Raw genomic sequence first — 115,343 nt, 5'->3', positions numbered from 1 at the left:
TAGGGTCGCCCACAATAACAACGTTCTCGCCCCTTGCAATAGTGCCTGCGGCTTCGGCTGTTGGCAGCTGTGAAGCTTCGTCAAAGATAACAAGGTCGAATTTCGGGAATGACGGGTCTATATACTGCGCAACTGATATGGGGCTCATGAGCATACAAGGGCAGAGCTTGCGGAGAAGATTTGGTATCTTATCGAAAAGGCTTCTAAGTGACATCATTCTGCCGTTGCTCTTTATGGCACGTTTGAGTATGCCCATTTCAGAGGTGGAAGCGCAGGCTGAGCCTTGGGCAGGTATTTTTGCGGAAAGACGAGCCAAAAGCTCCTGTATAGTCAGGCGTGAGAATTTATCGAGAGTGTCTTTAAACTGTGTGATAAGGTCGTTTGCACTGTTACTGCTGAACTGGCTAAGACGTTTATCGCTGTTTATTATCATAAGTGCAAGCTGATAGTTTAGCGTGCAGGAGAATGCTTTTTCTACGTTTTCGCTGTCAACATTGCCTGTGCGGTAGCTTTCGCTGACACCTGAAAGTCCGTTGTCTGAAAGCTCTTTGTCAACGCTGTTGAACTGGGCGGCGTATCTAAGCTTATCGGCGTTTTCGGCATAGATATTAAGCTTTTCTGAAGATAAGCCGAGCCAGTCTGCACTTGCTTCTATGGCGGTCATGTTGGCTGAGAAGCTGTCCTCAAAGGCTGAAAGCTTTTCAAGGAACGAGGAGAGAGCCTGTCCTTCAGAAGTGCAGTTTGCTTTTCCGATAGTCTGAGCCATTTGTGCAGGGTCAGCACCCGCTTTCTGCTTAATGGCATTCATAATGCTGTCGGTTTTTGAAACGGCTTTTTCAAGGGCATTCCAATCGGTCTGCTCGTTCATGTAAATACCTGTGAGAAGCGCTGTTACATCTGACGGCAGGCTTCGCAGGAAGTCTTTCTTTTCGCTTATGGTGCAAAGCTTATCGAGGATTTCACCAAGGTTTGCTTTTGTAACGGAAGCAGGGTCTTTGGCGTGGAGCTTTATTCCCTTTGTGAGTTTTCCAAGCTTCATGGCTTTTGGCAAAAACCAGCTTTGCTCTGCCTGCTTATAGAGCATTTTCAATTCTGACGCAGGAAGGTCAAAAATGCTTTTTTCAAAATGGCTGAGGATATCGGTGCAGAGAGCGGTATACTCTTTTCCTACGGCAAGAGTATCTTTGATCTTTTGCAGGGTGATATCATAGTGAGGTGCGCAGAGAAGTCCGTCAAGAAGTTCACCGTCAGCGGTGGAAGCTTTGTATATGTGGGAAAGCATTTTTACTGCTGTCTTGTCAAGGTCGCCGCTGTAGCTATAAGCCTGTGCGAGAGTTTGTGCGCACTGAGAGGAAGCGGTGGCTTTTTGGGCAAGGTCGGCGGCTTCAGTGTGGAATTTGTCACGCTGTTCCATAGAATATGATGTAATGCCGATGTCTTTAAGTGGAAAGTTGGCAAAGTCGCCTGTTTCGGCTATGGATATTGAATATCTATGCACAAGGTCGCTGAAACGGTCGAGAGTTTCCTTTGCTATGTTTGTGAGAATATCTTTTGAAATTGATATTTTGTCTTTTTCGGATATGCTGCGCTCATAGGCTGAGATAGCTTCATAAAGGGTCACACCGCAGCTGCGCTTTTCGTGAAGTGCGGTTATGGTATCGTTGAGCTGGGCTTTCTGAGCTTTGAGCCTTGCGGCTTCGGCTGAATAATCCTCAGGAGATTTTATTCTGCCCACTTCAAGGGCTTTGTCAAGCTCTGCAAGGACAGTGGTCTTGTTTGTTTTATTGGAGTGGAGTTCAAGGCAGAACGGATCAAGCCCTAGATTTGCAAGACGTTTCTGCACCACGTTGAGGGCTGCCATTTTTTCGGCAACGAACAGCACGCTTTTATCATTATAGAGTGCGTTTGCTATCATATTTGTGATAGTCTGAGATTTTCCTGTTCCCGGAGGGCCGTGGAGGACAAAGCTTTGTCCGTTTCCTGCTGCGGCAATGGCGGCAAGCTGTGAGGAGTCTGCGCTCATTGGCACTGCCATGTTTTCAAGGTCAAGGTCGGAATCTATATTCTCAGGGGTTATGCTTATATCCTCGGGGGCATAGGTGAGAGAGCCAGCCATAAGGCTGGACACCACCTTGTTTTGGCTTATCTCATCTGAGCGGTTGCGAAGGTCGTTCCACATTACGAACTGGCTGAACGAGAACAGACCGATAAAGGCATATTCCTCGATGTTCCAACGCTTTTTGCCCATGACAGCCTGACGGATAGTATTGAAAACAAGGGGCAGGTCTATGCCGTGTTCGTCAAGTGGGAGAGGGTCAAGACCTGTGATACTTATGCCGTGGTCTTGGCGGAGATATTCAAGAAGCGTGACGTTTATCTGAGTTTCTTCCTGTCTGCTCCTTATTATATAGCCCTTATTGCGTGTGTTGCGGACGATATCTATAGGGATAAGCACCAAAGGGGCATAGCGTGGCTTTTCGGAAAGGTCGCTTTCATACCAGCGGAGAAGTCCCAGAGCGAGGAAAAGGGTGTTGCTGCCGTTTTCCTCCATGCTCACCTTTGCGGAGCGGTAGAGGCTTTTAAGGGCGGCGTCAAGGTCAGTTTCGCTGAGGAAAGTTCTTATGCGGTTGTTTTTGAACTCGTTCTCGGCGATATTTGTCACAAGGTCCTTTTCGTTCTCGATAGCGAATATTTTTGCGTCACGAGTGGAAACTGTCCACTCGGTAGGTATTTCCATGATACGGAAGTCACTTCCGCTTGCAAGCTCGTCCTCAAGCTTTCCAAGGTCTGCGGTCATAAGCTGCATGGTGTTCTTTGTGACACGGAAGTTCAAAAGAGAATTTCGCAGGCTGAAATCAAGGAGCTTTCTTTCCCATATGCGCATTTTTGTGACTGGTTTATCGTTGCCCTCTGCCACTTTGCCAAGAAGCGAGCTGTCAAGCTCGGAGGGGGCGAGAATCTCTTTTGGCTTGTCGGATCCTTCTGCAAGCTGCAGACCTGAATAGGTTTGCTCGGGACGCAGCGGGATAGGTCTTATGCCACTTCCACGGGTGCGGATAATGTCTATGACGCATTGAAATTCCATGTTGCTTATATGGTCTTTGCCGTGTTTCATGGCATGGTCGAAACGCTCGACATCGTGAACGTTGCTGTCAACAAAGTCTGTACACTCTACAAGGAGCATTTCTTCGGCATTTTCTGCAATGCGCTTTTCAATGGCGGAAACATCGTCAACGCAACAATCTGCGAAAGTTTCGTTTTCAAGCCAACAGCCGCAGAATGCGTGACCTGTCATGAAAAACAGCAGAGGGTGAAGTCCCACCGCTTCAAGGCAGGCGGCATAAAGCACCGCAAGGTCAAGACAAGTGCCCATTTTTTGCTCCAAGACCTTATGCGGCAGGCGTATCCTCTGACCTATGACTTCATAGCTTGCAGGGGGATCGTTGTAGACTATTTTCTGCTGAACAAGGGCGGCAAAAATTGCTGCCATTTGAAGCTTCACGTTGTTTGGGTTGTTGGTCTGATAGCCTGTGAAAGAGGGGTCGCCTTTCCACTTTTTCAGGAACGTGGAAGCGTCATGAATAACTGGGGAGAGCGCAGGGTGATTTGGCGTAACAAATGCGGCTATCATCTCAGGCATTATGTTCAAACCGCTCCACTGATCGCAGGCGAGAAGCTCTATAGTGTTCTGATAGGTGAAGATATTTTCACCATTTTGAAGCACCTCAATGGTGATATTGCCCACCATTTTTTCTGTAAGAGAGAAAAGAAGATCTGTGTTGGTAGATATTCTCACGGGGGATATCTCGGCAGAACTTTTTGCGGGGATAGAGCCGATATAATATGTAAATTCCTTTGCAAACTCAGGCTCAAAGGTTATTTTAAGTCCGATATTCTCAAGTGCTTCCTCTGAGTTGTTATTTACTACAAGACTTCTTATAACAGGGACATAGTTTTGCTGCATGGCAAAGTTTATAGATGCGTTTATGTGTCCGCCGACAGTGACGATATTATCCACTTTTACCCCTCCGACAATAATTTTTTTAATAAGGAACACCGAACAAAAAGCGTGCGGTACAGTCATATATACTCATTATAGCACAAATAAACACATTGTGCAATATTTTTCCTGAGGACAGGATATGTTATATAAAAAGTAAACCCATTGTTCATAGTATCTTTATTGAATAGGTGGGAGGGTTGTGCTATAATACACTTTGAAATTCAATAGAAAATTTGGAAAGGTGAAAGCTATGGAAAGAATACTTGATTGGAACAAATATCTTGATACTGCGGCGAAAATGGTTTCTGAGGGAATCGTTATGCTCAAAAATGAAAATAATGCTCTGCCACTTGATACAGACAAAGAGGTGGCTGTTTTCGGACGCATACAGTTTCATTATTATAAAAGCGGAACAGGCTCGGGAGGAATGGTGAACGTTACTAAGGTAGTGAACATTCTGGACGGGCTTATTGATAACGGCGTAAAGGTCAATGAGAAACTTCTTGGTACATACAGAAAATGGGACAAGGAAAACCCATTCGACTTAGGCGAGGGCTGGGGCGGAGAGCCGTGGTCGCAGAAAGAGATGCCGCTTGACGAGGGGCTTGTCAAAGAAACTGCAAAAAGCTGTGAAACTGCCATTGTGATAATAGGCAGGACGGCAGGCGAGGAGCAGGACAATAAGCTGGAGGCAGGCTCTTATTTGCTCAGCGATGACGAGATAGCTATGCTCACGGTGGTTAGGGAGCATTTCAAAAAAGTTGTTTTGCTTCTCAACGTGGGAAATATCATCGATATGACCGACATAAACAGAATTGCCCCTGACGCTGTGCTTTATGTTTGGCAGGGGGGAATGACAGGCGGAAAGGGTACAGCGGACGTTTTGACAGGAAAGGTCAGCCCAAGCGGAAAGCTTCCTGACACTATCGCATACAAGGCGTCGGACTACCCTTCGGACGCTAATTTCGGCAGGGAGAAAAGCAGGGATATTTACGCTGAGGATATTTATGTGGGATATCGCTATTTTGAGACTTTTGCTAAAGAAAAGGTGCTTTATCCGTTCGGATTTGGTCTTTCATACACTGAGTTTGGGATAAAGACGGAAAAGGCTGAGATAACAGAGGGGACTGTGAAGCTTTCTGTATCGGTGAAAAATATCGGCTCTTACAAGGGCAAAGAGGTAATAGAGGTCTACTGCGAAGCTCCGCAGGGCAAACTCGGCAAGGCGGCTAGAGTGCTTTGCGGCTTTGAAAAGACCAGGGAGCTTGCTCCACAGGAAGAGCAGGTGGTTGAGATAGCAGTGGATATCGCAAAGCTTGCTTCTTATGACGATTCGGGTGTGACGGGCAACAAGTCATGCTATGTGCTTGAAGCAGGGGAATATAAATTCTATGTGGGCAGTGACGTGAGAAGTGCTGAATATGCTTGCAGTTTTGAGCAGGGCGAGAATTTTGTGACAGAAAGGCTCACTCAGTCGCTTGCTCCTGTGGAGAGTTTTGAGAGAATAAAGCCTGTTTGCGAGGGCGGAGCTTTCAGCATTGGCAGAGAGGCTGTGCCTGTGTCTGAGGTAGACGAAAGTGCAAGGCGTTTGGAGAAGCTTCCGAAAGAGATAGCATACACCGGTGACAAGGGCATAAAGCTTTGGGACGTTAAGAACGGCAAGAACACAATGGACGAATTTATTGCACAGCTTTCAGACTATGACCTTTCCTGCATTATAAGGGGCGAGGGCATGGGAAGCCCTAGGGTAACTGCCGGTACGGCTTCGGCGTTCGGGGGAGTGTCGGAAAATCTCAATGGCTTTGGCATACCTGCTGGCTGCTGTTCGGACGGTCCGTCGGGTATGAGGCTTGACTGCGGCACAAAGGCTTTCAGCCTGCCGAACGGTACGATGATAGCTTCTTCGTTCAACAAGGAGCTTACAAGTGAGCTTTTCGCTTTTATGGGGCTTGAAATGGCGGCTAACAAGGTGGATTGTCTGCTTGGCCCCGGAATGAACATTCACAGACACCCTTTGAACGGCAGAAACTTTGAGTATTTCTCGGAAGATCCTTTTCTTACGGGCAAAATGGCGGCGGCTGAGTTAAAGGGCATGGCTGGTGCAGGGGTGACAGGTACGATAAAGCACTTCTGTGCGAACAATCGTGAGACAAACAGGCATTTTATCGACTCGGTGGTATCGGAAAGAGCACTCAGGGAGATATATCTAAAGGGTTTTGAGATAGCGGTAAAAGAGGGAGGAGCTTCCTCTGTTATGACCACATATGGCATAGTAAACGGCTTGTGGACGGCAGGAAACTTTGACCTTAACACAGTGATACTTCGTGAGGAATGGGGCTTCAAGGGCTTCACCATGACGGACTGGTGGGCGAACATAAACGTTCGTGGAAAAGAGCCTGACAAGACGGATTTTGCAGCTATGGCTAGGGCGCAGAACGATGTTTACATGGTTTGCCCTGACGGAGAAAAGAATGACGATAACACGCTTGCTGCCCTTGAAAATGGCGGTATAGAGAGGTGTGAGCTTCAGAGAAATGCGGCGAACATATGCGGATTCCTTCTTCACACTAATGCTCTTAAGCGTGCGGAGGGTATAGGAGATACTGTCAAGGTGATAAACCGAGAGGACGAGGAGCAGGAGGACGACAAGCCTGTACAGTTTTATAAGGTAGACCGTGACATAACTCTTGACCTTAGTGATGTTGACACAAAGAAAGGCACTTCTTATAGCTTTGCTCTTGACCTGTCAAACTTCGGTATTTACAGGGTGATAGTTACGGCAAGCTCTACGCAGAGTGAGCTTGCGCAGATACCTATGACGCTGTTCAGCATGGGAACTGCGGTGGGTACGTTCACTTTTAATGGCACAGGTGGAAAGGCTGTTTCAATGGAAAAGAAAACGCCTATGTTCTCACGCTTCACAACTTTCAGGATATACTTTGCACAGAATGGGCTTGACCTGCACAGTATCAGGTTTGAGCTGACGGACAAGGAACGTTGATTTAAGGCTGGCGTTATGTTTTGTGCAAGTGAATAAACAGCAAGATCGGTCAGTAGATCCCAAATGGGATTACTGACCGATCTTTTTGTGGTATTTGTGGGTGATCTGGGCATGAAAAAAGGACTATCGAATGATAGTCCTGAAACTGGTTGCGGGAGCTGGATTTGAACCAACGACCTTCGGGTTATGAGAACTAGCAGGCAACAAACAGCATGAGTGAAGCCCCTCGCAAAAGTAACTATAAGCCCCGTGGAGAAGTGATAAGCAACGAGGGAAAACTACTCACGGAAGCAGGCGCAAGCCCTCACATGGAGCGACAAGCGACACAAGGCAAGCTCCACAAGAGCAAAAAGAAAAAACACGGAAAAAGAAAACAAAAAACACAAACAAACAGCGGACAAAACCACAAAGAAAAAGACCCGAGGAAAGCAGCACATATTCTAAGAGAAAAAGAAAAAAAGCGAAGTGCTATCTATGTGGGAAATCCATCATGCGAGCGGCTAGGGGGTGAATTTTTGGGGTGTTGAAAGTGTTGGAAATGTTGGGAGTGTTGGAAAATCTATGATTTTTCAACACTCTCAATGTTTTCAATGCTTTCAATGCTCCAAAAAGAGGGGAACGCCGCTCAAGATACCCCCTCATTGCGAACGCAGTTCGCACCAAACACAGCGCAGGGGAGCGCACAAGTTCCACAAGGGAGAAACAGCACGGCAGGGGCGACAGCACAGTGCAGGGGGAGCGCACAAGCTCCACAAGGGTGAAACAGCACGGCATGGGCGACAGCACAGTGCAGAAAAGCGCACAAGCTCCGCAGGACGGCAAGAGCGACAGCTCAGGAAAGCAGGAACGAGGGCGGCAGGCTCTCAGAAGTTGCGGCTTTGGCGGTCGTTGTTCTGAAAACCTATAATCAAGTTGTCATTGAGCGTTGCAAGGTATGCGTTGACCTGCTCCAGTTCCTTGCGCATTTCACGTGCTTCAAACCATGTTCCAATGATTGATATGATTATCAGTATAAATACGATTAGCCCGGCTATAAACCAAAATGTTAAGGTTGTTAATACCGCTTCCATTTACTTTTCCTCCTTGATTTTGATAACAGCCTTAGGGCTGTTTTTCTGTGTTATGTTGTATTTTCCGTTGCTTTGCTCCTTGTATCCTCTGCCGCGCTTGTCATTTGTCAATCCTGCTATATAGTCAATGCTCACATCATAAAAAAGCGCAAGCTTTATTACTCTTTCAAATGGGATTGGTCTTACGCCGTTTTCATACTTGGCATAATATGATTGCTCTGTCCCTAGTATTCTTGCCACATCTTCTTGGCTTAAATCTTTGTCCTCTCTGAGGTCTTTCAACCTTGGATAATAATTTGTACTAATTTTTGTCACTCCTTTGTTGTTACACTTTTGGTAATTTATCATAATTTAATCGCCTTAATTTTGTTTAAGTAAACAAATTATATCACAAGTGACCTTAAAAGTCTTGACAATAGGCTATATGTGACCTATAATGCTAATTGTAGGTTACATATGACCTAAACGTAAAGCAAAGGTGAGCGGATAACCTCAACCGCAGAAAGGAAAAAACATGAGAGGAATACTTATAGGAGCAATCCACAAGAAAGGCACATTTACGGACGATAACGGAAAATCAATCGACTATGACAACTTGGTGCTTCAGGTGCAGAAGCCTATAGAAAATAAACTTGCGGACGATTCAAACTTCGTTCAGGGCGTGGGCTACACTATCGCCAATGATTGCAAGTGTGCTTGGAGCGAAAGAGGAAACGTGTTCGGCATAGATGTGTCTATGAAAGATATCGGAGAACTTGTCGGAACGGAAATCCAGTATTTCTACAACGATAAGAAGAAGCTTGAAGCGGTCATTATCTAAGGGGGCTTGAACATGACAGTATACGCACTTTATTTTTGCTTGGTGGTGGCGCTTGCCCTGTTTTATTGCCTTACTCGTTGCTTTAAGGCAATTGATAAGAAAAATAAAGAAATTTCTAAACTGCAGTTCCGTGTTAAAGAACTGGAGCGACAGGCTCAGGGAATTGAGGTTGTGGGCGTTGAATGATGTCACTTCTTCACAGATTGATTTATCGTCTGTTACTACCTCTGAGCAGGTTGACGAATATAATATGTCGGCTGTTATCGAAAATCAGCACACTATAATCAATAATCAAAATATTACAATTTCATATTTAGGCACTATATGCTTTTTGATAACAATATCTATCGGTATTTATCTTGTCATTAAGTTTGGCAAGTGGATATATAGCTTAATTAATTAAGAAAGGAGAATGTGTTAATGAATCCTGTTTCTACAACTGCAGAAGGTGGCAATACTCTCGTAAATGTCGGTGAACTTATGACACAGTTCGCTAACTCTGCTATTCAGGGCGTTTCCGATTCTATTGTCGCTCTTATCCCTGTGATAACTCTGACAACTGTAATCGGCATTGCTATCAGAATGTTCAAAAAGTACGTAAAGGCGTAAGCCTGACAGCAACGAGGGCAGTTCATTCAGTGAACTGCCCTTTTATTATGCCAATTTTTAAGGGGGAATTATGATAAATAGAAAACTTAAAGCAACGCTGTCATTAGTGCTTGCCCTTATCGTGATGTGTTCGGCTTGCGTTGTGCCTGCGTTTGCTCTTGATGATGTAAGCGAGGGTGGATTAACTCAAAATGTTGCTATTCTTAAAACGGTATCTAACATTGTGGAAAAAATAAAAGCTAAGGGCGGCACATTAGACGATAAGTATTATATAGCTTATTGGCAACAGGCAAATGAATGGCGTATTGATATTACAGTTATATCACTTCCATTTGACACTATGGTTCTTACTGATGGCGTCTTATCTGATTATGGAAGCTATACTCCTGAAATATGGGGTATGTTTATGAAAACGGATAGTAATTCATGGAATGATGATGCTTATACTATTTCTATTTCTGCATCTACATCTACTTCATTTATGCACTTTTGTCCTACGTTCTATGTTAATGATAACAGCCCCGATTATGCTTGGCACATTATTGATACAAATGTTGATATCATAAATAACGGCGAGAAATTAGAGTATTCCAGTAATAAACCATATAAAGCTTCTATTACTTATGATGATGATAGCAAAAACTTTTTGTTTAATTTTGAACCGAAAAATGATAATGATGTATACAACGTAAACATTGCCGTGTCTAATCAATCAGAATGGGATTATCCTAACTCTGACGGGTGGTACTATCTCCCTATGGACACTTCGGGAGATTTCACGAAAGAAAACCCTTTGCATGGCTCAATCCCTCTGAATGTTATGCGTGACGGCATTATGCGGTATAACAGTAACAAAGATATTGAAAATACGGGCAAGCTTTATTTCTTCCTTATAGCGGCTAAGGGTAAGGGTGATGAAGCGTTATATAAGGATAGATTTTGCGCCGCAAGTTATGAGTACAGCCTTGTTGATACTGTAGATAGTCACAAGAAAGAGCCGTTTGATGAAAAGAAAGATTATGAAAACTTTCCGTCTTTGTCTGATTATATAGATACTGATTTTCCTGATATAAGAGATTACGTTAACTTTGATATGTTTCAAGACTTGGACGGCATATCGGACTTTTTAAAGGCGGTTGTTGAATTTCTGTGGAACGCTTTCACTGGCTTCTTCCGTTGGCTGTGGGCGGCTTTGAAATTTGTATTCTTCAACTTCTTAGGCATTTTTGAGTGGCTCGGCAAGTGTTTGTGGACTATTGTTAAAAATATCGGCATTGCACTGTATAATCTCGTGGTCGACTTGAAGAAGTTCGTGACCTATCTTTTTGTACCTAACTCAAAAGATTTGAATGTGGCTATAGAAAGCAAGTTTCCTGCTTATGCAAAGTTGAGAAAAGCTTTTCAGCAGGGTAAGCAATCATCATCAAATTCAGTTACGTTTACACTTTTCGGAAAGGACTTTGATTTTAATATGAACTCCGCTCCAAACGAGCTTAAGAGTGCGCTGTTCAATGCTTCAACTATAGCAATGTACGCTATCTGTATCTATGCGACAATTAAGGCTTTGTTCCGTTGCTTCGGAATACAGCTTCATGAATCAAGTGAAAGTGAGGGAGAATAATGATAACTGCGAAAATAGTAGAGCTGTTCTTTAGTCTGCCGTTCTTTAAGTCATTCTCAATAAGTGATGAAGCTTATTCAGCTCTTAGGGATATGATTTCTTTTCTGTATCAGCTTGACCAATTCTTAAATCTTGAATTGATGTTTGAGAGCATTTTCTATGTTCTCGGACTTTTGCTTGTATCTGCACTTGTGAACTTTGTAAGGGGGCTTTTATAATGTGGTCGGCATTTGCTAATATCAATTGGAAAGCTATGCTTATACCTCTCGCCTTGGGAAGCGTTGTGGTGGGTGTTATCGTGCTTCTTATGCTGTTTGGTACGCCTGTGCTTCATGCGTTTCCTCTATCGGTAAAGGACACTTTCAAGACTATTAGAAAACGGCTTAAAGGTGAAGAAGTTCCGTTCAATATGTATGGGCTGTATCTCTATAACGGCTTAGGCGGTCGAGGTAAAACTATAAGCATGGTGAAACGTGCGCAAGAGGTCAAGAGTAGATTTCCGAAAGTGCTTATCTGTGCTAACTTTCATACGGAAGTGGCTGACAGATTTTTTGATTGTTGGGAAGATATCTTGAACGTTGAGAATATTGACGAAAACGGTGTTAATCAAGGCGTGCTGTTTCTGTTCGATGAAATGCACCTGACTCTTAATTCTCAATCATGGAAAGATGCTCCGGACGAGCTTCTCGAATATATCTCACTGCAACGGCATTTACACAAGTGTATATGGGGGTCGGCTCAGGAGTGGAAAAGGTGTACAAAAATAATTCGTGAGCAGGTCAATTATATCATAGATTGTAAGGCGTATTTTAATTCACGTCTTATCGTCAATAAGTGCTATACAAAAGAAAACTATCTCATTAACGGAGAGCAGGGCAGTGCAGGAACGAGGAAACGTCCGAAAGAATGGAAAGAAACTTTCTGCGCTACTGACGAATTAAGATCGCTTTATGACACAGAAGAAATTGTTAAGGGGCTGAAAATCGGTCGGACGAGTGAGCAAGAGAAAATAGCAAGTAGAATTTTAAAAGCTATGCAAGATTGATTCAGCCACGTGCGCACGCTCCTGCGTGCGCCGTGGCGAACAGCTTGCAAGCTTAGAAATTTGCGGTTATATACTTGATAATAACCGCAAATTTCCGTCAAAAACTAAAATGGCGGTGGGAAAATGGCAAATTTTTATGATTTACCCCCTGAGGTCGTTTTAAAAAATACTAAAACAAAAATCTATGCTGACGGCTCTTCGACAACAACTTATTGCAACAATTACATATTCGTTGATAAAAACCTTAAAGAGTATCAGCAAAATCAGAAAATATTACAGCTTAAACGAAAATGGGAGAAATTTGAGAAATCTCAGCATGATGAAGATGTTCAAACAGATATGTTTGAGATAATCAAAAAGCCTGCAAAGGTTTCAAAAGAGGAAAGAGGGGAACGGACAGATATATTAAAGCGTGCAAAAGACAAGGTCTTTGATATAGCCTTTTCAAATGAGTGGGCGTATTTTCTCACTATCACTTTCAATGGTAGTGAATACGATTTTTCTAATGCTGATTTTGTTAAGAAAAAACTTAGGCGGTGGCTTGAAAATCAGGTCAAGCGGAAAGATATGAAATACTTGCTCATTCCTGAAAGGCATAAGAACGGCGGTATACATTGCCACGCTCTTATCAATGATTGCTTTGATATGGTCGATTCAGGCACAAGGCTTGTAACTGGATATAACAAGCCTGTGACATTAAAGACTATTGAGGAAAAAAACTTGCACGTTAGAAACGTTGTATATAATATCCCTGAATGGAAATACGGCTTTTCCACGGCTATTCCTGTGGAAAATAATTCGGCGGCTCTTGCGTTCTATATCACAAAATATATTACAAAGGGCAATAACAAGATATTCGGCAAGTATTATTGGAGTAGTCGGAATTGTAATCGTGATCCTCAGATTATATACAGTAATACCGATTTTGATAGCGTTTCAAAGTCGGCTATCACTAAACCTTATACCTCTAACCAGTATAAGTACAATACAAATGTGAATATCATACCGAACTTTGAAGAGGTTTCATCTAGGTTTGATAATATTGCAGATTTCCTTGATTATATTTACTCTGACGAATACCGCAAGGAATATGATGATTATTTTGAAAGGAGTGAACTAAATGAATGATGAAATGCTTATTGCTTTTCAACGTTTTCTATCTGATACTTGCAGGATTAGTTATAATCATTATTTGTCATTGTCTGAAAATGTTCAGCAACAAATACTTGAAAGCTTTTATAATAACGATTGCAATTCTGATATTGTTAGGGCTTTACGTAATACTTCGCCTGCAACTGAATCAAAAAGTTTCCTTGAATATCTCCGCAAGCACAGGCTTTCAAGAGCCGTCTTTCATCAGCTTGATAACGTGACAAAGGTAAAAATCTATAACAACTATCATCAGGAAAGGACCTTGGCAAAATGATAATGAGCATTGAAAACATTGACACGGATAAAATTTTGTTCTGTGACTATATCATAGTATGGAATAATGAAACGTGTTACAGAAAATCTCCGTCAACTTATGATGGCTATGTAGGTATCATAACAAAATACCTTTACCCTTATTTCAAGAGCAAAGGACTTAGACTTGTTGATGTCAAGCCTATGCACATAGAGGGCTATCAAAGGCACATACTGCATGATACAAGGCTTTCTGTGAATACGCTCCGTAAACATCATGAAGTCATGCGTGCGTGTCTGAATTACGCATATAAGAACGATTTTATAAGCAAAAATCCTTACACGGCTTTTTCACTTCCTCGAAAGGTGGAAAATGAAATGTCATATTATACAGAAGAACAGCTCTTGAAGCTCCTGCGTGTGGCTTATGGTACTCAGATAGAAAGCTTTGTGTATCTCGCTGTGTGGTTTGGACTTCGCAAGTCCGAGATACTTGGTTTGCGTTGGGATAATGTTGACTTCCTCGGGCGTTGTCTTTATATCCGTGAAACAAGAACTAGGATAAAAGACTATAAGTCAGGGCATTGGGTCGAAAGTCAAAACAAGAGAATGAAAACAGTAAAATCACGCCGTGAGTTTCCTCTAAGTGATGAACAACTTGACTACTTGCATAAGCTTTATAGCAGACAAGCTCCATTGTGCAAGGCAAGGAATTATGTGTGCGTGAACGCTGAGGGTGTACCGCTTCACTATGATTATGTACTGCACGCCTTTCAAGACTTGCTCCGCAAGAACGATTTGCCTAAAATTCGCATACATGACCTTAGACACAGCAATGCAACGCTTATGCTTAACAGCGGTTTCAGTATGAAAGAGGTTTCGGAGTGGCTCGGTCACAGTACATACAAGCTTACGGCTGATACATATACTCATGTATCTGCTGAGAATAAAGCTCAGATGTCGAAAACGATAGGCTATAAGCTTTCACCTTATAAGGGTGATAACTTATGAGGGTCGTTCTTCTGTTTTGTATAGGGGCGTTTTTCTACTTCCTGAGTTATGTTCTTGAAAAGCGGATTGAAGAAATGAAAAGGGACTTCTAAAAATGAAAGAATTTAATTTTGTGTGTGAGCGACTTTTGGATTTTGCTATTTGCTATGGTTATTGTGATACTATGCTTTGTGCCTGTTATGCTGATTGTCATTTTTGTGCTAATAATGGCACTGCTTATTGCCTTAATTGTTCCGTACTTTCTGTATAAAAAAATGCAGGGGCTTAATGCTCCTGCATATCTTTTTCGAGTAGTTCAATTATAAGGGCGTTAAGGCTTTTACCTTTGCGTTCTGCGTGTGCCTTATATATTTCACGCTTGCCCTTTGGTACTCGTACCTTTATATCGTCAAGGTTGTTCTTCATATATTTTGCGGTTGCTTTTTTTTGTGCTTCTGTGTATGGCATTTTCTCACCTCCGTTTTTTATTATATCACTTTTATTGTATGGGTACAATATACATATCGTACAATATGTACCCTATATATTTGTTTAATTTGTCAATTGATATATTGTACCCGATATGTTATAATTAATACAGACAAAGGGAAAGCGGATAATACCGCAGAAAGGTTGATTAAAATGAGAGAAGTTGCAATTGTTTTTGATGAATATAAGAATGAAATATTCTTTGGTGAAACTGTTGGCGAATGTCATAATTATTGTGTTAATCACAATATCACAGGTGAACACGGCGAATATATTGGCATAGGAATTTTTGATGAAAACACAAGATATTTTGAGCTCGAAGATTATGAGGGAATATAAAATATTAGAAAGGATTGATTTATATGGAGAAACTTGAAACTATTGATAATTATTATATTCTTGCTTTTGCATATCGTGTTTATAATGCAAAATGGGTAAAGGAATGTCTTATTTTAGAAAATAACGCTAATGATGTTATTGCAAACGAAAGAGAAAAAATGCTAAGTAGGATATGCTCTCAGCTTATGTTTGCAATGGATTCGTACTATGAAAAAGGTTTGATTAATCTTACTGCTATATCCGATTATGAAATTTATAAATCTGCTTATAGCTATACTCTTGGTTTAATCAAAAAAAATCAATCGAATTTAATTTGGTCGAAGTCTGCTCTTGAAAATTTTGCATCTGAATTACATGAAAAAATTATTGCACTTGAAAATCTTTAGCATTATTCAACAAAAAAAGGCTGTCGCAAGTGCAACAACCTTTTCACCTTGGTTGCGGGAGCTGGATTTGAACCAACGACCTTCGGGTTATGAGCCCGACGAGCTACCGAACTGCTCCATCCCGCGATATTTTTTGTGCTCTCTCTTGAGTGCTTATTTATTATATCACAAATGAATGTGAATGTCAATACCTTTTTTGCAATTTTTTTTATTTTGATTGAAAACTCTTGACTATTGTATCCAAATCGGGTATAATATATACGTTGTCGGGGTGTGGCGCAGATTGGTAGCGCGCTACCTTGGGGTGGTAGAGGTCGTCGGTTCAAATCCGGTCACTCCGACCAATATGTAAGAACGGCTTTCCGCTATTGTGGAGAGCCGTTTTTTAGTTGTCAAAATATTTTAACACAAAAAAGCTCCGAAATGATCGGAGCTTTTGGTTTTATATTACATCTTTGCAAGCTTTGCAAATTCTGCTTTCAGAGCAGGATAGATCTCTGTGTAAAGCTTGTAGTATTTCTCATACTCAGGTACTCGCTCTGCTTCAGGCTGCTGTACCTTGTCGGTCTTTACTACTGCCTTACAAGCTTCCGGTACTGATGAGTAAATGCCTGCGCCTGTTGCTGCAAGAAGTGCTACGCCAAGGGCTGGACCTTCTTTCGATGAAGCTGTTTTTACAGGGCAGTTGTAAAGATCTGCGAGCATTGATCTCCACAGCGGTGAGCTTCCGCCGCCTCCGCATGCCATCATGTCGGATACGTTGATATCCATTTCTCTGAATACCTCAACGCAATCTCTCAGGGAGTATGATACGCCCTCCATTACTGCTCTCAGCATATCACGCTTTGTGTGCATTGCGGAAAGTCCGAAGAATACTCCTCTTGCGTCAGGGTCAAGATGCGGTGTTCTTTCACCCATGAGATATGGCAGATAGAGAAGTCTGTTTGCACCAACAGGCACTTTCTCTGCTTCCTTATCCATGAGATAATATTCGTCAACGCCCATGCACTTTGCTGTTTCTTTCTCTGCATTGCAGAAATTATCCCTAAACCATTTCAGCGAAAGTCCTGCACCTTGTGTAACACCCATAACGTGCCATGCGTTCGGCACTGCTGCACAGCAGGTGTGAACTCTGCCCTTTGGGTCGATAGAGATAGAAGAAGTGTGTGCGAATACAACGCCTGATGTTCCGATAGTTGTGAACGCCTTACCGTCCTCTGCAACGCCTGTTCCGATAGCCGCAGCGGCATTGTCGCCTGCTCCGCCTACTACTATAGTACCCTCTTTAAGTCCTGTAAGCTCAGCCATTTTCTTTGTGACCTTGCCTGTTACCTCGCATGACTCGTACACCTTGCCCAGCATTGACATATCAATGCCAAGCGTATCGCAGACTTCCTTTGACCAGCAGCGGTTCGGCACGTCAAGAAGCTGCATACCGCTGGCGTCGGAAACCTCTGTTGCATATTCGCCTGTGAGGATAAATCTCAGATAGTCCTTTGGCAGAAGAATGTGTCTGCACTTTTCATATATATCAGGCTCGTTGTTCTTTACCCAAAGGATTTTCGCAGCCGTCCAGCCTGTGAGGGCAGGGTTTGCTGTTATCTTGATGAGCTTTTCTCTGCCTAGCTTTTCGTTCATCTCTTCAACTTCTGCGGCAGTTCTCTGATCGCACCATATTATGGACTTTCTAAGAACGTTGTCGTCCTTGTCGAGCATAACAAGTCCGTGCATCTGTCCTGAGATACCAACGCCTGCAACGTCCTCTTTATTTACTCCGCTTTTTGTCATAACAGCCTTGATAGTGTTTATCATTGCGTTTGCCCAGTCAGCAGGATCCTGTTCTGCATAGCCGTTTTTAGGCTGATACATAGGATATTCAATAGTTACAGAAGAAATAACAGTGCCCTTTTCGTCAAAAAGCACCGTCTTAGTGCCGCTTGTGCCGCAGTCTACGCCGATTACATAAGCCATATTTTTTTACTCCTTTATAATATGTATAGTATCATTTGTTTTTGCTAAAACGATTACATTAATTATACAATATTTCTCTCTGAAATGCAATACCCATAAAACGTTTTCGCAAAATTTATCTGCACATAAAAAAGGACGGTGGGGCTGCCGTCCTATAAGTTTGTTGAAAGACCTGGCGAACTTGCTGGCGGGACGTCGTGTCTGCGTTATTGGCAGGGTACGGTCTTATACCGCCATTTTAAGTCTAGTCTGCTTTCTCAAGCACAAAGAATGTGCTGTTGTTTTCACTTTTCATTTCCTTTATAGCCCAGCCTGCCGCGATCAGACTGTTGAGCTTTTCAACTCGCTGAAATCTGTCCATATCCGGGGCTTTTCCATCATGGGCTTTGTCCTCATTTCTTGAAACATAAAATATCTTTTGCATATATATCCTCTTTCCCTGAGAGTGACAATTGTTCCCCGATTTTTTTACAACTGTCGCATTTTATTGATTACATTATACTACACAAATATGGAGATTTCAAGGAATACCAAAAATTTTAACCTCTTTTTAACGCTTTAGTATTATTCTGATTTTTCATGCTTTTCAGTGCTTATTATATATAACGGCATAGGTAAGGTGAAAAAATGCACGTTTTCAGGGCTGTTTTATGTGCTGATATGTACAAAAACTTATGACGAGTGAGTATTTTTATATGACAGCCCTTGACTTTTTTTTATAAAAGGCATATAATAATATTATTAATTTATATATTTATAGTCTTTATAAATAATGAAACTAAGAAACTAATTTATATGGAGGGTTTAACAATGGGTAGAGTATATAACTTCAGCGCAGGTCCTGCTGTACTCCCTGAGGAAGTGCTTAAGGAAGCTGCCGATGAAATGCTCGATTATAAGGGCACAGGTATGAGCGTAATGGAGATGAGCCACCGTTCCAAGGCGTTCGATGACATCATCAAGGAAGCTGAAAAGGACATCAGAGATCTTATGGGTATCCCTGATAACTATAAGGTGTTGTTCCTTCAGGGCGGTGCTTCTCAGCAGTTCTCAGCCGTTCCTATGAACCTTATGAAGAACAAGAAAGCGGCTTACATAATCACAGGTCAGTGGGCTAAGAAGGCTTATCAGGAGGCTCAGAAATACGGCGAGGCTGTTGCTGTGGCTTCTTCTGATGACAAGACTTTCTCTTATATCCCTGATTGTTCAGATCTGGATATCCCAGAGGACGCTGACTATGTTTATATCTGCGAAAACAATACTATCTATGGTACAAAGTACAAGACTCTGCCTAACACAAAGGGTCACACACTTGTTGCAGACGTTTCTTCCTGCTTCCTGTCTGAGCCTGTTGACGTAACAAAGTACGGCGTTATTTACGGCGGCGTTCAGAAGAACGTTGGTCCTGCCGGCGTTGTTATCGCTATCATCAGAGAAGATCTTATCACTGACGATGTTCTTGAGGGAACACCTACAATGCTCAAGTGGAAAACTCAGGCTGACGCTGACTCTCTTTACAATACACCTCCTTGCTATGGCATCTACATCTGCGGCAAGGTATTCAAGTGGATAAAGAAAATGGGCGGTCTTGAGGCTATGAAGGCTCACAATGAGAAAAAGGCTAAGATACTCTATGATTATCTTGACCAGAGCAAGCTTTTCAAGGGCACTGTTGTTCCTGAGGACAGATCTCTTATGAACGTTCCATTCGTAACAGGCGACGCTGAGCTTGACAAGAAGTTCGTTGCTGAGGCTACAGCAGCAGGCTTTGTAAACCTCAAGGGTCACAGAACTGTTGGCGGTATGAGAGCTTCTATCTACAACGCAATGCCTATCGAGGGCGTTGAAAAGCTCGTTGAGTTCATGAAGAAGTTCGAGGCTGAGAACGCATAAGCGTAACCTTATTATAAGAGAGGGTAATTTACAATGTATGAGATAAAGACATTAAATAAGATCGCTACCTGTGGTACTGATATCTTTGACAAGGCTAAGTACACAGTAAGCGACAATGCTGAAAATCCTACCGCTATAATGGTACGTTCAGCAAAGATGCACGATATGGAAATGCCTGAGAGCCTGCTTGCTATTGCAAGAGCAGGTGCTGGCGTAAACAATATTCCAGTTGACAAGTGCGCAGAGCAGGGTATCGTTGTATTCAACACACCTGGCGCAAACTCAAACGCTGTTAAGGAGCTTGCTATTTGTGCGCTTCTTCTTGCTTCAAGAAAGATAACAGAGGCTGCTGCATGGGCTGCTTCACTTAAGGGCACTCCTGACGCTCCAAAGACAGTTGAGGGCGGCAAGTCTAAGTTCGCAGGTCCTGAGATATTGGGCAAGACACTTGGTGTTATAGGTCTTGGTGCTATCGGCGGAAAGATCGCAAACGCAGCCGTTGCACTTGGCATGGACGTTATCGGCTATGACCCGTTCCTTTCAGTAAACGCAGCTATCCAGCTTGAGCCTGCTGTAAAGGTAACTGCTGATATCAACGATATCTACAAGAATAGCGATTATATCACTATCCACGTTCCTTATACACCTGACACAAAGAACACTATCGACGAAGCTCAGATAGCAATGATGAAGGACGGCGTTCGTCTTATCAACCTTGCAAGAGGCGAGCTTATCAACAGTGCGGCAGTTGTAAAGGCTATCAAGGACGGAAAGGTTGCAAAGTATGTAACAGACTTTGCAGATGATGTTGTTCTGGGCGAGGAGAATGTTATCGTTCTTCCACACCTTGGCGCTTCCACACCTGAGTCTGAGGACAACTGCGCAACAATGGCTGCTCACGAGCTTATCGACTATATCGAGAAGGGAACTATCAAGAATTCTGTAAACTTCCCTAACGCAGAGCTTGCTAAAACAGGCGACCACCTTGTTTGCGTGCTTCACAAGAACGTTCCTGCTCTTATCGCACAGATCACATCTGTTGTATCTGACAAGGGCGCAAATATCGAGAACCTTGTAAACAAGTCTAAGAAAGACTGGGCTTACACAATGCTCGATGTTACAGGCGACGTTGACGCTGACGCTTTCAAGTCTATCGAGGGTGTTGTTGGCGTAAGAGTTCTTTAATTGTTGATAAAAGAAATTTTATATGCAGCAATGAGGCTGCCCACGGACGAACTGCGTCTTGGGCAGCCTTTTTTGATACAAAAAAAGCTATAATTTAAGTGAAAAATGGAGGAATTTAAAATGGACAAACTTATAACAGCAATTTTATTTATCGGAATACCAATGGCACTGACTCAGCTTATTTACAGGATAATTGACCGCAAGGGTAACAAGACCGCAAAGCTTGCTGAGCGTTTTCCTGTGCTTGTGAAAAGAAAGTTTCTTGTGCAGATAGGCGGAGCAATGGCGTTCGTTATCGTGTTCGGGCTTATCTCGCTTCTGCTTGACCTGCCTATCAAGGTGTTTTTCATTGTGTGCGGAGTTGTAGTGGGCGTGATAAACGGAATGGCGGTCACGCTTATGTACAGAGATTAGTCGGTTGCAACGTGGCAACTGATGAAAAAAAGCTGTCAGCATTTTTTTGCCGACAGCTTTTTATGTATGCTTATTTCTTTCTGAATACCACAAGCTTGCTGATGACATAGTTAAGTATCAGCACAACAACGTTTGCCACTATCTTTGTTACCCAATAGTTGAAGCTGAGAAGTGAGTAGCCAAGCCACATCATGAACATTTCTACGAGAAGAGTGAATATCCTTCCGCCGTAAAATGAAGCCGCTTCGGAGATTATCGCCTTTTTGCCCTCTGCTTCAGACTCGAAAACCCATATCCTGTTGGTTATGTATGCGAATGTTACTGCACATATCCATGATATGACGGTGCTTGTGGTGGAAACACCGCCCTTGCCTATGCCTGCCTGCTCCAAAAGTACTTTTGAGATGCCTGCGGTCACAAAGCTCACTGCGGTGGTGAGTGCGCCGAAAAACAGATACAAAAGCATTTCCTTGTTTTTGACGTAAAATGGTCTGAACCAGCCGAATATCTTCCAGTCCATTATTTTGTCGAAAATGTCCTTATCTTTCTTTGCCATTTCTGTTATCTCCTTTTGTGCATATGAATATTATGAACACAAAGAATATTATAACTCTTTTACATCGTTTTTTCAATAATACTGTTGCAATTGGTTAAAAAATATGTTATGATAACTATATGTAGTCAGTTTTCATGACTGCCTTTAGTGCTATTTTTATAACTAGGGCAGCAAATTTATACACTGACCTGAAAGGATAATTTTATTTTATGAAAGTTGTTATCATCGCTGTGCTTCTTATGCTGTCTGCTATTTGTTCTGCAACGGAGACAGCGTTTTCTTCATGCAACAGGATAAGGCTTAAAAAACTTGCAGACGACGGAAACAAGTCTGCAAAGAAGGCAATGAACATATGCGATAATTTTGACAAGGCACTCACTGCCATACTTGTGGGAAACAATGTGGTGAACATTTCTTCATCATCACTGGCGACTGTGCTTTTTACTGAGAAATTCGGCAAGGGAAGCGTGGGTCTGGCTACCGTAGTCATGACAGTGCTTGTGCTTATTTTTGGTGAGATCTTGCCTAAGAGCCTTGCAAAGGAGAATTCTGAGCGGTTTTCTATTCTTATGGCGGCTCCGCTCTCCGCATTCATGTTCATCATCACACCTATTACGGCTGTTTTTATGGGCATAAAAAGCGGTGTTTCAAAGATTGTGGGCAACAAGAACAGCGAGCCGTCTGTTACTGAGGAAGAGCTTAAATATATCATAGACGAGATTCAGGACGAGGGCGTACTTGAAGAGCAGGAGTCGGAGCTTGTGCGTTCGGCACTTGATTTTGACGAAATAACCATAAGCGAGATACTTGTTCCGAGAGTAAATATCGAGGGTGTTGAGCTTCATGAGGATATGGAGAGCATAAAAAAACGCTTTGTTCAGACAAAGTTTTCAAGGCTTCCTGTGTATGACAAGGATATAGACCACATTGTGGGACTTATCCACCAGGCTGACTTTTTTGAAATGTATTTGAAGGGTAAAACGGACATAAGCCTTATAATGAACAAGCCACTTTACATAACCGAAAACCGCAAGATATCTGAGATCCTGAAGCAAATGCAGCGCAAAAAGGTGCATATGGCGGTGGTGCTCGACCAATATGGCGGTACGGAGGGTATTTGTACCCTTGAGGATATCATAGAGGAGCTTGTGGGCGAGATCTATGATGAAAGCGACGAGGAGGATACCTCCCTTGTGAAAATAAGCGACGGCGTTTACGAAGCGTCGGCGGAGCTTTCGGTATCGGATTTTCTTGACAGGATAGGACTGCCGGAGGACACTATCGAAACCGAAAGAACATCTCTCGGCGGCTGGATAATGGATATGCTTGACAGACTTCCTGAGCAGAATGAAGTTATAAGCTGTCCGCCTTTTGAGATGACAGTGAAAATGGAGGACGAGCAGAAAATAGACAGGATACGCTTCAAGATATCTGAAGAGGAACTTGAAAGCAAGAAGGCGGAGGAAGAAAATGCCTAAGCAGATAAAGAAAGAGCAGATAAAAAAGTCAGAGCTTTTATACAGAAAATGGTCTGTTGCAGGGATTGCGGCAGCGGCTGTGTTCATGGGGTGTATGGCTGGGCTTATGAGCATGATAGTGAAAACCGAGGGGGCAAAAGTGCCAACGATAGTGCTTTTTGCGGCGTTCATTATCTACACGGCAGTGTCGGTGGTATGTGCGGTGCTTGGAGTGAAAAGCTATGTAAAGGACGACTGCGGAGTGTGTCTTTTTCAGGGTATAGTGCATATTTACAGCGTTATAGCCTGCGTAATGAATGTGAGAATGGCATTTATAATACTGTTCTCAGCGTTAGGCTCGCAATCGGGGGTAGATACCCTTATAGGAAGCCAATCGCAGAACGAATTTATACAAAGTCAGTATGCAAGCTGGATATGTCTAGCTGTTGCTACTCTGTTCTCAGTGATACTTGGTATTTTGGCGGTAGTATGGCTTGTGAAAAATAAAAAGAACTGATAAATCGGCTTTGCGTAGGGGCGACCTTGGGTCGCCCGTTATTTTGTATGTTTCACAGCATACAGGTCTTAGAAAATCATATAGTAAGGAAGAAGAAAAATAATGTTTTTGCTTATACTTGTAGTTGTATGCTACACAATATGTTCCCTTAGTGACAAGTACGCTGTTTCAACGGCAAAATTCAACGGCGATGAGCTTGGATTCTTAATGGCGGCGGCAACGGCTGTTTTCATGGCTTGCTGTCTGCCTTTCCTCGACAGGACTATCACATTTAGCTGGCAATCCTTTGCAGCGATAGGTCTGCTGTGCTTGTCGAAAATCCTTGAATTTAAGCTTTCGGCTATTATCCTTGACGAAATATCAGCCTTTGAGCTTAAGGCTTGGCTTGGTATCACCCTTTTCATGTCCTATGCAACGGATATTTTCCTTGGTGAAAAGCCGAGCATTTTCAAGTTCCTTTTTATCGTGCTTACTGTTGCAGGACTTGTTTTTATCGCAAAATCAGGCAGAACGGACAGCGGCAATATAAATTACCGCAGGATAGTTGTTCCTCTGGTGTTCTATCTTTTGGCAAGATACGGCTACGGCATAGTTGTAAGAGCGTCGGAGAATTACATATCCTCGACCATGGCGCTGTTCTTTGCGCTTATACTTATGGCTATCATACTTCTGCCAAGGGCGAAGCCTTTGGAGATATTCAAGAAAAATCAAAAGGGCGCATGGGTGGTTGTGCTTACAAAGATCCCGAATGTGGCAGGTCTGCTTGCGGAGAACGCTGTTATTGCTGTGAGCCTTGCGAGTGCGTCATTTATCCAGCCTATGATACTGTGTTCGCTGTTTGTTATAGCGCTCATAAGAAAAGAGCCTATCACAAAGCTGAGATTTATCGGCAGCGTTATTTGTATGGTGGGCATAATAGGATTTCAAATATGTTAAAAAACAAAACGTCGGACGTTTTCAAATTCGTCCGACGTTTTGTTGTCTGAAAGTTTACAGAAATAAAGTGAGCGACCAGAGGCCGCCCCAACATCTTGATGTTATGTTTATCTTTCGGTATTGTACATTGCGGCAAACCAGTAATCTTCTTCAAGATAGCTTGTGTCTTTCTTGCCCCATGTAATTTTTATCTTCACAAGACAGCCGTCAATATCCTCTTTTGGAAGCTCCAGCTTTTTGGACTCCTTGGCAAGCACCTTTCCGTCATAGCTGTAGACAGTGTAAAGCACATCCCCGAGCCTGTCCCCTGTGGCTTCTACGGACATAGGGGTTTTAAGGGTAACATTGCCGTCCTTATCTACATCCGCCTTTACATTAAATGACGGTACAGAGGAGAGCAGATCTTCAAAGCTCTTTTCAGCGGAAAGGCTCTCGGTCTTGCCATTGCAGTATCGTGTCTTTTCAGTGCCGGGAAGCTCATATTTGCTTCCGTCACAGGTCAGCACAACTGAACCTTTCTCCACCTTCGGGGTTATATTTATCACAAGGGCGCAAGCCAAAAAGATAACGGCGGTAAGCAGACCTACAAGTATTTTCCTTTTCATTATTATCACCAATGCTATTATAGCACCTTTTGGAATAATAATCAAGGGCAGTGTTTGGAAATGAGATTAAGCAAATGAGTTGTAAATGTACAATAAAATATATAAAAAACTATTGACAAAATCAAAAATATAGGTTATAATAACCTCATAGTAAAAGAGAGTAGCTGGCGGAGAGATCCGTTTATGTTTGCGTCAGTACGTTCCGATGAGGGACCGCTGCATATCTAAACGGCGAGACTTTTATTGATTAAATTGCCATAGGTGCAGTTTACCCAATAAACGTCTTGCCGATTTTTTATGCGTTTATTTTTCTGAGCCTATGAGAAAAGGAGGCTTTGAAGGGTATATCGGCAGCGACTACAGGAAAAAATAAAAAAGGTGGTATTTTATGAAGCAGTATCAGAAAAAACTTGACCAGCTTTACACTGAGTTTTCATCAGGTGAAAATGGTCTTTCAACCGAGCAGGCAGTGAAAAACTGCGAAAAGTTCGGACGAAATGTTATCACGGAGGGCAAGAAAAAGTCCATTCCCATGATTTTTTTAGAGCAGTATAAGGACTTCCTTGTGCTTATACTCATTATTGCTGCGATAGTTTCAGCTTTCATGAAAGACGTTGAGAGCTGTGCGGTAATTCTCGTTGTTATCACAATGAACGCTATCTTGGGTACAGTTCAGACTGTCAAGGCTGAAAAGTCACTGACGAACCTTAAAAAGCTTTCTGCGCCGACGGCTAAGGCTCTTCGTAACGGCGAAAAGGTCATTATCCCCTCTGAGGAGATCGCAGTGGGCGACATTCTTCTTATCGAGGCAGGCGACCAGATATGTGCAGACGGCAGGCTGATAGAATGTGCGTCTGTTCAGGTGAACGAGTCTGCGCTTACAGGCGAGAGCGTTAATATCGACAAGGATATGAGCGATATAGAGGGCGAAAAGCCTCTTGCTGAGCGTGCTAACATGGTTTATTCAGGCTCTTTTGTCACATACGGCAGAGGAAAAATGCTTGTCACTGAGGTTGGTATGGACACTGAGGTGGGCAAGATAGCCTCGCTTATCCAAAACGCATCAGAGAGAAAAACGCCTCTCCAGAACACACTTGACGAGTTCGGCAAAAAGCTTTCCATTGCTATACTTATTGTCTGTGCAGTAGTGTTCGGACTTAGTGTGCTTCGTGGCGGCAAGCTTATGGATTCGTTCATGTTTGCTATCGCACTTGCTGTTGCGGCTATTCCTGAGGCTCTCAGCTCTATCGTTACTATTGTGCTTTCTTTCGGCACACAGAAAATGTCAAAGGAAAACGCTATCATAAGAAAGCTTCAAGCTGTTGAGGGCTTGGGCAGCGTTTCTGTAATATGCTCTGACAAGACCGGTACTCTTACTCAGAACAAGATGACGGTCAGAAAAATAATGGTAGACGGCAGGATAATCGACACTGACGCTGTTGATATTGACGATGAAAAGGTCAAGACTATGACAAGAGCCATGATCCTTTGCAACGATTCAAGCTGTAAGGACGGCGTTGAGATAGGCGACCCTACAGAAACGGCTCTTATCAATTTTGGCACAAAGCTTGGTATCGACACTGACAAGGTGAGGGAAGATCTCCCTAGAATTTCTGAGATACCATTTGATTCAGACAGAAAGCTTATGTCAACTCTGCACGTTATCGACGGCGAAAAGGTGCTTTATGTAAAGGGTGCGGCTGACGTTCTTATAAACAGGATAACTTCAAGCGACGAAGAAAAGGCTGTTATAACCCAGCGTGTGGCAGAGCTTTCGGAAAAAGGTCTGCGTATACTTGCATTTGCAGAGAAAAAATTTGACAAGGATACCGTATGTCCAGAGGACGAGGACGGATTGGAGTTTGTCGGTCTTATTGCTATGATGGATCCTCCGAGAGAGGAATCAAAGGCGGCTGTTACGGAATGCCGCAAGGCAGGCATAAAGCCAGTCATGATAACAGGCGACCATATCGTTACGGCTTCGGCTATTGCCCGTGAGATAGGTATTCTTGACGACAACTCAAAGGCTGTTGAGGGTCACGAGCTTGACGCTTATTCAGACGAAGAGCTTGTTGACTTTGTAAAGGACAAGGCTGTTTACGCTCGTGTTACACCTGAGCATAAAATAAGGATCGTAAAGGCTTGGCAGGCAAACGGCTGTATAGTTTCCATGACAGGCGACGGTGTGAACGACGCACCTGCGTTAAAGCAGGCTGATGTGGGCGTTGCAATGGGCATCACAGGAACTGAGGTTTCAAAGGACGCTGCCTCAATGGTGCTTGCAGACGATAACTTTGCAACTATAGTCAAGGCCATAAGAAACGGCAGAAACATTTACGAGAACATTAAAAAGGCTATACTCTTCCTGCTTTCGGGCAACTTTGCGGCAATTCTTGTGGTGCTTTTCAACTCACTGCTTGGACTTCCTGTTCCGTTTGCGGCAATACATTTGCTGTTTATTAATCTGCTTACAGACTCGCTTCCTGCTATCGGTTTGGGTCTTGAACCTCACTCCGAAGAGGTCATGAAACGCAAGCCAAGAAACGCAAATGAATCTATACTCACACGTCCTTTCCTGGGCGAGATCGCATTGTATGGCGTAGTTATAGCGATAGCAGTAGCTTCGGCTTTCCTTATGGGAAACAAGACAAGCGCAGCTCTTGGTATGACGATGGCATTCGCAGTGCTTTGCTCCGCAAGATTGTTCCACGGATTCTCCTGCAAGAAAAAAGGTCCTGTTATCTTCTCAAAGGACTTTTTCAACAACAAGTTCGGTCTTATGGCGTTCGGTCTTGGAATGGTATTTTTAAACTCCGTTCTGCTCGTTCCACCGCTTAAAGGACTTTTCAAGATAGCAGACATGACAGGTATGCAGTTTGCATGGATATACATTCTAAGCTTTGGCTCTATGCTCGTTATCCAGCTTATAAAGGCGATATTCTTTACAAAGTCTGAGAAGTAAGGTCAAGAGCATGACACATGGTCAATAAATGGGACGTCGAGGACGCTGTCCCCCTACAATTTGTATAAAAAAACCGCTCTTCGTGATGTCACGGGGAGCGGTTTTGTTTTACATATCTTCGCAAGGCAGCCAAACCCCGTCCTCTTTATGAAGTATCCTCTGATTTTCAGATCCTCTGAATTTCAATGAGATGTTTTTCTTTTCGAGAACAAATTCGCCGTCAACGAGGTAGTCGATAAGGCTCAGCATTTCGTCTGTGTACTGTGTTCTGTATGGGGACTTTGAGCCTGCAAGCAGGTCAGTTTCAAGGGTACAGCCTGTGTAGCACCACACGTCCTTGTCGGGAAGCTCAGTTTTCACACGGCGGAGAAGCTTTGTAAGCTCAGGCTGGTTCTCAGGCTCCATAGGTTCGCCACCAAGGAGCGTAAGTCCTTTTATATAGCCCTTTGAGAGGGCGTTAAGTATCTCGTCTGCGGTGGTATCGGTGAAAGGCTTGCCGTAGTCAAAGTTCCAAGTGTCAGGCTGAAAACAGCCCTTGCAGTGGTGTCTGCAACCTGATACGAACAGCGTGACCCTCACTCCTGAGCCATTGGCGATATCGGTTTTCTTTATCTCACAATAATTCATTTTCCGCTCCTTTCATACATACAACGCAGGGCAATACGATTTTGTATTGCCCCGATAGTTATATGCTGTTTGCTGTTTTATGTCAATAATAATGTTCATTATTTTCGGATTTTGCAGTTTTGAGTTTTTGAGTTTTCCTTGCTATAATGTTCATTTTTTTGACGAGTTTTGATTTTTGAACTTTTGAGTTTTAACGGCTATAATGTTCAAAATTTTGCGATTTTGGCTGAAAAATTTTTGGGTTTTAAGGAAATGTTCACTTTTTTGAAAATCGCTCAAAAAAATTTTTGGGTTTTTGAAAATTTAATGCTTCGGATTTTGCAGTTTTGAGTTGTTTATTTTGATTTTAAAATGGAACAAACAGGGCTGTTTTTGTCCCGATTTTATTAGTTTTTTTGAATTTAAAATGGAACATTCGTTATTTTATTACAAGTATACACAAAATATTTTGAATTTAAAATGGAACAAGTTTAATTTTTTATGAAGTTGCGATATTTTATTTTGAATTTAAAATGGAACATACTTTATATTAGGGTTCATCTTCATCAGTGAATCTTGTTGAACCACCAACACCGAAAAACTTTTCAAAGAAAGCTTTCAACTTATCGATAACACTTTGTTTCTTTACTGCTCTATTTCCACCACCAAAGCGAGATACAGGAGGCATAAGCTTATCAATGTCTGTTCCTGTTGTTTTGATCTCACCATCACGGAATGCATTTTCTATAAATTTTCGTGTTTCAGGTTCTTTCAGCTTTTCGTCTTTAATGATTTGAACAAGTTCTTCTTCACGTCTATCTACAACGTAGTCGTGCCATTCTGACATAACATCTTCTACATCATTTATACCAGCAATAAAGGTTTCAATAAGAGCTTTTTTGCTGCGAAGCTCGGGGCTTGCATCAATGGCTTTCTTGATTGAAACAAGTACCTCTTTATCTTCACAGTGACTATCGTGATATTTCTTGACAAGTATAAGAATATAATCTATATTGATTTCTATCTGTTTGATAAGTTCAACTTCAAATACAATGTCATCAATAATGTCTGTGCTTTCACCTCGTCTGCGTCTTTCATTCCATTCATCTCGTAGGTCTTGGTATCTGCCTAAATAATCTTGCAGATCACGTTCATTGATCAATTCTTTATCTGCAAATTCGTCAAAAGCAGACAAAAGGTTTCTCATACGAAGAATAGCACCAAAGAGAGAAATAAAATCTCGCTGATTTTGTTCGCCTATGATCTGTGGCTCTATAAGTGGAAACTTTGATGTAAGCTCATCGACCATATCAATATAGCCAGGGTGTGGCTTGCCGTCAATACCCTCATAGCCATAATAATAATCTTTGAATCCTTTCATAAGTACGATACCGCCTGCATTTTTATCTCCGAAAAGTGATATAGCAGTATCAACACGCTTCTGAAGATTTCTAAAGCACACAATATTACCGAAGGTCTTAATTGAGTTAAGGATTCGGTTTGTTCTTGAAAATGCCTGAATTAGTCCGTGCATTTTCAAATTCTTATCAACCCATAATGTATTCAAAGTTGTGGCATCAAAGCCTGTAAGAAACATGTTTACAACTATCAGCAAATCCAATTCCTTGTTCTTCATACGAAGAGAAACATCTTTATAATAGTTCTGGAACTTATCACTATCCGTTGAGTAGTTCGTATGGAACATTTCATTATAGTCTTTTATGGCTGATTCAAGGAAGTCTCTTGAGGATTGGTCAAGTGCTGATGTATCTTCTGAATTCTCTTCATCAAGAATACCACTTGTATTCTCGTCATATTCAGCTTCATTTGCACCATAGCTATAAATAGTAGCAATACGGAGTTGCTTTGTAGGGTCAGCTGACATTTGTTTCTTAAATTCTTGATAATATAACTTTGCCATAGGCACAGACGCAACTGCAAAAATAGAATTAAAACCGCTTATACGTTGCTTTTGTTTTATCTCCTCTACTGTGCCATTTTTGCTGGATGCTACTTCTGATATGTTGGTAAGTGCATTGTAGATATAGGTTTTATCACCCCGATAGGTCTTTCTATCAAAATTGTCAAGAATATACTTTGTGACAAGACTTATTCTTTCAGGCGCCATCATAGCCTTTTCACGGGCAATGTCCCACACCTGTTCGTCATCAATATCTTCACCCATATCCATTGTTTTTACATAATCAACTCTGAATGGTAGGACATTTTTATCATTGATAGCATCAACGATCGTATATGTATGGAGTTGGTCGCCAAAAGTCTGCTCAGTTGTGAAGAACTGTGGCTTGCGAACACTTCCTGTGTTGGCAGGAAAGATAGGTGTTCCAGTGAATCCAAATAGGTGATATTTCTTGAAGCTTTTTACAATGGCAGCGTGCATATCACCAAACTGGCTTCTGTGGCACTCATCGAAGATTATAACAACGTGTTTATTATATACGTCGTGGTCTTTGTTTTTCTTGATAAACGTTGCAAGTTTCTGAATGGTGGTTATAATAATATGAGCATTAATATCTTCCAACTGTTTTTTCAGAATAGCGGTAGAGGTATTGCTGTTAGCTGCGCCTTTTTCAAAACGATCATATTCTTTCGTCGTTTGATAGTCAAGATCCTTACGGTCAACTACGAACAGCACTTTATCAATATAGGGGAGAGATGAAGCTAATCTTGCTGTTTTAAATGATGTAAGCGTCTTTCCAGAACCTGTTGTATGCCATATATAACCGCCACCAGCGATAGTGCCATATTTTTTGTAGTTATTAGCGATCTCGATTCGGTTAAGAATACGTTCTGTTGCGGTTATTTGATAAGGTCGCATTACCATAAGCATATTTTCTGATGTAAATATGCAGTACTTAGTAATGATATTCAAGATCGTATGTTTGGCAAAGAATGTTCTTGTAAAGTCTATCAGGTCGGGAATGACACGATTGTTTGCATCTGCCCAGAAAGACGTAAACTCAAAACTATTGCTGGTTTTACCTTTCTTTGCGGAATTCTTATTTGCATCTTTTATTGCATTGAATCGAGTGCTGTTAGAATAATATTTGGTATTTGTTCCATTTGAGATAACGAAAATCTGCGTATATTCAAACAGACCACTCCCTGCCCAAAAGCTGTCACGCTGGTATCGGTTTATCTGATTGAACGCCTCACGGATAGCTACACCTCTGCGTTTTAACTCAACGTGGACAAGTGGCAAGCCATTTACAAGGATAGTGACATCATAACGATTGTCGTGTTTTGCACCCTCGGCTGTACCGATGACATACTGATTTATGACCTGCAAAAAGTTATTGTGGATATTCTTCTTGTCAATAATAGTAATATTCTTTGTGCTTCCGTCATCACGCTTTAAGTTCTTGATATTATCTTCTTGTATCGTTTGTGTCTTTTCAACGATACCCTCGTTTTGATTTGCTATTGAATCCTTGAAAAATCTTTCCCATTCGTTTTCAGTAAAATGATAGTCATTGAGCTTTTCAAGCTGAGTACGCAGATTTGCGATAAGATCTTTTTCATGATGAATTTTAAGATATTCATAGCCCTGCTCTGTGAGCATATGGATAAATTCTTTTTCCAATGCTGCTTCAGATTGATAGTTGCTAGAACGTGTTTTTGCCGGCTCATACTCTGTAACAACGGTGTTTTCTGTTGTCTGTGCGACAATATTGAAATATGGCACAATAGCCGCCTCCTTTACTTAATTACTAAAAGCTGAGTAATTTATCTCTATAATATTCATATTGTTTTTGCCTTGCTTCGATCTCTGCAGGCAAGCCAGATGAAATATCATTGCACAATGAATCGAACCTGTCGAGAATTGATACGATTCGTTCTTGTTCTTTCAAAGTTGGCAACATAATTTCAATTTCTGCTACTTGATTCAAATACAGACCTGCCTGAGCAGAGCCGTGTGCATTTGATTGCATATATGCTTGAGTTTTTGATGTATCAAGATAATATTTTAAATAACTTGGTAAGACACATCTTTTGGGCTTTATTACACATACACTTCTTTGAAGTAAAAAGTCAGTATTATCTTTAATTATTGCTGTTCGTCCAATAGTAGCAACAATAGTCAATAATACATCACCACTTTCTATATTAGTCCTTCTTCTCTCTTTTAAAAATGTATTAATATCAACGTATCTTTTGGTAGAAAAATCAATGAAGCCATTGTGAATATTCTGTGCAGATAATATTGGATAGTCACCGTTATCAAAGAGCGATTTTGGTAAATTATGCATTCCGTCTTTGATAGAAATTGCAATATCTTTCAGCTTAACTGGTGCATACCCAAACACATACTGCCACAGCTTGATCAATCCGCTGTGCCACTCATCTCTCTCTCTCTCTCTCTCTCTCTCTCTCTCTCTCTCTCTCTCTACGTTAACAAAATATGAATTGTCGAAAGACAGAAGTGCGTCACGATAATACTCGTATTGCTTTTGTCTTGCTTCAATTTCAGCAGGCAAGCCTATATTTAGGTCGGAGCAGATTTTTTCAAAGTTGTCTAACACTTCTACAAGACGTTTTTGAACATTCAAAGATGGAGCTGGTATTTTAGCTTTCAAAATATTATCATTATATAGTCGAGATATTGTTCCTCCTGTTGAAATTTTCCAAGGCTGTTTAGAATAACAATACATTAAATATTTATTTAATACTTTTGTTTCATCGTGTTCTAACCAAACAATATTGGAATCTTGAAAATATGATGGTTTTCCATCGAATATAATGGTTCTGCCGATTGTTCCAGAGCAAGATATTAAAATATCACCTTTTTCAGGATAGGAGTACTTTTTTTTATATTCCTCAAACAATTCTTGCGTAATAAAGGCATCTGCTTTTTTTCCGAAAGTACCGATTTTATAAAATGGTACATCTCCAATAGAATTCGTTTGTTCTTTTAAAATACGTTTGCACATTCTTACTCGTCCAATTTCACCTAGTGTCACCATTGGAATTTTTTCCTGTGGCTTTAACAACTCATCCCTATAATACTCATACTGTTTCTTTCTCGCTTGCAGCTCCGCTTGCAGCTCCGCTGTAAGTGATGTGAAATTGTCAAAGTATTCGGACAATTTCACGTTGGACTTCTAGGGGAGGGACGGGAACAGGATATTTATTTAGCATTGTTCTACGAACAGAAGTTACAGAGGAGTTTACTGCAGTCTTTTGAATGTACTCGAAAAATGTGGCTTTCATATAATGAAAGAAGAATTCTGACATAATTCTATCATCAATAATATGAATTCGGTATGCTCTTTGGTGTAGTGCATATTTCCCACTAATATAGTGAAAAATTTTCCCGACGCCAACGCCATCCCCCGATGTGATAATTGCAGTTTCATCATAATCGTACGTATTTAATCTACGTACATCCTGAGAACGTACGAAAAATGGATATGCTCCATCATCCAACTCCTCGTTTGTATTATGACTACCTGTACTGATATCTGCCAATGTAGATAATTGACAATACTCTACCCCGTCAGGACATAATTTTTGAATCAGTTCTTCTAATCTGCTCATCGCATCATCTCCATTATTTGTTCATGTGAATAATCCTCAACTTGTTTCCGAAGTATATATTCTTCGCTTGTTGTATATGTATCATCATATTTCGTCTTTGCAATTGGAGAAAAATAATAGCCATAGCCTTCCAATACCGGAGTAAAATCACTTGTAATTGCACAAGTCACCTTTGCTGTGTTTTTTCCTTTATAATCACCTAAACGTAATGTTACTTCACGAAGCGAAAGTTTTTTAAACCCTTGTTCAAAAAATAAAAAGCAAATGCCTCCTACCTTGGCTTCTGAATAATAAGCAAGACAATCTGGTTTTTCACGTCCTATTTTATCAATAAACTCCTTTTCGTTACTGGTCAATTCTTCATGGTTACCAACTTTTTTCAAAATCTTATCAAAACCAAAATGAATACCGTCGATTATCCGAATATTTTCAGCCGGATAAACTGTAGGGATAAAACTGCTCCCATCGTCATATGCCCAAAATGTCAAATAATTATTACCTGATCCCCACTTTTTTATTTCAGCTCTTGCCGTTTGTGGACTGTCTGCCCAATATGACAGTTTTTGTCCTGGAAAGAGATTTGAATACCTATTATCCTTTCTGCTTAATCTTAGATTTCCGCTATGAAGTTCACTTACTGTTTTTCCATAATAACTATCGTTAAATTCAAGGCATCTAAAAAAATCAAAATCATGTGATTCTATTATCGGCAATTTTTTATGTTTCCATATATCCATTCCAAAATCTTGATATGGAAAAAATTCTCCCATAATTACACCTCGATTTCTGCAATGATCTTGTCGATCTCATCACGAAGCACCTGTTCACGAGCAACTATCTCTTTGATCTCAGCATTAAGCTTGACAATATCGATCTTTTCTCTTGTGTCCTCAGCCTCAACATATGTTGAAACCGAAAGATTATAGTCATTTTCCTTGACCTCATCATAATCGGCAAGATGCGAAAAATGTTTTATCTCGCTGCGTTCAGCAAAGCAGCCAACGATCTTGTTTATATTTTCGGGAGTAAGCTTATTATTGTTCGTAACCTTGATACATTCATTGGTAGCGTCAATAAATAAGGTCTTGCTGTCTGTTTTACATTTTTTTAGCACCATAATGCAGGTGGCAATAGAAGTGCCAAAGAAAAGATTTGCAGGAAGTTGTATTATACAGTCAACAAAGTTATTGTCTATCAAGTATTTTCGGATCTTCTGCTCAGCACCGCCACGATACATAATTCCCGGGAAGCATACGATCGCAGCCGTTCCGTTAGATGCAAGCCAGGAAAGGCTGTGCATTATGAACGCCATATCAGCTTTGCTTTTTGGTGCAAGTACACCTGCGGGGGCAAAACGTGGGTCGTTTATGAGCAGAGGATTGTCATCGCCAGCCCATTTTATTGAGTAAGGTGGATCAATTATTATCTGGAGTTCAAAATTATTGAATCAAAACTATTCGACATTCCTTTCCATAATTGCTTATCATCATATTTGCATTTAAATGTCAAGATCGCAAAGCGTGCATTTTAATCTTGATATTTAAATGCAAATATGTATAGAATTTCTTATGGAAAGGAATAAAGAAAACCATCCAACTACAGATAATTGAAACTATCAGTTCAAACGGCTCATCGTCCCAATGTGCAGGTGCGATAAGAGTATCTTCGCAAGCAATATCAAATTTGTCAAAACCAATATCGTGTAAAAACATATTGATACGACAAAGGTTGTAGGTTGTGATATTTATTTCTTGACCATAAAAGCCGTTGCGTATCTTATCTTTTCCAAGTACCTTTTCCGCCTTTAAAAGAAGCGAACCACTTCCGCAGGCTGGATCATATACCTTATTGATTTCAGTTTTGCCGACTGTACCAAGTCTTGTAAGAAGTTCTGATACATCGGCAGGAGTGAAGAATTCACCACCGGATTTTCCTGCGTTGGAAGCATACATAGTCATAAGATATTCATAAGCATCACCAAATGCATCTATATCGTGATCTTTGACGTCACCTAGATTCATATCTGCCACGCCGTCAAGAAGCTTACAAAGCTTTTCGTTTCTCTTTGCAACTGTTGAGCCAAGCTTGTTGCTGTTTACATCAAAGTCATCAAACAGACCTGCAAAGTCTGATTCCGATTCGCTGCCTTTTGCAGATTCTTCAATGTGACGGAATACTCTTTCAAGAGTTTCATTTAGATTTTCATCATTTTTCGCTGCTGATCTTACATTACAGAAAAGTTCTGACGGAAGAATAAAGAAACCTTTTTCCTGCACTAATCCCTCACGGGCTTCTTCTGCATCATTATCACCCATTTGAGCGTAATCAAAATCAGTATTTCCTGCTTCGAGTTCGCCTTCATTTATGTAGTTAGTTATATTTTCTGAAATATATCTGTAAAACATAGTGCCGAGGACATAGTTTTTGAAATCCCAACCATCAACTGCACCTCTGAGTTCATCTGCGATTGCCCATATGGCACGATGAAGCTCATCTCGTTCCTGTTCTTTTTTTGTATCAACTGTCATTGTAATTTCTCCAATTAATCTAAATATTTTGTACAAGTAGTTTTACTACATTATACCACTTATTCTTTCAAAAAGCTATACATTTACCAAAAAAATATTTTGAGCAGATAACTGTCTGGCCAAAGTTATCCGCTCAAAAATTATTACAGCCTATTAAAACTTCATATTTATATCGCAAAGCTTCTTGTAGCGTTCTTCACTTAGCTTTCCTATGTTGTAGTTCCTTCTTTGCAGTACCACCCAAACGCCAAGTTTTTCACCCTCAAAAATAGTTCGTTTTGGAATATCTGAACTTCCGTTATTTTGTTGGATATATCTTTTATATTGTTCGTATCTTCTTTCCCATTCTGCAGCTAATGGATCAAGTGTTATTCCTAATGATACAAGAGCGTCTTCTTGTGATCGAGTCAGTTTACCCGCCTTATATTTGTCTCTCTGCGATTGCAACCAATTGCCTAGAAAGACACCTTTATAGTGATCACGCTTTGGTATATTGGCAGTGCCACATTCCTCTTTGTATTCACAGAGTAAGGCATACCCTTTTTCCCAAGAATCGTTTGCTTTTTTTACGATCAATGAATTACAGGCGTTGCACCTCTGACCGTCAAGGAATGCCGACGGCTTGTATTCTTGTATTCCACCGCATTTGTTGTGCTTTATTGCAATCCTAGTCCTTTGATCAACGAATTCACCTAAAACTGTGTAGTCATCCCCGACTAGATCATATACTCTTTCGGCGTATAGCTCAGTTGTCATATTTTTAGGGCGGCATACTCGACAACTCGGATATTTTATGAATTTATGGAATCTGCAACTGAATACATGTCCACAAGCCTTGCTTCGCATAGTTATTTTTGAAGACTCACTATCATAGCTAATAAATTCATAGTCTTCAAATTCTTCAAGCTTTTGCCTTACATCCCATTCATTTAACAGACTTTCACATATACACCTAACATGGTCGAATATGAATTTACGTGGTTTTATCTGTATTGTTTCACCACAGATTTTATGATGTATCTTTGATTTTATATTTAATGATCTAAATGGCTCTAGTGGCTCATAATTCCCTTTACCAGCAAAGTCTATCAGTTTTTTGTACCTTTCATCTATTAGTTTATTAGCGTCGCAATAAGTACAGCCCCAGCCCTCTGTGAGTGATGTAGGTGTTGCATAGAAGTTTTTGCCGCACTCAGCACAGTGGTATTTTTGTATAATAGGCGGAGCATTTTCAAACCGATGTATGATTTCCTGCACATTTGGAAATAGGTACATTAAAAGTGGGAGCATTGATCTAGCACTTGTACTCTGAGTACTGATAATACTTACAAGCAAGAAGTTTTTAAGATCTGCATCAAACAAAGTTACAAGTTTTGAGTCATTAAATGCAGAGATAAAATCTTCATACCCATTTGTTGCTTTATGTCCAAGTTCTTTTAACTTGTTGTATATCATATGTTTTAGATCAGCTATATTGCAGTTTGTATTTGAATTAAAAAGAGCTTGAGCATAGTCGGTGTATTCATTTTCTATAGCTATGTCTTTGATCTCTAGCTCTGTATAATGGGATAAGTCATATTCAAATTCGTGACCCTTGATGCCAGTATACTTATACAATGGGGTCTTGTGTTTGTGACAGGTGCATACGCCTGAAAGATGATGAGCCCTGTGTATATATGGTTCTCCAAATATTTCAATGTCATTTTCTATGCATTGTGGGCATATGTGTATTTCCCTTATCATCGTATTTACCGGAGCATTTAGCGGATCAGGCTTTCTAAACATATTGTTTACATATCGTGTTTGTTGTCCTACAGAGAAAAACATAGCCTCAAAAGGAAATATTGACATAGATAAGAACATTTCTTTGAGATCCTTTTGAATGAAAAAACTCTCGTTAAGACATAATAGTCCATATCGAATGTCATATTCCAGAGAGCCAATTTTGGAGTTGAATTTATTAAGATATGAGTCTGCAAAAGTTGTTATCGGCAAACCATTTTTCTTTGCCAGACGATGTATCCAGGAATACATTAATTCATCAGGATAAGGGTTTCTGTATACAGGAATAACAGGCATTTATTTGTCCTCTTTATCTATGCCAAGAAAGTTCTGCATTTGAATTACGCTTGGAGTGTTCTTTTTATGCAGATCTGATCTTGTGTGTTGCTGTTTTGTAAGCTGTTCTATTACCAATTTGCTTATTTCTCTTTCGGCCTTTCCAACTGATGATTTTTTCCTTATTACCTTTTTGAAAGCGTCTTCTATTTGTGTTGGCGTGTATTCATCATAGATAGCGGTGATGTTTGCCACAACATTTTTTATTTGTACCTTTTCCTCACTGCTGTTATTATTTAATATTTTCTCGGCTTCTTTGAGCTGTTTGGCTTCATCTTCTATTTTATCAAGCTCAAGCTTTGCATTTTCCTTTATTTCTTGCATAAGATAATCGCTAAAGTCAGAATCAAGATTTTCCAATACATCACGAAGTCCTGCGAAATGTTTGTTTGTTACAGCATATATATACTTGCTGTTTATTTCAGGCTTTTTCTTTCTGTTTAAAAAATCAATATTCATATATATGTAAATGCTGATAAGCTGGTCTACGATTCCATTTGTAACATCATACAAAGCGTCTGTTATCTCCTCTGAAACTGTAACAGGTTTATCAAACCATTGGTATCGGAAAAGTTCGTTTACAAGAAAGTAAAAGAAATTTCTGTCCGTACAATACATATTCCCATTAATGACATTGCCGACTCTTCGAGCTGTTCTGAGTGTTTTAAACATTTTGGCTTTTGCGTCTTCTGTACCCACAACAGCTGTTGCGACCTTAGTTCTGTTTGAGAGTGTAAGCAGAGAATCGAAAGAGTTTTCTCGTGTGTGCGAAAAATCTATTAGCTGTATTTCGTCGAAAATGATGATTCCAATAGCGAACTTTTCTACATATTCACGGATACGCTCTGCTTTTGCGCCTAATGTCCTTATTTTCATTATCACAGCGGAATATATGGGTTTGATATTTCCCAACGCTTTATCGATAGCGTCACCTATGCCGTCATACAAGGCAGAAAAATTGCTGTTTGGGATACAGTTGACAACAAGATATGTTATCTGAGGAAAATACTCTCCGTTTTCTGTTGTGTGCATAATAACTTGCGGATAGTATGATACAAGCATTTGTATTGCAGAGCTTTTGCCGCAGCCTGAATATCCGATAAGAGAAAAGCCTGCGTCTGTGGAAGCACTTGAATCGCCTATCAAAATATTTGATGCGGCGAATTCCTGGTTTTCCACGGAATAAGATACCTTATCATTGTCAGAATGAAGAATGTGACGTGATCTGTATGATGTTATCAAGGCATTGTAGAAAGAAAGCTCAAGCTCTGCATGAAATGGAAGCGGAAAGCGTATGCTCCTCAGAGATCTTATCTGAAGTATCTTATCAATGGTTGACATACTCTTTATTTTATCGTAATCAAAATCGGCCATAGTTTGGCTATATGACGATATGATGTTTCTTCCTGTTCTCGGATATGGTAGAGCTTCTATGTATGGATTACCAGCGTCTATTGCTAGTTTGGCTTTAACATATCGTGCAGGAACTATCCGATGTTCGTTTAGATCGTAATCATCATACTGTGACACGCCTTCTTCACATGTTACATAATTATATTTTGCCATTCGTTATCTCCCCAAGTTTGACATCAGTTGTTGTCATAAAAGTCCTGCAAAGCTTCTTCAAAGCTTGCATAATCCCGATACTCGGTCACACCGTTTTCTTTTTGTTCATCTGCTGAAATGTTTTTGGACGTTTCATCTTTGTTTTCAAGTCTTGTGCTTATCTTGCCCTCATAAGATACTTTTTGCTTGTCGATCTCACGGGAGCTTCGTATGTCCGTTGTTCGTGAGTGAACGTTTTTCTTTGCTGACTTAACGATACTCTCGTTGTTTGCATACACGGCAGAGTCTATTTTTTCGTTGTCTATCCTGCCTTTAGCCTGCATTTTCTTTTTTGCACTATAATATTCTTCATATTGTTTCATTGTAAGTCCCTTATAGTCGCTGTTGCCTGTAATGAGGACGTTTAGTGGTATCTTTACCAGCTTGGAATTTCTGATGTAGTATATGGCACCCACATCACGCATATCCATTCTCACTTCAAATGGCATACGCCTTGTGCCTGCGGCATACATCGCTGACATCAGCCGTTTATCGTTAGGTGCAAAGTACCACAAGCCTTTGTAGCTTATGCCTCGCTTTGATATCTTGGCTTTGATAGGCGTCATCAGGCTATAAAGGTATTGTTTAAGAACAGGTATCGGCTGCGGCATTCCATATTTTTTTGAACCGTATTCCCACAATATTGCAGGAACAGGAGCTATGTTCTTTTCTATCATTTCTTTTGTGAGAGGGTATGTTTCAAGGTGCTGCTGATTATGTGCTAACACAAAGTTTATCACCATTCGGGTGTAATCGTGTATGGTGAGAGAGGCTTCTTTGTGATGAAGAGAATCATATCTTTTCTCGATAAGTCCATGATTTTCGAGGTGAACATTCTGCTTGGCGTGCATTTGATGAAAGGCTTGCTCAACAACGCCCTTGAGAGAGCCTGACGCACCGCTGACTATTTGTTTTTCAATTCCGATCTCGTTGCATATTCTGTCAAACTCATAGCTTTTAAATTCGCTTCCACGGTCCACTCTTATTCTTTTTGGGATAATGCCTGACGGCCATAGCCTTTTATCATTAAATTCAATACCGTATTTTTTACAATATTCCAGCTTATCGTCAGCTAGATTCAAAAACAGATTTGTTATGCCGAGAATAGAGTTATTGTCAAATGCAACTGACACCGCAAGTATTATCCTAGAATATACGTCTATCATAAAATACACGATAGGGCGGCCTATTGCCTGATCAGGGTCAAGCTCAGATACCAGAGAAACATCAGCCTCACAAGCGTCTATCTCTACCATATCCGCAGGTCCATAAACGTCTTTCAATGAATCGCTTATGAGAAGTCTTTTGTTGTTCCGCTGTTCAGCGGCAGAGGTTTTTATCAGATCTTTTTCTGCCTTTGTCAGGTGTTTTTGAGCGTAATAGTAAAACTGACCCAACGTTGGACGTTCTGACTCAGGCATAAGGATATATGATGATACTCCGTCAATGAGTTCTGTCATTGTGTAATATTTCATATTCATTTTTTGAAATGAATTGCGTAATGTCTTTTGTCTTCCAGACTTGTAATCTGCTAATGCTTCTTCAAATCTTGATAGTGTTTGTTCGTCTAAATATATATTTGATTCAACATATTTGGACTTCTGTCCCGGTTTATTTGTGTACTGATATGTTTTGCCTTTGTTGACGCCAAAACTCTTTTTGTCAAGCAGGGAATATGGTTTCATACCGCTTTGAAAGTATCTGGTACATAGCCTCCAAAAAGAGTTCTTCGCAATATCATATTTGTTCAAGAGCTCTTTTAATTCTGGTTTGTCATGTTTTCCATAGAGTCTTGCATATGACGGGCCATATATGTTTACAACTTCCTGTAAGAGCTTAAATTTGGTTTCAAACTTTTTTCTTGCTGATTTTGAAAGAACATTACTATCAAATATTATTGCATCTTCATCTTTTTCAATGATAATGCTTTCATCATTGATACTATCTGTTACCATTTCGATATCAAAAAAGGCTAATTCAAATTTTGATGTATCCATTAAACATAAGACCACAGTATCACCAAGGATAGAGATCACTCTATATCTAGTATGATTATATTTGTTAGATAAGATATTGCCCACGGCAAAAATTGGCTCATTCATTGCAGTATTCACCCCATATTTTATCCAGATCGTCATTGGTTAGAATGTTGTCTTCCATATCGCAGCTGATCTTTTTCGTGGCGATATTATGTCTTATGTTACTATATCTATCAAAAACACGGCTTTCGTCATAATATTCTGTGACAAGCCTTATATTTGACGCCAATATCGTGTTAACGTCCTCTTTGAAAAGCATATCAAACTCAATATTGTTGTGTTTCCAGTAGAGCTTTTCTATACAGAGAATTTCCAAGGTACGCTTGCTTAGGTCACGGTCGGGTTTCACAGAATATGCGTGCAGTTTATTATTTTTCTTTGTGACAAGGAAATCGGTTGTCATAATATGATCAGAATTTCCTGGGTGTTTAAAACCATATTTGTCAGCGATCTTGCGTGTGATATTTCGGTCAAGAGGGTATTGTTCCCGAATATCTATATTATTATCGTCCCAGCGGAGAATGTAGTACCATAAAGCTTCTGCCTGTGACAGGCAATGAACGCCACGTCCTGTTTTCCAATCCTTAATGACGGAAGTTGTCCCCAAGCTATTGAACTCATTGGTCATAACATATGGTTTATACGTTGCGCCCTCGCCGGATCCTTGTCCCCTTGCCAGTTTCGTTGCTCTGGATATACGTTTGCTCATATATTCACCCCACGAAAAAAAGAGCGGTCATGCGCAATGCATGATCGCTCTTCACTGTCGCACTAAAAGAAATCCATTTATATTTTTAAAATGACTTGTGCTATTCGATATTTTCTAACTAAATAATAACAAATCATGCATAAAAATATGATAACTTTTAGCGAATATTTTGTGAACTTTTAAATATATTCCATTTTAAATTCAAACTCGAGTTTGTGAATAATATATTAATGTTCCATTTTAAAATCAAAATCGTGTTTGTGAATTTTCTGTTAATGTTCCATTTTAAATTCAAAATTCACATGAGTTTTTTATGAAATCACAAATGCAAAACTCTCTCTTTTATCTCTTGAGTCCTGCCCTGATTCCAGAACTGTGTGCCGATGTAGCCGCAGGTACGCCTTGCAACGTTCAGAGTGTTCTGATCTCTGTTGCCGCAGTTCGGACACTCCCATACAAGCTTGCCGTCATCTTCTACTATCTTTATCTCACCGTCAAAACCGCACTTCTGACAGTAGTCGCTCTTTGTGTTAAGCTCGGCATACATGATGTTGTCGTAAATATGCTGCATAACTGCAAGAACAGCCTCTATGTTGTTCTGCATATTCGGCACTTCCACATAGCTGATAGCTCCTCCCGGTGAGAGAGCCTGGAACTGTGACTCAAAGGTGAGCTTGTCAAATGCGTCGATGTTCTCGGTAACATGGATATGATAGCTGTTTGTGATGTAGTTTCTGTCTGTTACACCCTCGATAACACCGAAACGCTTCTGCAAACATCTTGCAAATTTGTATGTTGTGGACTCCAATGGCGTGCCGTAAAGGCTGAAATCTATGTTTGTTTCTGCTCTCCACTTTGTGCAGGCGTCATTAAGGTGCTGCATAACTTCAAGTGCAAAAGGCGTTGCTGAAGGGTCTGTGTGTGACTTGCCCGTCATGTATCTTACGCATTCGCAAAGACCTGCATAGCCAAGTGATATGGTGGAATATCCGCCGAACAGGAGCTTGTCGATTGTTTCGCCCTTTTTAAGTCTTGCCAATGCACCGTTCTGCCAAAGGATAGGCGCAACGTCTGACGGAGTGCCTTTAAGTCTTTCGTGACGAAGCATAAGCGCACGTCTGCAAAGCTCAAGTCTTTCATCAAATATCTTCCAGAACTTATCCATATCCTTATATGACGAGCAGGCAACGTCCACAAGGTTTATTGTAACAACGCCCTGATTGAATCTGCCGTAATATTTAGGCTTGCCGTTTTCGTCAAGATATGTTGTAAGGAAGCTTCTGCAGCCCATGCAAGGGTAGCACTGACCATTGCCATTCTTGTCTACCTTAAGCTCCTTCATTTTCTTTTCGCTTATATAGTCAGGCACCATTCTCTTTGCGGTACACTTTGCAGCAAGCTTTGTAAGCTCCCAATATTTTGAGCCTTCTCTTATGTTGTCCTCTTCAAGGACATATATTAGCTTAGGGAACGCAGGTGTTATATAAACGCCCTTTTCGTTCTTTACTCCTTGGATACGCTGTCTGAGCATTTCCTCTATGATAGCCGCAAGGTCATCTCTTGTCTGCCCCTCAGGTACTTCGTCAAGATACATGAAAACAGTAACGAAAGGTGCTTGGCCATTTGTTGTCATAAGAGTGATGACCTGATACTGTATCATCTGAACGCCCTGAACTATCTCAGCCTTTACTCTCATTTCGGCTACCTTATTTATAGTATCCTCGTCGGCAGGGATATTAAGCTCTGCGAACTCTTTTTTTACCTCACGGCGGTATTTATCACGGGATATCTGAACGAACGGAGCAAGGTGGGAAAGTGTGATACTCTGTCCGCCATACTGTGAAGAAGCTATCTGAGCGATAGATTGTGTAGCGATATTGCAGGCTGTAGAGAAGCTGTGTGGCTTTTCTATCATGACCTCGCTTATGACAGTGCCGTTCTGGAGCATATCCTCAAGATTTACAAGACAGCAGTTGTGCATATGCTGAGCGAAATAATCGGCGTCGTGGAAATGTATCAGACCTTTTTCGTGAGCCTCAACAATATCGTCAGGAAGCAAAAATCTTCTTGTGATATCCTTGCTCACTTCACCTGCCATATAATCCCTCTGAACTGAATTGACAGTAGGGTTCTTATTGGAATTTTCCTGCTTGACTTCCTCGTTCTCGAAGTTAAGAAGAGAAAGTATCTGCTTGTCAGTAGTATTCGCCTGTCTGACGATAGAACGCTCATAGCGGTAGGTGATATAATGCTTTGCCACTGTATACTTGCCGTGGCGCATGATATCGGCTTCCACCCAGTCCTGAATAGTTTCAACGTCCATAGCCCTATTCATTTCAGAGCATTTGTCTTCTATATTCTGTGCTATCTCTCCTATCTCTCCCTCAGAGAGCCTATCCTTTTCCTCCACAGTGATATTAGCTTTCGCAACGGCATTTTCTATCTTTTCCTTATCGAACGTATTCTCAGCGCCGCTTCTTTTTATTATCTTCACCTATACTCTTCCTTTCATTCTATTTTGCTCAACCACTATATATTGTGGTTGACTTCTTTTATCACAACATAATATTGAACATTTACTATTATACCACAATCAGAATATAAGTCAAGGGCATAGAATGATAAATAATCTACAAAAATTTCGGTTAAAAACAGAGCAGTTTGCCGAAAAAGTATTACAAATGATTACAAACACTTGATTGACAAAAAGTGTGAAAAACAATGGCATTTAAAGGAATGATAAAGGTGTGAAGCGGCAAGAAATGATGTGAATGTTTTGTAAAATAAATGGTAAAATTCAATTAACTTGTTGACAAGGGTGCTTGCATATGATATAATATTAGAGTTGAATGCGCCAGTAGCTCAGCTGGATAGAGTGACTGGCTACGAACCAGTAGGTCGGGGGTTCGAGTCCCTTCTGGCGCACCAGGTCACTTGTAGTGACTGGCATAGCACGTCTTACAATTTGTAAGGCGTGTTTTTTATTTCTCTCATTGCAAAAGCCTTGCTAATGTGATATAATATGACCATTAGGAGGCATTAACTATGAAAACAGAGAAAAAGAAAACCAAGGTAGACCTTGTGACGGGGTTTCTCGGAGCAGGGAAGACCACTTTTATAAAAAAATATGCCCGTTATCTTTTGGATAAGGGCTGTAAAATTGGCGTGTTGGAGAATGATTTCGGTGCAGTGAATGTGGATATGCTTCTTTTGCAGGAGCTTTTGGACGAGAATTGCGACCTTGAAATGGTCTCGGCGGCTGATAAGGATTGCCACAGACGGCGTTTTAAGACTAAGCTTATCGCTATGGGTATGCGTGGCCTTGACAGGGTCATTGTGGAGCCGTCAGGTATCTATGAAGCTGACGAGTTCTTTGACGTGCTCAGAGAAGAACCTCTTGATAATTGGTATGAGATAGGAAGCGTAATAACTATTGCAGATGCCTGCCTTGATACCAACTTGTCGGAAGCTTCTGATTATCTTCTTGCTTCTCAGCTTTCGGAAGCAGGCATAGTTCTCATGAGCAGATGTCAGGAAGCCACAAAGCAGGAGCTTGAGGATACTCTAAAACACCTTGAAGCCGTGCAGAAAAAGTTCCATTGCCACAGAATGACTAAGCCTGAGATAATAATGAAAGACTGGTCGGAGCTTACAGATGAAGATATGGGAAGGATAGCCAACAGCGGCTATGAGCCCGATTCCCACGAAAAGCTGTGGTTCGACCAAGATAAAGCTTATACCTCTTTGTATTTTATGAATATGAAGCTTCCTGACAATGCTATGGAAGATGCTGTGAGCAGGCTTATGAGCGACAGCAAGTGCGGAAGGATATTCCGTGTAAAAGGCTTTATGCAAAACGCTGAGGGCAAGTGGCTTGAGCTTAACGCCACCCACAAGAACATCACTGTTAAGCCTATAGAGCGAGGTCAGGCGGTGTTTATCGTCATTGGCGAAGGGCTTGACAAAGAGCATATCGACGGCTATTTTGTGCCTGCATAGTGTCAAGATATTGTAAAATAAATGCGGAATGTATTGTATATAAGCTTGGATAGTGATATGATAATTGCGGGTTATAATTACACATTTTAAAGAGCGGTGCAAGTGTATCTCATGCTGCAATGTACGGCGTAAAATGCCCGTCACGTCCCCTTGACATTTCGTCTGCAATCTTATTTATGTTATCCGCACAATGTTGCTCTGCACAAATTCCGGATAATTCAAATCTTGTCGCTTCGAGCGGGCTGTTGAGGGCGCCAGCCCCTACAATAATGTTGTGCGGATATTGAAAATTGTGCAAAAAAGGGACGACCCAAGGTCGCCCCTCATTTTTATTCAGCGGTGCAAATTTGTATCATATCACAATGTATGGCGTAAAATGCCCGTCACGGCGAGTGACTATTTAACCGTCTTTTCAGTATAAGCACCATAATAGTTCACACCATTGTATTTTCTGTATGCCCTTATTTTGAATGTTTTAGTGCCTGACAGATTTTTTGCAGTGTAGCTTTTGCCTGATGTTGTGGCGAGCTTCTTCCAACTGCGTCCTGACTTAACATATATCTCATATCCTGTGGCTTTTGATACCTTGTTCCATGCAAGTGAGATTTTGCTTCCCGAACGCTTTGCCGTTTTGACAGTGACGTTTGCAGGAAGCGTGCAGGTGACCACCTGTGCAGGCTTGCTGTATTGCATAACATTGTCGCTTACATAATATGCCTTTACTCTGTATGTGTACATAGTGCCTGATGACTTGCCTGAGTTGGTGTAGTATGGATAAGCGTTGTCGCCAAGTTTCCTGTAGCTGTCGGTAGTGCCTATCCACTGATAAACGCTGTAGCCTGATACCCCATTCATGCTTTTCCATGTGATAGTGTTGGAGCTTGATGTGTTCGCTGATGAGGAAAGCCCTTCAGGTGTGTTTGCAGGACGAATGGTGATGTCCTTTTCAGTGTAGTCACCGTAGTAGTTTATGTAGTTATAATTTCTTATGGCTCTCACTCTGAAACGATAAGCTGTGTTCTGTGAAAGATCGCTTGCAGTGTAGCTTGTTCCCGAAAGGGTGGAGAGCGTTTTCCATGTTCCGTTTGTGTACATCTCTACCTGATAGCCTGTAGCCTTTGATACCTTGTTCCAGTTGAGTGTAATGGAATCAACGTCAGTGGAGCAAAGAGAGAACGATACGTTTGCAGGAAGAGTGCAGGTGGTAAACTCAGAGGAATATGCACCCTCGATACGCTGTCCGTCAACAGTGTTGAATGCCCTTACCTTGTATCTGTACATCGTGCCTGAGCTTTTCTTTGAGTTTGTGAACTTTGTGGACGTGGTCGTGCCTATTAGCTTGTAGCTGTCGGTAGTACCTATCCACTGATAGATCTCATAGCCTTCCGCTTTTTTGGAAGCGTTCCATGTTATGGTGTTTGATGTAGAAGTGTTTGAAGTGCTTCTTATGCCTGTTACTGCACTTGGTATGTCAGTGACCTCAGCGTTTACATATGTGTAGCCACCGTTGTAGTATACGCCACTGTAATTTCTTCTCGCCTTTACCCTGAACATATTAACGCCGTTCTGTGTGATACCATTCACCTTGTATGAAAGGCTTGAAGTTGTGCCGACCTGCTTCCATGCACCGTTCACATAATGCTCCACGATGTAGTCGGTCGCCTTTGAAACTTTGTTCCAGCTAATGGTGACAGAAGTTCCCCTTGCAGAAGCGGATATCTTTGAGATGTTCGCAGGAAGCGTGCAGGTGGTGAAAACATCAGAGTAATCGCCGTAAACACGCTTGCCTGAAGCGTCACTGTAGGCTCTCACCATGTATTTGTACATAGTGCCTGTGGACTTGTTGGAGTTTGTAAAATATGTATTCTTTGTATCCCCTATTTTTTTCTTGTTAGGGTCGCTAGGGCTTGTTCCCTGATAGACCTCATAGCCTGTTGCGTCAGAAGCGCCGTTCCAGGCAAATGAGTTGGAGGTGGAGGTGTTTGCCACTGAGATAAGGTCGGACACATAAAGTGGAAGCTTGCCCGAATACCATACATTCACGTCAGTGTAGGCTGAAATGCCTGAAACAGTACCGCTTCCTGAATATTGCCACATATCCATGCGTTGGTCATAATTGGTGTTGCTTGTGTAGTGAGCCAGCCATATAGGATATTTCTTGCCAAGCCCTGCTCCGTCAATGTAGTAGTTTAGCCATGTGTAGTTTGCATAAACACCTGCGCTGTAGCCCGACTTTATGATAGTGTCGCAAAAAGCTGTGCAAAGAGCGGTCTTTTGAGCCTTGGAAAGCCCTGCGCTGTCAAGTCTGCCGGTGTCATAGTCAACAGACTCGATATCGTAATAAACAGGCATTTGCAGAGAATATCCCTTTATCCTGTCAAGAACGAACTTAGCTTCCTCCTGAGCCTCGGCTGTTGTTATCGCCTGAGTGTAGAAGTATACGCCAACTTTAAGCCCTGCCTTGGCAGCACCGTCAAGATAGGTCTTGAACTTAGGGTCTTCCACAAGCGTTCCTGCACTGCCATAGCCACGGTAGCCTACTCTTATGATAACAAATTCCACACCGCTGTTTTTGACCTTTTTCCAATCTATGTTGCCCTGATAATAGGAAACGTCAATGCCATAGACCTTTGAAACACCGCTGAATCTGTTTTGATGAGTAAGACTGTCAGCCCCCCACAGAGCAGACATTGTCATAATGCCGTATGGATCGTTGTTTTCAAGATATTTATGATACTCAGGGTCGTCCTCAGTGACAGGCTCTAAAAGACTATCAGCCTCCATATTGCCTGTAGCATATTCAGGCTTTGATACCTGGATATCATTTGAAAGCTCACTTGACGCAATGCTTTCCTCTGCCGCATACACGAATGGAACAGACTGAGCCATTATTGCCGCTGACAAAACCACGCCAGTCAGCTTTGGAATAAATTTCATAATTTCCTCCCGTAGAAACGTAGGCAGAGTTAACATTTTTTCTGCCATTTTACACGATAATTTTTACACACCCTTTATTATAGCCCTTTTTCAGCGCATTGTCAAATTTGCGATTATACAAATAAATACAATTCAGGAATTTTAAAGTTAAATCATTGCACTTATTTTGAGATTTATGTAATAATAAGTAAACAAAGATGTTCATGATACACAAGATTAGGAAAGAAATTTTGTGTATCATGATATGCCTGAAATGGCACTGCAAGGCACAGTTAATGAGAATAATCAGCATTTTAGCTGGCATAATAATGGAGAAAAAAGAAAAGGAGAGCATAAAAAATGGATATATCAAAGCGAAACGCAGTTAGGATAGTGTCTTTCACAGTGGCTGTCGTGGGTGTGCTTGCGGTGAGAAATATACAACTTATGAGCAGTGAGAAAAGGGCGTTGCGTAGTGTGAACTACACCTATTCAAGAGCCATGGGCGACCTGTGCGACGCAGTAGAGAACGTGAGCGACACTCTTGAAAAGGAGCTTTATGCAGGCTCAGGAAAAATGCACCAGTCACTTGCGGTGAAGCTTTACAGAGAAGCGTCCTCAGCAAAGGCGGCTCTGGCACAGCTTCCCATAGAAGAGCTGCAGCTTGAAAACACCTACAAATTTCTCTCACAGGTAGGAAACTACTCCATGGCAGTGAGCGAGAGGCTCATGAACGGCGAGGAGATAACAGACGAGGAGTATGAGAACATATCCTCGCTCTATGACTTTTCCAAAGAACTTTCCGAGGATATGTGGGAGCTTGAAAGCTCAGTGAACAGCGGTGAGATAGCCCTCACCCAAACAGGTTCACAGCAGAGCGACCCGCCCACAGTGACAGAGGGCTTCTCAGACTTTGAGGGAAGCTTTGAAAGCTATCCAAGCCTTATTTATGACGGCCCATTCTCAGACAATATCATGGAGCGTACCCCACGCATGACATCTGAAGCAGAGAACGTTTCACAGACCAAAGCCCTTGAACGCTGTTCCCTGGGGCTTAACATGAACTCCACAGTGTTCACAGATGTCTCAGAGGTAGAGGGCAAAATGCCATGCTGGAGATTTTCAAACGAGGATAAGACGGTGGCTTGCGAGGTGACAAAGCAGGGCGGATATATCTCATATTTTCTCAAAAGCCGTATCAGCGAAAGCACAGAGCTTACAAACGAGCAGGGCGTAAAGGCAGCGGAGGATTTTCTCGATGACCTCGGCATACTGTCCATGAAAACCACCTACTATGAGAATATCGACAACGTTCTCACAGTAAATTTCGCCTACAACGACCTTGACGTGTGCTGTTACACCGACCTTATAAAGGTATCAGTAGCAATGGACGACGGTGAGATATTAGGCTTTGACGCAAAGGGCTTTTTGGTGAACCATTATGACAGAGATATCCCCGAAGCGGAAATATCACAAAGCCGAGCAAAAGAGAGCGTTTCCCCACGCCTTGAAATAGTATCCGGCAGGCTTGCACTTATCCCTACCGACGGTTTGGAGGAGAAGCTGTGTTATGAGTTCAGGTGCAGGGCAGAAAACGGCAGGAACGTGCTTGTATATATAAACGCACAGACCGCTGAGGAGGAGCAGATACTCATTCTTGTGGAAAGCAAGTCAGGAACACTGACTGTATAAAGTAGGAGGATAAAAAAATGTCAGATTTCAGAAATTCAAAGACAAAGGATAACCTTATGAGAGCTTTTGCAGGGGAAAGTCAGGCAAGAAACCGCTACACAATGGCGGAAGAAAAGGCAAGACAGCAGAAGCTTTATGTGCTTGCCGACCTGTTCAAATTCACAGCCGATCAGGAGAAAGTTCACGCAAAGATATTCTATGAGCATCTCAAAGAGCTGTCAGGAGAGAGCGTGTTTGTTGACGGCGGTTATCCTGTGGATATCTCAGAAGATATGTGTACCTTGCTTGGTATGGCAGACCACAACGAGCGTCAGGAATCAGATGATGTTTACCCTGCGTTTGCTGAGGTCGCAAGGCAGGAGGGCTATGGAAAGATAGCGCAGGACTTTACGAATATCGCCAAGATAGAGAATGTTCACGGCAAGCGTTTTTCGGCATTTGGCAAGCTTATGAAAGAGGAAAAGCTGTTCTCTTCCTCCCAGTCTGAAACGTGGGTATGCTTGAACTGCGGTTATATCGTGGAGGGCACACAAGCCCCTGAGAGGTGTCCTGTTTGCGGAGAAGCTCAGGGATATTATATCAGGCTGTCAATGGCGTCATGGGGAAGTAATTGTAACTGTGATAAATAGTGTTCTGTGCGGTGCGGCTGAAAATGCCGTGCCGCATTTGTATGTGAATTTGGGGTTTTGGCGAATTGGTTATCACGCAAACCTTGATAACCTTACAAATCTCGGTAGTTCGCCCGTTTCGTTCACTCACTCAACTTTGTAAAAAAATCCTTACCTTGGAACTTCCCCGAAACGGGACGTCGGGGGCGCCGTCCCCTACATTTTGGTTTCAAGTTCTACTGTCGCAAAATCGCTTCGCTCGGTGTTTTCTCTGCTTTGTATTGGCTTCTTTCTCTGTTCGGCTGTGTCATTCCTCACTCCTCACTTAATACCGCTCCGCTATTTGCATTATTCACAATTATATGTTATAATAAAAATAATTGCGATAAAACATGAAAGGACTTGTGATAATTGATATATCTTGATAATGCCGCCACCACAAAACCTTGTGATGAAGCTAAAGCGGCTGTAATGAAAGGCTTGGAGGTCTTCGGAAACCCCTCTTCTCTGCACAGAGCAGGTCTTGACGCTGAGCTTCTTGTTTCTGACGCTCGTGAGATCATTGCCGACGCTCTCGGTGTTACCCCTGATGAGGTCTATTTCACTTCAGGCGCTACTGAAAGCAACAATACCGCTATTTTCGGGGCTTACAAGGCTCACGGAAAACGTAAAAAGCGTGTTGTCATATCCTCTGTTGAACACCCTGCTGTGAAAAATCCTGCCCAGGAGCTTGAAGATATGGGCTGTGAGGTCATAAGGATATCACCTGATGAGAACGGCGAGATAAACGCCCGTGATATTTTTGCCGCTGTGAACGAGGACACTTTCCTTGTTAGCTGTATGCTTGTGAACAACGAAAACGGCTACATACTCCCTGTGGAAAAGGCTTTTTCTATGATAAAGAAAAAGTATCCCCAGGTGCTTACTCATTGCGACTGCGTTCAGGGATTTATGAAAATTCCTGTGAAAGCCAAAAAGCTGAATGCCGATATGATATCCCTCAGCGGTCATAAAATATATGCTCCAAAGGGCATCGGTGCGCTGTATGTGAAAAAGGGCATTCACATACCGCCTTTTATGCTTGGGGGAGGACAGGAAAAAGGCTTTCGTTCGGGTACTGAGTCAGTGCCGCTCATATGCGGTTTCGGTGCGGCGGTGAAAAAGCTTGCGCCGAATGTTTCTGCGAACTTTGAAAAGGCGGCTGACATCCAAGCCTATCTCATAGAAAAGTGTAACGAAAACGGCGATGTTTTCGTAAATTCACGAAAAGGCGGCTCGCCTTATGTCACAAGCATTGCCGTCAATGGGTTAAAGTCCGAAGTGCTTCTCCACTATCTTGAAAAGCGTGAGATATATGTTTCAAGCGGCTCAGCCTGCTCAAAGGGCAAGAAAAGCTCTGTGCTAAAAGAGTTCAGATATCCCGAGCAGAGCCTTGACTCCACTATCAGGATAAGCTTTAGCATCGACACCACAAAGGCGGATATCGACGCTCTTATGGAGGGCATAAAGTCTGCACAGAATGACCTGTGCAGGGTAAGGTAAAACACGCAAACAAATGTTTTGTACTATTTATAAAGGGAAACGGCGAAAAAGGTCGCTTTTGACAGGTTTTTGACGAGGACTTTTTTGTGCAGTTTTCGTAAAGAAAGGATAAAATTTATGAAAGAAATCATTCTCTGCAAATATGGCGAGATAGCTCTGAAAGGTCTTAACAAATCAAGCTTCGAGAGCATGATGACAAAGAGCGTAAAAAGAAGACTTAAAAGCTGCGGACAGTTCAGCGTATCAAAGGCGCAGTCCACATTGTATGTTGAGCCGCTTAATGATGACAGCGATGTTGACATGGCGGTGGAAAAGCTGTCGAAAATTTTCGGTATCGTTAAGCTCTGTCGCTGCTGCGTTTTGGAAAAGGATATGGACGAGATACTCACAAAGTCACTTGACTATATCGAGGACGAAATGGAAACTGCGAGAACTTTCAAGGTGGACGCAAAGCGTTCAGATAAGAAGTTCCCATTCAAGTCCCCTGAGATATGTATAGAAATGGGCGGAAAGATACTTGAAAGATTTCCACACCTTAAAGTTGACGTTCACGATCCTGACGTTGTAGTAACAGTGGAGATAAGAGAAACCAACGCTTATGTTCACGCAGGCTCTATCGAGGGTGCAGGCGGAATACCTGTCGGCTCAAGCGGAAAGGCAATGCTTCTTCTCTCAGGCGGTATAGATTCGCCTGTTGCAGGCTATATGATGGCAAAGCGTGGTGCGATAATAACCGCTATCCACTTTGAAGCTCCGCCGTATACTTCCGACAGAGCGAAGATGAAAGTTGAAAAGCTTGCCAAGATAATCACTGCTTACTGCGGTGATATCAACTTCTTCTGCGTGCCTTTTACGGAGATCCAGGAGCTTCTGAGAGATAATTGCCCTGAGGAGCTTTTCACTATCCTGATGAGAAGACTTATGATGGAGATAGCACAGAGAATATGCGAGAAAGAGGATATCCAAGCCCTTGTCACAGGAGAGAGCCTTGGTCAGGTAGCGAGCCAGACTATGTATGCAATGGTCTGCACAGACGCCGCTTGCCGTATGCCTGTATTCAGACCATGCGTTGGTATGGACAAATCTGAGATAGTGGAGATAGCAAGAAAGATAGATACTTTTGATACCTCTATCCTCCCTTATGAGGATTGCTGTACAGTTTTCACGCCAAAGCACCCTAAGACAAGACCTAACCTTGCAGACGTTGAAGCCGCTCAGAACGCTTTCGATTGGGAGCCTTATATCCAGAAAGCTATCGAGGGAACAAAGCCTTATCTTATCAAAAACGCATAGCGTATTTTCATGGCGTACACCCGTTGTATGGTGTCTGTGAAAAGGTTACAAACGGGTTAAAACTGTAACAGCTTGTAGCTTAATTGTACGCTTTTTTGTACCCGAATATTGTGTCTTTCCATGGTGAAAAATGCCGAAAAGCCCCGAATTTTCAGGGCTTTTCTTTGCGTCCGAAAGGGTGTTGAACGGGCTTGCTAATAATGAAAAATCAGTAATTTGGTAACAAAAGTGTAACATCTGTTTGCAGAATTTGCTATTTACATTGGTTTTTGAAAATCGTCGAATTAACAAAATGGACAAAAAGAGCCGATTTTTTATGTGCAATATATAACTAAAAGGGGTGATTATTACTATGAAATTTGCTGAAGGTGACAAAGTGGTTACAGATAGTATTGACATAGTTACAAAAAGTGTAGTAAAATATATGATAAAGAGCGGTCGGAAGCTGTGTACTGCGGAAAGCTGTACAGGCGGAATGATAAGCCAGACGATCACTTCCGTTTCGGGAGCGTCGGAAATGTTCCTCGGCGGTGCTTGCACCTATACGGAGGAAATAAAGATGAAGCTTCTGAACGTGAAAAGGGAAACGCTGGAGCAGTATACTGTTTATTCTGAGCAGACAGCCAGTGAGATGAGCAAGGGTGCGCTGAAGCTTTTCGGTGCAGATTGTGCAGTGGCTGTTACTGGTATAGCAGGACCAAGCGGCGGCTCTCAGGAAAAGCCTGTGGGAACTGTATATGTTTCAGTGAGAAGTCGTCAGAAAGAAATAGTCAGACGGCTTGAGCTTTATAAAGAATATGAGAATTTGGACAGAAGAAAGATCCGTATGCTTACAACAGAAACGGCACTGAGAATGGTGCTTGAGCTGTATGAACAAAAGGCGGAGGCTTGAAATAAATGTCAATGGCTAATGAAACAATGAATCTGTCCGAAAAGGACGATACAAACTTTTTTGTAAGAGTAGTAAGATATTTTATCCCGTGGAAGGGCGACGGAGCAGGAGAAGTGTTCAGAAAGATAGTGTTCATGTTCTCTATCGTGCTTTTCTGTGTTTCTCTTAATGAGCTTTCTGATTTTCTGAAAGCCGACGAGCAGGATCAGAACTATATGCAGGAGATCGTAAATTACGAGCCTGACTTTAGCGATGACGTTGACCTGAGCAAGAATAACGGCTCAGACGATATTGACGTTTCTGACCCTGAGGCTTCAACGAAGGACAGAGAAGTTCAGGGTTGGGCTAAGAAGCTTCTGAAAAGGAACAAGGACGTCGTAGGCTGGATAAAGATCCCCGGCTTTAAAAATTCCGCAGGTGATGAATATATAAACTTCCCTGTTCTTAAAGGCAAGGATAATGAATATTATCTTTACAAGAATATAGACAAGCAGTATTACGAATCGGGAAGCATTTATGCAGACGCTTGGTCTACCATAAATAAGGACGGGCAGTCTGACAATATCACGATATATGGTCATAACATGGGATATGTGGGAACTTCCTTTACTCACCTTACTGAGTATAAAAAGGGCGTTGATTTTCTTAAGAAATATCCTGTTATCGAGTTCAATACTATCTATGACAGCAACTGTAAGTATGTTATCGTGGGTGCGTTCGTGACGGGAATACTTGAAAATCAGGACGACGGAAAGCTCTTCAAATACTGGACTACCAGATATTTTGACGACGCTGACTATAAGTTTGACGATTGGATCTCAGAAGTGAGAAAGCGTTCGTGGTATTCAAACGATATTGAGTGTACAGCAGACGATAAGTATATATCGCTCTCGACTTGTACGAACGAAACTTCAAAACTCAGGTGGGTGATCGTGGCAAAGAAAATGACGGCTGACGATAACCTGGATCTTATAATAGATTCCTATAAGGACAAGGCAAATAAGGATATTTATTTTCCTAAATGCTGGAGAAACGTATACGGAAACAATAAGAAGTATTTCGGCTGGGATTATTGATGTTTATTACACCAAATCGGTGTAAAATAAATTTTAGCTGACGTCAAGCTCACGGACGGCAGTGAAGACGGTTTGCGTGCAGACGGTCGGAAAGGGTAATGTGATTAAAATGAAGCAGAAAAAAACTGAAGACAGCATAAAGCGAACAGCTAAGCCGTCGGTCAGGAAAGTAGGAACAATGCTGGGCAGCGGTGCGCTGGCAGTGCTGATGATAGGTACAGTAAGTATCTTTGCACTTACAAGCGGTAACAACGAGGCTCAGAAGGACACAAAAGCTGCAATAACCAACACTAAGACCACTTCTGTGACAGAAGCAGAAACTGAGAGAGATGAGACCTATACTTCAATGAACACCGTTACATGGAGAAAAGCGGGTATCAGCGAGTATAAAATGGCACAGGCAGAGTCTGAGACAACAACTTCCGCCAAAGCCACTACAACAAAAAAGACAGAAACTACTAAAAATGCAGCAAAAGAAACAAAGGTCAATAACGTAACAATGGTCGCAACTGAGATCGTGAACGTCAGAGAAAAGGCTGACAAGAACTCAGAGATAGAAGCTATCGTTGCAACAGACGAGGAAGTTATCGTTACGGCTGAAACAAGTGACGGTTGGTATAAGGTTACATACGGCGACTACAGCGGATATGTAATGAAGGACTATCTTAAAAAGGCAGAAGTAACAACAACTTCCGCTGCGAAGTCCGAAACTACAACAGCAGCTAAGAAGTCTGAAACAAAAAAGACTACGACAACAAAGGCTAAGACAACAAAGTCTGAACCAAAAAAGACAGAAACAAAGAAAGCAACAACATCAAGCTCGAACAGTTCTGTTATAAGCTATACAGATGAAGAATTTGATATGCTTTGCTACGTTCTTCAGGGCGAGGTAGGAAACTGCTCAGAGCAGAGCAAGATCGCTGTTGCAAATGTTATTATCAACAGAGTGAAAACAGGCAGATTTGGAAGCTCTATAAGCGACGTTCTTACAGCGCCAAATCAGTTCACTGCAATAAACGGCTATTACAGCGGCAGAAACAAGCCAACTCAGAACACTATTGATTGTGCAAAGAGAGCGCTGAACGGCGAGGATAATTCAAACGGTGCAGTTTATTACTACGCTCCACAGTATTGCGGCGGAAGCACAGCAGCTTGGTTTGAATCACTCACATTCTGCATGGAGCTTGATGGTCAGAGATACTTCAAGTAATATTTGAAGTTTTTGGCTAAAATGCTGATATTGTAGATGCAAAATTGTATACTATGCTGAAAAGTCAGGACGAAACTTAGCTTTGTCTTGACTTTTTTTCAGTATTTGATAAACTATTATTTAGGTATGCAGTGAGTATTTTGCTGCCATTGGGAATGTTTTGCGGTGTGACCGCTTGAAGGTAAGGACAGTGTCTTGACGATGAATTTGATGACAAAAAAGATATGTGCAAATGTCTGCGCAGCGGTAATGAGCATAACTGCCGTTGGTATATGCGGTGAGCTGCTGCTGGATAATAAAAGCGTGGGCGCAGAAAAAGCCCCTGCGGTGCAGGTCAAAAACGTTGAAGCTCAAAGCGTTAAAACCACTGCCGCTACTGAGGTCTATGACTTTGTGAAGTTCAAAAAGTCCTCTGTGGATAAGTATGATATGTCTTATGTTCAGCAGAAAAAGCAGGCAACGACCACAAAGAAAAAGGCTTCAGCCAGTGAGTTTACTGTGGAAATGCCTGAGGATAAGGGCGAGTATTACGATATAAAGAACGACCCTGCTAACTTTACAGATACAAGAAGCGTCGCTGATGAGTATTATACTGTCAACGATATAATCTCAGGAAATATCGTCACTCTTAATGGCCATGAACTGCTCTGTCAGATAGTCAACAGCGAGATAGGCGGTGAGTGGGGCGAGGAAGCCATAAAGGCGCAGGCCGTGGCGGCTTATACATGGGTCAGATTTAACGATTCTATCGGTGCTATACCTACGGTGGGGCTTAAAAGCGGATATTCTTCAAAGATAGAAAGATGTGTAAATGCCGTTGAGGGTCAGACTGTTATGTATAACGGCAATATCATAAATGCAGTTTATTCTGCTTCAACAGCAGGTTATTCTACCACCAGCGAGGATATATGGGGCGTTTCTTACCCGTATCTCAAGCGTGTAAAGAGCGAGTTTGACGATAAAGATCCTAACTGGGGCATTGAAGCTACATATACAAAAGACGAGGTCAAGGAGCGTATCGAGAGCCAAACTGATATAAAGCTCTCCGACGACGTGAAGAACTGGTTTAAAATAGACTCTGCTTTCAGCGGGAAGTATATAAGCGGAGTGACTATCGACGGTCATACGAGCTGTACCTATGATGGCAGTGAAGCTAGGATAACAGGTATCACGCTCTGCAACCTCTTTGATGTGAAATCGAACGCCATGGAGATAAGCTATAAGGACGGTGTGTTCACTTTCAAGTCCTATGGCTGGGGTCACGGCGTTGGAATGTCGCAGTGGGGCGCTTGCTATTATGCCGAGGCTGGCTACACATACGATCAGATACTTACTCACTATTATGTGAATTGCTATCTTGGTCTGTCGGCTGTAAATGACAAAGCTGTAAAGAGAGGTCAGATGTCGCAGGACGAGATAGATAAGGAGATAAAGGATTCAGAAATAGTTGACGAGGGCGGAAACGCTTCAGGCGACAGCAAAAAGGACAGTGAGCCTGCACAGACTCAGCCGACCGAGAACGGCACTGTTACCACCGCTCCTGCTACAGAAGCACCTGATACTACAACAACTTCGTTCGACGTTCAGCCTGAGGATAATATCACCATAGAGCAAAATACAGAAGAAATATTATAACCGAAAGGGAGAATAAAAATGGGATTTTTTTCACCTAAGAATACACCTGAAAACGCAGTAAAGGCACAGATAGACGCAAAGCTTGCCTTTATAAACGATAAGTATACCGAGATAGGCAGATTTGTCAAGCTCAGAATGGCTGACAAGATAGAAGAGCCGGAGGTGAAAAACCTTATTGCTCAGATAGATGCAACTCTTGAAGAACTGAAAAATCTTAACGAACAGCTTCTTACTATCAGAGGAATGAAACTTTGTTCCGGCTGTGGCCACGAGATACCGGTGAATATGGCGTTCTGCCCTAACTGTGGAACAAAACAGCCTGAAATGGCACAGCCTGTTTATCAGCAGCCTGCTCAGGGCGGTGCAGTTCCAATGGGCGCACAGCCTGTTATACAAAACAGTCAGGGCTATCATAATCACCCTGTTTCACCTGCTTATACTCAGCCACAGGCTAATCCTGTTTATGGCGATCCTGCTCAGCAGAATGTTCAGACAGCCGCTCCTATCCCTGAGCCTGCTGTGACACAGACTGCTGCACCTATCCCACAGCCTGAAACAGCACCTCAGCCTGCACCAATGCCACAGCCTGCTCCGGTGATAGCAGAAGCTCCGGTGCAAGAGCCTGCAAACAGCAGTTTTGTGTTCTGCTCTCAGTGCGGCCATAAAGAGCCGGCAGGCGTTAAGTTCTGCTCAGAGTGCGGAATGAAGTTGTAATAAAAAACTAAGGCAGCGCAGGATAATAAGTGCGTTGCCTTTTTGAGTAAGAAGTAAAAGAAGTAAAGGAAGATCTTTATGTCAGTGAATATTTCAAGCGAGCTTATGGATTATGATGTTATACTTGCTTCAGCGTCGCCAAGAAGAAAAGAACTGCTGTCATTGATGTGTGAGAATTTCAGGGTTATCCCCTCTGATTGTGACGAAAAAATACCAGAGGACGTTACACCGGAGCTTGCCCCTGAGTATCTTTCAGGGATAAAATGCAGATGTATCGCTTCGGTCTATGATCTGAGCGTTGTTATCGGCTGTGACACTGTTGTAATATGCGACGGGGAAGTTTTGGGTAAGCCTGTGGACGAAGCTGACGCCATAAGAATGTTAAAAATGCTGTCAGGCAAGACTCATCATGTTGTAACAGGCGTTACCCTTGGCAGAGGCTGTCGTTACAGTAGCTTTTCCGCCACCACCGCAGTGACTTTCAGAGAGCTTTCCGACCAGGAGATAAAAGCCTATGTGAAAAGCGGCGAGCCTATGGATAAAGCAGGGGCTTACGGCATACAAGGGCTTGGAGCACTTCTTGTGGAAAAGATAGACGGGGACTTTTATAACGTTGTTGGTCTGCCTGTGAGCAGGCTTGCAGAGGAGCTGCACGAGTTTTTGAAGAAGGTTCAGTCAAAGTAGATCTTCTTGTTGCTCTCCTGAGTTTTCGGGAACACTGTCACCTTGTCGTTTCCGTCAACTATGCAGAGAAAGACCTTGTCAGGTGATGAACAGCCTTGCTTTCTTATTTCGTTGGTGAGCCATTTTATCTCCTTGCCTGCGTATTTCAGGTTGTCCTCCATAATAACGCCGTCAAGGATAAGGTCGGTGCAAAGCTTTTCGTCCTGCTTCTCATATCCTAAGTCTTTTGGAGTGAGAGGTGCTTCTGTGGCACGTTCCATGAAAGAGATAGTGCCGTTGGTTTCCAGAATAGCGTAGTATATCTTTGAGATGTCGAAATAGCCTGATGTTCTTGCTCTTGAAAGCAGATCGTTCACATCAAGCTTGGCGGTCTTAAGGTTTTCGGGATATATTTTGCCTTTTTCAATAAGCAGGATAGGCTTGCCCGAAAGAAAATGTCGGCAGTGGATAGACTTCATCGTAAGCACAGACAGCAGAAAGCCTGTCAGTCCGTAAAGCACCATTGCGATAACAGGCACGATAAGCTCGTCCATTTCCTGCGAAACAGCCATTTCAGAGGCGATAGAGCCTATAGTGATGCCGTTGATGTAGTCAAAAAGCGTGAGCTGTGATATCTGCTTGTTGCCAAGAAGCTTTGATATGGCGAACATGACTATTATAGAACCTACAGTGGCAAGAATAGTGTGAGCGATGTTCATAGGCGTGACCCCCTTTTGATTCATGCCATTAGTATCTGCATATGGTGGCAGATTATTCTTCCTTTGACAGAGAAACGTCAGATACAATGATATAGGAGCGTAAAATGGGATTTTTTAAGAGAAATAAGGGTACGCCCTTGAAAGAGCTTGAACGCTATCATGGGAAACGAGTTTCCTATGTGGTGGAGCGTGAAGGCGCAGAGGAAAATGTTATCGGAAGAACAGGCGGAATATCTGTTGATAGTGAAAAGCTTGTGGTGGTGTGTGACGGACACGAGGTTTTCAGGTGCAGTACCGACGGCATAGTCTGCGCCGAGCTTATGAGCCACAACGGAGCGGATATAAAGGGCAGGGATATGACCACAGGGAAGCTTCGTCATATCGTTGTGCATTATGCAAACAAAAGGTGATATTTTTGCAAATGCACTCTCTTTGCACATAATTCTATCACATTGCAGTGGTAATATTATTACAGTCGGAAAGGAAAGACCGACAGTTAAAAAGACTTCATGATTGTTTTCTTCATATATTTTTTCTATACTTCCTTAATTGATAAAAGCCCGCACCTTGGTGTGGGTTTTTATTCTTGTATAATGTCTTAGAGAAAAATTCATTTTATTGCTGTTGACAATTCATATTTATGGTGATATAATGATTGTATTGAATATCATAAAGGCTGTGACGAGAAAGGTGACGGTGCGAATACTTCGCAGAGAGCGGACGCTTGGTGAAAGTTCGCAGGGATAACGCCGTCAGGATCATCTCTGAGCTGATCCGCCTAAGCAGATGTGTTAAGCGGATACGGTCTCTCACCGTTAGAAAGAGATATGAGTGGCAGGCTTATGGTCTGCAATCAGAGTGGTAACACGGAGATATTATGTCTTCGCCTCTAGTCAGGCGAGGGCTTTTTTTATTACATAGAAAAAAGAGGTTGTTTTTTATGCTTACATTGGATAAGGTTTTTGACGCTTCAAACGTGCTTAAAGAGGTCATCAGACCAACAGCGTGTATCCATGCGCCAAAGGTAAACCCTGATTGTGACGTTTATCTGAAAACAGAAAATCTTCAGGTAACAGGTTCTTTCAAGGTAAGAGGAGCTTATTATAAGATATCACAGCTTTCAGACGAGGAAAAGTCGCACGGCGTTATCGCCTGCTCAGCAGGAAACCACGCACAGGGCGTTGCTCTCGCCGCAACAAAGAACGGTATAAAGTCTATCATCTGTCTTCCTGACGGCGCACCTATCTCAAAGGTAGAGGCAACAAAGGGCTATGGCGCTGAGGTATGTCTTGTGCCTGGCGTTTATGATGACGCTTATGCAAAGGCTATCGAGCTTCGTGACGCTAACGGCTATACATTTATTCACCCGTTCGATGATGAGAACGTTATCGCAGGTCAGGGAACTATCGGTCTGGAGATACTTAGTCAGGTGGCTGATGCAGACGTTATCGTTGTTCCGGTTGGCGGCGGCGGACTTATCTCAGGCGTTGCGTTCACTGTAAAACAGCTCAAGCCAAGCGTTAGAGTATACGGCGTTCAGGCTGAAGGCGCACCTTCAATGGTAAATTCACTTAAAGACGGCAAGATAGAGTGCCTTGAAAGCGTTCACACTATCGCAGACGGAATCAAGGTAAAAGAGCCTGGCGAGCATACCTTTGAGTATTGCAGTAAGTATGTTGACGGCGTTGTTACAGTTTCAGACGACGAGATATCATCAGCTATCCTCCACCTTATCGAGAAGCAAAAGCTCGTTTCAGAGGGCGCAGGCGCAACACCTGTTGCCGCAGTAATGTTTAATAAGATACCTGACATCAAGGGCAAAAAGGTTGTATGTCTTGTTTCAGGCGGAAATATCGACGTAACTATACTTTCAAGAGTTATCAAGAGAGGTCTGCTCAAGTCTGGCAGATCTGATACTCTTACTATCCAGCTTGAGGACAGACCTGGTCAGCTGAGAGATGTTTCAGAGATAATCTCAAAGCTTGGCGGAAACGTTGTTTCTGTTCACCACGAGAGAGCAAGCGAGGACAGCGATATCACAGATTGCCTGCTCAGACTTGTTCTTGAAACAAGAAACTTTGATCATATCAGAGAGATAAGACAGGCTCTTACAGCCGCAGGCTTTAAGATAGTCAATAAGTAATTTTAAGACAGGAGTAGATAAAAATGGCAGAAGTTGTTTACACAAAGAACGCACCGGACGCAATCGGTCCATATTCACAGGCAATGAAGGTAGGAAACCTTGTTTTCACATCAGGTCAGATAGCAATAAACCCAGCAACAGGCAACGTTGAGGCAACAACTATCGAGGAGCAGACACATCAGGTTTGCAAGAACCTCACAAACGTTCTTGAAGCCGCAGGAACATCTATCGGCAAGGCTGTAAAGACAGTATGCTTCCTTAAGAATATGTCAGATTTCGGTGCATTCAACGGTGTTTACGGCGAGTATTTCACATCAAAGCCTGCACGTTCATGCGTTGCAGCAAAAGAACTTCCAAAGGACGTTCTCGTTGAGGTAGAGGTAATCGCTGAGGTATAATTTAGCATATTATCTTGTAGTGGAACGGCTGAATTTCTGTTTCACAGAAATGCGACGTCCCATTATTGTGGAGCTGTATTTCAAGTATTTCGGGCGGCATATGTCGCCCGTTGTTTTTCTGTAAAAAGGGGTGAGGAAAATAAGCAGTGAGTTTATAAAAAGCAAAATGCGGACGGTGAAAAAATTCTCCATAGCCTTTGCAAAGTGGGTCTTTATCGCCTGCGCAGTGGGTGTAATAGGTGGAATAGTCGGCTCGCTGTTCCATATGGCGGTAAACTTTGCCACAGGCTTTCGTGATGGTCATAGCTGGACATTGTATCTCATGCCGTTGGCAGGTCTGTTTATCATTTTCAGCTATCGTGTCTGCAAGGTGGACGAGGAGACCGGTACAAATCTAATCATAAGCTCTGTTCGTGGAAACATCAAAGTGCCGCTGCTTATGGCGCCTCTCATCTTTCTAGGTACTGTACTCACCCACCTTACGGGCGGCTCGGCAGGACGTGAGGGTGCGGCTTTGCAGCTTGGCGGAAGCATTGGAGCAAAGGTAGGCGAGCTTTTAAAGCTTGACGAAAAAGACTCCAGCCTTGTGATAATGTGCGGAATGAGTGCAGTGTTTGCCGCACTTTTTGGCACGCCTTTGACTGCGACTTTTTTCGCTATGGAAGTAATAAGCGTGGGCGTTATATACTATGTGGGTCTTGTGCCTTGCATAGCTTCCTCTCTTATCGCATATAAAATATCACTGTTGGCAGGGCTTGCGCCAACAAAGTTCAACATAACAGGCATACCAAGGCTTTCCCTTGTGTCTGTGACCCAGATAGCGGCGCTTGCGGCTCTTTGTGCGGTGATATCCATACTCCTCTGCATGGTAATGGAGTTTTCACATTCAAGATTTCAGATGTATCTGCCTAACACCTATCTCAGGATAGCTGTAGGTGGCGTTGTAATCATTGCATTGACTTTGCTTGTAGGTACAAGGGATTACAACGGAGCAGGCGTAGACGTTATCGTGGCGGCTTTAGAGAAAGGTAAGGCGCACCCGGAAGCCTTTGCCCTGAAAATGCTTTTTACCGCCATAACTATAAATACAGGCTTCAAGGGCGGTGAGATAGTCCCGACCTTCTTTATCGGAGCAACTTTCGGCTGTACAGCCGCAGGCTTTTTGGGGCTTGACCCATCATTCGGTGCGGCTATAGGTCTTGTGGCACTTTTCTGCGGCGTTGTGAACTGTCCTGTGGCTTCCATACTTCTCAGCTATGAGCTTTTCGGTGGAAGTGGGCTTGTGCTTTTTGCGGTTGCCTGCGGAGTAAGCTATATGCTTTCGGGCTATTACGGACTTTATTCCAGCCAGAAAATAATGTACTCAAAGACAAAGCCCGAATATATCAACATAAATGCAAAATAAAAGAGAGCCAAAGCGGCTCTCTTTTTTTGTCTATTCACTCATTGTTATGCTCTCAAATTTACCCCTTGTGACCTTGATAAGGTCTTTCGGTGAAAGCATTATCTGCGACCCGATACGTCCGCCGCTTATGATTATCTCCTCAAACTGCTCCGCAGAGCTGTCAACTACCGTCATGTACTGTTTTTTCATGCCAAGGGGTGTACAGCCACCGCGAATGTAGCCCGTAACAGAGTTTATATCCTTCACATGGAGCATCTCCACCGACTTTTCGCCCACAGACTTTGCCGCCTTTTTCATGTCAAGCTCCTCTGCGATAGGGATAGCGAAAACATAGTAATTTCCGCTTTTACCCACTGTCACAAGGGTCTTGAACGAGCTTTCATATGGCTGACCGAGCATATCTGCAATGTGTATGCCGTCGATAAACTCGTCGCACTCGTATGTGTTGACCTTGTATTTTACCTTATTTCTGTCAAGAATACGCATGGCGTTGGTCTTGACTTCCTTATCCTTTGACATTTTTTATCGCTCCCAGTAAAATATTGCCCCTATTTCTCCCTTGAAAGCTTCACAGTGTCAGCAATTATCTCGGCACACATTTCGTAGCCAAGTTTGCCGCTGTCAAGGCACATATCATAGCTTGAAATATCTCCCCACTTTTTGTTGGTGTTGGAGTTGTAATAGTCGGCACGTTTTTTGTCATACTTTTTGAGCCTTGCTTCTACCTCGTCCTCGGAGATGTTGTGCTTCTCAATTGCGCACTCCTGACGCTTCTCAAAGCTTGCATTAATGAAGACATTCAGCGTCTTGACTTTGTTTTTCAGTATAAAATCTGCACATCTGCCTACGATAACGCAGTTTCCCTTTGAAACAAGCTCCATTATTACCTCTGTTTCAGCGGCGAATATCTTCTCTGTTATAGGATACTCTTTCTCCTTTGAAAACAGATTTATCGGTGTTTTGAGAATGCTCAGAGCGGCTTCCTCGTATTTTTGTATCTCGCTCATTGCAATGCCGCTTTTTTGTGCCGCCATGTCGATTATCTCTCTGTCATAGCATGGGATACCAAGCTTTTCTGCCACAAGCTTACCGATAGTCGAACCGCCTGCGCAATAGTGTCTGCCGATAGTGATAACTTTTATTTCAGCCATTTTCTGTTTCTCCTTTTGCAGTATTTTTTATTTTTTTGTCGGACTTCTGCCCTTTTATACAGTATAATATATTTGCTTGTTATTGTCAATAACATATTGGTTACACTTTGTTTAAGCTGGAGTAATAAAACTTCTCATAAAACGGAAAAGGACCGACCCTATGGTCAGCCCTCTTTCGTAGTAAGGAAAGTAAAATGAATTAAAACGAAAAATTCCTATTTATCAGCGTTGGCTTCTTTTATTTCGATATAAGCTTTCATAAGCTTGATAGCACCGTCAACGCCTGTTTTGGACGAGTTGATACAAAGGTCATAGTTCTTTGCTTCGCCCCATTTCATGTCGGTGTAATAATTATAGTATGAAGCTCTCCGCTTATCAGTCTTGCGGATAAAGTCCTCAGCTTTGTTTTTTTCAATATCGTATCTCTCAAGGATACGCTTTTTCTTTTCGGCAGTGTTGCCGGAAATGAAGAAGTCGATAATATTAGGCTCATTTTTCAGAACATAGTCAGCACAACGTCCTACAATAACACAAGGACCCTTCTTTGCAATGTTCTTGATAGTTTCAAACTGAGCCAAGAATATCTTGTGATTCAGCGGCATATCAGGATTGATCCTGCCGTCTGCACTTACAGGGTAATTACCCATGACCAGTGAGAAAAGAAAGCTGTTAGTATAGGACTCATCGTTCTTAACAAAAAGCTCCTGACATATACCGCTCTCTTTTGAAGCCATTTCCAAAAGTTCTTTATCATAGAAAGGTATGCCCAGATCATCAGCAAGCTTCTTGCCTATCTCACGTCCTCCGCTGCCAAATTCACGGCTGATAGTAATAATCGATCTCATAAAACATATCTCCCTTCTTTGATATATTCTTTTTAACGTACATTTATTATAGCACATTTTTTGTGATTTGTACATAAAAATCCGTAAAATTCTTGCACAAATTTATGTATTTTATATTGTGCATTTTGCGTACAAATATATTTAACAAATTCGTGACAAATACAAAGGCAATAAAAAAGCGGGACGAATGAACGTCCCGCTTGAAAATACTGAATTATTCAGCAACGTTAGCGTTTGCTTCCTTGATGATGTAATCAACAGCCTTCTGGTTCTCAGCAACGCACTCTGTCCATGTAGTAGCTCCGCCGCCTGTTATCATTGTAGCCTGGTTTACTGTCTGCATAAGTGTTGAAAGCTCAGCAGATACGCCGTCCTGGAAGTCAAATACAGGATTCTGTCTAGCCAGATCGTAAATTGTCTTACGCATCTCGATCATATCGTCTGACCAGCCGTAGTCGTTCTTGAGCTGTTCTTCTGTAATGTTCTGTACCTCAGAGTTTGCAACCTTGCAGCAGTTTACGTACGCATTGAAGCCGTCTGGGTTTGGAGCGTTCTTGCAGAGGAGATAGCCGTTTACACCTGTAGATACATAGTACTTGTCAGAATCGTCCATTCTTGGCATTGGAACGAACATAACCTCGCCGTCCTTGACGCTTCCGAATGTCTTAGTCTTTTCAGGAGTATCCTCGAGAGCCCATGTGCCGATAGGAATGAACAGTGTGAGCTGTGAACCAAGACCTTCACCGTTAGCTCCGTCACCTCTTGTATTCCAGTTGTTGCTTGATCTGTCGAATACAACGTTGTTCTTCTCAAGGTTGTACATAAGATCCTGAACTGCGCCAACTTCAGCCTTGCCCATGTTGTTTACAAGCTTGCCGTCCTCAAGACCGATAAGTGGATAACCGCAAGTATCGTTAAGAGCCTTGCCGTACCAGTAACCATCAAGAGCATATCTGTCAGCTTCAGAGTCTGCAAAGTCAAGGCACATCTCTGTGAACTTGCTCCATGTCCACTCGTCATTAGCATAAAGCTCAGCAGGATCGTCATAGCCAAAGTCTGATATTGTCTTTGTGTTGTATGCACAAACATACTGTGGTCTTACGTCGATAGCAGCTACATAGTGCTTGCCGTTGAATACGAATGAATCGTTAAGTGTCTGTGATGATGACCAGATGTCTGAGCTGAAATCAACTACATCGTCGATAGGCTCGAACATGGCCTTGATAGCACCCTTAGGGAATGCGTCCATGTCGTCAGCAGGGAAGAAATCAGGTGAGTCGTTAGCCATAACTGCCTTAGCAAGATCAGTATATCTGTTATCCCAAGTTGTCTGAACGTACTCGATCTTTCCACCATACTTAGTCTGGAAAAGTGAGATAGCAGGTGATTCTGACTTACCATCACTAGGGTTGATGTCATAGTGAGCCATCCACTTGATAGTCTTGTTTGAAAGCTCGATGTCAGGGAGCTTATCCTGAAGTGCATTTACCTGCTCCTTCTGATCATCTGTCATAGCCTTAGCTTCCTTCTTGGAAGATGAGCTGTCACTTGATGAGCTGCCGCAAGCAGCCATGCTGCAAGCCAGTGAAAGCGCACAAGCAGCAGCGAAAATTCTCTTTGCCATTTTCATTATAGTAACCTCCTTGATAATAGACGAATGTTCCTTACCCAAAACGTTCATCTGTTACGATCGACAAGCATTGTTACCCGACAACGCTTACCATAACGCTTATTTTTCGTCCTTACTAATGATAACAAAAAGTTTAAATTTAGTCAATCAGCATTTTGCAATATAAAGCTCAAGCGTTTTTGTTGATTATGACAAAGGTGTGTTGAATTTGTGTGAGTATTCGTTTTCAGAAAACGTTTTCGCAATTTCACTCATACATATTAATAAAAAGTTTACAATTGTTGTATACAGGTTTTACATTACCGTACCACCTGTCTTTTGTCAGCAGGTGAGAGATTGAATGTCCTCTTGCGACAGGGCAGGGTGAACGGCACGGTTTATGCCCATTGCAATGAGCTTTGCGCAGTTTTCCGAAAGTTTGTCAGCAGTTTTCGGAGCGACCATGATGTTTTCGGAGCTTTCAGGTGCGGCCTGACCGAAAATGTGCTGTGCGGCAGTGCAAAGATCTATGACCGTTGGCACGCCTATGGCAATGCACTTTACCCCGAGGGTCGAAAGCGAAAGCTCTTTTCGTGCGTTTTCGACTCCGCTTCCCGGAGAAATGCCGGTGTTGCAAAGCTGTATTGTCCTGCCAAGGTTGGTAAGCTCGCTGCAAGCCAGTGCGTCAACTGCAATAACAGCCTGCGGTGTTACACGCTCCGCGATTGCTTTTACCTGCTCTGAGGATTCTATTCCCGTGTTTCCAAGCACTCCTGTCTGTATCACTGTGACCTCGCCCAGATCGTCAGTATCAATCTCTTTTGCAAGGCTTTTTATATGGCGGGTAGCGAAGATCTTTTCAGCGGTAAGAGGACCAACAGCGTCGGAAGTCAGGGCATAGTTCCCAAGTCCTACTGCCAAAAAACGTTCACAACCACCGCAAAGCTCCCCTATGGCTTTTGCTATGACTTCTGCACGCTCACGAAAACTGTCGCTGTACATATCGAATGTTGAATCTGTGGCGGTAAGGGTGATGTATCTGCCGACAGGTCTGCCAAGCTTTTCGGCGGCTTCCTGTGTTTCTATGGTGATGTCCGTTACCTCAAGCCTAGCGTTTTCAATAACCTTGTTTTTGACTTTCACTCCCTGAAGCTTTTCCGCACCGCCTGCCTGAGAAAAGCTCTCCGCCGCCATATCCGTTCTAATGCTCATTTTATTCACCTTTCTGTGATATCGTGTAAGTTTTTGTGTGTTCCTACAATTTAGACTGCAAAATTTCTATATTTTTTTCAGTAAACCCCCTTGCAATTTCTTTTGAAATGTGGTAAAATATTTTACAAGGCTTGTTTAAAGGGCTTTCCGCATTTCCTCTCAGTCTGCGGATAGCTTGTGCAAATAAGTGCAAATTTATACAGAATGAGGGAGGTGTCGGTATGCCAAACATTAAATCCGCTAAGAAGAGAGTCAAGGTTATCAACACTAAGACAATGAGAAACAAGGCTGTAAAGTCTGATCTTAAAACTGCACTCAAGAAGGCTGACGCTGCTGTAGCTGAGAACGCAGAAAACAAGGAAGAAGTAGTAAGAGCTGCTATCAAGAAGGTAGATATGGCTTGCACAAAGGGCATTATGCATAAGAATGCTGCTGCAAGAAAGGTATCACAGCTTGCTAAGAAGCTTGGCTAATTTTTCAAAGTAGCTTACAAGACCGTTCCGAATGGGGCGGTCTTTTTTTGTGTATTGGTCTGTACTATATAAATAGTATACTTTGTTGGTCGTAGTTGACTTTTTGGAGCTGTTATAGTATAATTGAGTTGATAATAATGCAGGGGAGGGATTTTATGACGTATCGTGTTGGAAAATATACGCTGCCTGAATACAGTGTGCTTATGTCGGTGTATGACCGTGAGCTTCCTGAGAACCTTAACGAGAGTCTTGAGTCTATGCTCATGCAGTCATATCCTCCCTCTGACTTCGTGCTTGTGTGCGACGGCAAGCTCACCTGCGAGCTTAATATCATCGTGAAGTCTTTTCAAGACGAGTTCAAGCATATTTTCCATATCGTTCAGATAGACGAGAACGTGGGCGTTGGAAAGGCTTACAACGAGGGCATAAAGGCGTGTAAATGCGATTATATCGTGAAAATGGACAGCGACGATATATCTCTCCCTAACCGCTGCTTGAAGCAGATGACCCTTTTTGCGGTGAAGCCTAAGCTTGATATCATCGGCACATATGTGGAGGAGTTCGACACTGACACTGATGAGGTGGTTTCGGTGAAAAAAGTGCCTGTCATGCATAAGGATATCGCTTCATATTCCAAACGACGCAACCCTTTCAACAGGCAGTCTGTGGCTTTTCGCAAGTCCTTTGCGGAAAAGATAGGCGGTTACAGTGACCTTAAAATGTGCGAGGACTATGAGTTTATCGCACGAATGTTACAGCATGGCGCAAAGGGGCAGAATATACCCGAGGTGCTTGTGCGCTACCGCATAGATGAAAATACTGTGGATACACGCAAAAGCTGGGAGCATACAAAGGCTTTCATTCGTGTGAGGTGGATAATACATCGCTCAGGGTATACGGGCTTCCGTGATTTTTTCATGCCATGCGCTTTACAGCTTGGCTTGTTTATATTTCCCAGAAAATTCACCCGCTGGGTATATAGAACGTTTCTCAGAAAATAATATATTTCTATATGAAAATATGAACCCGATACCATTTGGGTTCATATTTTTTTAGTTCAAATAAAAGTAAACGTTATCAATTTTGAACATGATGTTAAACATTGAAAATGGCTATTGACAATGGTTTTTTATATGATATATTTAAAAGTATGGAATATAAAGCCTAAAGGCGAGAGCTTCGCAAAGCTTGGCTTTATAAAAATTTGAATATTTTAATTATTAATGATAAGGAGAACATTATGCGTGAAATAATGAAAAGAACAGTTGCTGCCGCTATGGCAGTGCTTATCGCTTGTGCGGCAGCAGGCTGCAGCAGCACAGGAAACAGCAGCTCAGGCAGCTCGTCAGCAGGTGAGACTACCACTACAACAGCCCCTGTCGTTGAAGATATGGGCAACATCGACCTTTCAGACGTAACAACAGAGTACGACGTTCCTGAGGATTTCAGCTACGAGTCCGAGGCGGAAAAAGGAACTCTTTCGGGAGGTGCGGCAGTGCTTGATAAGAATTTTCTTGGTAAGTTTTCTGGCGACGGCTTCGTTTCTATAGGCTCATCAGGAGATATGGCGGAGTTCGAGATAGATTTTCCTGCAAAGGGAAGCTATAATATTACTCTCACAATGGCAGCAGACGGCGAGGGTCAGTCGAATCTTATCACTGTTGACGGTGCGGCACTCACGAACTTCACATCAACCACAACAGAGTTTGGCGACACTGTGGCTGAAAACGTGCTTATCGACGAGGGTACTCATAAGATAGGCATAAAGGGCGACAATGGTCATATCTATATCGACAGGATAAAGATAACCCCAGCTCCTGCTATCGACCTTTCACAGTATGAGGTATCAAATCAGCTTTCAAACCCTAACGCTTCTGACGAGGCAAAAAGACTTTATAACTTCCTTACGGACGTTTATGGCAAGTATACTATCTCAGGTCAGTTTTCAGGAGATAACGAGGGCAAGGACTGCCGTGAGTTCAAGGAGATAAAGAAGCACACAGGCAAGACGCCTGCTATACTTGGTCTTGACGTTTCAAACCTTTCAAACAGCGCACTTTCACATGGCGCAGGCGGCGGAGATATGGTGCCATTGCAGGCTATGGATTGGTACAACAATGAAAACGGAATAGTTTCACTTTGCTGGCATTGGTATGCCCCTGAGAAAAACCTGGAAAAGAACGGCGGAGCATGGTGGCAGGGCTTCTATTCTGAATATACAGACTTCGACCTTGCAAAGGCTCTCAGCGGCGAGGATAAAGAGGGCTACGATTCTATCATAGCTGACCTTGACCATATGGCAGGGGTGCTTAAAGAGCTTGCAGACGCAAACGTGCCTATACTTTGGCGACCTCTCCACGAGGCGGCAGGCGACCCTAAGTATCCCGGCAACGCATGGTTCTGGTGGGGTTCAGCAGGAAAGGACGCATACATTCAGCTTTGGCAGCTCATGTATGACAAGTTCACAAACGAGTATGGTCTTAACAACCTGATCTGGGTATGGAACGCACAGAATCCTGACTGGTATCCGGGTGATGAGTATGTTGACATCATGGGCTATGACTGTTATCCTGCAGAGCAGGACAGCTCTTCACAGAAGTGGTATTATGACCTTGTGAAGTCAAGCACATCCACAAACAAGATAATCGCAATGACAGAGAACGGTTCGATGTTCGACCCTGACGGAGCATTCAACGACGGCACACGCTGGGCGTGGTTCAGTACATGGAACGGCGAGTTCTGTATCAAGGATAAACAGCTTTCAGATCAGTACACCACATTTGATGAGTGGAACAAGATCTATAACAGTGAAAGAGTTCTCACCCTTGACGAGCTTCCAAACCTGAAATGCTATCCAATGGATACTGAAAAGTATCTGGAGGAGCATAAGTAAATTCGGATAAAATAAAAACTGCGGACGGCAAAATGCTATCCGCAGTTTTTTGTTGTGTAGGGGACATCTTAATTATTGTTCTGCCCTATATTATTTTTTTATCAGCTATAAATATTCAGTATGCAAGGTGCAATATAAACCACTATGATCACTATAGCTCCTGCACCGATAACAGCCGCAAGTGCAGCGGATTCCATAGTTTCTCCGAATTTCAGTTTCTTTCTTATGAAGAAATATCCTGCTGTCAGCGCAATGCCTGCGATAGTCAGTGCAAGACCTGCATAAAAGCCCTTTGGCACGCTTGTTACAGTTATTGTGTTCTCACCCTCCTGCAAGTCAAAGCTTACAAGGTCACCGAAAACCTTGTCATATGAAACAGCCTTGCCGTTGACCTTTATTTTCAGACCCTCCTGATATGGTATCTGAAGCACACATTTCTGTCCTGCCTTTGCGTTCACGCTTCCTGAAAGCTTGCCGTCACTGTCTGTAAGACCTGCGGTCTGAACCTGTTCAAGCGTCTTTTCAAGCACATTGTGGTGAAGCCCGAAAACGCCATAGGAACGGCAGCCTGTGATGCCTTTTTTCAAGGTCACACGCACGTTGACGTGTTCATTTTCAAATTCTCCAAGCTTCAAAAGCCCGTTGCTCGATTGTGACGGATAATCCATCTGCATTACCTGACCATTCACTGTTACCATGAAGCTTCCGTTTATATCCTCGCTGAGGCTGTTTGAAAGCTTGTCGAAGCAGTCAAAATAAAGTGTCTGCTTGTCTGTCACATCTATGCTGTAGTCCATGTAGGCTACATCGCTAGTAGTAGTGAGGGTGTAGTTCGGCTTAAAGTTACTGTCGTCCTGCACACCATAGATCGTGGTGTATTCGTAGTCTGTGATAAGCTCGTCGCCGTTGCCACCGAAAAGCTGTTCAAAAAGCTTCTTCTGAACGTTGCTTCTTGTGCCTGTGGAAAGTTCCTCGCTGCCGCTCAGGTCAGCGTCGGTCACAATGCCAAGGGGGAGATAGTATTCTGTCGGCACTATCTCGTAGGTATCGTTTGAATATACAGCGTCAGCCGAGCCTGTACTTTTTTCAATAAGATATTTTACTGACAGCAAAGCGTCAGTAAGCTCCGTTCCGCCATATGAGCCTACCTCCATCCAGTAAGAGGAGTAACCAAGCTGCTTCATCATGTACATATAATCACGGCTTGTGAGGGAGGTGTAGTGGCTCAGGGAATTGTAGCCCATTGAGCCGACCAGATTGACCTCGAAAAGCTTGCTTGCGGTCTTTACTCTGTAAAAGCCCTCTGTTTCGTCAAGTCTGTCTGAAAGATCCATTATCTTCTGATGATTAGCCGCACGCTGTGGATTGTTCACGCTAGGGGATACCATATAAATATTCACGTTTGCGTAGGACTCAGCCGCAACGAACATTGCAAGGAAGATCGCAAATATCTTCTTTGATATCCAGCCCTTTTTGTGCAGCAGAACGATAACAGTATAGAAAGCCGCCGCCACAATGAAAAATTCAAGGCAAAGCTCAAAGGCGGTGCTGTCCTGCCAAAGGCTTTTAGTGTATTTTGACATTCCGTCACGATTGTTCTCAACAAAGCCCTCAGAGAAGTTGTAAAAGCCGTAGATAAGTGCCGCTAGTATCAGGAAAATAACAAAGTGGTCGCAGTGTTTCTTTCCTTTTGCCACTGCGTTTTCCGATGAAAGAAAATATCCTGCGCAGATAAGTGCAAAGAATATGGTAATGAAAGCGTATCTGCATGGGAACGACATATAGCTTCCTGTGTGCCACATAAGGTTCGCAGGCTCTATTAAAATAGGTACGAGCATCAAAAAGAGCATTATAAGGTCGGTGTTAAGACGCTTGCTTCTCTTTTTGCCGTCAAGAAGAAACACCGCAACTATCACTATCACCGAAGCCGTTGACAACAGCAGGCAGAATGTGGTGTTGTAGTTTGTGATGAATGAGGCGGTTTCGAGCTGTTGGATAACTGATTTAGAACGTCCGCTTGACAAGAATTGCAGGAAGCATGGTATCCATACCACCGCTGAAAGCAATGCGCCAAGAAGCGAACCTATAACAAATCTGCATGGAACGTCCTTGTATTTTTCCTCCTTGCGGTAACGCCAGCAGCAAAGAGCCATGAAAATCATTATGAAAACAACTATCATGTAGCTGATGTAGTAGTTCACTATCATCATAAGTGTGAGCATGACAGTGTATGGGATAATGCGCTTTTTCTCGAAAAGCTCCCTGAATGCCACCATAAGAAGAGGGAAAAGATACATCATGTCAAGCCATATGTTGTTCTGATAATAGAACATTCCATAGCCGCAGAATGCGTATATGACGCTGAGTACAGCGCCAATGTAAGGGTCGAGCTTTTTTTGACAGGAGCGGAAATATATCTGCGCCGTTACAGCCGCTGTCATCATTTTAAGCACTGTGAGAATGTTGACGAGGTAGATTATGTCAGCCTTGTCAACAAAAAGCACAAGCAAGGTGTAGGGGCTTGCGATAAAGAAGAAGAAAACGCCCCACAGGTCCATTCCTCCTGCATTGTGGAAGTTAAGGAACATTCCGTCCTTGCCTGAGAAAATATCCTTGAAGTCGGTGAGCAGAGGTATTACCTGCTGTGACATATCGCACCATGATACAGTGCCGTCACCGAAAGGGTAAAGCCCATGCCGATAAAAAGCAAACCCCATTATGAGCAATACAGCCAGAGGCGGGATGATAAAAGGCAGAGCTTTTTTCAGCTTATCCATTTTGTTCAGTCCTCCATACATAACATAGTTTTTATATTTTTCTTTAAAAAACATTATAATTATACTCCATTAAGAGTCAAAAATCAATATTAAATAAGCCAACTTTAGGCTTCGTATGATGAAAATTATGTGAAAAACATGGTCTGATGTTGATTTTTTTGCAGTGAGGTGCTATAATAGGCTAGTGAAAAGGCAGAAGTGCCATTAATAATGATCGAAAGGACGATAAAAATGAAACTTAAAAAGCTATTCAGAGCATTGGCTCTTTGCACAGCAGGCGTGCTTGCCTGCGCAGTTCTTACAGCCTGCGGAGATAAGGGTGACAGCTCATCACAGACCTCTGCGGCTGACACTGACAAGAAGTTCGTTATCACGCTTTATGCCAATGACGCACCTATAACCTGCGAGAACTTCGAGAAGCTGGTGAAGGAAAAGTTCTATGACGGACTTACTTTCCATAGAGTCGTAGACGGCTTTATGGCACAGGGCGGTGACCCCAACGGTGACGGCACAGGCGGAAGCAAGGAAACTATCAAGGGCGAGTTCTCAGCAAATGGCGTTGAAAACAGCCTGAGCCATACAAGAGGCGTTGTTTCAATGGCAAGAGCAAGCGATATGGACAGTGCTTCAAGCCAGTTCTTTATCTGCTACAGCGATAAGGATACCTTCCTTGACGGACAGTATGCGGCTTTCGGCATGGTAACAGAGGGCATGGACGTTGTTGATGACTTCCTCAAGGTGGAGAGAACAACAGGTTCAGATAACGCACAGTCAAAGCCTGTTACGCCTATCACTATCGTAAAGGCTGAAATGATAGATGATGACGCAGACGGCAACCACAGAGTTCAGTTCACAATGGATTTCTAAGCTGATTTTCACAAAGAGGTGTCCCCATTGGGTGGATACCTTTTTTGTTTACTAAAATGGTTTGGCAAAACAAAAAATTCATAATTTATATATCAAATCACTGATAAAAGCTATTGCAAAAAGCCGTGTGTTCAGTTATAATATATGATATAGGTTTATGCACAGTCGGTATCGTAGGGCTGTCGCTATCAATTTTTGAAAGGAATGTATGTTATGAAGAAATTTGCAGCAGGACTTATTGCAGTGGCAATGAGCGTTACAATGCTTGCAGGCTGCGGAGTGCCTGCTAATACAGTTCACAGCGTTGACGATCTGGAGGGCAAGACTATCGGTGTTCAGCTTGGAACAACAGGCGATATTTATGCCGAGGACGTTAAGGACGCTAAGGTAGAAAAATACAACAAGGGCGCTGACGCTGTTCAGGCTCTGAAGCAGGGCAAGATAGACGCCGTTATAATCGACGCTGAACCTGCTAAGGTTTTCGTTGAGAAGAATGACGATCTTGAAATACTTGACGAGCCTTTTGCTGAGGAAGAATACGCTATCGCGATGAAGCTTGACAACACTGAGCTTCAGCAGGCGATAAACGGTGCTCTCAAGGAGCTTAAGGCTGACGGAACACTTGACGCTATCAAGGCAAACTACGTTGGCGAGGACGCTGGCAAGAACCCATACAAGTCCCCTGATAATGTTAGCAGAGATAAGGGTACGCTTGTAATGGCAACAAACGCTGAGTTCCCTCCATACGAGAGCAAGGAGAACGATAAGGTCGTTGGTATCGACGCTGATATGATGCAGGCAGTTTGCGACAAGCTTGGTTATGAGCTTAAGATAGACGATATGGCATTTGATTCTATCATCTCAGCCGTTCAGTCAGGCAAGGCAGACGTTGGCGTTGCAGGTATGACAGTTACACCTGACAGAGAGAAAAACGTTCTTTTCTCTGACACTTACACATCATCAAGTCAGGTAATAATCGTAAGAAAGAAATAATTTTTCACACTTCGGCTGTCGTAGAGCGGCAGCCGAAATTATTTTGATAAAGAACAGGAAGTGCTGAATTGAACAAATTGATCGACGATTTCCAGCAAAATTTTTTGGACGAGAGCCGTTGGCATTATCTTACCAATGGCCTTAAAACAACACTTATCATAACCTTCTTTGCGGTCATACTTGGCTTTGTGTTGGGATTTCTTGTGGCTATAGTCCGCTCTACTCATGATAAGACAGGCAAAATGAAGATACTAAACGCCCTTTGCAGAGTGTATCTTACAGTGATAAGAGGAACTCCTATGGTAGTTCAGCTCCTTATAACATATTTTGTTATTTTTGGAAGCGTGAACATAGACAAGACTCTTGTGGCTGTGCTTGCATTCGGCGTGAACTCAGGCGCATATGTGGCTGAGATAGTCCGTTCAGGTATCATGTCAGTTGATAACGGTCAGTTTGAAGCAGGAAGAAGCCTTGGCCTTAGCTATCGTCAGACAATGATAACAATAGTTCTTCCGCAGGCTTTTAAAACTGTTCTGCCTGCCCTTGCAAACGAGTGCATAGTTTTGCTTAAAGAAACCTCTGTTGCAGGATATATCGCAATTCAGGACCTTACAAAGGGCGGAGATATAATCCGTTCTCAGACGTTCTCGGCATTCATGCCGCTTATAACAGTTGCACTTATTTACCTTATAATGGTAGTTGTGCTTACTCATCTGGTAGGAAAGCTTGAAAGGAGGCTGTCGCAAAGTGATAGACGTTAAACATCTCAGCAAGTCTTTCGGCGAGGTCGAAGTGCTGAAAGATATAAACGAAACTATCGACAAGGGCGAAAAGGTCGTTATCGTTGGTCCGTCAGGCTCAGGAAAGTCCACCTTTCTCCGCTGTCTTAACCTTATGGAAAAGCCGACCTCAGGTGATATATTCTTCGAGGGCGAGAACATCACTCAGGCGAACGAGCATGAAATGAACAAGCTCAGACAGAGAATGGGCATGGTTTTTCAGCATTTCAACCTCTTCCCACATCTTACAATAAAAAAGAATATCACTCTTGCCCCTGTGAAGCTTGGCCTTATGACAGCCGATGAAGCCGACAAAAAGGCGGAAGAGCTTTTGGAAAGAGTTGGTCTGCCTGATAAGGCTGACGAGTATCCTTCAAGGCTCTCAGGCGGTCAGAAGCAGAGAATAGCCATCGCACGTTCACTGGCGATGAATCCTGAAGTAATGCTTTTTGACGAGCCGACTTCAGCACTTGACCCTGAAATGGTGGGCGAGGTGCTGGAGCTTATGAAACAGCTTGCAAACGACGGAATGACAATGGTTGTCGTTACCCACGAAATGGGCTTTGCAAGGGAGGTTGCTTCGAGAGTTCTGTTTATGGCAGACGGAAAAATACTTGAGCAGAACAGGCCGTCAGAGTTCTTTGCACACCCTGAAAATCAGCGTTTGAAAGATTTTCTCTCAAAAATTATATAGAAGCCAACACCGCACAAGGGGCGCCTATCGTCTTTGTGCGGTGTTTTTTTGTTTGCAAAGTGCGAAAATGCTTGACATTATGGGCGTTATGGTCTATTATTATTTTATACGACTTTATTTTAATAGGAGATACATAAATGAGTTTAAAAAATGCTTTCACCATTATTTTCGGCAAGCTTATGGTAAAAACTCTGCACCTGCTTGGCAGGGACGCAGGCAACTTTCCTGGGCTTGTGCTGTGGACTATAAATAAAGACTGCCTGAAGGCTTTCAAAGTGGATTGCCCTATCGTTGCTGTCACAGGCACCAACGGCAAGACCTCTGTTACAAACTATCTCAGCCACATTTTTGCAAGCGGTGGAAAGAAGATAATCACAAACCCGGAGGGCAACAATCTTGATACGGGAATATGCTCACTTTTGCTAAATCACTGCGATATGAGGGGAAGAGTACACGCCGATTATCTCGTGCTTGAAACTGACGAGTCCCATGTTCCTGTGGTCTATTCAAAGCTCAATTTGCAGACCCTTGTTCTGCTGAATTTCTTCCGTGACCAGCTTGACAGAAACGGCGAGGTGGAAACACTCATACTCAAGGTGAAAAAGTTCCTTGAAACATTTGAGGGCAACGTTGTCCTCAATGCCGATGACCCAAACGTGGCAAGACTTGGGCTTGCTAACCCTAATAACAAGAATATCCACTATTTCAGCGTTGACAGATATCAGGGCGCAACGGATAAGCCTTATGAGGTGGGCGAGGGCAAATTTTGTCCTTTCTGCGATACTGAACTTGTCTATGACTATTATCAGTATTCACATATCGGCAAGTTCCATTGTCCAAAGTGTGGTTTTGGCAATATCGAGCCTGAGGTGGAGATAAAGAACGTTGACCTGACTGTTCCGTCCTTTGAGGCAGACGGGGAAACATATAAGACCGCTCATAACAGTATCTATTATATGTACAACATGGCGGCTGTTTATACTGCCGCAAAGCTCTATAATTTTGATAAGGCTATATTGCATGACACTTTCGAGCATTTCGAGGTGAATAACGGCAGACTTGAACGCTTTGAGGTTGACGGCTCAAGCCTTCTTGTGAACCTTGCCAAAAACCCTGTTGGCGCAAATATGACCCTGCGTGTGATGAACGAGCAGGCAGGCTCAAAGGAACTGCTTTTTGTCCTTAACGATAACCTTGCAGACGGCCATGACGTTTCTTGGATATGGGATATAAACTTCTCCGTGTTCAATAACGTTGACCGAGTTGTGACTTCCGGTACAAGAGCATATGATATCGCCATAAGAATAAAATGCTCAGGCTATGACCCTGACAAGATATTCGTTTATCCTGATCTTGACGAAGCAACAGCGTCACTCTTCTCCACAAAGGGTGATAAGTTTGCCATAGCCAATTATACTGCTATCCAGCCGACAAGAGCCGCAATAAAAAGATATAAGAGCCTGAAAGAAAACGGGGAGGAAAAGTAAAATGGAAAAACTGAAAATTCTTCATATGTATCCTAATATGCTTGACCTCTACGGTGACAGCGGCAACGTTGAAGTGCTTTCTTACCGCTGTAAAATGCGTGGCATAGAACTGGAAGTTTCAAAGCATCTTATTGGTGACAAGGAAACTGATTTCACCCAGTATGATATCATCTATCTTGGCGGCGGTGCTGACTTTGAACAGCAGATACTTGCCGATGACCTTGTTTCCTGCAAGGACAGTATCATGGAAGCTTATAAGGCAGGAACATTTTTCCTGATGATATGCGGCGGCTATCAGCTCATGGGTCAGTATTATAAGGACTCAAACGGTGAGAAAGTGCCTGGACTGGGGCTTTTTGATTACTATACCGTCGCCTCTACCGATAAAAGATGCAGATGTATCGGTAATATCGTCATCGAGGCTCAGCTTGACGGAGAAAAATACAAGGTCATAGGCTTTGAAAACCATGGCGGACAGACCACCAACGTCAAGTCGCCCTTCGGAAAAGTCCTCTCAGGCAACGGCAATGAGTTTGAAAGCAGTACCGAGGGCTATATGGAAAAAAGCGTTATCGCAACCTATCTCCACGGTCCGCTCCTGTCTAAAAATCCAAAGGTCAGCGACTATGTTATTTCATACTGCATGAGCCGTAAGCTTGGCGAAAAGTATATCCCCGCACCTATAAACGATAAGCTTGAAGAAGATTGCCGCAAACAGCTTTTTGAAAGACTGGGTGTGTAAAAATGTTTTCACTGTTCAAAAAGAAGCAGGTTCAGAGCGAGCCGCCTCTGAAAAAGAAAATAAAGGATATGAAGTGCAGAAAAATAAACTACGTTGACGAGGGCTTTGATACCCTCGCATCGGAAATGTCTGCCGACCCGAAAGCTATTCTCAGGCTCAAGCCTGTGAACTATTATGCCATAAAAAATAAATATATTATGGGAAAAGTTTATACGTCTGAGGACTATCAGGAGAACTATGTGCAGTTTTTCAGATACGAGTATGACCACGAGTGTGGAAAAACTGATATCTACCCCCTAAGTGCAGAGCTTATGTCAAAGGCTCTTGCAAAGGTGGGCATAATAATAGACCTGAAAGCCCTTGCCAAAGACCAGTGAGGAAACGAAAATGGCTTCAAAACTTGATGAATTTGATATGAAAGCCCCTGTGGCTGACCTGCTTTATCCCTCTGTGGAAAAGCACAACGCAATGAAAAAAAGAGCTGCCGCCCTTGAAAAGCTCCCCAGAGCGTTTGTTGACAATCTGGAGCTTGAAAAGGTGGCTGATTTTATCACGCCCCATTACCAGTATCGTGTAATGAGGCTTTTTTGTGAGGTTTGCGACGATGAGGAGGTAATAAACTACCGCCTTGATATCCTTGATGATTTCATAAGGCTTCCGTCATTGTCTGCCACCATACGCAAGGTGATAAACGTCATGGTGGAAAATGACAGAAAGAACATCTATAATCTTACTACTCCCGACAGCTTTTCACAGCTTGATGATGCCATAAGCGGTTTTGACGCTTACATACAGTGCATGGAGATAATGCACGATTTTTATGGAAAAATGAAAGACAAGATATGCTCAGAGGGCGTAAAAAAGCTTTTTGCGTTCTTTGAGGAGCATTATGGTGACAAGCATTATATATCCCTGAAGGGTGAGATAGAGAAGCTTAAAAAGGCACTCTATGACCGCATACGAAGCGTTACAGTGGCAATAAACCTCGATGAAAGGCTAGTTCCTGTTTCAGCAGGCATTATAGAGCTTTCAAAAGAGCGTTACGATATAAAGCCGTCCCTTGTGGACAGGATACTTTACCATGGGGCAAAGTTCAACGATAAGTCTGTTGTGAAAAATCTCAGAAAAAAGTATAATGACAGCGAGGTGTCTGACGATAAGCTTATCAACACTGTGGATAAGACCCTATTTGACGAGCTTAGCGATCTTACTGATACTTTTGTGAAAATGATAGACAAGGTGCTTGCTGAGTATCAGAAAGCAGGCATTGCCGATATGCGCTATATAGACTATCAGCTTGAATACTATATGGGCGCAGTGGCTGTGATAGAAGCCTGTGAAGATCAGGGGCTTAAAATGTGCCGTCCGAAAATTCTTCCTGCAGGTGAGAGAAAAGCCGTCATAAAGGATATCTTTGACCCTGTTTATTTCCGTGAAGCCAGAATATATAATCTTGACCACAAGGAGAAAAAATCCGTTGTCACAAACGATATCACCATTGGCGGTGACAGCGAGGGCTTTTATGTGCTTACGGGCGCAAACAATGGCGGAAAGACCACATTTCTCCGTGCGGTCGGTCTGTGTCAGATAATGGCGCAGACAGGGCTTTATGTGCCTGCTTCATACTGTGAAATATCCCTTGTGGACTATATCTACACTCAGTTCCCACAAAAGGAAAAAACAGGTATCGACACCAGCCGTTTCACCACAGAGATAAAAGAGTTCCGTGAAATAAGCGACACTATCACAGCAAACAGCCTGCTTCTTATGAACGAGTCTATCCAAAGCACAACCCCAAGGGAGTGTGTTGAGGTCGCCTGCGAGCTTTTGAGGATATTCTGCAAAATGGGCGTAAGAGGAGTTTTTGCAACACATCTTGTGGATATCGCATACAAGACCGTGGAGCTTAATAAAGACAGTACCCTCAGAACAAAGCTTGCAAGCATTGTCGCCGACGCAGATGATGAAACAGGAGAGCGAAAGTATAAGATAGTCCGTGGAATGCCCCGTGACAACAGCTTCGCTCAAACTATCCTTAAACAATACGGCATAGATATGGAAACGATAGAAAAGCGTATAAGAGAGAATAAAGCCTGATTATTACAAAATTGTAACCATACTTGAAAATTTCTTTGATGTGTGATATACTTTAACATACTATTATAAAGATAGGAGATAAAACCATGAAAAAGATACATAGAACATTGAGCCTATTTACAGTCGCTGCAATGTGCACCGCACTTCTCTGCTCATGCGGAGCGGTGTCTGACAGCTCACAGACCGACAGCAGCTCAAAGGCAGCCACAACTACAACATCCGACACAACGGCTGATACAACCACCGCAGGGGAGGCGAGCAGTACAGCTTCTGCCACTTCTGCACCTGACAGCAGTGTTGCAGACAGTTCATCAGCGGTAACGGACGATACAAAGACGAACGGTATCACACCTGCTATGTGGAAAGTGACTTCACCTGAGGGCAACACAATGGTGATGCTCGGCTCTTTCCATGCACTGAAAGACGAGTGCTATCCGCTCCCTGAGGCAGTAACAAATGCGTATAATAATGCCGATATCCTTGCGGTGGAGTGCGATATAACCTCCACAAGCGAGGACGGGGAGTATATGAAAAATCTTATGAAGCAAATGCTTTATAATGATAACACTAAGCTCAGCCAGCATATTTCCGAGGAAGCATATTCAGCACTGCAAACATATCTCGGCTATTGGGGCATGGATATCTCCGCCCTGGAGGTCTACAGACCATGGGCTGTTTCAAGCACCCTTGATACCCTGCTTATTCAGGATTCCGGCTTTGACTCGGAAAAGGGTCTTGACAACTACCTTCTTACCACCGCCCATGCAGACGGTAAGGAGATATATGAAGTTGAGTCGGTGGATTTCCAGATGAATCTGCTCATAAACTTCTCAGACGATATCTATGACCTTATGTTCAGAAGCTACGAAGGGGAAACTAAGGAGAGCCAGAAGCAGGCTCTTGAAGATCTCTATACCGCATGGAAGTCGGGGGATATCGAAACCTTCCTTGAGGAAGATAACGAGGAGGAGCTTGCAGGCTATACCGAGGAGGACAAAAAGATCGCCGAGGATTATAATAAGCAAATGCTCTATGACAGAAACAAGAACATGGCAAAAGCTGCCGAGGATCTTATGTCTCAGGGCAAGAACGTGTTCTATGTTGTTGGTGCGGCACACTATGCGGGCGAGGGAGGAATAATCGACCTGCTTGAAAAAGACGGCTACACAGCCGAGCGTGTGCAGTATTGATAGACTTGTAGATTTGTATAGGGGAAAGGGGTAAAAAATAAATGCCACATTCATCAGGGGGAGGCTCTCACAGCGGAGGGTCACACAGCGGCTCAGGCTTTTCCGGCTCTTCATCAAGCTCGGGAGGGTCGAGCGCTAAACACATAAAGCACACAAGCTTTCCTGGGGCAAGAAGATACGTCTACTATGAGAACTATCATCCTGTCTATGTCTATGCTGACTATGATATTCGCAAGGGGACCGCTTCAGGTAAGTTTTTCAGTATACTTGGCAGTGCTGTCAGCCTGCTCTTTGGTATCATGCTTCTTGCCATGTGCTATGATAAGCCTCAAAAAATGGATACAAGTCCATCTTATCACTGCGAGATAAAGGATACGGCAGGGGTCATTGATGATATGGACAAGGTGCAGAATGCAATTGTTGATTTCTATGACGAAACCGGTATACCCGTAGAGATAATGACAGTGAACAACGAGGATTGGCAGGGAAGCTATTCAAAGCTAGAGGAATTTGCCTATGATATGTATGTGACGGAATTTGACGACGAGGAGCATTGGCTGGTGGTTTATTCTGAACCTGCATCTCCCGACCCTGATTTTAACGATTGGTACTGGGAGGGTATGCAGGGCGATGATACCGACAATATCATAACTGTAGATGTAGCAGACGATTTCAAAGATCTTATGCAGAAATATCTTACCGCCAACAGCCGTTATGATGTCAGCTCTGCTATAGCAGCGGCTTTTGATGAAACTACGCCAAACGTTATGGACGGTCATGTAGAGTGGCTGTTCGTGATATGGGGATTTCTCCTGTCAGGTATCGGGGTTTATGAGATATATCAGACGCTTATCACGAATAAAAAGGCTTACCGAAGCGCAGTGAAATGTGCAAATGATGCAAAAGAGGACACCTGCGAATACTGCGGAAATGTCTATGTTATCGGCACTTGTCATGAGTGCCCACACTGCGGAGCACCGCTCAGACCACATAACGTGGAAACAGAACAGCCTGTCGCAGATACCACACAAAAATAAGAAAGGGGTAAATAATAAATGCCACATTCATCGGGAGGCGGCTCTCACGGAGGAGGATCACACGGAGGCTCGCATTACAGCAGCCATTCACACGGAGGCTCAGGAAGAAGCTCACGCCACGTAAGAAGCACCTATTTCCCGGACGCAAGAAGATATGTATATTATGATCATCACAGACCTGTCTATGTCTATGCAGATTATGACATAACCGAAAAAAGAAGTCCTTTGAGATTTCTTATGCTGCTTTTCTATCTGCCGTTTTTTATATTCACATTTTCTATGTTTGCCGAGGCTTATCATCACCCTCATAAGCTTCCCCAGAACTATGATTATAAAATAGTTGTGGAGGATAAAGCAAACGTCCTTGGCAACACCGCAGAGCTTAGAAACTCTCTGGTGGCATTTTATAACCGCACCGGTATCTCACCTGCGGTCATAACAGTGGAAAATTCCGATTGGCAGGGGAATTATTCAGACCTTGAAAATTATGCCTATGATCTGTATGTGAACCACTTTGCGGACGAGAGCCATTGGCTCATAGTTTACTCTACTCCTGACGGCTATTCTTCCTCTGACGGCTTTGAGGATTGGTATTGGGAGGGTATGCAGGGCAATGATACAGATGATGTTCTGACAGAATCAGTAACGAACAGCTTCAATGACGAGCTGCAGAAAAATCTCACGGCGAGAACACGCTATACAGTGTCCTCGGCTATCAGCACATCATTTGACGACCTGACGCCTACCGTAATGAAGAGTAAAGTAAATTGGACTATGCTATTTACTTCGATCGCCATTCTGGCATTTGTGTGTCTGCACGCCTGCCTTATGATAGGCATAAATCCAAAGGCGAGAAAATATGCCAAAGCAAAGCCTTGTTCTGACGCAGCTCAGGAAAAAGCCTGCGAATATTGCGGCTATACCTATGTCGTAGACACTTGTACAGAATGTCCTCATTGCGGAGCGCCTATCCCACCGGAGGATCAGCCTGGGGCACGATTTACTTGATAAAAAAATCACCGCCTGAGAAGCTATTTCTCTCAGGCGGTTTTGTTTGTCATTTTTAGCCGTACATCTCAGTCTGCTCAGCGTAGCTGTAGATTATCTCGGAGTCAGGGTCAATGGCAACTCCCTTTGCGTGGAAAAGCTCTGTTATGGTAACGAACTCGTAGCCCTGTTCTTTGAGGGCAGGGATTATCTTGTCAAGGGCTGCAACTGTCTGAACGTTTCCGTTCATATCATGAAGCAGGATAATTCCCCCGTCCCTAGCCTGTGCAAGCACCTTTTCAACACGCTCCTCAACGCCTATGGCATTGTTATAGTCCTCTGCGCCGTATCCGCATATAAACGGCATATCCACAGCGTCAAACATGGTCTGATTTACCGCAATATATGGCGGACGGAAAAACTGCGGACGTTCGCCAACAGCCTCTTCCACCTTGTCGGAAGTAAAGTCTATCTCGGCCTTTATTTCCTCTGCGGTCATTTTTGTCATGTCAGGGTGGCTCTGAGAATGGTTTTCAATGTCACAGCCCATGTTGTAAGCACGCTTCATGACCTCTGCACTCTCGTCTGTGATGTTGTTTCCGATAACGAAAAACGAAGCCACAATGCCGTGTTCTTCAAGCTTGTCAAGCACAAGGGGAGTTGTGTCAGTGTTAGGGCCGTCATCAAAAGTGAGGGCTATCACTTTTCCGTAGTCAGACTTGTCACGAAGCGGTCTGCGCTTATTCTGTGAACTGCTGTCCTCAGCCTTTGAGCTTTCTTTTTCCAGACTGCTGTTTTCACCGGTCCCACAGCCCACTCCCATAGCAAGGCTGAAAGCCACAGCACCAATAAGAATAGTTTTAAGCACCTTTTTCATAAGATTTTCTCCTTCATATTTATTATCTCTATGATAGCATATTTCCACTTGATTTTCAATAGAATTTGATGATAAAGCAACAAAAAACGAGCGGTCAAAAACCGCCCGTCAAATGTCTTTTATTTTTCAGAATGTTTCTTGCCCTTGAAGAATTTTCTGTATATTGCCACTGTGATAACAGCATATATCGTTCCCGTTAGAATGCCTGCGATAACGTCGAATGGATAGTGTACACCAACATACAGCCGTGAGAACGCAATGAGTGTTGCCACTATAAGTGCAGGCACGCCATATTTTTTCGGCATCTCCATGAACATTACCACCGCCACCGCAAATGAAGCGCCCGAATGTCCCGAGGGAAAGGAGTAGTCCGATTGTGCACCTATTATCCTGTTAAGCTCTTCTATGGCTTCATATGGTCTTGTTCTGGCAATAATGTTTTTGAGAATGATGTTGTTTATAAGAAAAGTCACCGCAAGGGAGCATGAACACACGATCCCTGTTGTTCTAGTCTTTTTCAGTATGAGAAGTAAAACGCATATGCCTATCCATAACGCACCTCCGTTTGCAAGATATGTTATGAACTTCATTATGGGGTCGAGCCACCCTGCACGCAGGTTGTCCTGTATCCATAACAGTATGTCGCCGTCTAGTTTAAGTAAGGTGTCTAACATTTATCCTCCTGCCATTTATGTAAATCTATCCCTTGAATATATTTACACCAAAACTGACAAGCCCGTCAAAAAACGAGCTTGTCCTTTGTGTATTAATGCTTTAGTTCATATTTTCGCAAATTAATATTATGATAAGTTCATTTTCATGTATAAAAAGCTTAAAATCATGTGTCATACCCTTAACAAATTCAATTTGCATAGAAATTTGATTTCCAATTACAGCTTAACAGGCTCTATCTTCCAGATGTTCTCTGCATAGTCATTGATGGTTCTGTCAGATGAGAACTTTCCGGCATTTGCAATATTGAGCCAGCATTTTTTTGCAAAAGCAAGCTTGTCCTTGTAGTCTGCGTTGACCTTGAGTTTTGCCTGAACATAGCTTTCAAGGTCGCCAAGAACATAGTAGTGGTCAGGAACGTGCCAGCTTGCACCGTCAGTGAGAGCCTTGTAAAGCTCCTTGAAGCTGCCCTCCTCGTTGGACGGAACGCCGCCGTCTGAAAGACTGCCGTCAATAAGCTTGTCAAGAACACGCTTTATCTTGTCGTTTGAGAAAAGTATCTCCCTAGGGTCATACTTTGGCATTATCTCAGCCAGCTCCTCTACTCTTGCACCGAAGATGTAGTTGTTCTCCTCGCCTGCCTCCTGAACGATCTCAACGTTAGCTCCGTCATAAGTTCCCAGTGTGACAGCACCGTTGAGCATAAGCTTCATGTTGCCTGTACCGCTCGCCTCAGTGCCTGCCGTAGATATCTGCTCGGAAACATCAGCCGCAGTAACAAGCTTTTCCGCATAGGAAACGTTGTAGTTCTGTACGAATACTACCTTGATAAGATCCTTTGTGTCAGGGTCAGCGTTCACAAGCTTGCCTATCTCGCCGATAAACTTGATGATAGCCTTAGCCCTCCTGTATCCCGGTGCAGACTTAGCGCCGAAAATAAATGTTGTCGGTGTGAAGTCCTTTATAGAGCCGTCCTTGATGCCATAGTAGATATACAGTATAGACAAAGCGTTAAGGAACTGCCTCTTGTATTCGTGCAGACGCTTGATCTGAATGTCAAAAATAGTGTTCGGGTCGATATCAACACCGTCATGCTCCTTTACAAAAGCGGCAAGGCGGTTTTTCTGAGCCTCCTTAACAGCCATGAACTCGTTAAGAACAGCTTCATCATCAGCATATTTTTCAAGCTTTTTAAGCTCGTCCAGGTTCTTCACCCAATCTGCATTGCCAAGAAGCTTTGTGATAAGAGCGGAAAGCTCAGGGTTGCAAAGTGCGAGCCAACGTCTTTGTGTGATACCATTGGTCTTGTTCTGAAATCTCTCAGGATAAAGCTCATACCAATCCTTAAGAGCGTCCTTTTTGAGTATCTCAGTGTGGATAGCCGCAACGCCGTTTATATAGCTTGAAACATAGATAGCCATAAACGCCATTTTTACCATGCCGTCGCCAACAGGGGAGAGCTTTGAAATATATTCTCTGTCCTTTTTGAGAGCGTACATATCCTTTATAAAACGCTCGTTTATCATAAGAATGTAAGTGTAGACCTCAGGCACTACCTTTTCCACAAGTCTGCAATCCCACTTTTCAAGAGCCTCAGCCATGATAGTGTGATTTGTGTAGTTGAAGACCTTGTGAGCGATCTCAAAAGCCTTGTCAAAGTCATATCCATGTTCAGCACAAAGCTGTCTTATAAGCTCAGGCACAGCGATAACAGGGTGAGTATCATTGAGCTGTATAGTGATAAAGTCGCCAAGGTTGTCAAGAGTGCCAAACTTAGCCAAGTGCTTTTTGATTATATCCGTCACAGAAGCGGAAGAGAAGAAATATTCCTGTTTAAGTCTGAGTATCTTGCCCTCCTCACAGTTATCGTTAGGGTAAAGCACCTTTGAGATATTCTCAGCGTCATTTTTAGCCTTTACGGCATCGTCATAGTTACCGCAGTCAAACTGAGCGAAGTCGAAGTCCTCCACGCTCTCAGCCTGCCAAAGTCTGAGTGTGCCAACGTTCTTAGTGCCGAAGCCGATAACAGGCATATCATAAGGCACAGCATAAACAGTCTGGTCGCCGTATTTTACTATTACCTTATCATTTTCGCATCTCTTAGACCAAGGGTCGCCGTACTTAGTCCAGTTGTCAGCTTCTTCCTTTTGGAAGCCGTCAACTATCTTCTGCTTGAAAAGACCGTACTTGTATCTTATTCCGTAGCCGTCCAAAGGCAGGTCATGAGCGGCGGCGGAATCGAGGAAGCAAGCGGCAAGTCTGCCAAGACCACCGTTGCCGAGGGCAGCGTCCTCTATCTCTTCAAGGTCATTAAGACTTCTGCCGTGAGTTTTGAGAAGCTCATCCACCTCGTCAGTGATACCAAGGCAAAGGAGATTGTTATAAACGGCTCTGCCCATAAGGAACTCCATAGAAAGATAGCAGGCTCTGCGGCTGTCAAGGTGAGCCTTTCTGCTGTTCTCCCAATCGCTGTCAATAAGCTCCATAACAGTAGCCGACAGGCTTTCGTGGAGCTGCCAAGGCAGAGCTTTTTCAACGCTCGTGCCAAACTTTTTTTTCAGGTCTTTACTAAGTTCGCTGTAAAACAGTTCTTTGTTCATTGGTTTTTATCCTTTCTGATATTTTATGCATTCTATTGTATTTTGTACTTTGTGATTATCCGCAAAACGTATGGTATTGGCGAACATTGTTCGCACGCATTTATCTTGCCTCTCAAATTTTCCGTCTGCTACCACATTGGATTTACATCTTGTTCGGCAAACGAAAAAATTTCTCCTATCACACCTGTAGGGGACGACGCCCTCGGCGTCCCGCACCCCTCGCCGTTTCGACTGCAATCTCATTTGTGTTATCCGCACAATGTTGCTCTGCACAAATTCTGGATAATTTAAACCTTGTCACTTCGAGTGGGACGTCGCTGTGAAACAGAAATTGAGCCGTTTCCCTACAATGTTTTGGTCAGCTTTCTTCTGCCGCAAAATCGCTGTCGCTCTTTGCGGATCTACGTTGCGCTAAGGGATAGAAAAGCGGTGCAGATTTAATTCTCCGATATTACTTTTATCTGATATCAAACTTTCATGTGCTTTTTAGTTTTACTCTGCACCGCTTGTAGGCTTACGCCTATTGAGGCTCTGCCTCAAACTCCGCAGGGGCTTTGCCCCTTGACCCCACAAGCCCTCTAGCGTCGGGCTTGAGCCTGCGCTTTATTGCTCGCTACGCTCGGTGCTTGTGCACAACTCTGATAAGCTATGCACATTCCTCACTCCTCATTCCTCATTCCTCATTTATCCCTGCTCTATCTGCCATACACCGCAGTTATCTTCGCCAATCTCTCCGCTAAAGTATCATCAAGCTTATCAAAGCTTTCCAATCTCCACTTCCAATTTGCTCCCACTGTTGACGGTGTATTCATTCTGGCTTTATCGTCAAGGCAAAGTATATCCTGCATTTGTGCGATAGCTGTATCACACACGCTGGACCAACAAAGTCTTACCATTGCCCAAGGCACGAACTCGTCTTTTGTAACTCCCAGATAGTCCTTGCAGTAGCTTCTGGTCTTTTCGTCACAGCTTTTTATCCAGCCAAGTATGGTTTCGTTATCGTGCGTACCTGTATAGCAAATGCTGTTTGTGGTCTTAAAATTGTGGGGCAGATAGCCGTTTGTATTATCAGAATCAAAGCCGAACTCCAGCACCTTCATGCCGGGATATCCGCTTGCGTTGAGCATTTTTACAACGTGCTTTGTAAGGAAACCCAAGTCCTCTGCGATTATCTTCACGTCCCCAAGCTGTTTTCTCACTTCTTTGAAAAGCCTCATGTCAGGACCTTTTCTCCACTTGCCCTTTTTGGCGTTCTTTGCACCGTATGGTATGCAGTAATAGCTTTCAAAGCCCCTGAAATGGTCTATTCTCACCACGTCATAGGTGTCAGAAGCCGCCTTTATACGCTCTACCCACCAGCGAAATTTGTCTCTCGCTATGTATTCCCAGTTGTAAAGAGGATTGCCCCAAAGCTGACCGTCTGCCGTGAATGCGTCAGGTGGACATCCTGCCACCTCAACAGGCTTTTTCTCTTTGTCAAGGCTGAAATACTGCGGTGTGCTCCACACCTCAACACTGTCATATGCCACATATATGGGGATATCGCCTATTATCTCGATGCCCTTTTCATTGGCATAAGCCTTGAGCTTTTTCCACTGCTGGAAATATTTATACTGCACAAAGCACCAGAAGTCGATATCGTTTGCATATTCTTTTCTGGCACTTTTTATTGCCTTAGGCTTGTACATTTTCAGCGGTTCGTCCCATTCATACCAAGCCTTGCCCTTGTTGGCAAATTTCAGTGACATAAACAAAGCGTAATCGTATATCCAGTCCTTGTTTTCCACCACGAATTTTGAGTATGCCTTTTCAGGCTTCTTGCGAAAACGCTTGTGTGCCGTCCTAAGCACCTTGAAAATGACCTCGTATATCTTGCCGTAGTCAACAGACCCTTTGTCATCGCCCCACTCAATATCCTTGTATTCTGCAGGTTTCAGATAACCCTCTTTTTCCAGAGCTTCAAGGTCTATAAAGTATGGATTTCCGGCGTGAACAGAAAAGCTCTGATATGGCGAATCACCATAGCTTGTAGGAGATATGGGAAGTATCTGCCAACATTTCTGATGAGCCTTTTCAAGAAAATCCACAAAAGCATAAGCCTCCTTGCCAAGCTTGCCGATACCATAATCGTTAGGCAGAGAGGATATGTGCATTAAAATACCCGATCTACGCATAAAATGCTCCTTTCATATTTGTACAACTTACCATTGTAATTATACTACTTTTTCCCCATTTTTGCAATAGAAAAACCGCCATATATTTCAGTTAAGAACTATTTTAATTTTGCCGCCCTGACTTGTCATATAAAAATGATCATGACATAATGAAAAAAATATCGAGAAAAATGCAAAATATACTTGACATTTTAGAAAATATGATGTATACTATGATCAACGAGAAAGAAAGGAGCGGCTGCAAAACTTGAAAAATAAAAAAATGAAAATAGCAAGGCTTGAAAAGGATATGAACCAAGAGGATCTTGCAAAAGCCGTTGGCGTAACAAGACAAACTATCGGAATGATAGAATCAGGCAATTATAACCCGACCTTAAAGCTTTGTGTCGCTATCTGCGACGCTTTGGATAAGACTCTCAACGACCTGTTTTGGACAGAAAAGGAAGAAAGGAAAGACGACAAATGAAACTTAACAAAGAAAAGCTTGAAACTCAGATAACAGATGGTGTTGACGAGCGTGTCAAACAGGCGAACGATTCAGCCCTTGCGGCAGTGGGCATAGTGTCGATATTCTGCGTGTTGATCTCGCTTTTGTATCGGTTGTATACCGACCAGAACCCGTTGCCTGATCTTATAAGCGTTGTGGTGATGATGATAACCTATACGGTGGTGAACAGTAAAAATCATATTTATGATATACCGAGATCATTCACAGGCAAGACTCTTGACACAGGTACGGACAAAAAGAGCAGAAAGAGCAGAATTAAGTTTTATGCTCTTGATTCATTGGTCTTTGCAGCCATGTTTACCGTTATAGATCTGGTTGTCGATACGAAATTCAGCGTTTCCTCTGCTGTATTAGATGTAGTTATAGGCTTTGCAGTATCTATGGTGATCGACTATCTCCTGCATGAGCACACCATAAAGAAATACAATAAGTATATCGATACATTGGAAAATGATGACGACGAAGAAAATGAGTAAAAAAATCCCGAGAGCATTCAAAACGCCCTCGGGATTTTTTTATCTTATTCGTGAGTTATCATCATAAGCACCGCAAAGTAGTGGAAAACACTTCCCGCAATGGTGAACAAATGCCATATTGAGTGAAAATATTTTTTGTTCTTTTTAACATAGAAAATAACGCCCACAGTGTAGAAAAGTCCGCCTATAAGAATAAACCACAAGGACAGAGGATAAACCTTTTCTATCATAGGCTTGACAGCGATTATAACTACCCAGCCCATTGCGATATAGCATACAACAGAAGGCTTGCGGAACTTTTCAAGGTCAATGGAGTTGAGCACAATGCCAAGAATAGCCGCACCCCAAACGATTCCGAAAAGAACCCAGCCAAACGCACCTCTCAAAGGCACAAGGGTGATAGGGGTGTAGGTGCCTGCGATGAGGAAGAAAATGGTGTTGTGATCCATTATCCTGAAAAACTTTTTGGCTTTCGGATTGGTGATAGCGTGATAAAGGGTTGACATGGTGTAAAGTATGATAAGAGAAGCTCCGAAAATAGCGGAGCTTACAACGCCCCAAGCGTTGGAGTAAATGGCAGCGAGAACGATAAGAACGGCAGTGCCGGCAATGGATAGCAGACCGCCTGCACCGTGTGAAACGGAGTTGAAGATCTCCTCGCCGAGGGTGTATCTTTTGGTTAGATCCTGAGATTGGATCTCAACAGATTTTGACATAGTATCATTTCCTTTCCGATAGGACCGAGAATTTGCATATAAGTTTTATTACTATAGTATAGTAACATTTTTTTAGACACTTGTCAAGTTTAAATACAGGTGTAAAAAGTGAGGAGTGAGGAATTAGGAATGAGGAATGAGGAATTAGGAATGGGCAAAGCTGACCAGAGTTGTGCCCCAACACCGAGCGAAGCGAGCAAAAGGTCCAGGGGCACGCCCCTGGTCAGGGTCAAGGGGTGAAACCCATTGTGGGGGTCTGGGGGCAAAGCCCCTAGCGGAGCTTGAGGCAGAGCCTCAATAGGCGTAAGCCTACTAAGCGGTGCAGAACAAATCCAAAAAGCACATAGAACCCAAACATCAAATAAAACCAACATCGAAGCATAAAACTGCACCGCTTTTCTATCCCTTAGCACAACGTAAATCCGCAAAGAGCGAAGCGATTTTGCGGCACAGCAAACTCGCCCGAATAATCCGTAGGGGCGAACATCGTTCGCCCGCATGGTATGCAACAGTACCATGTAAACAAAATACCCCCAATAACTTAAATCAAAAAAATTTTTCAAAACCCCCCTTGACAAAACATGAATATATGATATAATAAACATATGAACAGTTATTCATATGATGAATTGAAATGACCCATATCGAATATACTAAAACAATAATAAGAAAAGGAGAGCGAAAATAAATGAGCGAGAATACAGTAAAGCATGAGCATAAGCAGTGCGGAGGAAAGAATATAGAGAAAATGGAGGAAATAGGGAAAACAATGCCCGTTGAGGAGGAGATATATGACGTGGCAGAGCTTTTCAAAGTCCTTGGCGACCAAACAAGAGTGAAAATACTTTTTACCCTTATAAAGGACGAAATGTGCGTGTGCGATATCGCAGAGCTGTTGGAAATGTCACAGTCCGCTATCTCGCATCAGCTGAGAGTGCTTAAGCAGGCCAGACTTGTGAAGTATAGACGTGAGGGAAAAACAGTCTATTATTCAGTTTCCGATGAACACGTCGCTGTCATACTCAATATGGGTATCGAGCATATCAGCGAGTAAAGAAAGTGATCTGTTTTTTTGTAGTATAGGAGAATGTGAAATGAGTAAAATGACTTTGCTTCTTAAGGAACTCGATTGTCCTCATTGTGCGGAAAAGATCGAGAAACGTGTGGGCGAGCTTTCAGGCGTTAAAAGCTCTAGCCTTGACTTTATCAATAAAAAGCTCACAGTTGATTTTGACGGCGATAAAAATGCACTCTTTACCGAGATAGAAAATGTCGTCCATAAGCTTGAACCTGACGTCTCTGTTACCGACCTCTCGGATAAGGGCGTGAATACTATGTCGCTGGAACTTGCCGCCTTGGATTGCCCTCATTGTGCAGAGAAGATAGAATCCCGTGTGGGCGAGCTTGAGGGCGTTATAAGCTCAAACCTCGACTTTATCAATAAGAAACTTACCGTAAAGTTCGAGGGCGATAAAAACGCCCTCTTTACCGAGATAGAAAACGTCGTCCATAAGCTTGAACCTGACGTTAGCGTGAAAGAGCTTGGCGATTTTGCTGAGAAAACTCTCTATCTGAAGCTGGAGGATCTCGATTGCCCTAACTGCGGTGAAAAGATAGCAAACCGTGTGGGTGAGCTTGCAGGCGTTATTTCATCAAACGTTGATTTTATCAGCAAAAAACTTACTGTCAAAACAGACGGCTCTAATCCTGACCTGCGTATCATGATAGAGGATACCGTCCATCAGCTTGAGCCTGACGTTACTGTTAAGGATTATGGTGCTCAGACAGCAGAGGAAGAGCCTGTGAATGACCATAAGGGCGAGATAGTCAAGCTTTCTGTGGCTATCGTGTTCTTTATCGCATCAATGCTTTTGGATAAGCTTGGAAGCGGCACTGTATGTGAGTATCTCAGTGCAGGCCTTGCAATAGCCGCTTACCTTATTGCAGGTCTTGACGTTGTTATCGCCGCTGTAAGAAACCTTGTTAAAGGCGAGGCTTTTGACGAGTCACTGCTCATGACTATCGCAACAGTCGGCGCATTTGCACTTAAAGACTTCCGTGAGGGTGCAGCCGTTATGCTGTTCTTCCAGGTGGGCGAACTTTTCCAGACTATCGCAGTAGAGAAGTCAAGAAAATCTATCACAAAGCTTATGGAGCTTAAGCCTGAGTCTGTAACAGTTGTAAGAAACGGCAAAACATACGAGCTTCCTCCTGAGGATATCCTCAAGGACGAGATGATCGCAGTAAAAACAGGCGAGAGAATACCTCTTGACGGTATCGTAACAGAAGGCGAATCAGAGCTTGATACATCAGCACTTACCGGTGAGTTTCTTCCGGTCGAGGTCAAAGCAGGGGACAGCGTCCTCAGTGGCTCAACAAACCTGAGAGGACTTCTCAAAGTTCGGGTCACAAATACCTTCCACGAGTCTGCGGTGTCGAAAATTCTCGATATGGTGCAAAACTCCAGCGAAAGAAAAGCCAAGACCGAAAAGTTCATCACACGTTTTGCAAGAGTTTATACCCCTGCGGTAGTAATTGCTGCACTTGCACTCGTGTTTATACCAAGCTTCATTCTGGGCTTTGACCAGTTCTCAAAATGGCTCTATAGAGGACTTCTGTTCCTTGTAATATCCTGCCCATGCGCACTTGTTATCTCAGTGCCTCTCTCGTTCTTCGCAGGAATAGGCGGAGCTTCTAAAAAGGGTATCCTTATCAAAGGCGCAAAAAATCTCGAAACAATGGCGAAGTGCAAAACTCTCGCAGTTGATAAAACAGGTACGCTCACAAAGGGCAAGTTCACTGTCCTCAGCGTAAACCCACAGGACGTTTCACAGGATATCCTCCTTGAGGCCGCCGCATATGCAGAAAGTATGTCAACTCACCCTATCGGTATCTCCATAGTGCAGAGATACGGCAAGGAAATAGACGGTGCAAGACTTTCTGATGTTGAAGAGATAGCAGGAAACGGTGTAAGAGCAAAGCTTGACGGCAAGGAGATACTTTGCGGAAAGAAAGCTCTTCTTGAAACAAACGGCATTGCCGCACAAAGCTCAGAAGACTCCGCAACGGCAGTTTATGTTGCCCTTGACGGCAAGTTCATAGGTGAGATACTCTTAGGCGACGAGATAAAAGAAACCTCTGCCACAGCCGTTTCAAGACTAAGAGAGCTTGGGGTCGAAACTGTCCTCCTCACAGGCGATAAGAAAGATACCGCCGAAAAGGTGGCAAAGAAAGTGGGCATAAAAACATTCTTCAGTGAGCTTCTCCCTGAAAACAAGGTTGAAAAGGTCGAACAGCTTATAAAAGACCCCGACCGCAGACTTGTTGCGTTCGCAGGGGACGGAATAAATGACGCACCTGTTATCGCAAGAGCCGATATCGGTATCGCAATGGGTGGCTTAGGCTCAGATATCGCCATTGAAGCCGCAGACGTTGTGCTTATGAACGACGATCCGTCAAGCATAGCAGATGCAGTAAAGATATCCCGAAAGACTATGACAATAGTAAGAGAGAATATAATTTTTGCCCTTGGAGTAAAAGCTCTTGTGCTTATATTCGGTGCATTGGGACTTGCAGGAATGTGGCTTGCGGTTTTCGCAGACGTTGGCGTAGCCGTAATAGCTATCCTCAACGCCCTAAGAAGCAGCAGAATAAAATAAGGTTATGTGTAGACCTGCAAATGCCCATAAAAACGGCATTGGCTTGTAGGGGCGAACAGTGTTCGCCCGCTTCTCCACAACAACGTAAAAATAAAAAGGCGGACGCTGGAAAAAGCTCCGCCTTTTTTCTGTCATTGACAATAAGCCTGATATGTACTATAATATTGGTATTGTAAAAATGAACGGAGGTGCAGTCAGGTGGCTAATAAAGACAGACAACAAAACTACACAAACGATAATAAGCCTCAGGACTACTACGAACAGGAATATCAGCGACAGCTTGACGAGTTCAATCGCATAAGCGGTGCGGGCGGACAGCGTGTTCAGCAAATAGACGAGGGCGTGAACGACTTTGACGATTACTATGACGCTGGCTACCCTGATGATCATACACAGGGTACAGCTCAGCCATACGGGCAGGGAAGCCGTTCATCATCAGATCACTCAGGCTCATACAGAGAAAGCACTCCAAGACGGCAGACACAGAGCAGACAAACGTCACGTCCACAGAACGGACAGAGCAAGCAGAGAGGTTCAGGCAAGTCAGCAAAAAGCAACAAGACCTCAGCCCAAAGACGAAATAATGACCTGCAATTTGGCAAAAACAATAAAAGCCGTAACGGTCAGACGAACAAAAAAGGTAAAAACAAAGTGGAAAATAAAAAAAGACACCCTATAAAAACCTTTTTCAAGGTGCTTATCATCATACTTTTGGTGGTTTTCATATTGGCGAACGTGCTTATATGGCGATACATAGGCATGGTGAACAAGGTGGAAAGAGGTCAGCGAACGAACACAGACGCTTCCATGAACAGCTCTGATGTACGAAATATCCTGCTTATAGGCTCTGATACAAGAAACGCTGACGAGCGTGGCAGAACAGACTCTATGATACTTCTCTCCATTAACAGCACCACAAAAGAGATAACAATGACCTCTTTCATGCGTGATATGTATGTGAATATCAAGGGCGTTGACGCTGACGGAAATGATATAGACACATGGTCAAAGCTCAATGCGGCGTATGTTTACGGCGGTGCAGAGCTTCTTATGGATACCATAGAGTATAATTTTGATATTGCCGTTGACGATTATGTTTATATTGACTTTCTGTCATTCGTTGATATCGTTGACGCTGTTGGCGGTATCGAGCTTGACATTTCCGACGAAGAAGCCGAGGGCATGAAGCCTCCAATGGCAGAGCAAAACAAGCTTCTTGGCAATAAAAAGGGTACAGACTATCTTGATAAGGGCGGAAAGAAGCTCCATGTAAACGGCAATCAGGCGCTTGCCTATGCAAGACTTAGATATGTTGGCAACGCAGATTTCCAGCGAACAGAACGCCAGAGAACAGTTATCACAAAGATAATCGAAAAGGCGAAAGGCTCAGATCCGCTGACTATAGACAAGTTCGCAAAAGCGTCAATGTCACATCTTACAACCAATATGTCCCAGACACAGCTTTTTGCTCTTACCTATAAGGCGATATTCTCCATGAATTACGAGATAAAGTCCATGAGAATACCTGATGATGATTCTTATTCATATGGCACATCATCTGACGGTCAATCAATTCTCGAAGTGGATTTTGAAGCCTGTAAAGCACTTCTCAGGAAAGAGATTTATAACCGGTAAAAAAGAAAAGCTCTGCTTCGGCAGGGCTTTTTATGTGCAAAAATATAGGGGCTCGTCCCCTGCATGGTTTGTGCGTTTTTAATATAATTTTTTTTATACAAAAAAGGGGCTGTAAAAAAAGTCCCCAAGAAAAAAGGCTGCGATCTTGCCAAAAAGCAAGACAGCAGTCTTTTTTTGTGGTATAATTAAAGTATCATGAATAACCAACCACAAGAATATTATACACCATATCAATTAAAATTTCCAATAGAAATTGAAAAAATAATTGAAACAACTGACCCGGTATATACATTTTGTGAAGTGATGAATCATATTGACCTGAGTAAATACCTGACGACTGAGGGCTTTCTATATTTGTATTATTGTTCAGGTGTCGGTTCAGGCTCAGGCTCAGGAGCAGGCGGATCGGTTTCCGTAACAGGCTCCGTTACTGTTTCTGTAACAGTTTCCGTGTTCGTTGACACCTCAGTGGTTTCACTTGGCTGTGTCAAAGATGGAGTAGTTTCAGTTGCTTTTTTCGTTTCTGTTGAAACCGAAGTTGTTTTGGTGGTCGTTGAAGTTGTGGTCGTGGTGATGTAGCTTGTGGTGGTCGTAGTTGTGGTGGTCTCTTCCTCTGATGAGTCCTCCTCCACAGGTGCGTCACCGAATGCTATAACGCCCCATTTTCCGGACTTCATTACCCATGCCTTGCCGTTGTGAACAGGTCTTGCCTGATCGAACTCGCCTGGCTTTACGATACAGTTGCCGTCTATGTCATAATAACCATATGATGAATTTATGGATACCGGCAGATAATCGTCAGTGAAAAGATAAGGATGAACAGCCATCTCGTTATCTATCACCTTTCCGCAATAGGCACTCATGTCACCGTCGCACTTAAAGTCGATTATAGTTTTGCCGTCAGAACCAACATATCCCCACTTGCCTTCGTCGTTCTCAAAGGCAATGCAGGTAAGTCCTGCGCCTTTGTATGCAGGGGCATAGAAATCAGTGTACTGCATATCAAGTATAAGCTTGTCCTTTTTAGCAAGCCCATAAAGCGGTTCGCTCACAGGAGAAATGTCATAAAAACCATTGTCAGACTTTTTCACGTCAGCTTCACATACCACAACAGCCTTTTTGCCGGTGTATTCTTCGCCCTGTTCTTCGTCAGCGTCCTTTACATAGATCTTTTCCTCACTGCTGTTCCAGTAATATTTCGGTGAGCTGTCATGATGTTCCGCCGCATAGTATACTACCTGATTTGAGCTGTCGATACTGCAATACTCATACTCATCATTCTTTTCATTTATAATATTGAAAAGCGTGACCTCTCCGCACCAGCAGGTGTAGTAATCGTCATATTCTGCAGGCACTACCATGTTTCCGCTGTAGTCTATAATGCCATACTTGCCGCTCTGTCTGATAACAGAATAGTTGGCATAAGCTGTGTTCTTTTCGTTGTTAGGGTCGACCTGACTTCCGTCAAAAGAAATGATATTATCGGCGTTTATAGTCGGCTCTATGAGCCAGCGATAAGCTTGTTTCTGTTCTGAATTTGAGTCAGCCGTATAGGAATAACCACCAGGGGCAACGTCGTCATCAGCTCCCTTTTCCCAAGGCATGGCACAGCCTGTGAGCATAGTGCCTGCAACAACGGCTGTCAGAGCAGAACAAAAGATCTTGTTCATAAGTTTCCTCCTATCATTCTCTGCTTCTTCCTTATCACCCATTATCTGTATTTTTTATCTTTTCAGGGCAATATCTACACATACGATTATTATATACTATAACCCCTTTTATGTCAATAGCACAACTTACAAACAGCACCGCAAAGCTGCAAGGATTTTCAGCGATTTTAACACGAAAATCCCCGAAAAATCGTCGTTTAAAGCTTAAAAGGGACTGTCGCCCTGCAAGCGTCAGTCCCCCATATCTGCATGATTATTTTATGAGCTTCTCCGTCCAATTATGCGCACACATACATCTCCATACAAAAAATAAAGGGTCAAAACAAATTGACCCTTTAAATACCTATTAAAGCGATTTTAGACGGATTCGCAACCCATATTAAAAGAATAAATCTTTCTGATTCTATTATACCACATTATATGTAAATGTCAATAGTAAAGTGTCAGAAATCTTCCTGATTATTCTTCCTCTTCAGCTGGCATATTCTCCCAGTTGTGGTAAACGTTCTGAACGTCGTCATCGTCCTCAAGATGCTCGAGAAGCAGACCCATCTTCTTGATAGCGTCCTCGTCTTCGATAGTTGTGTAGTTTGAAGGAACTTTCTCAGCCTCAGCAGAAAGTACCTTGTAACCCATTCCCTCAAGAGCTTCTCTTACAGAAGAAACCTGATTAGGGTCGCATGATATCTCGATAACATCGTCATCAACGTTAAAATCGTCAGCGCCTGCCTCAAAGCAGTCCTCCATTATCTTGTCCTCGTCAGCACCGTTGTTCTCCATAACAACAGTACCAACATCAGAGAACATGAAAGATACACAGCCTGATGTACCCATGTTTCCGCCGAACTTGTCGAAGAAGTGACGGATATCGCCTGCTGTTCTGTTCTTGTTGTCTGTAAGGCACTCAACGATAACAGCAACACCGCTTGGACCGTAGCCCTCGTATACCATTGACTCGTAGCTGTTCTTGTCGCCGTCGCCTGCTGCCTTTTTGATAATTCTATCGATATTATCGTTAGGCACGTTGTTTGACTTAGCTTTTGCGATAAGATCTCTCAGCTTTGCGTTACCTGCAGGATCAGCACCGCCCTGCTTAACTACAACAGCGATCTCTCTGCCTATCTTTGTAAATATCTTAGCTCTTGCAGCGTCTGTTGCACCCTTTTTTCTTTTAATGTTTTCCCATTTTGAATGACCTGACATTTGATTCACTCCTTGATGTAATATTATTCATTGATGCTGCCCACAGACCATGCTGCCTCGAACAGTTCACCTATACGTTCCTCACGCCCCGTGAGATATAAAAAACCGAAAAGACATTCCAAACCTGTCGCCATGCGGTATTCCCCCACAGTGGAATGTTTCGGAGCATTTATGCCCTTTGCATTTCTGCCCCTTTTGAAAATATCCATTTCCTGTTCGTTAAGCAGCCCCTCGTCAAGCCACTTGCGAACAGCCTTTGCCTGATATTCCGCACACACCCTCTCAACAGTGAGCTTGTGCAGCTTGTCCGCAGGCATATTAGCTTCAAGGATAAGCTTTTCTCTTACCCTTATCTCGTAAACGCCGTCCCCGATAAAAGCCAGTGCCAGAGGGGAGTATTGCATAGCGTCCATATCAGAAAGCTTTCCCGTGACGCTCCCTCCTATCTGAGATATTCAAACTCAAAGTCGAATATAGAAACAGTGTCGCCCTCTTCGATACCCATTTCTTCCAGCTTGTCGATTATGCCGCTGGTCCTGAGTACGTTCTGGAAATACTGAAGGGAAGAGTAATCGTCCATATTAGCCGTCCTGAGTATGTCAAGAAGCCAGTCTGCTTCCACGAAATAAACGCCGTCTTCCACAGTAACACGGAAGTCTTTCTTTGAGATGAGCTTATCGTCAAGCTCTTCCTGAGTGAGCGGCTGAGCTTCAAACTGCTTAACAGGCGGAAGGACAGAAAGTCGCTCCCATACGCCATACATAAGCTCTTTTGTACCCTTTGTGGTAGCGGCAGAGATCTCATAGAAAAGAAGTCCCTGATCCTCAACATAGTTTCTCAGCCTTTCCACCTGCTCAGGGGTAGCCATATCGCTCTTGTTTGCGGCAACTATCTGCGGAGCTTCCGCAAGCTCCATTGAGAAGTTTTCAAGCTCGTGATTTATCGCCTTGAAATCCTCGATAGGATCTCTGCCCTCGCTGCCTGAAACGTCGATAACGTGAACGATAAGTCTGCACCTCTCAACGTGTCTGAGAAATTCGTGACCAAGACCGACGCCCTCGCTCGCACCCTCGATAAGACCTGGAATATCTGCCATAACAAAAGATTTTCCCTCTTCTATCTTAACAACGCCAAGGACAGGCGTCAGGGTAGTGAAGTGATAGTTGGCTATCTTTGGCTTTGCCGCTGATACAACAGAGATAAGTGTGGATTTACCCACGTTCGGGAAGCCCACAAGTCCTACGTCTGCAATAAGCTTGAGTTCAAGCATGACCTCATATTCGTCACCACGGAAACCCGGCTTTGCAAACTTCGGTATCTGCCTTGTGGAAGTGGCAAAATGAGCGTTTCCACGTCCGCCCTTGCCTCCGTGAGCGATAACAGCAGGCTCATCTGTAGAAAGGTCGGCAAGTATCCTGCCGCTCTTTATTTCTTTAACAACAGTGCCTCTAGGAACTTTCACCACAAGGTCGGGAGCATTTCTGCCTGAGCAGTTTTTGGCGCCGCCGTTCTGTCCCTTTTCGGCAACATATTTTCTCTTATATCTGAAATCTATAAGGTTTGAGATATTGTCGTCAACAACGAAAACAATATCTCCGCCCTTACCGCCGTCACCGCCGTCCGGACCGCCTGCCGCAACGTATTTCTCACGGTGGAATGAAACTGCACCGTCACCGCCGTCACCGGCTTTTATATAGATCTTCGCCTGATCGACAAACATGATCAAACCTCCTTATAAATGATATTATGCGTAAATTTAGTTGTCATTAACCAACAAAAGACCCCAAGCCTAAGGCTCAGGGTCATATGTTACAAAATTAAGCCTTGGGATAAACCGAAACCTTCTTGCGGTCTCTACCGAGTCTTTCAAATCTTACAACACCATCGCTTGTTGCGAACAGAGTATCGTCAGAACCCTTCTTAACGTTCTCGCCTGGGTGAATGTGAGTACCTCTCTGACGAACGAGGATGTTACCAGCCAGTACGAACTGACCGTCAGCTCTCTTTACGCCAAGTCTCTTTGACTCAGAATCACGTCCGTTCTTTGTAGAACCCATTCCCTTTTTATGAGCGAAAAACTGCATTGAAATCTTAATCATCTAAATTACACCTCCATAAAATGTAATCCGTCCGATCAGTTATCTCTGACCGTGACTTTGATCCTGCCTGAAAATTCCTCAGCTAGGAAATATAAATGAGTGAGAAGCCCTAAAAGTAGCTTGTCCCCCTCCTCTGAGCTGTCATTTTCAAGCCTTAATATTATTTCGTTTTCTTCCACTGCGACATCAGCCTTTATCTTAAAAGCCTCAGTGACAGTGTTAGCCGTCAACATTACAGCAGACGATACGCTTGCACAGCATACGTCCTCGCCATAGTCTGCGTAACCTGCGTGACCCGTTATACGAAATCCCACAAGCCTGTCATGCTCATTTCTGAAAAAATCAGCACAGATCATTATGCGTTGATAGCTTCGATCATAACCTTAGTGTAAGGCTGTCTGTGACCGATCTTGGTCTTTTCGCCCTTCTTTGGCTTGTAAGTGAATACAGTCACCTTCTTGGACTTGCCGTTCTTGATGACCTTAGCTGTTACGGAAGCGCCGTCAACATATGGAGCGCCAACCTTGATACCGTCGTCAGCGCCAACTACCATTACCTTATCGAAAGTAACAGCGTCCTCAGCGTTTACGTCCAGCTTTTCTACGAAAACCTTATCACCAGGCTTAACCTGATACTGCTTTCCGCCTGTTTCAATTACTGCGTACATTACGAATGCACCTACCTTTAAATAAACTCGCTACGCACGGTGGTCTGCAAATACAAACACTTATGACCGTGAATATGCGGCTTTAATATCATAACATATCCGCCCCAAAAAGTCAAGCACAGCTCTGTTTCTACTTAAAAATTTACAGAAATTTAACTTTTAAAAGCTTCTTCCCTATCCAATGCCGTCCCGCTGTAAACATTTCTCCTTAAACCTATTGTAAACCCGCAAAAAATATGCTATAATAAATGAGTATACATTATATAATATTACGAAAGAGGTCGAAGAACAATGACAAATTCTTATGAAAGCCCGTTTTGTACCAGATATGCAAGCAAGGAAATGCAGTTTATTTTCTCTGCTGACAAGAAGTTTACTACTTGGAGAAAGCTGTGGGTAGCCCTTGCCCGTGCTGAAATGAAGCTCGGTCTTAATGTTACTCAGGAGCAGGTAGACGAGCTTGAAGCTAACATTGATAATATAGATTATGCCGCTGCCGCTGAGCGTGAAAAGCTTGTTCGTCATGACGTTATGTCACACGTTTATGCTTATGGCCTTGTTTGTCCAAAGGCAGCAGGTATCATTCACCTTGGCGCAACTTCATGCTATGTAGGCGATAACACAGACGTTATCATCATGAGAGATGCACTTAAGGTCGTAAAGAGAAAGCTTGTTAAGGTTATCGACCAGCTTGCAAAGTTTGCCGATAAGTATAAGGCTATGCCTTGCCTTGCTTATACTCACCTCCAGCCTGCACAGCTCACAACGGTGGGCAAAAGAGCTACTCTTTGGTGCAACGAGCTTCTTATGGATCTTGAAGATCTGGACTTCAGACTTGCTAACCTCAAGCTCCTTGGTTCAAAGGGAACTACAGGCACTCAGGCTTCATTTATGGAGCTTTTCCACGGTGATACTGATAAGGTAAAAGAGCTTGAAAAAATGATAGCCGAGGAAATGGGCTTTGATGCTGTCGTTCCAGTTTCAGGTCAGACCTATTCAAGAAAAATGGACTATCAGGTATGCTCAGTTCTTGCCGGTATCGCTCAGTCTGCTATGAAGTTCTCAAACGATATAAGAATTTTGCAGTCATTCAAGGAGATCGAAGAGCCGTTCGAGAAAAATCAGATAGGCTCTTCTGCCATGGCATATAAGAGAAATCCAATGAGAGATGAGAGAATAACATCACTTGCCAGATATGTTATCTGCGACGTTCTCAATCCTGCATTCACAGCAGGTACACAGTGGTTTGAGAGAACTCTCGACGACTCTGCAAACAAGAGAATTTCCGTTGCCGAAGCTTTCCTGGGTGTTGACGCTATACTCAATATCATGCTCAATGTTACAGATCCTGACAACGGCTTGGTAGTATATGACAAGATCATCAGAAGAAGAGTTATGGCAGAGCTTCCTTTCATGGCTACCGAGAACATTATGATGGACGCTGTAGAAAAGGGCGGAAACAGACAGGAACTTCACGAAAGAATAAGAGAATATTCAATGGTAGCAGGCGCAAGAGTTAAGAAAGAGGGACTTGACAATAACCTCTGCGAGCTTATCCTCAACGACCCTATGTTCATGATAACAAAGGAAGAAATGGATAAGATAATGAAGCCTGAGAACTTTATTGGCAGATGCCCACAGCAGGTGGACGAGTTTATCGAAAATTGCGTAAAGCCTGTTGTCGAAGCAAACGGCGTATCTGACGACGTTGCAGAAATAAACGTATAATATCAAAGGATAAAAATATTTCAGCGGGCTGATAGGTCTTTTCAGATCGTCAAGCCCCTGAATTTTATCTGATAAACACCACACAAAAGAAAGGCGGAAAACACCATGGCAGATTTTTGTACAGGCAAACGCTGTCCAAAATGTGGCGGCAGGAACTGTCAGCTTATAAGCGAAACAGACTACAGAAGCGGCAAATACGGCTTTGGAAAAGGCTGCTGCGGCTATATACTGTTTGGACTGCCAGGGCTTATCTGCGGACTTTGCGGCATGGAAAGCAAGTCAAAAACACGCTCCTATTGGGTCTGTCCTGATTGCGATTATAAGTTCAGAGCATAGCATGAGAATGAGAAAAGACCCATATGCACTGTGGCTTTATCTTATGAAGCTTGGTGCGTCGGCAGGCTGTCACCAACGCCCCGACAGAAGCTTCTTTTTTCATGGCTGGCAGTTTCCGGTGTGCTCAAGATGTACAGGCGTGCTTGCAGGACAGCTTGTAGGCTTTCCGATAGCCATAAAGAAAAACATATCCACCCTCACGGCCGTACTCTGCTGTGAAACTACCATGCTGGATTGGTCATTGCAGTATTCAGGGGTGAAAAAGTCCACCAATAAACGTCGGCTGGTAACAGGTCTGCTTGGTGGCTTTGGGCTTGCGGTGATTTATGTTAATATCATCAGATTTGTGATAAAAAAGATAAGAAGGAGCGAAAACGTGAGAAACGGTGATAAAAATGGAACTTGAACAATATAAAAGCAGTGCCTTTGAAATATTCGACAGACTTCTCAGAGCAATGAGAAGCCCCGAGGGCTATGTCCACCCGCAATCCCTTTTGTGCTGTATAGGCTCTCTTGCAGGCTATTCCTGCCAGCAGGACGTGAGAAAGCTTTTCATGACAGAGGGTGTGAAAGAAGAGGACGTTTTCACAGTGTTCACTGATAAGTCAGGCAGAAAGTATTTCTACGGTGATATCATTGACGAAAAGCTTGTGGGCAATAACTACTCGGTGTGGTCTTTTACCGCAGGAGTGCTTAAAAAATATAACGAGCCTTTTACGGACGTTGGGGAAATGCTACGCTACACTGCGGCAAACGCAGGGGGCGCAAGCTTTGGCAAAATAAGAAACTGCACCACAGGTGAAACTGTCCAAAGCTATATAAAGCTTCTTTGGCAACCGCTTCTGCCTATAGCGCAGAAGTCAGCAGGCAGGGGAGAGCTTCACATAGTTTTCGGACTTTGCATACAAAAAGCCATGATGACCTGCAAAAGCGCAGTGTCACTTTCAGAGTGCGCAAGGATAGTAATGGAGAGTGCTCTTACGGGGGCAAGGGTGGACTTCAAGGACTTGTAAGGTAAACAAAATAAAAAAATAGGGAGAAACTTAATATGAAAAATAGCAGAAAAACAGCCGTATTGCTGGCGGCATTGCTGTCAGTGTCACTTTGCGCCTGCGGACCTGTTGAGGAAGCCGCAGACAGCGTTTCAGAAACGAAAGATACTACTACTACGGAAGCGGTGTCAGATACGCCCAACGGTGTGGAGGAAAGTTCGCAGACGGATGACAGTTCGCAGGTGGAAATAATTCGTGACCCTGAGCTTGTTTGTGACCTTAGCGAAATACCATATACAGCAAAATGTACCATAGAGGGTAATTTTGGTGCAGGAGCAAAGCTTTCTGATTATTATGGTATAAACGCAATGATAAACTCTGACGAGCCGCTCCTTAGTATACCTGTGAAGTATACTGACGCTGATTTCAGAGGTGGGGTCATTCGTTTTGATTTTAGCGACAAAATAAGCGACGAGCAAAAAGCCAGTGCAGTTATAATGCAGTTTGACGAGGATAGCACGTTCACGAAACTTGAAAGTTTCGTTGACGAAAATGGCATTTCTGCGAATATCACCACGGGTGGCGTTTACATGGTCATAGACAGTTATGTTTATGATATGTTTAGCGGAGGGTCGGTGGATACAGACCGTTATGATATTGAAAACGGTTTGACCATAGAACTTTCGGATTTTTCTGCCGCTTTAGAGTTGCCTGAGATAGGTGGATTTTCTGCCGCAAAGTTGGAAAAGCATGAGATAACTACAGATGATTTTGACGGCACGAGAGATGTGAAGATTGTCTATGCAAATCTTATTGACGGCAAAGTGGACGAAAAATATGACGGGTTAAATCTGTCATTGTCCTATTATCAGCGGCTTGACAAGACCACGGTCGATGATATGCTAGATATGTATGCAAAGTCGGCTGATATCAGCTCTGATGATAATGTTTGGCTTGATTATCGGGAACTTGACCTTGGCAATGGCAAGCGTGGCTGTGTTATTGCGGCTCTGGGTGAGGATCAAAGTGTGAACGTTCAGGGTATATACGAGTTTTCTGACAGCGAATATATACAATATAATGTGGTGATACCACTAAAGTATGTTTCAATGGGAGAAGATATTTTCGATTCAGCTATGAGTTTTCGCTATGCAGAATAAACGCATTTATAATGTTTGGGCGGTCTGAGGGGACTGCTGTTTTAAACGCTTTTTGAAAAGCTTTTTATATTGGTAAAAATTTAGCGGTATTACCGCATTGAAAGGATTTGATTTGATTGAAGATCGAAACACAATGTTTACACGAGGGCTATACGCCTAAAAACGGAGAGCCGAGGGTAGTGCCTATCGTACAAAGCACAACTTATGTCTATGACTCCTCAAGAGAGATAGCCGAGGTCTTTGACGACCCTACCAAGAGCCTTATCTACTCACGCTTTGAAAACCCTACCACAGACGCAGTCGAAAAGAAAATTGCCGCTCTCGAGGGCGGTGCAGCCGCAATGTGTACATCAAGCGGACAGGCTGCCACACTTTGCTCTATCCTGAACATCTGTCAGGCAGGGGACAGCTTTATAGCTTCCACTTCTATCTATGGCGGAACCATAAACCTTTTCAGCATAACAATGAAAAGACTTGGCATAGAGTGTATCTATGTTGACCCAGACGCTACAGATGATGAGATACAGGCGGCATTCAAGGATAATACAAAGCTTGTTTTCGGTGAAACTATCGCAAATCCTGCGCTGACAGTTTTCGATATCGAGCGTTTTGCAAATATCGCCCATAAGAATGGCGTTCCTCTTATCGTTGATAATACTTTCGCTACTCCATATCTTTGCAGACCTATCGAGTGGGGCGCAGATATCGTTATCCATTCTACATCAAAGTATATGGACGGCCATGCTGTACAGGTAGGCGGCGTTATCGTTGACAGCGGCAAATTCGATTGGACGGGCGGAAAGTTCCCTTGCATGACTGAGCCTGACGAAAGCTATCATGGCACTATCTACACTGAAAAATATTCATTCGCACCTTATATCGTAAAAGCAAGAATGCAGCTTATGAGAGATTTCGGCTGCTATCCTGCCGCAAATTCCTCGTTCCTGCTCAATCTGGGACTTGAAACTCTCCCTGTAAGAATGAAGCAGTATTGCGAGAACGCTATAACAGTGGCAAAATTCCTCGAAAACAATGACAAGGTAGAGTCCGTTGCATATCCTGGACTTGAAAGCGATAAGTACCATAAGCTTGCTGAAAAGTATCTCCCTCTTGGCACAGCAGGCGTTATCTCGTTCGTTATCAAGGGCGGAAGAGATACAGCGGCAAAGTTCATGGACAGCCTTAAGCTTGCTTCCAACGAAGTTCACGTTGCCGATATCCGTACTTGTATCCTCCACCCAGCCTCCGCAACACACAGACAGCTTTCAGACGAACAGCTCGTTGCCGCAGGCATAAACGGCGGAATGATAAGACTTTCCGTAGGTCTTGAAAATGTCGAGGATATTATCGACGATCTGAAACAGGGCTTTGCGGCTATCTAAGAGCCGCCGAAAGGAGAACAGCTTATGGCTTTGGAAAACAAACTTGGTATAACCGACTCTGCGACCCTTGCCAGAACAGAGGAAAAGCTAAGCAAGGAAAAGGCTGTTAAGCTGTTTGAACATGGCATTTTGGATAAGCAGAAAGCAGGCAGTTTTCAGGCTCTCGCAGAGATACACAAATATCTTTTTGAGGATATCTATGATTTCGCAGGGAAGATAAGAACTGTGAATATTGCCAAAGGCGGGTTTCGATTTGCCCCTGTTATGTATCTTGAAAGCTCCCTTGAAAATATCGAAAAAATGCCACAAAGCGACTTTGACAGCATAGTTGAAAAGTATGTGGAAATGAATATCGCCCACCCGTTCAGAGAGGGCAATGGCAGGTCAATGCGCATATGGCTGGATATGATGTTCAGAAAAGAGCTTTCTATGGCGGTAGATTGGAGCAGGATAGACAAGGAGGATTATCTCCTTGCCATGGAACGAAGCCCCATTCGTGATATCGAAATAAAGCACCTGCTTAAAAACGCCCTCACAGCGGATATAAATGACCGAGAGCTTTTTATGAAGGGCATAGACCAAAGCTATTATTACGAGGGCTATAACAGCTACAGCATTGATGACCTGAGATAAAAAATCAAGGACGGATATTTCCAACGAAATACCCGTCCTTTTTATATGCCTATCCATTCTCAGGCAGTGTAACAATAAAATTTGTACCCTTTCCGTATTGTGATTCTACACGGATATTGCCGTTGCACAGCTCCACGATACGCTTAACAAGTGGCAAACCAAGTCCGTTTCCCTCTGAAGCGTGCGCCCTGTCCCCTTGATAAAAACGCTCGAAAATGTGGGATATGGTCTGCTGATCCATTCCGATGCCACGGTCAGTTATCTCAGCCGTTATCACATCACCCGCTTTAAAAAGCTTTACTCGGATAGAGCTTCCCTCTGGGGAGAATTTTATGGCGTTGCCTATTATGTTCACCCACACCTGTGAAAGCATTTCCGCATTGGTGGTGTATTGTATCTCCTGCATATCAATGTCAAAGCTTATGTCCTTAGCCGTCCATTGCTTTTCCAGAAGAAGTATGCAGTTTCTTATCTGCTCGTCAAGGGAAAAGCTTGTCTTGTCAGTGATGATCTGCTGATTTTCAAGCTTTGAAAGCATAAGAATGTTCGATGAAAGATTGGTCAAACGCTTTGATTCGTTGATGATAATGTCAATGTATTCCTGCTTTTTCTCTTCTGACAGATTTTCTTTTTTTAGCTGTTTCGCAAAGCCCTGGATAGAAACGATAGGCGTTTTGAACTCGTGAGAGAAGCTGTTGATAAAATTCTCCCTGAACATCTCGATGCCTCCAAGCTCCTGCGCCATTTTGTTGTAGCTTTCTATAAGCTCGTCTATCTCGCCGTTAAAGCCTGTTACCTCTAACCTTTGAGAGAAATCTCCCTTTTCTACCCTGTGCATAGCCTTTTTTACCTCACGCACAGGTCTTACTATCTTGCTTGCTACAGCGGCAGAAATGCAAGTGCCGATTATTACAGATACCACAAGTCCCACAATAAGGAAAACTAAAGGCATTTGCAAAGGGGATAGAAAATGCAGGCATCTTTTTATGCCTATCATTATAAATCCCGTAAGAAGCCCTGCCCATATCATTATCATAAATACCGCCGAAACTATGCTGGCGTTCATGGTGTAATTTCGCCTGCGCTCTGAGCGAAGAGCAGAGATAAGATGTTTTTTCATGAGCCTATCCTTTCAGCTTGACCGCCTTGTAGCCAAGCCCTCTCACTGTCATTATCTCAAAATCGTGGTTATTCTTCAAATGCTCTCTTATGCGGTTTATGTGTACGTCCACAGTGCGCTCGTCAGTGTCTGAGGTCATATCCCAAAGCTCGTCCATAAGCTGACGGCGGGTGAATATCTTGTCGGGATAGGAGAGAAGTTTGTAAAGAAGCATGAACTCTTTCGGTGGAAGCTCCCTTATGCCCTCAGTGGTCCTGATAGTCAGTGCGTCATAGTCGAGAGTGGTGTCGCCCACGGTTATCTTGTGGTCGCTCACTATCTGCGAACGTCGTAAAAGTGCCTGAATTCGCAGAAGCATTTCCTCCTCGTCCACAGGCTTCACCATGTAATCGTCCGTACCTTTTATAAAGCCCTGCTTTTTGTCAAAAGCCGTTTCCTTAGCCGTCACCATTAATATAGGTGTCTGAAACCCAGCCTTGCGGATAGTTTCGCAAAGCTCCAAACCGTCCATACGAGGCATCATAACGTCCATTATAATAAGGTCAACGTGTTTTTCGTCCATTATTTCGAGAGCCTCTATACCGTCACGAGCCTCGATAGGTGTGTAGCCGTTGTCGCTAAGCACATCACAGGTCAGTTTGCGAGTGTTAGTATCGTCCTCCACCACAAGTATGTGAAACATTTTTACCCCTCCGTTCACTTTGCATTTTTTTATTATATCACCGTTTTATTAACGTGATATTAACGATGTCAAGACACATTTAGTTCAAAATTTCATGTTGATCCTGCACAATTTCAGTGGTATTGCCTTGTGCAAACAAATGATTTATCTTTTAATTTGGCAACATTTCTGCAATTGTT

The 115,343-nt window shown here is 43.0% G+C and carries 102 protein-coding genes, 3 tRNA genes, 2 pseudogenes and 1 other annotated feature (1 of these 108 running past the window's edge); of the genes and pseudogenes, 65 read left to right on the top strand and 42 right to left on the bottom strand.

Annotation, left to right across the window (positions count from 1 at the left end; translation table 11 throughout):
* On the bottom strand, positions 1–4,018 hold the 5' portion of the coding sequence (locus DWW81_RS02285; protein ID WP_117897212.1) for a DUF3320 domain-containing protein. 1,751 nt of this gene lie to the left of the window's left edge; only the first 4,018 of its 5,769 coding nucleotides appear in the window; its start codon is at positions 4,016–4,018; its stop codon lies off the left edge, out of view.
* A gap of 235 nt (positions 4,019–4,253) precedes the next feature.
* Between DWW81_RS02285 and DWW81_RS02280 the strand changes: the two genes are divergently transcribed.
* The 3 genes from DWW81_RS02280 to DWW81_RS13080 all read left to right on the top strand — a co-directional run bounded on the left by DWW81_RS02280 (position 4,254) and on the right by DWW81_RS13080 (position 7,911).
* Positions 4,254–7,004 (top strand): glycoside hydrolase family 3 protein, encoded by a 2,751-nt coding sequence (locus DWW81_RS02280; RefSeq protein WP_117897213.1) that lies wholly within the window; start codon positions 4,254–4,256, stop codon positions 7,002–7,004.
* Between the two features lie 257 nt (positions 7,005–7,261).
* Complete coding sequence (locus DWW81_RS02275; RefSeq protein ID WP_147338949.1) at positions 7,262–7,531, top strand: hypothetical protein; 270 nt, start codon at positions 7,262–7,264, stop codon at positions 7,529–7,531.
* Positions 7,532–7,731: 200 nt separating this feature from the next.
* A complete protein-coding gene (locus tag DWW81_RS13080; RefSeq protein ID WP_147338948.1) occupies positions 7,732–7,911 on the top strand; it encodes a hypothetical protein in 180 nt (59 codons plus the stop codon).
* Positions 7,912–8,074: 163 nt separating this feature from the next.
* Here the strand turns inward: DWW81_RS13080 and DWW81_RS02260 are convergent, their stop codons facing one another.
* Complete coding sequence (locus tag DWW81_RS02260) at positions 8,075–8,422, bottom strand: helix-turn-helix transcriptional regulator (RefSeq protein ID WP_117863340.1); 348 nt, start codon at positions 8,420–8,422, stop codon at positions 8,075–8,077.
* A 166-nt stretch (positions 8,423–8,588) separates the two neighbouring features.
* On the opposite strand from DWW81_RS02260, the gene DWW81_RS02255 reads away from it, so the two are divergent.
* The 9 genes from DWW81_RS02255 to DWW81_RS02215 all read left to right on the top strand — a co-directional run bounded on the left by DWW81_RS02255 (position 8,589) and on the right by DWW81_RS02215 (position 14,584).
* Positions 8,589–8,894 (top strand): hypothetical protein, encoded by a 306-nt coding sequence (locus DWW81_RS02255; RefSeq protein ID WP_117897217.1) that lies wholly within the window; start codon positions 8,589–8,591, stop codon positions 8,892–8,894.
* A 12-nt stretch (positions 8,895–8,906) separates the two neighbouring features.
* The gene (locus tag DWW81_RS13185) at positions 8,907–9,080 is read left to right on the top strand and encodes a hypothetical protein (protein WP_181982590.1); all 174 of its coding nucleotides are present in this window, start codon (positions 8,907–8,909) and stop codon (positions 9,078–9,080) included.
* Between the two features lie 234 nt (positions 9,081–9,314).
* A complete protein-coding gene (locus DWW81_RS02245) occupies positions 9,315–9,503 on the top strand; it encodes a hypothetical protein (protein WP_117863338.1) in 189 nt (62 codons plus the stop codon).
* 70 nt (positions 9,504–9,573) lie between these two features.
* Positions 9,574–11,124, top strand: coding sequence for a hypothetical protein (locus DWW81_RS02240; protein ID WP_117897219.1), 1,551 nt, complete (start codon positions 9,574–9,576; stop codon positions 11,122–11,124).
* A complete protein-coding gene (locus DWW81_RS02235) occupies positions 11,124–11,342 on the top strand; it encodes a hypothetical protein (RefSeq protein WP_117897220.1) in 219 nt (72 codons plus the stop codon). The genes DWW81_RS02240 and DWW81_RS02235 overlap by 1 nt, the downstream gene beginning before the upstream one ends.
* Positions 11,342–12,169 carry a hypothetical protein gene (locus DWW81_RS02230; protein WP_117863335.1) on the top strand — a complete coding sequence of 276 codons (828 nt, stop codon included), beginning with the start codon at positions 11,342–11,344 and terminating at the stop codon, positions 12,167–12,169. Before DWW81_RS02235 ends, DWW81_RS02230 begins: the two co-directional genes overlap by 1 nt.
* Positions 12,170–12,292: 123 nt before the next feature.
* On the top strand, positions 12,293–13,297 hold the full coding sequence (locus tag DWW81_RS02225) for a hypothetical protein (protein ID WP_117897221.1): 1,005 nt from the start codon (positions 12,293–12,295) through the stop codon (positions 13,295–13,297).
* Positions 13,290–13,595 carry a hypothetical protein gene (locus DWW81_RS02220; protein ID WP_117863333.1) on the top strand — a complete coding sequence of 102 codons (306 nt, stop codon included), beginning with the start codon at positions 13,290–13,292 and terminating at the stop codon, positions 13,593–13,595. The genes DWW81_RS02225 and DWW81_RS02220 overlap by 8 nt, the downstream gene beginning before the upstream one ends.
* Before the next feature lie 2 nt (positions 13,596–13,597).
* A complete protein-coding gene (locus tag DWW81_RS02215; protein WP_181984642.1) occupies positions 13,598–14,584 on the top strand; it encodes a site-specific integrase in 987 nt (328 codons plus the stop codon).
* A 264-nt stretch (positions 14,585–14,848) separates the two neighbouring features.
* On the opposite strand, the gene DWW81_RS02210 is transcribed toward DWW81_RS02215, so the two are convergent.
* Entirely contained in the window at positions 14,849–15,031 is a 183-nt protein-coding gene (locus DWW81_RS02210; protein WP_117897223.1) for a hypothetical protein, read from the bottom strand.
* A gap of 174 nt (positions 15,032–15,205) precedes the next feature.
* Between DWW81_RS02210 and DWW81_RS02205 the strand changes: the two genes are divergently transcribed.
* Complete coding sequence (locus DWW81_RS02205; RefSeq protein ID WP_117897224.1) at positions 15,206–15,391, top strand: hypothetical protein; 186 nt, start codon at positions 15,206–15,208, stop codon at positions 15,389–15,391.
* A gap of 23 nt (positions 15,392–15,414) precedes the next feature.
* Positions 15,415–15,777 carry a hypothetical protein gene (locus DWW81_RS02200; protein ID WP_117897225.1) on the top strand — a complete coding sequence of 121 codons (363 nt, stop codon included), beginning with the start codon at positions 15,415–15,417 and terminating at the stop codon, positions 15,775–15,777.
* A 49-nt stretch (positions 15,778–15,826) separates the two neighbouring features.
* On the opposite strand, the gene DWW81_RS02195 is transcribed toward DWW81_RS02200, so the two are convergent.
* Positions 15,827–15,903: transfer RNA gene (locus DWW81_RS02195), tRNA-Met, on the bottom strand.
* A gap of 141 nt (positions 15,904–16,044) precedes the next feature.
* On the opposite strand from DWW81_RS02195, the gene DWW81_RS02190 reads away from it, so the two are divergent.
* Positions 16,045–16,121 (top strand) — tRNA-Pro (locus DWW81_RS02190).
* Positions 16,122–16,224: 103 nt separating this feature from the next.
* Here DWW81_RS02190 and xylB read toward each other — a convergent pair.
* Both xylB and DWW81_RS02180 read right to left on the bottom strand, forming a co-directional pair.
* Positions 16,225–17,748, bottom strand: a complete 1,524-nt coding sequence (gene xylB / locus DWW81_RS02185) for a xylulokinase (protein WP_117897226.1) — start codon at positions 17,746–17,748, stop codon at positions 16,225–16,227.
* A 244-nt stretch (positions 17,749–17,992) separates the two neighbouring features.
* The gene (locus tag DWW81_RS02180; protein ID WP_022288558.1) at positions 17,993–18,172 is read right to left on the bottom strand and encodes a hypothetical protein; all 180 of its coding nucleotides are present in this window, start codon (positions 18,170–18,172) and stop codon (positions 17,993–17,995) included.
* Positions 18,173–18,558: 386 nt separating this feature from the next.
* Between DWW81_RS02180 and serC the strand changes: the two genes are divergently transcribed.
* The 3 genes from serC (at position 18,559) to DWW81_RS02165 (ending at position 21,240) form a co-directional block, all read left to right on the top strand.
* On the top strand, positions 18,559–19,641 hold the full coding sequence (serC, locus tag DWW81_RS02175; protein WP_117897359.1) for a 3-phosphoserine/phosphohydroxythreonine transaminase: 1,083 nt from the start codon (positions 18,559–18,561) through the stop codon (positions 19,639–19,641).
* 33 nt (positions 19,642–19,674) lie between these two features.
* Complete coding sequence (locus DWW81_RS02170; protein WP_117863315.1) at positions 19,675–20,826, top strand: 3-phosphoglycerate dehydrogenase family protein; 1,152 nt, start codon at positions 19,675–19,677, stop codon at positions 20,824–20,826.
* A gap of 120 nt (positions 20,827–20,946) precedes the next feature.
* A complete protein-coding gene (locus DWW81_RS02165; protein WP_117859496.1) occupies positions 20,947–21,240 on the top strand; it encodes a hypothetical protein in 294 nt (97 codons plus the stop codon).
* 70 nt (positions 21,241–21,310) lie between these two features.
* Here DWW81_RS02165 and DWW81_RS02160 read toward each other — a convergent pair whose 3' ends face one another.
* The gene (locus tag DWW81_RS02160) at positions 21,311–21,796 is read right to left on the bottom strand and encodes a GtrA family protein (RefSeq protein ID WP_117897360.1); all 486 of its coding nucleotides are present in this window, start codon (positions 21,794–21,796) and stop codon (positions 21,311–21,313) included.
* 209 nt (positions 21,797–22,005) lie between these two features.
* On the opposite strand from DWW81_RS02160, the gene DWW81_RS02155 reads away from it, so the two are divergent.
* The 3 genes from DWW81_RS02155 to DWW81_RS02145 all read left to right on the top strand — a co-directional run bounded on the left by DWW81_RS02155 (position 22,006) and on the right by DWW81_RS02145 (position 24,706).
* A complete protein-coding gene (locus DWW81_RS02155) occupies positions 22,006–23,274 on the top strand; it encodes a hemolysin family protein (RefSeq protein WP_117897361.1) in 1,269 nt (422 codons plus the stop codon).
* A complete protein-coding gene (locus tag DWW81_RS02150; protein WP_117897362.1) occupies positions 23,267–23,770 on the top strand; it encodes a hypothetical protein in 504 nt (167 codons plus the stop codon). Before DWW81_RS02155 ends, DWW81_RS02150 begins: the two co-directional genes overlap by 8 nt.
* 102 nt (positions 23,771–23,872) lie before the next feature.
* Entirely contained in the window at positions 23,873–24,706 is an 834-nt protein-coding gene (locus tag DWW81_RS02145) for a hypothetical protein (RefSeq protein ID WP_117897363.1), read from the top strand.
* Positions 24,707–24,813: 107 nt separating this feature from the next.
* On the opposite strand, the gene DWW81_RS02140 is transcribed toward DWW81_RS02145, so the two are convergent.
* Complete coding sequence (locus DWW81_RS02140) at positions 24,814–25,311, bottom strand: hypothetical protein (RefSeq protein ID WP_117897364.1); 498 nt, start codon at positions 25,309–25,311, stop codon at positions 24,814–24,816.
* A 388-nt stretch (positions 25,312–25,699) separates the two neighbouring features.
* On the opposite strand from DWW81_RS02140, the gene DWW81_RS02135 reads away from it, so the two are divergent.
* On the top strand, positions 25,700–28,273 hold the full coding sequence (locus DWW81_RS02135; protein WP_117897365.1) for a cation-translocating P-type ATPase: 2,574 nt from the start codon (positions 25,700–25,702) through the stop codon (positions 28,271–28,273).
* A gap of 108 nt (positions 28,274–28,381) precedes the next feature.
* On the opposite strand, the gene nrdG is transcribed toward DWW81_RS02135, so the two are convergent.
* The 12 genes and pseudogenes from nrdG to nrdD all read right to left on the bottom strand — a co-directional run bounded on the left by nrdG (position 28,382) and on the right by nrdD (position 45,931).
* Positions 28,382–28,900, bottom strand: coding sequence for an anaerobic ribonucleoside-triphosphate reductase activating protein (gene nrdG, locus DWW81_RS02130; protein WP_117897366.1), 519 nt, complete (start codon positions 28,898–28,900; stop codon positions 28,382–28,384).
* A gap of 529 nt (positions 28,901–29,429) precedes the next feature.
* Positions 29,430–32,585 (bottom strand): type I restriction endonuclease subunit R, encoded by a 3,156-nt coding sequence (locus DWW81_RS02125; RefSeq protein WP_117897367.1) that lies wholly within the window; start codon positions 32,583–32,585, stop codon positions 29,430–29,432.
* Positions 32,586–32,610: 25 nt separating this feature from the next.
* Positions 32,611–33,993 (bottom strand): restriction endonuclease subunit S, encoded by a 1,383-nt coding sequence (locus tag DWW81_RS13375; RefSeq protein WP_207660180.1) that lies wholly within the window; start codon positions 33,991–33,993, stop codon positions 32,611–32,613.
* A complete protein-coding gene (locus DWW81_RS13370; protein ID WP_207659989.1) occupies positions 33,971–34,438 on the bottom strand; it encodes a restriction endonuclease subunit S in 468 nt (155 codons plus the stop codon). The genes DWW81_RS13375 and DWW81_RS13370 overlap by 23 nt, the downstream gene beginning before the upstream one ends.
* Positions 34,435–35,208, bottom strand: coding sequence for a hypothetical protein (locus DWW81_RS02110; protein ID WP_207659990.1), 774 nt, complete (start codon positions 35,206–35,208; stop codon positions 34,435–34,437). The genes DWW81_RS13370 and DWW81_RS02110 overlap by 4 nt, the downstream gene beginning before the upstream one ends.
* A 2-nt stretch (positions 35,209–35,210) precedes the next feature.
* Positions 35,211–35,876 (bottom strand): annotated as a pseudogene (locus DWW81_RS02105) (type I restriction-modification system subunit M); the annotation flags it as partial.
* 169 nt (positions 35,877–36,045) lie between these two features.
* A pseudogene (locus DWW81_RS02100) lies at positions 36,046–36,966 on the bottom strand (type I restriction-modification system subunit M); the annotation flags it as partial.
* A 153-nt stretch (positions 36,967–37,119) separates the two neighbouring features.
* Positions 37,120–39,045 (bottom strand): Helicase associated domain protein, encoded by a 1,926-nt coding sequence (locus tag DWW81_RS02095; RefSeq protein WP_117897368.1) that lies wholly within the window; start codon positions 39,043–39,045, stop codon positions 37,120–37,122.
* Positions 39,046–40,650: an AAA family ATPase gene (locus tag DWW81_RS02090; RefSeq protein ID WP_117897369.1), complete on the bottom strand. Its 1,605-nt coding sequence runs from the start codon at positions 40,648–40,650 to the stop codon at positions 39,046–39,048.
* 23 nt (positions 40,651–40,673) lie between these two features.
* Positions 40,674–42,149, bottom strand: a complete 1,476-nt coding sequence (locus DWW81_RS02085; RefSeq protein ID WP_181982647.1) for a DDE-type integrase/transposase/recombinase — start codon at positions 42,147–42,149, stop codon at positions 40,674–40,676.
* 634 nt (positions 42,150–42,783) lie between these two features.
* Positions 42,784–43,437, bottom strand: a complete 654-nt coding sequence (locus DWW81_RS02080) for a TnsA endonuclease N-terminal domain-containing protein (protein WP_117877784.1) — start codon at positions 43,435–43,437, stop codon at positions 42,784–42,786.
* 319 nt (positions 43,438–43,756) lie between these two features.
* Entirely contained in the window at positions 43,757–45,931 is a 2,175-nt protein-coding gene (gene nrdD, locus DWW81_RS02075; RefSeq protein ID WP_117897371.1) for an anaerobic ribonucleoside-triphosphate reductase, read from the bottom strand.
* A 357-nt stretch (positions 45,932–46,288) separates the two neighbouring features.
* Between nrdD and DWW81_RS02070 the strand changes: the two genes are divergently transcribed.
* Both DWW81_RS02070 and DWW81_RS02065 read left to right on the top strand, forming a co-directional pair.
* A tRNA-Arg gene (locus tag DWW81_RS02070) sits at positions 46,289–46,365 on the top strand.
* Between the two features lie 117 nt (positions 46,366–46,482).
* Positions 46,483–47,436, top strand: coding sequence for a GTP-binding protein (locus tag DWW81_RS02065; RefSeq protein ID WP_117897372.1), 954 nt, complete (start codon positions 46,483–46,485; stop codon positions 47,434–47,436).
* 396 nt (positions 47,437–47,832) lie between these two features.
* Here DWW81_RS02065 and DWW81_RS02060 read toward each other — a convergent pair whose 3' ends face one another.
* The gene (locus DWW81_RS02060; protein WP_181982646.1) at positions 47,833–50,373 is read right to left on the bottom strand and encodes a GH25 family lysozyme; all 2,541 of its coding nucleotides are present in this window, start codon (positions 50,371–50,373) and stop codon (positions 47,833–47,835) included.
* A 339-nt stretch (positions 50,374–50,712) separates the two neighbouring features.
* On the opposite strand from DWW81_RS02060, the gene ypeB reads away from it, so the two are divergent.
* From ypeB to DWW81_RS02010, 11 genes are all read left to right on the top strand, one after another.
* Positions 50,713–52,044, top strand: coding sequence for a germination protein YpeB (ypeB, locus tag DWW81_RS02055; RefSeq protein WP_117897374.1), 1,332 nt, complete (start codon positions 50,713–50,715; stop codon positions 52,042–52,044).
* 17 nt (positions 52,045–52,061) lie between these two features.
* Complete coding sequence (gene rbr, locus DWW81_RS02050; RefSeq protein ID WP_117897375.1) at positions 52,062–52,673, top strand: rubrerythrin; 612 nt, start codon at positions 52,062–52,064, stop codon at positions 52,671–52,673.
* Positions 52,663–52,815, top strand: a complete 153-nt coding sequence (locus DWW81_RS13180) for a hypothetical protein (protein ID WP_181982645.1) — start codon at positions 52,663–52,665, stop codon at positions 52,813–52,815. Before rbr ends, DWW81_RS13180 begins: the two co-directional genes overlap by 11 nt.
* 248 nt (positions 52,816–53,063) lie before the next feature.
* On the top strand, positions 53,064–54,194 hold the full coding sequence (locus DWW81_RS02045) for a cysteine desulfurase family protein (RefSeq protein WP_117897376.1): 1,131 nt from the start codon (positions 53,064–53,066) through the stop codon (positions 54,192–54,194).
* A 117-nt stretch (positions 54,195–54,311) separates the two neighbouring features.
* Positions 54,312–55,487, top strand: a complete 1,176-nt coding sequence (gene thiI / locus DWW81_RS02040) for a tRNA uracil 4-sulfurtransferase ThiI (protein ID WP_117897377.1) — start codon at positions 54,312–54,314, stop codon at positions 55,485–55,487.
* A 352-nt stretch (positions 55,488–55,839) separates the two neighbouring features.
* Positions 55,840–56,379 (top strand): CinA family protein, encoded by a 540-nt coding sequence (locus tag DWW81_RS02035; RefSeq protein ID WP_117897378.1) that lies wholly within the window; start codon positions 55,840–55,842, stop codon positions 56,377–56,379.
* A 5-nt stretch (positions 56,380–56,384) separates the two neighbouring features.
* Positions 56,385–57,455, top strand: a complete 1,071-nt coding sequence (locus tag DWW81_RS02030) for a class B sortase (protein ID WP_117897379.1) — start codon at positions 56,385–56,387, stop codon at positions 57,453–57,455.
* Between the two features lie 109 nt (positions 57,456–57,564).
* Positions 57,565–58,665, top strand: a complete 1,101-nt coding sequence (locus DWW81_RS02025; RefSeq protein WP_117897410.1) for a cell wall hydrolase — start codon at positions 57,565–57,567, stop codon at positions 58,663–58,665.
* 210 nt (positions 58,666–58,875) lie between these two features.
* Positions 58,876–60,300: a SpoIID/LytB domain-containing protein gene (locus tag DWW81_RS02020; RefSeq protein WP_181982949.1), complete on the top strand. Its 1,425-nt coding sequence runs from the start codon at positions 58,876–58,878 to the stop codon at positions 60,298–60,300.
* Positions 60,301–60,318: 18 nt separating this feature from the next.
* A complete protein-coding gene (locus DWW81_RS02015) occupies positions 60,319–61,014 on the top strand; it encodes a zinc-ribbon domain-containing protein (protein ID WP_117897381.1) in 696 nt (231 codons plus the stop codon).
* Positions 61,015–61,092: 78 nt separating this feature from the next.
* On the top strand, positions 61,093–61,698 hold the full coding sequence (locus DWW81_RS02010; protein ID WP_181982644.1) for a Maf family protein: 606 nt from the start codon (positions 61,093–61,095) through the stop codon (positions 61,696–61,698).
* Here the strand turns inward: DWW81_RS02010 and DWW81_RS02005 are convergent.
* The gene (locus DWW81_RS02005; protein ID WP_181982506.1) at positions 61,686–62,396 is read right to left on the bottom strand and encodes a DUF421 domain-containing protein; all 711 of its coding nucleotides are present in this window, start codon (positions 62,394–62,396) and stop codon (positions 61,686–61,688) included. The genes DWW81_RS02010 and DWW81_RS02005 overlap by 13 nt on opposite strands.
* A 104-nt stretch (positions 62,397–62,500) precedes the next feature.
* Here DWW81_RS02005 and DWW81_RS02000 point away from each other — a divergent pair, with 104 nt between their 5' ends.
* From DWW81_RS02000 to DWW81_RS01985, 4 genes are all read left to right on the top strand, one after another.
* Positions 62,501–62,806, top strand: a complete 306-nt coding sequence (locus DWW81_RS02000) for a hypothetical protein (protein WP_117892052.1) — start codon at positions 62,501–62,503, stop codon at positions 62,804–62,806.
* A 259-nt stretch (positions 62,807–63,065) separates the two neighbouring features.
* Positions 63,066–63,290, top strand: a binding site (T-box leader).
* Between the two features lie 46 nt (positions 63,291–63,336).
* On the top strand, positions 63,337–64,539 hold the full coding sequence (gene ilvA / locus DWW81_RS01995) for a threonine ammonia-lyase (RefSeq protein WP_022287623.1): 1,203 nt from the start codon (positions 63,337–63,339) through the stop codon (positions 64,537–64,539).
* Between the two features lie 23 nt (positions 64,540–64,562).
* Complete coding sequence (locus DWW81_RS01990; protein ID WP_022287624.1) at positions 64,563–64,937, top strand: RidA family protein; 375 nt, start codon at positions 64,563–64,565, stop codon at positions 64,935–64,937.
* 166 nt (positions 64,938–65,103) lie between these two features.
* Positions 65,104–66,342, top strand: coding sequence for a chloride channel protein (locus DWW81_RS01985; RefSeq protein WP_117897383.1), 1,239 nt, complete (start codon positions 65,104–65,106; stop codon positions 66,340–66,342).
* Between the two features lie 30 nt (positions 66,343–66,372).
* Here DWW81_RS01985 and ybaK read toward each other — a convergent pair whose 3' ends face one another.
* The 5 genes from ybaK to gpr all read right to left on the bottom strand — a co-directional run bounded on the left by ybaK (position 66,373) and on the right by gpr (position 71,159).
* Positions 66,373–66,861 carry a Cys-tRNA(Pro) deacylase gene (ybaK, locus tag DWW81_RS01980; protein ID WP_022287626.1) on the bottom strand — a complete coding sequence of 163 codons (489 nt, stop codon included), beginning with the start codon at positions 66,859–66,861 and terminating at the stop codon, positions 66,373–66,375.
* 29 nt (positions 66,862–66,890) lie between these two features.
* Positions 66,891–67,493 carry a cytidylate kinase-like family protein gene (locus DWW81_RS01975; RefSeq protein WP_117859341.1) on the bottom strand — a complete coding sequence of 201 codons (603 nt, stop codon included), beginning with the start codon at positions 67,491–67,493 and terminating at the stop codon, positions 66,891–66,893.
* 215 nt (positions 67,494–67,708) lie between these two features.
* Positions 67,709–68,338 carry a cytidylate kinase-like family protein gene (locus DWW81_RS01970; protein ID WP_022287628.1) on the bottom strand — a complete coding sequence of 210 codons (630 nt, stop codon included), beginning with the start codon at positions 68,336–68,338 and terminating at the stop codon, positions 67,709–67,711.
* Positions 68,339–68,552: 214 nt separating this feature from the next.
* Positions 68,553–69,968, bottom strand: a complete 1,416-nt coding sequence (locus DWW81_RS01965) for an ABC transporter substrate-binding protein (RefSeq protein WP_117945370.1) — start codon at positions 69,966–69,968, stop codon at positions 68,553–68,555.
* Between the two features lie 321 nt (positions 69,969–70,289).
* Entirely contained in the window at positions 70,290–71,159 is an 870-nt protein-coding gene (gene gpr, locus DWW81_RS01960) for a GPR endopeptidase (RefSeq protein ID WP_117897385.1), read from the bottom strand.
* Between the two features lie 221 nt (positions 71,160–71,380).
* Here gpr and rpsT point away from each other — a divergent pair, with 221 nt between their 5' ends.
* The 3 genes from rpsT to DWW81_RS01945 all read left to right on the top strand — a co-directional run bounded on the left by rpsT (position 71,381) and on the right by DWW81_RS01945 (position 74,525).
* Positions 71,381–71,632 carry a 30S ribosomal protein S20 gene (gene rpsT / locus DWW81_RS01955; protein ID WP_022287631.1) on the top strand — a complete coding sequence of 84 codons (252 nt, stop codon included), beginning with the start codon at positions 71,381–71,383 and terminating at the stop codon, positions 71,630–71,632.
* A 155-nt stretch (positions 71,633–71,787) separates the two neighbouring features.
* Positions 71,788–72,633, top strand: a complete 846-nt coding sequence (locus DWW81_RS01950; RefSeq protein ID WP_022287632.1) for a glycosyltransferase — start codon at positions 71,788–71,790, stop codon at positions 72,631–72,633.
* Positions 72,634–72,872: 239 nt separating this feature from the next.
* Entirely contained in the window at positions 72,873–74,525 is a 1,653-nt protein-coding gene (locus tag DWW81_RS01945) for a glycosyl hydrolase (RefSeq protein WP_117897386.1), read from the top strand.
* 101 nt (positions 74,526–74,626) lie between these two features.
* Here the strand turns inward: DWW81_RS01945 and DWW81_RS01940 are convergent, their stop codons facing one another.
* Positions 74,627–77,302, bottom strand: coding sequence for a YfhO family protein (locus DWW81_RS01940; protein ID WP_181982643.1), 2,676 nt, complete (start codon positions 77,300–77,302; stop codon positions 74,627–74,629).
* A gap of 231 nt (positions 77,303–77,533) precedes the next feature.
* On the opposite strand from DWW81_RS01940, the gene DWW81_RS01935 reads away from it, so the two are divergent.
* From DWW81_RS01935 to DWW81_RS01885, 11 genes are all read left to right on the top strand, one after another.
* A complete protein-coding gene (locus DWW81_RS01935) occupies positions 77,534–78,169 on the top strand; it encodes a peptidylprolyl isomerase (protein WP_117897388.1) in 636 nt (211 codons plus the stop codon).
* A 213-nt stretch (positions 78,170–78,382) separates the two neighbouring features.
* Positions 78,383–79,162 (top strand): transporter substrate-binding domain-containing protein, encoded by a 780-nt coding sequence (locus DWW81_RS01930; protein WP_117897389.1) that lies wholly within the window; start codon positions 78,383–78,385, stop codon positions 79,160–79,162.
* Positions 79,163–79,230: 68 nt separating this feature from the next.
* Positions 79,231–79,923 (top strand): amino acid ABC transporter permease, encoded by a 693-nt coding sequence (locus DWW81_RS01925; protein ID WP_117877813.1) that lies wholly within the window; start codon positions 79,231–79,233, stop codon positions 79,921–79,923.
* Positions 79,910–80,635: an amino acid ABC transporter ATP-binding protein gene (locus DWW81_RS01920; protein ID WP_117897390.1), complete on the top strand. Its 726-nt coding sequence runs from the start codon at positions 79,910–79,912 to the stop codon at positions 80,633–80,635. The genes DWW81_RS01925 and DWW81_RS01920 overlap by 14 nt, the downstream gene beginning before the upstream one ends.
* A gap of 137 nt (positions 80,636–80,772) precedes the next feature.
* Positions 80,773–82,122: a MurT ligase domain-containing protein gene (locus tag DWW81_RS01915; RefSeq protein ID WP_038672293.1), complete on the top strand. Its 1,350-nt coding sequence runs from the start codon at positions 80,773–80,775 to the stop codon at positions 82,120–82,122.
* A 1-nt stretch (position 82,123) separates the two neighbouring features.
* Positions 82,124–82,864 (top strand): glutamine amidotransferase, encoded by a 741-nt coding sequence (locus DWW81_RS01910; RefSeq protein ID WP_038672291.1) that lies wholly within the window; start codon positions 82,124–82,126, stop codon positions 82,862–82,864.
* A 2-nt stretch (positions 82,865–82,866) separates the two neighbouring features.
* Positions 82,867–83,241 carry a hypothetical protein gene (locus DWW81_RS01905; RefSeq protein ID WP_242989589.1) on the top strand — a complete coding sequence of 125 codons (375 nt, stop codon included), beginning with the start codon at positions 82,867–82,869 and terminating at the stop codon, positions 83,239–83,241.
* Positions 83,242–83,251: 10 nt separating this feature from the next.
* Positions 83,252–84,961: a DNA mismatch repair protein MutS gene (locus DWW81_RS01900; RefSeq protein WP_117897391.1), complete on the top strand. Its 1,710-nt coding sequence runs from the start codon at positions 83,252–83,254 to the stop codon at positions 84,959–84,961.
* Positions 84,962–85,047: 86 nt separating this feature from the next.
* On the top strand, positions 85,048–86,151 hold the full coding sequence (locus tag DWW81_RS01895) for a TraB/GumN family protein (RefSeq protein ID WP_117897392.1): 1,104 nt from the start codon (positions 85,048–85,050) through the stop codon (positions 86,149–86,151).
* 41 nt (positions 86,152–86,192) lie between these two features.
* Positions 86,193–87,188, top strand: a complete 996-nt coding sequence (locus DWW81_RS01890) for a hypothetical protein (RefSeq protein ID WP_117897393.1) — start codon at positions 86,193–86,195, stop codon at positions 87,186–87,188.
* An 18-nt stretch (positions 87,189–87,206) separates the two neighbouring features.
* On the top strand, positions 87,207–88,196 hold the full coding sequence (locus tag DWW81_RS01885; RefSeq protein ID WP_117897394.1) for a TPM domain-containing protein: 990 nt from the start codon (positions 87,207–87,209) through the stop codon (positions 88,194–88,196).
* Between the two features lie 55 nt (positions 88,197–88,251).
* Here DWW81_RS01885 and DWW81_RS01880 read toward each other — a convergent pair whose 3' ends face one another.
* The 4 genes from DWW81_RS01880 to malQ form a co-directional block, all read right to left on the bottom strand.
* A complete protein-coding gene (locus DWW81_RS01880; protein ID WP_242989590.1) occupies positions 88,252–89,052 on the bottom strand; it encodes a polysaccharide deacetylase family protein in 801 nt (266 codons plus the stop codon).
* A gap of 119 nt (positions 89,053–89,171) precedes the next feature.
* Positions 89,172–89,726 carry a phosphatase PAP2 family protein gene (locus tag DWW81_RS01875; RefSeq protein ID WP_117897395.1) on the bottom strand — a complete coding sequence of 185 codons (555 nt, stop codon included), beginning with the start codon at positions 89,724–89,726 and terminating at the stop codon, positions 89,172–89,174.
* A 216-nt stretch (positions 89,727–89,942) separates the two neighbouring features.
* Positions 89,943–92,324, bottom strand: coding sequence for a glycogen/starch/alpha-glucan phosphorylase (locus tag DWW81_RS01870; RefSeq protein WP_117897396.1), 2,382 nt, complete (start codon positions 92,322–92,324; stop codon positions 89,943–89,945).
* Between the two features lie 695 nt (positions 92,325–93,019).
* Positions 93,020–94,498, bottom strand: a complete 1,479-nt coding sequence (gene malQ, locus DWW81_RS01865; RefSeq protein ID WP_117863861.1) for a 4-alpha-glucanotransferase — start codon at positions 94,496–94,498, stop codon at positions 93,020–93,022.
* A gap of 247 nt (positions 94,499–94,745) precedes the next feature.
* Here malQ and DWW81_RS01860 point away from each other — a divergent pair, with 247 nt between their 5' ends.
* Together DWW81_RS01860 and DWW81_RS01855 are read left to right on the top strand one after the other, a co-directional pair.
* Positions 94,746–94,964 carry a helix-turn-helix transcriptional regulator gene (locus tag DWW81_RS01860; RefSeq protein WP_117876677.1) on the top strand — a complete coding sequence of 73 codons (219 nt, stop codon included), beginning with the start codon at positions 94,746–94,748 and terminating at the stop codon, positions 94,962–94,964.
* Positions 94,961–95,482 (top strand): hypothetical protein, encoded by a 522-nt coding sequence (locus tag DWW81_RS01855; RefSeq protein ID WP_117876675.1) that lies wholly within the window; start codon positions 94,961–94,963, stop codon positions 95,480–95,482. Before DWW81_RS01860 ends, DWW81_RS01855 begins: the two co-directional genes overlap by 4 nt.
* A gap of 44 nt (positions 95,483–95,526) precedes the next feature.
* Here DWW81_RS01855 and DWW81_RS01850 read toward each other — a convergent pair whose 3' ends face one another.
* Positions 95,527–96,198, bottom strand: a complete 672-nt coding sequence (locus DWW81_RS01850; RefSeq protein WP_117863860.1) for a hemolysin III family protein — start codon at positions 96,196–96,198, stop codon at positions 95,527–95,529.
* Positions 96,199–96,886: 688 nt separating this feature from the next.
* On the opposite strand from DWW81_RS01850, the gene DWW81_RS01845 reads away from it, so the two are divergent.
* The 3 genes from DWW81_RS01845 (at position 96,887) to DWW81_RS01835 (ending at position 101,492) form a co-directional block, all read left to right on the top strand.
* Positions 96,887–97,252: a metalloregulator ArsR/SmtB family transcription factor gene (locus DWW81_RS01845; RefSeq protein WP_022287119.1), complete on the top strand. Its 366-nt coding sequence runs from the start codon at positions 96,887–96,889 to the stop codon at positions 97,250–97,252.
* 40 nt (positions 97,253–97,292) lie between these two features.
* The gene (locus DWW81_RS01840) at positions 97,293–99,857 is read left to right on the top strand and encodes a heavy metal translocating P-type ATPase (protein ID WP_181982642.1); all 2,565 of its coding nucleotides are present in this window, start codon (positions 97,293–97,295) and stop codon (positions 99,855–99,857) included.
* Positions 99,858–100,055: 198 nt separating this feature from the next.
* Complete coding sequence (locus DWW81_RS01835; protein ID WP_117897398.1) at positions 100,056–101,492, top strand: LCP family protein; 1,437 nt, start codon at positions 100,056–100,058, stop codon at positions 101,490–101,492.
* 359 nt (positions 101,493–101,851) lie between these two features.
* On the opposite strand, the gene DWW81_RS01830 is transcribed toward DWW81_RS01835, so the two are convergent.
* From DWW81_RS01830 to rplU, 7 genes are all read right to left on the bottom strand, one after another.
* Positions 101,852–103,162 carry a WG repeat-containing protein gene (locus DWW81_RS01830; RefSeq protein ID WP_181982641.1) on the bottom strand — a complete coding sequence of 437 codons (1,311 nt, stop codon included), beginning with the start codon at positions 103,160–103,162 and terminating at the stop codon, positions 101,852–101,854.
* A gap of 459 nt (positions 103,163–103,621) precedes the next feature.
* Entirely contained in the window at positions 103,622–104,365 is a 744-nt protein-coding gene (locus DWW81_RS01825) for a YebC/PmpR family DNA-binding transcriptional regulator (protein ID WP_117897400.1), read from the bottom strand.
* 23 nt (positions 104,366–104,388) lie between these two features.
* A complete protein-coding gene (locus DWW81_RS01820; protein WP_046441827.1) occupies positions 104,389–104,778 on the bottom strand; it encodes a ribonuclease III domain-containing protein in 390 nt (129 codons plus the stop codon).
* Positions 104,779–104,807: 29 nt separating this feature from the next.
* Complete coding sequence (gene obgE / locus DWW81_RS01815; protein WP_117897401.1) at positions 104,808–106,085, bottom strand: GTPase ObgE; 1,278 nt, start codon at positions 106,083–106,085, stop codon at positions 104,808–104,810.
* 97 nt (positions 106,086–106,182) lie between these two features.
* Entirely contained in the window at positions 106,183–106,464 is a 282-nt protein-coding gene (rpmA, locus tag DWW81_RS01810; RefSeq protein WP_022288733.1) for a 50S ribosomal protein L27, read from the bottom strand.
* A 35-nt stretch (positions 106,465–106,499) separates the two neighbouring features.
* Entirely contained in the window at positions 106,500–106,820 is a 321-nt protein-coding gene (locus tag DWW81_RS01805) for a ribosomal-processing cysteine protease Prp (protein ID WP_022288732.1), read from the bottom strand.
* Entirely contained in the window at positions 106,820–107,131 is a 312-nt protein-coding gene (gene rplU / locus DWW81_RS01800; RefSeq protein WP_117897402.1) for a 50S ribosomal protein L21, read from the bottom strand. The genes DWW81_RS01805 and rplU overlap by 1 nt, the downstream gene beginning before the upstream one ends.
* A gap of 291 nt (positions 107,132–107,422) precedes the next feature.
* Here rplU and purB point away from each other — a divergent pair, with 291 nt between their 5' ends.
* From purB to DWW81_RS01765, 7 genes are all read left to right on the top strand, one after another.
* Entirely contained in the window at positions 107,423–108,859 is a 1,437-nt protein-coding gene (purB, locus tag DWW81_RS01795; RefSeq protein ID WP_046441833.1) for an adenylosuccinate lyase, read from the top strand.
* Between the two features lie 105 nt (positions 108,860–108,964).
* Positions 108,965–109,195 carry a hypothetical protein gene (locus tag DWW81_RS01790; protein ID WP_022288729.1) on the top strand — a complete coding sequence of 77 codons (231 nt, stop codon included), beginning with the start codon at positions 108,965–108,967 and terminating at the stop codon, positions 109,193–109,195.
* 1 nt (position 109,196) lies between these two features.
* Positions 109,197–109,601: a DUF2085 domain-containing protein gene (locus DWW81_RS01785; protein WP_242989591.1), complete on the top strand. Its 405-nt coding sequence runs from the start codon at positions 109,197–109,199 to the stop codon at positions 109,599–109,601.
* The gene (locus DWW81_RS01780; RefSeq protein WP_117897403.1) at positions 109,591–110,208 is read left to right on the top strand and encodes a hypothetical protein; all 618 of its coding nucleotides are present in this window, start codon (positions 109,591–109,593) and stop codon (positions 110,206–110,208) included. Before DWW81_RS01785 ends, DWW81_RS01780 begins: the two co-directional genes overlap by 11 nt.
* A gap of 35 nt (positions 110,209–110,243) precedes the next feature.
* Positions 110,244–111,347: a hypothetical protein gene (locus DWW81_RS01775; protein ID WP_117897404.1), complete on the top strand. Its 1,104-nt coding sequence runs from the start codon at positions 110,244–110,246 to the stop codon at positions 111,345–111,347.
* A 116-nt stretch (positions 111,348–111,463) separates the two neighbouring features.
* Positions 111,464–112,729, top strand: a complete 1,266-nt coding sequence (locus tag DWW81_RS01770) for a PLP-dependent transferase (RefSeq protein WP_117897405.1) — start codon at positions 111,464–111,466, stop codon at positions 112,727–112,729.
* Positions 112,730–112,753: 24 nt separating this feature from the next.
* Positions 112,754–113,362, top strand: a complete 609-nt coding sequence (locus DWW81_RS01765; protein ID WP_117897406.1) for a Fic family protein — start codon at positions 112,754–112,756, stop codon at positions 113,360–113,362.
* A gap of 49 nt (positions 113,363–113,411) precedes the next feature.
* Here DWW81_RS01765 and DWW81_RS01760 read toward each other — a convergent pair whose 3' ends face one another.
* On the bottom strand, positions 113,412–114,482 hold the full coding sequence (locus DWW81_RS01760; protein WP_117897407.1) for a HAMP domain-containing sensor histidine kinase: 1,071 nt from the start codon (positions 114,480–114,482) through the stop codon (positions 113,412–113,414).
* 4 nt (positions 114,483–114,486) lie between these two features.
* Positions 114,487–115,164: a response regulator transcription factor gene (locus DWW81_RS01755; protein WP_117897408.1), complete on the bottom strand. Its 678-nt coding sequence runs from the start codon at positions 115,162–115,164 to the stop codon at positions 114,487–114,489.
* Positions 115,165–115,343 lie beyond the last annotated feature (179 nt).

It is taken from the genome of Ruminococcus sp. AF17-1AC, assembly GCF_003461385.1.
In the GTDB taxonomy this organism is placed as follows: Bacteria; Bacillota; Clostridia; order Oscillospirales; family Ruminococcaceae; genus Hominimerdicola; species Hominimerdicola aceti.
The sequence above is the reverse complement of the archived record's forward strand: the minus strand, read 5'-3'. Positions and strand labels throughout refer to the sequence as shown.

Bases quoted from the DNA above. Each gene is read 5' to 3' on its own strand.
- DWW81_RS01975 (WP_117859341.1), bottom strand. From the start codon at position 67,493: ATGGCTGAAATAAAAGTTATCACTATCGGCAGACACTATTGCGCAGGC.
- DWW81_RS02225 (WP_117897221.1), top strand. From the start codon at position 12,293: ATGGCAAATTTTTATGATTTACCCCCTGAGGTCGTTTTAAAAAATACT.
- DWW81_RS01785 (WP_242989591.1), top strand. From the start codon at position 109,197: ATGAGAATGAGAAAAGACCCATATGCACTGTGGCTTTATCTTATGAAG.
- thiI (WP_117897377.1), top strand. From the start codon at position 54,312: ATGAAAGAAATCATTCTCTGCAAATATGGCGAGATAGCTCTGAAAGGT.
- DWW81_RS01940 (WP_181982643.1), bottom strand. From the start codon at position 77,302: ATGGATAAGCTGAAAAAAGCTCTGCCTTTTATCATCCCGCCTCTGGCT.
- DWW81_RS02150 (WP_117897362.1), top strand. From the start codon at position 23,267: ATGCCTAAGCAGATAAAGAAAGAGCAGATAAAAAAGTCAGAGCTTTTA.
- obgE (WP_117897401.1), bottom strand. From the start codon at position 106,085: ATGTTTGTCGATCAGGCGAAGATCTATATAAAAGCCGGTGACGGCGGT.
- DWW81_RS01970 (WP_022287628.1), bottom strand. From the start codon at position 68,338: ATGAGATCGATTATTACTATCAGCCGTGAATTTGGCAGCGGAGGACGT.
- DWW81_RS01780 (WP_117897403.1), top strand. From the start codon at position 109,591: ATGGAACTTGAACAATATAAAAGCAGTGCCTTTGAAATATTCGACAGA.
- DWW81_RS02085 (WP_181982647.1), bottom strand. From the start codon at position 42,149: ATGACAGAACTCATTGACGGAGTATCATCATATATCCTTATGCCTGAG.
- nrdG (WP_117897366.1), bottom strand. From the start codon at position 28,900: ATGAATTATTGTGAGATAAAGAAAACCGATATCGCCAATGGCTCAGGA.
- rpmA (WP_022288733.1), bottom strand. From the start codon at position 106,464: ATGATTAAGATTTCAATGCAGTTTTTCGCTCATAAAAAGGGAATGGGT.
- DWW81_RS02090 (WP_117897369.1), bottom strand. From the start codon at position 40,650: ATGGCAAAATATAATTATGTAACATGTGAAGAAGGCGTGTCACAGTAT.
- DWW81_RS01915 (WP_038672293.1), top strand. From the start codon at position 80,773: ATGAGTTTAAAAAATGCTTTCACCATTATTTTCGGCAAGCTTATGGTA.
- DWW81_RS02020 (WP_181982949.1), top strand. From the start codon at position 58,876: ATGACAAAAAAGATATGTGCAAATGTCTGCGCAGCGGTAATGAGCATA.
- DWW81_RS01775 (WP_117897404.1), top strand. From the start codon at position 110,244: ATGAAAAATAGCAGAAAAACAGCCGTATTGCTGGCGGCATTGCTGTCA.
- DWW81_RS02260 (WP_117863340.1), bottom strand. From the start codon at position 8,422: ATGATAAATTACCAAAAGTGTAACAACAAAGGAGTGACAAAAATTAGT.
- DWW81_RS01985 (WP_117897383.1), top strand. From the start codon at position 65,104: ATGCGGACGGTGAAAAAATTCTCCATAGCCTTTGCAAAGTGGGTCTTT.
- DWW81_RS01945 (WP_117897386.1), top strand. From the start codon at position 72,873: ATGCGTGAAATAATGAAAAGAACAGTTGCTGCCGCTATGGCAGTGCTT.
- DWW81_RS01765 (WP_117897406.1), top strand. From the start codon at position 112,754: ATGGCTTTGGAAAACAAACTTGGTATAACCGACTCTGCGACCCTTGCC.
- xylB (WP_117897226.1), bottom strand. From the start codon at position 17,748: ATGGCTTATGTAATCGGCGTAGACTGCGGCACAAGCGGCACTAAGACG.
- DWW81_RS01905 (WP_242989589.1), top strand. From the start codon at position 82,867: ATGTTTTCACTGTTCAAAAAGAAGCAGGTTCAGAGCGAGCCGCCTCTG.
- DWW81_RS13185 (WP_181982590.1), top strand. From the start codon at position 8,907: ATGACAGTATACGCACTTTATTTTTGCTTGGTGGTGGCGCTTGCCCTG.
- DWW81_RS02015 (WP_117897381.1), top strand. From the start codon at position 60,319: ATGGGATTTTTTTCACCTAAGAATACACCTGAAAACGCAGTAAAGGCA.
- DWW81_RS01880 (WP_242989590.1), bottom strand. From the start codon at position 89,052: ATGAAAAAGGTGCTTAAAACTATTCTTATTGGTGCTGTGGCTTTCAGC.
- DWW81_RS02145 (WP_117897363.1), top strand. From the start codon at position 23,873: ATGTTTTTGCTTATACTTGTAGTTGTATGCTACACAATATGTTCCCTT.
- DWW81_RS01845 (WP_022287119.1), top strand. From the start codon at position 96,887: ATGAGCGAGAATACAGTAAAGCATGAGCATAAGCAGTGCGGAGGAAAG.
- DWW81_RS01990 (WP_022287624.1), top strand. From the start codon at position 64,563: ATGGCAGAAGTTGTTTACACAAAGAACGCACCGGACGCAATCGGTCCA.
- DWW81_RS02030 (WP_117897379.1), top strand. From the start codon at position 56,385: ATGTCAATGGCTAATGAAACAATGAATCTGTCCGAAAAGGACGATACA.
- DWW81_RS02135 (WP_117897365.1), top strand. From the start codon at position 25,700: ATGAAGCAGTATCAGAAAAAACTTGACCAGCTTTACACTGAGTTTTCA.
- DWW81_RS01875 (WP_117897395.1), bottom strand. From the start codon at position 89,726: ATGTTAGACACCTTACTTAAACTAGACGGCGACATACTGTTATGGATA.
- ybaK (WP_022287626.1), bottom strand. From the start codon at position 66,861: ATGTCAAAGGATAAGGAAGTCAAGACCAACGCCATGCGTATTCTTGAC.
- DWW81_RS02160 (WP_117897360.1), bottom strand. From the start codon at position 21,796: ATGGCAAAGAAAGATAAGGACATTTTCGACAAAATAATGGACTGGAAG.
- malQ (WP_117863861.1), bottom strand. From the start codon at position 94,498: ATGCGTAGATCGGGTATTTTAATGCACATATCCTCTCTGCCTAACGAT.
- DWW81_RS01830 (WP_181982641.1), bottom strand. From the start codon at position 103,162: ATGAACAAGATCTTTTGTTCTGCTCTGACAGCCGTTGTTGCAGGCACT.
- DWW81_RS02220 (WP_117863333.1), top strand. From the start codon at position 13,290: ATGAATGATGAAATGCTTATTGCTTTTCAACGTTTTCTATCTGATACT.
- DWW81_RS01890 (WP_117897393.1), top strand. From the start codon at position 86,193: ATGCCACATTCATCAGGGGGAGGCTCTCACAGCGGAGGGTCACACAGC.
- DWW81_RS01895 (WP_117897392.1), top strand. From the start codon at position 85,048: ATGAAAAAGATACATAGAACATTGAGCCTATTTACAGTCGCTGCAATG.
- DWW81_RS02280 (WP_117897213.1), top strand. From the start codon at position 4,254: ATGGAAAGAATACTTGATTGGAACAAATATCTTGATACTGCGGCGAAA.
- DWW81_RS02000 (WP_117892052.1), top strand. From the start codon at position 62,501: ATGGGATTTTTTAAGAGAAATAAGGGTACGCCCTTGAAAGAGCTTGAA.
- DWW81_RS02200 (WP_117897225.1), top strand. From the start codon at position 15,415: ATGGAGAAACTTGAAACTATTGATAATTATTATATTCTTGCTTTTGCA.
- serC (WP_117897359.1), top strand. From the start codon at position 18,559: ATGGGTAGAGTATATAACTTCAGCGCAGGTCCTGCTGTACTCCCTGAG.
- DWW81_RS02140 (WP_117897364.1), bottom strand. From the start codon at position 25,311: ATGAAAAGGAAAATACTTGTAGGTCTGCTTACCGCCGTTATCTTTTTG.
- DWW81_RS02155 (WP_117897361.1), top strand. From the start codon at position 22,006: ATGAAAGTTGTTATCATCGCTGTGCTTCTTATGCTGTCTGCTATTTGT.
- DWW81_RS01910 (WP_038672291.1), top strand. From the start codon at position 82,124: ATGGAAAAACTGAAAATTCTTCATATGTATCCTAATATGCTTGACCTC.
- DWW81_RS01930 (WP_117897389.1), top strand. From the start codon at position 78,383: ATGAAGAAATTTGCAGCAGGACTTATTGCAGTGGCAATGAGCGTTACA.
- DWW81_RS01805 (WP_022288732.1), bottom strand. From the start codon at position 106,820: ATGATCTGTGCTGATTTTTTCAGAAATGAGCATGACAGGCTTGTGGGA.
- rplU (WP_117897402.1), bottom strand. From the start codon at position 107,131: ATGTACGCAGTAATTGAAACAGGCGGAAAGCAGTATCAGGTTAAGCCT.
- DWW81_RS02255 (WP_117897217.1), top strand. From the start codon at position 8,589: ATGAGAGGAATACTTATAGGAGCAATCCACAAGAAAGGCACATTTACG.
- purB (WP_046441833.1), top strand. From the start codon at position 107,423: ATGACAAATTCTTATGAAAGCCCGTTTTGTACCAGATATGCAAGCAAG.
- DWW81_RS13370 (WP_207659989.1), bottom strand. From the start codon at position 34,438: ATGAGCAGATTAGAAGAACTGATTCAAAAATTATGTCCTGACGGGGTA.
- DWW81_RS02080 (WP_117877784.1), bottom strand. From the start codon at position 43,437: ATGAGCAAACGTATATCCAGAGCAACGAAACTGGCAAGGGGACAAGGA.
- DWW81_RS01855 (WP_117876675.1), top strand. From the start codon at position 94,961: ATGAAACTTAACAAAGAAAAGCTTGAAACTCAGATAACAGATGGTGTT.
- DWW81_RS02235 (WP_117897220.1), top strand. From the start codon at position 11,124: ATGATAACTGCGAAAATAGTAGAGCTGTTCTTTAGTCTGCCGTTCTTT.
- DWW81_RS02035 (WP_117897378.1), top strand. From the start codon at position 55,840: ATGAAATTTGCTGAAGGTGACAAAGTGGTTACAGATAGTATTGACATA.
- DWW81_RS02180 (WP_022288558.1), bottom strand. From the start codon at position 18,172: ATGCAAAAGATATTTTATGTTTCAAGAAATGAGGACAAAGCCCATGAT.
- DWW81_RS02005 (WP_181982506.1), bottom strand. From the start codon at position 62,396: ATGAACATCGCTCACACTATTCTTGCCACTGTAGGTTCTATAATAGTC.
- gpr (WP_117897385.1), bottom strand. From the start codon at position 71,159: ATGAGCATTAGAACGGATATGGCGGCGGAGAGCTTTTCTCAGGCAGGC.
- DWW81_RS02095 (WP_117897368.1), bottom strand. From the start codon at position 39,045: ATGCCTGTTATTCCTGTATACAGAAACCCTTATCCTGATGAATTAATG.
- DWW81_RS02110 (WP_207659990.1), bottom strand. From the start codon at position 35,208: ATGGGAGAATTTTTTCCATATCAAGATTTTGGAATGGATATATGGAAA.
- DWW81_RS01850 (WP_117863860.1), bottom strand. From the start codon at position 96,198: ATGTCAAAATCTGTTGAGATCCAATCTCAGGATCTAACCAAAAGATAC.
- DWW81_RS02165 (WP_117859496.1), top strand. From the start codon at position 20,947: ATGGACAAACTTATAACAGCAATTTTATTTATCGGAATACCAATGGCA.
- ypeB (WP_117897374.1), top strand. From the start codon at position 50,713: ATGGATATATCAAAGCGAAACGCAGTTAGGATAGTGTCTTTCACAGTG.
- ilvA (WP_022287623.1), top strand. From the start codon at position 63,337: ATGCTTACATTGGATAAGGTTTTTGACGCTTCAAACGTGCTTAAAGAG.
- DWW81_RS02025 (WP_117897410.1), top strand. From the start codon at position 57,565: ATGAAGCAGAAAAAAACTGAAGACAGCATAAAGCGAACAGCTAAGCCG.
- DWW81_RS01840 (WP_181982642.1), top strand. From the start codon at position 97,293: ATGAGTAAAATGACTTTGCTTCTTAAGGAACTCGATTGTCCTCATTGT.
- DWW81_RS01760 (WP_117897407.1), bottom strand. From the start codon at position 114,482: ATGAAAAAACATCTTATCTCTGCTCTTCGCTCAGAGCGCAGGCGAAAT.
- DWW81_RS01935 (WP_117897388.1), top strand. From the start codon at position 77,534: ATGAAACTTAAAAAGCTATTCAGAGCATTGGCTCTTTGCACAGCAGGC.
- DWW81_RS01950 (WP_022287632.1), top strand. From the start codon at position 71,788: ATGACGTATCGTGTTGGAAAATATACGCTGCCTGAATACAGTGTGCTT.
- DWW81_RS02230 (WP_117863335.1), top strand. From the start codon at position 11,342: ATGTGGTCGGCATTTGCTAATATCAATTGGAAAGCTATGCTTATACCT.
- DWW81_RS02060 (WP_181982646.1), bottom strand. From the start codon at position 50,373: ATGAAATTTATTCCAAAGCTGACTGGCGTGGTTTTGTCAGCGGCAATA.
- DWW81_RS02010 (WP_181982644.1), top strand. From the start codon at position 61,093: ATGTCAGTGAATATTTCAAGCGAGCTTATGGATTATGATGTTATACTT.
- DWW81_RS01755 (WP_117897408.1), bottom strand. From the start codon at position 115,164: ATGTTTCACATACTTGTGGTGGAGGACGATACTAACACTCGCAAACTG.
- DWW81_RS01870 (WP_117897396.1), bottom strand. From the start codon at position 92,324: ATGAACAAAGAACTGTTTTACAGCGAACTTAGTAAAGACCTGAAAAAA.
- DWW81_RS01885 (WP_117897394.1), top strand. From the start codon at position 87,207: ATGCCACATTCATCGGGAGGCGGCTCTCACGGAGGAGGATCACACGGA.
- DWW81_RS01790 (WP_022288729.1), top strand. From the start codon at position 108,965: ATGGCAGATTTTTGTACAGGCAAACGCTGTCCAAAATGTGGCGGCAGG.
- DWW81_RS02215 (WP_181984642.1), top strand. From the start codon at position 13,598: ATGAGCATTGAAAACATTGACACGGATAAAATTTTGTTCTGTGACTAT.
- DWW81_RS01965 (WP_117945370.1), bottom strand. From the start codon at position 69,968: ATGAAAATGGCAAAGAGAATTTTCGCTGCTGCTTGTGCGCTTTCACTG.
- rpsT (WP_022287631.1), top strand. From the start codon at position 71,381: ATGCCAAACATTAAATCCGCTAAGAAGAGAGTCAAGGTTATCAACACT.
- DWW81_RS01820 (WP_046441827.1), bottom strand. From the start codon at position 104,778: ATGGACGCTATGCAATACTCCCCTCTGGCACTGGCTTTTATCGGGGAC.
- DWW81_RS01900 (WP_117897391.1), top strand. From the start codon at position 83,252: ATGGCTTCAAAACTTGATGAATTTGATATGAAAGCCCCTGTGGCTGAC.
- DWW81_RS02170 (WP_117863315.1), top strand. From the start codon at position 19,675: ATGTATGAGATAAAGACATTAAATAAGATCGCTACCTGTGGTACTGAT.
- rbr (WP_117897375.1), top strand. From the start codon at position 52,062: ATGTCAGATTTCAGAAATTCAAAGACAAAGGATAACCTTATGAGAGCT.
- DWW81_RS02210 (WP_117897223.1), bottom strand. From the start codon at position 15,031: ATGCCATACACAGAAGCACAAAAAAAAGCAACCGCAAAATATATGAAG.
- DWW81_RS02065 (WP_117897372.1), top strand. From the start codon at position 46,483: ATGAAAACAGAGAAAAAGAAAACCAAGGTAGACCTTGTGACGGGGTTT.
- DWW81_RS01825 (WP_117897400.1), bottom strand. From the start codon at position 104,365: ATGTCAGGTCATTCAAAATGGGAAAACATTAAAAGAAAAAAGGGTGCA.
- DWW81_RS02245 (WP_117863338.1), top strand. From the start codon at position 9,315: ATGAATCCTGTTTCTACAACTGCAGAAGGTGGCAATACTCTCGTAAAT.
- DWW81_RS02240 (WP_117897219.1), top strand. From the start codon at position 9,574: ATGATAAATAGAAAACTTAAAGCAACGCTGTCATTAGTGCTTGCCCTT.
- DWW81_RS02205 (WP_117897224.1), top strand. From the start codon at position 15,206: ATGAGAGAAGTTGCAATTGTTTTTGATGAATATAAGAATGAAATATTC.